Below are 106,439 nucleotides of genomic sequence, written 5' to 3' on the forward strand. Positions count from 1 at the left end.
GCGAACGCACCTGCTCCAGTTCCTGCCGCGTGATCTCGGGCCCGCGCTCTTCGGGCGTGAGCTGCTTGCGCTGCAGCTCCAGCACCGGCCGGGTCATGGCGTCCGGCAGGTAGGCCAGGAACAGCAAGGACGTGGCGGTGTTGCCCAGAGGAACCGTCGAGCCGACGCGCACGTTGATCATCAGGGGCTGAAGGCCCGCCTCCCAGCGCACCACGCGCGGCCCGTCGCCGCCCCAGACCACCAGCATCGCCGTCAGCTCGGTCTCATCGCGCAGGCGCAGCAGGTAGTCGCTGGTCACCGCGAACTCGTCCAGCCGGCTCATCGCCGCGAACCCCAGCCTGCGCGTCGTCTCACCGAAGTCATAGCGGCCCGTGGCGAGGTACTGCGTGAAGATGCCTGTGCGAACCCAGCTCACCAGGTACTTGTGCAGTTTGCTCGGCGCCAGGCCGGTGGCCTGGCTCAGCTCCTTGAATGACATGGGCGCGGCGCTGCGTCCCAGCGCCTCGACCACCGCCATGCCGATCTCGATGGACTGGATGCCGGCCTGGCGCGGGCGCGCCGGCTCGGCCTGCGCCTTGGATGCTTTGGTTTTCACTGCGGGTTTCTTCGTTGCCATGGGAAACTCATTCACAAATAATCAGTATGTTCACTGTTAATGAATGATAGCAGCGAACCGGCCTATCATGAATGTCTCACGCACCGAAGGAAGCCACCATGATTTTCTCCACTGCCACCGTACCCGTGAACCCACCCGGCGCAGAGCCGCTCACGCGCGACCAGCTCTGGGCCGGCCTGGTGCTTAAGGCGCGCGACGCCCGCCTGTTTCTGCCGCCAGGCGCCTGCACCCAATGCGAAGTCGTGGTCGACAACCCCGCCTTCATCATGCGCGAGGCCGTCATCATGAACGACCCCATCACCGAGATCATCAGCTTCGTGCCGAAGACGAAGGTGTCATTCCACCAGGTCAAGAGCCCGCGCGAAGGCGTCATCGTCAACGAGATCCTCGAGGACTCGTCCGGCGAGCTGCATCTGAAGTTCTACGCCTACCTCGGCCTGCTGGGCGCGGCGCCGGGCAGCGAGCAGGAGAAGCAGGCGCAGGCCATGATGGACAGTGAGGACCGCGGCTACAAGGCCGCCCTGCTTTCCACCCTGACGCGCACGCGCGCCCTGATGAAGGATGGCAAGCTGTGATGGCCGGAAAATACGGCCCCGCCGATTGGGAAGCGCTGCTGCGCCGTTACTACGTGGCGTGCAACGCCGCCGACTACGACGCCCTGGTCAGCTGCTTCACCCCCGACGCCGTGCACTACTTCCCGCCCGGCTTGCCCGAAGTGCCGTGGCGTGGCCCCGACGCCATCGCGCGCAAGTGGCAGTGGTGCGTGGAGACGCTCGGCTCGCACTGGACCATCGAGAAGATCCTGTTCAGCCACGACTCGCCCGAAGCGGTGCTGGAGTGGACCCACTGGAAACGCCAGACCAGCACCGCGCAACGCGGCGACGAATGGTACGAGTTCGATCCCGTCAGTGGGCTCATCAAGGAAATCCGGGCGTATTACGCGGCACCGGCCGTCAAGGCGACGAGCGAGCTCCCGTTGGTGCATGGCACCCACATGGGCGAGCTGGTCGGCTTCGACTACGCCCAGCGCGGCTATCACCTGCGCTGGGATTGAAGCCAAGGCCCGTCCGTGGGGGCGGGCCATCACCATCCACATCCTTAGGTAAATCAAAATGACAATTCTCGTGACCGGCAGCACCGGCACCATCGGCACCCAGCTGGTAAACCGCCTCGCCGCCCAAGGCGCCAACGTCCACGCCCTGGCCCGCACGCCGGCCAAAGCCCATTTTTCCGACGCGGTCACCGTGGTCCAGGGCGACTTCATGGACGTCGACTCCATGCGTGCCGAATTGGCCAAGGCGCGCACCTTGTTCCTGCTCAACGCCGTCACACCAGACGAAGTAACGCAGGCGCTGATCGCGCTGAACCTCGCCCGCGAAGCAGGGATCGAACGCATCGTGTACCTGTCCGTCATGCACAGCGACCGTTACACCAACGTGCCCCACTTCACCGGCAAGCACACCGTTGAGCGCATGATCGAGCAGCTGGACCTGCCGGCGACCATCCTGCGGCCGGCCTACTTCATGCAGAACGACGCGACACTGAAGGACGTGATCCTGGGCTATGGCGTCTATCCGATGCCGATCGGCGGCATCGGCCTGTCCATGATCGATACACGCGACATCGCCGAAGCCGCCGCGCTGGAATTGCTGCGTCGCAATGAATCAGCGGGCCCGCTGCCGCGCGAGGTGATCAACCTGGTCGGCCCGGACGTGCTCACCGGCGAGGCCGTCGCCGGCATCTGGTCCCAGGTGCTGGGCAAGCCGATTCCCCACGCGGGCAATGACGCCGCTGCTTTCGAGCAGCAGTTCAAGACTTTCGCGCCGGGCTGGATGGCCTATGACATGCGCCTGATGATGGAGCGCTTTCAGCAGGACGGGATGGCGGCCACGGGCAAGGATGTGGATCGGCTCGCCACGCTCCTGGGCCGGCCGCTGCGCAGCTATCTCGAGTTCGCCGCAGAAACCGCGGCGCAGTGGCTCAAGGCTTAGGACGCCGAGTCAGATCACGACGACGGCTTTGCCGGCAAAGCCTCTTCGCGGCACTTCCTGGTAGGCTTGCTTGAAGGCCTCCAGGGGGTAAGTTCTTCCCACGACGATCTCCATGCCGCCATCAGCGAGCTGTGCCAGCGTTGCCAGGTCGGAGGATGAGTTCTTCGAGAGCAACACGCGGCTCTTCTTGCTGGCATGCAGGTTGTGAAAGAATGATCCGACGATCTGCCTGGGACCGGGGATCACGTTCACGTAGACCGATCTGCGTTTCATGAACGCCGACGCCAAGCCAAACGGCATGCGCCCCGACAGATCGATCACGGCGTCATACTGTCTCATCGAAGATAGAACACTCCCCGACTCATAGCTGATCACGTGGTCGCAGCCCCAGCGCCGCAGTAGCGGCAGCGCCCGGCTCGATCCTACGCCGGTGACGACGGCACCGCGCGCCCTGGCGATCTGGGCCGCGAACATGCCGATACCGCCGCCGGCGCCGTTGATGAGAATATCCTTGCCGTGGCGCAGCACATCCAACGTGTCGAAAACCTGGAGCGCGGCGCAGCCGGCGACCGGCAACGCCGCCGCCTGTTCGAAAGAGATGCTTTCGGGCTTAAGCGCGAGAGCGTCCTGGCCCGCGGCCACGTACTCGGCCATCGCCCCGCCCTTGAACGGATCGAGCGCGCCGAATACAGCCTGCCCAACGTGGAACCTGCTCGCGGAAGAGCCGGTCCGCGCCACGATGCCGGAGAAGTCGATGCCCACGCCCTTGGGGAACCTGCGGCCCGACATCAGCTTCATCTCGCCTTGCCGGATCTTCCAGTCCACCGGGTTGATGGAGACGGCTTTGACTTGCACCAGGACGCCGTGGTCATCGATCGCCGGCACTGGTTCGTCGATCATCTCCAGCACTTCCACGCCGCCGAAGCGGCTGAAACTCACTTTTCTCATCGCGCGACGGCCAGTTGCGTTTCCCGCGCGGCGGCAGGCTGCAGCAGCCAGTGCGCCAGCGCCGGCAACAGGATAAGGGCGCCCAGCATGTTCCAGATGAACATGAAAGCCATCAGAATACCCATGTCGGCCTGGAACTTGATAGGAGAAAAAGCCCAGGTCGCCACTGCGGCGCCCAGCGTCAGCCCGGTCAGCACCACCACGCGGCCGGTGAAGATCAGGGCAGCGTAGTAGGCGTCCGACAGGCTGCGTCCCTGGCGCAGCAGCGCCAGCGTCACCGTCATCACATAGAGCGCATAGTCCACGCCGATGCCCACGCCGAGCGCGACTACTGGCAGCGTGGCGACCTTCACGCCGATGCCCAGCACCACCATCAGCGCCTCGGCCAACACCGTGGTCAGCATCAACGGCAGCACGGCGCACAGCACCGCCCGCCAGGAGCGGAAGGCGATGTAGGCCAGCGCGATCACGGCCAGGTAGACGTACACCAGCATCAGGCGGTTGGCGTCCCGCACGACGATGTTGGTCGCCGCCTCGAAACCCGCGTTGCCGGCGGCGGAAAGAAAGGTCTGCTCAGGACGGTTGTTTTTGCTTGCGAAGGCTTCGACAACGGCGACCACGCTCTCCAGGGTCTCGGCCCGGTGATCCTTGAGGTAGACGTAGACCGTCGCCAGGTCGCAGGACTGGTTGAACAGTTCGCGCGGCGCGCGCACCACGGTGGCGTTGATGACTTCCTGCACCCGCGGCACGTCGTACCACTTGAAGCTGCCTTCGTTCAGCGCCGTGGTCATGACGCGCGTCAACTGTGCCAGCGAGTTGGTGGCCTCGACGCCGGGGAGCTGCTGCAGCTCCCATTCCAGTGCATCCATCTGGGCCACCGCGCCATAGGTGGAGCACTTGCCCTCCGGCGTTTTGGCCATCACCACATAGGTGTCGCTGCTGGCCGCATAGTGCGAGAGCATGAACGCCACGTCCCGGTTGTAGCGCGAGTCCGCGCGCAGCTCCGGCGCGCCTGGATCCAGGTCGCCGATGCGCAATTGCTGCGACACGACGAACCCGCCCAATCCCAGCACCGCGGCCGTGACCACCGCGACGGTAGCCCAACGGCGTTGCGTGAACTTGTCCAGGAAGGCCCAGAAGGCGTGCTTCTTCGCGTCCCCTTGGCCGGGCGGACACTCGGCGCTCAGGCTGCGCCGGGCCGCCACCGGACTGACCCCCACATAGGACAGCAGGACGGGAAGCAGCACCAGGTTGGTGAAGACCAGAATCGCCACGCCCAGGCTGGCCGTCATCGCCAAGTCCTTGATCACCGGAATGTCGATGACGAACAGCACGGCAAAGCCGACCGCATCGGCCAGCAGCGCGGTGAGCCCCGCGAGGAACAGGCGCCGGAAAGTGAAGCGCGCCGCCACCCGCTTGTCCAGGCCGCGCCCGATGTCCTGCATGATGCCGTTCATCTTCTGCGCGCCATGGCTCATGCCGATGGCGAACACCAGGAACGGGATCAGGATGGAATACGGGTCCAGCTCGAAGCCGAGCGTGGGCAGCAAGCCCAGCAGCCAGACCACCGCCACCAGGGAGCAGAGCACCAGCAGCGCGGTGCTGCGGATACAGCGGGTGTGCCAGTACAGCACCGCCGCACAGATCGCGATCGCCAGCGCCAGGAACCACAGGACCTGCTGCAGCCCCTCGATCAGGTCGCCGACCACCTTGGCGAAACCGGTGACGTGGATGCGGATCGAATCCGATTCGTACTTCTGCCGCACCAACTCGAGCTTCTTCGCGAAGTCCTCGTAGCGAAGTCGCACGCCGTTGCGGTCGCGGTCCAGTAGCGGCAGCATGATGACACTCGACTTGAAGTCCAGCGCGACCAGCTGCCCGACCTGGCCCGAGCGCAGCACGTTGGTTCGAAGCGCATCGATGCTGGACGGCGAGCCGTCGTAGTCTTGCGGCATCACGGTGCCGCCGATCAGCCCTTCCTCGTTGACACCGATCCAGCGCGTCGACGAGGTCCAGAGCGACTTGACGTACGGCCGGTCCACACCGGGCATGAGGAACAGCTCATCGCTGATCTTGCGCAGCGTCTGCAGATACTGATCTTCGAAGATGGTGCCGCCGGTGTGTTCCACTGCGATCCGCAGCGTGTTGCCCAGGCCGGCCAGTTCGCTCTTGTGGGCCGCGTAGTTCTGCACGAAAGGATGGCGCGCCGGGATCATCTTTTCGAAACCGGCGTTGAGCGTCAACTTGCTGGCCTGCAGGCCGAACAAGATGCTGAGCAGCAGACAGATGAACACCACGACGGCCCGGTGGTTGAACAGCGCTCGCTCGACCAGCGATCCGGTTTTCGGGTCGAAATCTTCCGCGTCGCTCATGGGGTTTTGCGTGCCGGCGATCATCGGGCGCTCCCTGGTCCGGCGGCCGAGACGCGCGTTGGTCCGCGCAGCCCGGTGAGCACCAGGGCACCATCGGCCAGCGCCGCGAACCCGAGCACGGGCCCGGCGCGAGTCGCGCCGAGCTTGCGAAAGCTGCGGCCGTGGTCACGGCTGGCCAGCAGGTCGCCGCCATTGGTGCCGAGCAGCACCGTGCCGTCGGGCAGCCGCCGCCCGTGGGTGAAGCTGGCGCCGCCGGCGTCGCGCGTATCGACCTGGGTCCAGCTGATACCGCTGTCAGTGGTCAACCAGGCGTTGCCCACCATGCCGTATGCCAGCCATCGTTCCTTGTTGAGCATGAGTACGCCGAAGTAGGTTCCTGAATAGGGTGTGGGATGCGCGGCGAAGGTCTTGCCGCCATCATCCGAGGAGAAAACCGAGCCCTGCTCGCCGACGAGCACGATGCGCTCGTCCACCGCGGCGACGCTGTAGAGATGCCGCCCTTTGGGGTTGGGGATGCGCCCCGTCCACGAACGCCATGACATGCCCCCATCCTCGGTGGCCAGCGCCAGGCCGTAGGCGCCCACCAGGATGCCGCGCTTGCCGGTGGTAAAGAGAACATCCAGCCACGGCTTGTCGGCGCCCTCCGTCACCAGCCGTTGCGCATCGGCCAGCATGGCCTTGCCGGCCGCGATGGTGGGGTCGGAAGATAACTTGACGGCGTCGAGCACGAGCTGCGCGGCCTGCACGCCGTCCAGCTTCCGGCTCCACGTCGCGCCCGCGTCCGTGCTGTGCAGGACCACGCCCCCGTGCCCCACCGCCCAGCCCAGTTCCGGCGCGGGGAAACTCACCTGCGTGAGTGTGACGCTGACCGGCACGGCCGCCTGCTTCCACGAGACTCCGTCATCGTCGGAGTACAGAATGACCCCGCGCTCGCCCACGCTGACCAGCCGGCGGCCGGCCTGTGTCACGGCCAGCTGCGCCACGCCCGCCGCCTTGGCGCTGGAGCGCGCCGGGCGCTGCAGCGGGTCTACCTGAGCCCGCACAGGCAGCTGCAAGACGCCGAACAGCACGGCCGCCGCCAACGCAGGCCAACGGAACGGGGAGCGGTTCACCATGCCGTGGTACCTCCGTCGATGGCGAAATCCGCACCGGTCACCCAGGCCGACTCGTCGCTGGCCAGGTACAACGCGCAATAGGCGACGTCCTCCGGCGTGCCCACGCGCCCGTTCAGCATCAGCTTGCGTTTCATCGGCGCGAACCAGTTGGCGTCGTCGATCAGCGGCGCGGTGGCGCCGGTGCGGACCAGGCCGGGCGAGATGCTGTTGGCGCGGATGCCATGCGTTCCGCCTTCCATTGCCAGCTGGCGGGTCATGGCGATAACGCCGCCCTTCCCCGCCGCGTGCGCCAGCGCCGGCAGCACCTCGTAAGCCATCTTTCCCGAGACCGAGCCGCAATTGATGATGGAGCCACCGCCGCGCTGCTTCAGGTGCGGCCATGCCGCCTTGACCAGGTTGAACACGATGTCAAGTTCACCGCGCATGGTGGTGCTCCACATCTCGCAGGTCATGTCTTCGATCCAGGCCATACGGGCCACAGCCGCGTTGTTGTAGACCACGTCGACGCCGCCGAACGAGTTCACCGCGTACTCGACCAGCCGGCGAGCTTGCCCCGGATCGCAAGGATCGCAATCCGGCAGGCCCACGGCTTCGCCGCCGCGCGCGCGGATCGCCTCGAGCGTTGCCTGGCACGCGACGGGGTCGATGTCGCATCCGACCACGCGCGCTCCCTCGGCGGCGAACAGGAGTGCCGCGGCGCGTCCCATCCCGCTTCCTATACCGGTGATCACGGTCACCTTGTCTTGCAGGCGCGCACTCATGGTGTCACCGCCCCATCGCCGCCAGCGCGTCCGGCGTGAAGAAGGAGTCGCCCTTGCGATCGACCAGTCCCCAGAACGGGCCGCTGGTGTAGTCCGCCTGGCCGGAGATGACAAAGGCGCCCGTCAGGTGGTTGTGCGACGAGTAGGCGGCCTTGGTATGCACGAACGGGCCTTCGTAGACGATCATCGGCAGGCCGTGATTGCTGCGCCACAGCTGGTTCTGGGCGTCCCACAGATCGGCCCACACCGCGCCCCAGGTGTCCTCGTCCAGGTAGAAGGTCCGCTTGGGCACGACGTGCCGCTTGCCGTCGGCCAAAGTCGCCTCCACGACCCATACGCGGTGCAGTTCCCAGCGCATTGCGTCGGGGTTGAGGTGACGCGAGCCCATCCGTCCTTCCACTGGCTGCAGGTGGAACTTGTGCGTGTTGTAGGGAATGAGCATTTCCTTCTTGCCGATCAGCTTGTAGTTGTAGCGGTCCAAGGCACCGTTGTAGATCTGCGTCTCATCGTAGTTCTCCAGGCCCGATGTGACGTCGTTGGGCGTGTCGTACGCCACCGTGGGTGCCTTGCGCACCCGGCGCTGCCCGGCCAGGTACTGCCAGGCCTGGGTGTCATGTGTCATGCCGAAGTGCAGAAGGAAGGACTCGCCGGCCTTGAAAGCGGGCTCGCTCTGGCGCAGCAGCGCGCGGGTATGCGTGCCGCTCTTGAGGGTCTCGGGCGAACCATCCTTGAAGTAGTAGGGGAACTGCCACATCACCCAGCCGCGCGAGATGTGCGTGCGCTTGCCTTCGGCCGTGGACATGTAGTTGGAGTAGTGCAGCAGCGCCGTGTCGCCCTGGTACATCAGGTTCTGGTTCCACATCGCCTCGTGCCCGGTCTTGGGAACCGGGAAGGGAATGCCCCCGTAAGCGCCTTCGAGGTAGACGCCATTGGCGCTGGTCTTGGCCCGGGTGGCATTTTTGAAGGTGTTCTCGTAGACCCACTGCGGCGCGGCGGCCGTGCGATGCGTGGGGTAGACGTCGATGCGGAAGGTCTTGGGGTGCGCCGTGAGCAAGGCCTTTGCGCCGTCCGGCAGCTTGTCCGCGTACTTGCCCATGTTGTCAGCCGTCACCGCGTAGAGCGGCTTCTCGCTGGCAAAGGGGTCCGGGCGCGGCGTGCCCGATTTGTAGCCCGAGGGAACCGAGGTGTAGCCTCCGGTCCACGCGGGAATGGTCCCCTCCTTGTTGCCGGCACGTTCGGCCCCCATCGGGGTGAGCGTGGTCTTGAGCTGCGCCGCCTCTTCGGCGGTCACCGCCGCCCGCGCCATGGGGACGCAGGCCAGGGCGGCCACGAGTGCAAGCTTGAGTCTGCTGGTGTTGGGCATCATTGTCTCCTGTCAGGTCTATCTAAAAGCTGCGCTGCAGGTTGAAGGACACGAAGTCGCGGTCCTTCAAGTACTGCTTGTAGCCCAGCGTGTTGGAAGCATTGAAGTACGGGCCTGCGGGGCCGAGGTAGTGAGTCCAGTTCAGGCCGAAGCGCCACGCCTGCCGGTAGACGCCGTTGATGCCGATGCTCAGGTCGCCGGTTTTAGCCGCCCACCCGGTCACCGAGGAGTTGCCGCTGATGTTGTAGCCCAGGCCGATGGGCACGCTCACGTCCAAACCATCGACAAGCACGTTGAAGTAGTTGGTCGTGAAGATCATCCGCATGGCCGCCGCATCACGGTCGGCGCTTGGGTCCAGCGCGGCGGCATTCTTGGTGATGCTGGTGCGCCGGTTCCACGCAACCTCCGCGAGCAAGGACGAACTGCGCCAGAAAGCGGCTGGTCCGTTGACGGCGATCATCGAAGCCTGTGCGTGCGCTGTTTTTCCGACGGGGTAGGCGGGGCTGTAGCGGTTGTCCGACAGGTTGCTGGTGGACACGCCTGGGTTGGCGAGCGGCATGTTGCGGCGAACGGACACTTCGGCCGCGTAGTTGATGCCGCCAAGCGTCGTGGTGGCGCTGGCGCCGAAGGCCTTGATGCCCTCCGGATAGGTAAAGATGAAGTCGCCGACCTGGCCGGTCGCCGCGTTAAAACCATTGCCCGCACGCAGGTAGGTGACCGGCGCTTTGGCGTTGTAGCGGATCGCGTACAAGCCGTAGTCAATCTCCCCGCCCTCGGGGCGGAAGCGCAGTTGGGTACCCCACTGACCGCTGCGCTTGGCCTTCTGGTCCTGCCCGCGGAAGAATGCCGCCGGCCCGCCACCGGGCGCCATGGGCGCGCCGACGATCAACCGCTCGCCCGCATTGAGCAGCACGTCTCCGCCTGAGAAGTAGCTGCCGGCCTCCGGTAAGCGGATCATGGGCGAGCGGGCCTGCACGTAGGCGGCCACGGAAAGACTAGGATTTAATTCAAGCTGACCCGATACCTGCTCGACCGGCCGCAGGATCTCCTTGAACTGCGAGCCGGGAACCGTGACGAGCTTGATGATGTCCAGCGGCGCCAACCCGCCGGCGATGCCGTTATCGCCAAAGAAGAGGCTTTCGCCCCAGGTCTGGGCGAACCGGCCCACGCGGAAGCTGCCGGCCATGCCGTTGGCGAACTCCGTGCGTCCGAACACGAAGGCATCGAGCAGCTCGATCTTGCGTCCGTGGATTTCGCGCGTGGCTCCCGGGAACTGGTTGAAAGGCACGCTCAAGGCGTTCCAGGTGGCCGCGGAGGTGTTGTCGTTGCGGTTGTTGTAGACCGAGTCGTACCAGGCGGCGGCGCTGACGCGCAGGCCCACGTCCTTGTACGACGCGTCGAACTCGGTCAACCAGTCCACGCGGTTCGAGACGATGCCCTTGTTGAAGCTGCGGTCCCCGTCGTCCAGGTTGGCCGGCGCGACCAATTTCGGGTCCTGGCTCTTGAGGCGCCGCATCGTGCTGTACTTGAACGTGTTGTCCCAGCGCAGCTTCGTATCGCCCCCGCCCATATCGAATTCCATGGCCATGGCCGCGGGCGCGGTGCACAAGGCCATCGCGAGCGCGCCGAGCCGCCAGGGCGGCCTCGCCGCCTTGCGGCGCCGCCCAGGACGGGCGTTGATTGTCGATTGAATCTGCATGGCGTTCTCCTCGTTGGTTGGGGTGTGTTTGGGCAAAGCGTCGCCCGCGGGAGTCCGGCCGGCTCCCGTTTGCGGTTGTGCGGTGTGGCTTTAAAGAGGTGTGCCGTCCGGCGCGAAGCGGTCGCCGAAATCGAACATATCCTCGGTTTCGTCGCCCTCGTAGTACTGGATCTCCCACCAGTTGTGGTCCAGGTCCTCGAGGTAGAACGAATACACGCCGTGCTGGAACTGCGTGCCGCGGACGTTGCGGATGCCGTAACGGTCCTTGTGGGCCAGTGCAGCCGCGTGGGCGGCATCCACCGCCTCCCGGGACTCGACATCGAGCCCCCAGTGGTTCATCACGGTGACAGGATGCAGCTTGTCGCCGGACTGGATGCACACCACGTGCGACGACGGGCCGCAGCGGGTCACCATGGCGCCGGAGGAATGGCGGGCCACCTCCAGGCCAAGGAATTCCTCGTAGAACCTGCGTGTGGCAGAGAGGTCGTAAACCTCGAGGGTGCCATGGCTCAGGACGCGAGGCCGTACCACCGGATCGATTGGGTCTGCTGTCTTCATCGTCAGCTCCTTGTTGCTGCTCAGATCCGCGCCCGCGCCCGGTCGGCGGCGTCGAGGAACGAGTCGGCGAAGAACTCGCCGGGGGGAAGGCCGCACTGCGAGGGGAAATCACGCTTGGCGGAGTCGACGACGACCGGCGCCCCGCAGGCATAGACCTGATGCCCGGACAGATCGGGAAAGTCCTCCATCACGGCGCGATGAACGAACCCGGCGCGCCCTCGCCAGTCGCAGCCCCGTGTTGCATCCGACAGCACCGGCACGAAGCGGAACGCCGGGTTGTCCGATGCGTATTGCTTGACCCACGCCAGGTCGTACAGGTCGGCGCGCGTGCGGCCGCCCCAGTAGAGCGTCATGGGGCGGGCCAGCCGCTTGTGCGCCACATACTGGAGAATCGACTTGATCGGAGCAAAACCGGTGCCGCTGGCCAGGAAGACGACCGGCTTGTCGCTGTCCTCTCGCAGGAAAAAAGTCCCCAGCGGCACTTCCATTCGAACCAGGTCGCGCACCTTCATATGCTCGAACACATGGTCGGTGAACACGCCGCCGGGGGTGTGCCGCACATGAAGCTCGATGTCCAGTGCGCCCTCGATCGAAGGCGCCGAGGCGATGGAGTAGGCGCGCCGCTCGCCGCCCGGAAGCAGCACCTCCATGTACTGCCCCGCCAGGAAAGTGAGGTTCTCGTTCATGGGCAGCTTGATGCGCAGGACCATCACATCCGGCGCTGCCCGGTGTATCTGCATCACCCGGCCCGGCGTGACGCGGGTGCGAATGCTGGCCATGACGTCCAGTTCCTGGACTTCGACCACCAGGTCTCCCAGCGGCTGCGCCTGGCACAGCAGCGCGTAGCCCTGCTCCCGCTCTTGAAGCGAGAGGTACAGGGGATGCACGTGCCCGTGATCGACCCGGCCCTGCACGATGCGGCCGCGGCAGGTGCGGCAGGCACCTGCACGGCAGCTGTAGGGAACGGCGATACCCGCATCGTGGCTGGCCTTCAGGATGCTCTGGCCGTCGGGCACCTGGAACCGGCGGCCACTGGGCGCCAGCGTAACTTCAAATGGCATTCATGTCTCCTGTGTCACGTACATCGCGTGACCACTGCATGAAATTTATCCGGCGGACCGGGCCGCGTCGAATGAAGAGTGCGAATGGCCGGAATCAGCCGCCGAAATCGCTTCAACGGATGTTCCGCCGGCGAGGCGTGCCACGCATTCGCGCAGCCAAACTTGCGCGGGGTCGCGGTTGTAGCGCTCGTGCCACTGCTGGGTGACATTGATCTGCGGGCATTCGAACGGCAGTTCGAGGACCTGTAGGCCCACCTCTTGCCGGAACGCCTGCGCCAGCGTCTCCGGCAGCACGGCGAGCATGTCCGAGCAGGCGACCATCCGATCAAGGCCCGCCAGGTGCGCGAGCTTGACGGCGACGCGGCGAGTGGCCCCTTGCGTGGCGAACAACCGATCGGCGTGTTCCGCATAAACCGCATAGCTTCCACCCGTGGGGTGGTACTCGATGAACGAAGCGGTCATGAACTGCTCGAGCGTCAGCACCTCGCTGATCGTCGGATGGTCCGGCCGCGCGACGCATACGAAGCGCGAGGTGCGCAGCCGCTGCCGGAAAAATCCCGCACCGAGCGGGTTGAGCGCGCCGATCGCCAAGTCGATGTCGCCGCTGGTCATCAGCTCCGCAATGCCGTGGCGCGACAGCGGTACGGTTTCTATCGTCACCTTGGGCGCCACCTGCTGCAGGTGCCCCAGCATCAGTGGCAACAGGCCCATTTGCCCCATGTCGCTGATGGCCAGCCGAAAGTGCCTGTCGCTCTCGCGCGCGTCGAACGAACCGCGATGCTCGACGGTCTGGCGGATCTGCTGCAAGGCGGCCTGGATCGGGTCGGCCATGGATTGCGCCAGCGGCGTCGGCATCATTCCCTTCTCGGTGCGAACGAACAGCTCGTCGCCGAAGGCCTCCCGCAGCCGCCGCAACGCATTGCTCACCGCCGACTGCGTCACCCCGATCTGCTCGCCGGCGATCGTGGTGCTGCGCGTGCGCTGCACCGCGTCGAATACCACCAGCAGGTTCAGGTCCAGCGTATTGATGTTCACGGGCAAGCCTCCGCGAGGTGCGCGGCGCTATTTGCGCCAGGGATAGAAGCCGGCTGTCTGATCCGTGTAGTCGGGATCTATATAGATGAAGACGCGGCTGATCAACCGGTCGCGCACCTGGAACGTCGTGCAGAAGCGCCCCGCAGTGCCGCCGTCGGGTTGCCACTTTCGGCCATCGACCAGCTCGCCCGAGCTCACGCCTTCGATGCAGACACGGTCGCCGTCCGACAGATAGCGGAACGACGACGCGTCGTGAGAGATCGAGCGGATGTAGGGCCCCAGGCTCTGGTACAGCCGGCCCAAGTCCTCCTTGCCGCGGGCCAGACCCCACTTGGGGAAGAGCAGCTCGACGTCGTCGGTCAGGAGCGCGAACACGTCGCCCTGGGCATCCATGGTCTTGAGGAACTCGCGGCAGAGCGCTTCATTGGCCGTATTCACTACTGTCTCCTGCTTTTGCACTTCATTCACCATTGACGAGTGCATTCACCTATCGTAAAGTCCGACGCCTGATCTGTCAAATGCCACTGGAGTGATGAGCATGAGCGCACCGTTTCGCTATCGACGCCTGGGCTATGTCGCCCTGAACGTTTCTGACATCGACAAGACCTCGCGTTTCGCGACCGAGGTTTTCGGCCTCGACCAGGTAGCGGAGGCGGCCGACGGCACGCGCTTCTTCCGATCCGGCCAGGCCCATCACGACGTGGTGGTGGCGCCCGCCGGGAAGCCGGGGTTCGTGCGCAGCGCCTGGGAGCTCGAACGCGACGCTGAGCTGGACATCGCCTTCGATCACTTCCGCGGCGCCGGAATGCAGCCGCAGTGGATGAGTGACAAGGAGTGCGCGGGCCTGCGGCTGCAGCGCGCCTTTCGCGTTACCGATGCGGTCGCGGGCGCGACCTGGGAGTACTACGCCGAGATGACCTACCTGTCGACGCCGCGCACCAACACGCTCACGACGTTCCAGGGCGGCAAGCACTTCGGCATGGCGGTGCCGGACTGCAAGGCCATGACAGGTCATGCCATTCAGCAGTTGGGCTTTCTGGTGTCGGACTACTTCGAAGGCAACGTGCTCTCGCTGATGCGTGCCTGGCCAAACCCCAACCACCACAGCATCGCCTTCGTTGAATCGCCCGGCGCCGGCCCGCGCTTTCATCACCTTGCCTTCATGGTGCAGACCATCGACGACATCGGCCGCCTGCTCAACCGGGTCAAGCGCTACGGCGTCCAGGTGCAATGGGGCATCGGCCGGCATCCGACGTCGGGCAGCATCCACCTCTACATCTACGACCCCGACCACATCGTCTGGGAGTACACGCTGGGCATGGAGCAGTTCGCGGAACAAGGTGCCCGGCCGCCCAGGCGCTTCACGATCACGCCTGAGGAATTCGATCTCTGGGGGGCAGTGCCAGACTCATCGCACGCTGCGGACATGCCGCCGGTGCTGACGGCTGCACCTCACGCGGCGGAATTGCGATCGGTGATGGCCTGAATTCACGGCGTGCATTGGTTTTCAATGCGGCGCTGCGGCAGACTGCAGCCATGAGTTCCAATCATCTGCTGGACCCCGACCTGCGCCCGCTGTTCGAACAGCTCCCGCCCTTCCGGTTCGACGACGCCATGCTGTCGGATCCGTCGCTGCTGGCGCCGATGCGCCGCATGGTCGGCGAAATGCTTGGCGCCAATCGCCCGCCACCGCGCGCCGACGTGCAGCGCTCGGCACGGCTCATTCCCGGCCCGGACGGCTCGAAGCTGCGGGTGGAGATCGTCCGGCCACTAGCTAGCGGCAGCATACGCCCGGCCATCCTGCATATCCATGGCGGCGGCTTCGTCATGGGCGCGCCGGGCGACAACGCGGCGACCCACGAGCAATACGCGGGCGAACTGGGGGCCGTGGTCGTTTCTGTGGACTATCGCCTGGCGCCCGAGACGCCCCACCCCGGCCCCGTCGAAGACTGCTACGCGGCATTGAGCTGGCTGTACGAGCATGCCGGCGAGCTGGGCGTGGACCGCGCCCGCATCGCCGTCAGCGGCGAGAGCGCGGGCGGCGGTCTGGCGGCGGCACTCGCCCTGGTGACGCGCGATCGCGCCGAGATTCCCCTGGTGTTTCAGCATTTGGTCTTCCCCGCGCTCGACGATCGTACCGCCAGCGAAGCCGAGCCGTCGCCCTACGTGGGCGAGTTTGCCTGGACCCGCGATGCCAATTGCTTCGCTTGGCGCGCGCTGCTGGGATTCGCTCCTGGCGCCGGCGAAGTCTCCCCCTATGCGGCGCCGGCACGCGCCGGCGATCTGTCCCGGCTGCCGCCGGCGTTTATCGCCTGCGGATCGCTGGATCTCTTTGCCGAAGAAAACATGACGTATGCGCGGCGGCTGGTGCGCGCCGGCGTACCCACCGAGCTGCACATCTATCCCGGCGCGCCGCACGGGTTCATGATGGTCGCGGACGCGCCCGTCACCCGCGCATTCACCGCCGCGTCCATGGCGGCATTGGCCAGGGCACTGGCATGAGCGCGTCGGTCTTACCAGGGGATTTCGGTGCCATCGTGCGACTGGAATACGCCGCTGTGAGCGGGTGTGGACCGAATCACCAGGCCGAGCATGCGATGCACGCTGTCCTTGGCCTCGAACATGCCGTCGGCGCCACCCATTTCAGTCTTCACCCAGCCAGGGTTCAGCGTTAGCACCACGATTCCCTTCTCATGCAGGTCGGCTGCCAGGCCTCGCGCAAGCATGTTGAGCGCCGCCTTCGACGACCGGTATGCGTGGATGCCGCCGCCCGGCGGAAAGCGGCTGCGATCGTTCCAGCCGATGCTGCCCATCACGCTGGACACCATGACGATGCATTTGCGTTCGCTGGCAGCGATGTGGTTGACGAATGCCTCGCTGACCTTCGCCGTGCCGATCACATTGATGCGCAACACTTCAAGCCATTCGTCGTAGTCGAATCGTCCAACCGATTGCAGCATGCTGCGCGACCTCTCCGAAAAATGCGTGCCGGGGTTGCCGAGAACGCCGGCATTGTTCACGAGAAGATCCAAGGGCCTCCCTCCGACCGTGGCAGCCACACGATCGATGCTAGCAAGGTCACCCAGGTCCAGGGCATGCAGTGCGACACGGCCGTCCGACACCGCTGCCACCTGCTGCAGGTCCGCCGCGACGCCGGGCTGGCGACAGCAAGCGTGGACGTGCCAGCCGAGCGCGGCCAGTTGGCGGACAAATTCCAGGCCGAGGCCACGGTTGGCACCGGTGACGAGTGCGGTAGGCATTCAGTTCCTTCAAATCAAGAGGTTCCAGGGCCAACGCGAGCGGCCGCCTGGAGGAAAACCTCCTCGTTGCCCTCATTCCAATGGACCTTCTGTTCGCTGCGAACGATGCGCCAGTTGCCTAGCCGTTCGAGCATCGTGCGGTAGTACCCGATCTGGCGCTGGACCGAGCCCCCTGGACAGCCTGCGAGGTAGTGCTGCGCGTGGAGAGTCGAGAGGCACACTGCGCGGTCACCATCGATCTCCATCAGATGATTGGCGCTCAGATGTTGTGTAGCGTCCAGCTGTCCGAAGAACTGAGGGGATATCTCGAGAAGCGAATCTGCCGCAAGTGTCACCGCGCCAATGGTGGCGGGATAGTCAAATTCCACCCGGTCGGCGAAGCAGCTGCGAAAGCGCGCCCAATCCCGTGTATCGATACTTACCGCGAACCGCACCATGAGATCAGTGATCGCTGCCCGGTCGAAAAGGTACTGGAGCTTCTGAGATTCGGTCATGAAGTCTGCTCTTTCCACGCACCAGACCTAGAGCCGAACCGCATTGTGCATTCGCTCGCCGAACATGTTGGACCACTCGACCGGCGACAGCTCTGCTCTTTGCTGGAGGTACTTACCCGGCGTAGCCAGGTCGCCTGACTGGCCGCGGATCACCGCGTGCCGCTGCGAGACCTGATCTACCCAACGTCGGGTTGCGGGATGCAGCTCGGGTGAGAACGACGGCTTGGCCCAGGGAAAGACCGCGATGTCAGCGATCGAATACTCTTCCCCGGCAAGGTATTCGGCTTGGCCGAGACGCCGCTCGAGAACGCTCAGCAGCCGTGCGGTCTCTTTGGTGTAGCGCTCTATCGCATAGGCATTCGGCTCCGGCGCGTACCGCATGAAATGCGCTGCCTGGCCCACCATCGGTCCAAGGCCCGCCACCTGCCAGGTTAGCCATTGGATAGCGACACTGCGCTGACGAGGGTCCACCGGCAACAGCCGGCCCGACTTTTCAGCAAGGTACATCAGGATCGCACCCGATTCGAACACCGCGTGCGGCACGCCGCCGAAAACGGGATCGTTGTCGACGATGGCGGGAAGCTTGTGGTTGGGGTTGACTGCCCCGTACGCTGCCGTGTGCTGGTGGCCGTCGAACATGTCGTAGGTCATCAAGGTATAGGGCAGACCAAGCTCCTCCAGTGCGATGCTGATCTTGTGCCCGTTTGGCGTAGCCGCGAAATGAAGATCGATCATCTGAGAGCCCGTGACAGGTGTGGTGCGTGACGACGGCTGGAATCTATCTCGACCGGTTGCCTGCGTCGAATGAAGCTTGGGAATGGCCGTAATCAGTGATGGAAATCCATGCGAGGCCCAACCATCCGAATTGCCTTCGGTGATGACTTGAATTCAGGACGCGCATTGGTGCTTTCAGCCCTCCGCCTTCAAACTACGGTTCCCGTTATCGCCATTGCAAAAAACATGACAAACCCACCAGCACCCATCCCGATCCCCGCCCGTGCATTGCCGAGGGCCCTGTCATGACCCGCAGCCTGGAGAACAAGGTGATCATCGTCACGGGCGCAGGTGGAGGCATCGGGCGCGACAGCTGCCGCGTACTGGCTGCCGCAGGCGCGCGGTTGGTGGTAAGCGACATCTCTGAAGGCGCAGCCCAGGGCACGGTGGATCTTCTCCGCGCGGACGGTCATGAAGCAGTGCTGATCACGGCGGACGTGGGCTCGGAAGACTCCGTGCAGGAACTGGTGAAAGGCACCATCGCGTCATACGGCCGACTTGATGGCGCCTTCAACAACGCAGCGATCGAGCAGTCAAACAAGCCGCTTGCGGACCTGACCCTGGCCGAGTGGGAACGCGTGATGCGCGTGGACCTGACAGGGGTCTTTCTTTGCATGAAGCACCAGATCCGCGCCATGTTGACCTCGGGTGGCGGCGCCATCGTCAATACGTCGTCGGGCGCGGCGCAAATCGCATTCCCGAACGGCGGGGAATACGTGACGGCCAAGGCCGGCGTGCTCGGCCTGACGCGCTCCGCGGCCGTCGATTATGGGGCGCGAGGCATCCGGGTGAATGCCATCCTTCCAGGAGTCATTCGCACACCCATGATTGCGAGACTCTCGGAAGACCCTGCGTTCGCAGCGATGTTCGACCGCTCGCGGCAGCGCCATATTGTCGGACGCTTCGGAGAGCCCTCCGAAATTGGCGAAGCGGCCAAGTGGCTGCTGTCTGATGCTTCATCATTCGTCCAAGGAGCAGCCATCTCGGTGGATGGCGGCTTCCTCGCCAATTAAGACTTGACCTGATATCGGAGAGACCATGGAGTCGGCACCGATCAAAACGACGAAGGACGGCAAGGACTGGAGGCACACGCCAGAGACCAGGGGCAACATGATCAGGACTATGGCGGTGGCACAGGCGCCGCAAAGCCGCCATGAAGTGCGCTGCACCGGCACTTCCCGCTGGTGCAAACGGCGGCTGCGGCTGCTCCAACATATCGAAGGAGCCCACGTGAACACCCTAAAAAGGGCACGCGACGGATCACGACTGGAGTCCCCGATTCGTACGCCCATAAGCAACGTCTTAGACAGGCTCTCGGGTCATCGACCACGGGTGGCACCAATACGCTTGACTCACTATTGCTTCTTCGGAAACAGCTGCACGTACCAGCGCTGATCAAACACCGCGCCCTCAAAACGATCGGCTTCAGGCTTGCTCGGCGTGAAGGGCCCTAGGGTCTTCTTCACACCCCCTCCGATTACCGACCGCTTCCCGCCGCTCTTACCCTTCTGCGCATACGGCGCCCAATTCCCGCCCAAGCTGACATGCGAACGGCGGCCATCCCGCAGCGGTTCGTGGCGAAGTCGGGGCCCTCGAACCGCAAGGGAAAAATCTTCATCGACTTCCTGCGCAACGGGCAGTCACAGTTCACGGCGGCCACGTTTTCGGCGTGCCAGGCCGGGGATTTCGGTGTCCATGCCAGTTGCGTGGGAGCAACTGCTTGATGTGAAAAGTGGCGCTCGCTGGACCATCACCACCGCGCTGACCTACCTGCAGCGGGTGAACGTTGACCCTTGGGCGGGGTACTGAAATCAAAGCCGTCCCTGACCGCAGCCATCACCGCGCTCAAGTAATGCGCTTGTTGGGCGAACCTCGACGAGGCAGTCCACCTTTAGGTGAAAAGCACACATCCCCCGAACGGAGGATGCGCTAGCAATCAAGGCAGGTTATACGTATTGCACAATAGAGGAAGAGGTGAGCGATGCCCCAGCACGGCCGATTTAGCGCATCGAGTTTTCTGGCCCGACTTTTCTCCCGGGCGCGCGCCCCCGCCCCTCCCGCATCCAGCGAGCCGCATTCACAACTGGCGTCGGGCCATTCGAAGCATTCCCGGGGCGCGCAGGCATCCGATAACGCGTCCAGGCGCGAACTGCTGCGCGTGGTGTTGCGCGACACCCTCAACCGTCATGGGATTCCTGTGCACTGGCTGGGCGCAGACGTGCTCGTTGCGACTTCACGCACGGGCGAGCGCGGCCTGCACTGGCGATTGGTGATTAGGCATTGGGACCCGCGCCTGTTGACGCACGGCTTCGCCTTGCAGCAAAGCCTGATCAAACGCATGACCACCTACGACCCGCTTGCGGGCAACTGGCTGATGGGCATCTCTTGGCAATTCGCCCTGCCGGATGATTTGATCAGCCCGCCCATGCCTCACCCGGGCCTCTGGACTGCCGACCCGCCCACGCCCCGCCCGACGCCACTCCAGGCCGTTTCCGGCGGAGTCGCCGACGTGATCGCAGGACCTGTGCGCATCGCCGACCATGCCAGCCCGGCCGCAGGGGTTGGATCGGATGTTAGAGCCGATCTCGATCAGCTCCTGGCCGTCCGCGATTCGGACTTCAAGCGGCACGGTGAGGGCGCTCCCGACCACGAAGCGACACAGCCCATGTACCTGCGCACCGAGCCCAGCCGGCTGGAATGATCAGATTCCGAAACAGTGGCGTACAAGGAGTGCTCGTGACCGTCGGCTGCAGGGTACGTCTTTGTCACTTTAGGGTTTACCTGTTTGCGTCAATTTGCTATAAAGGTAACCTGATGTAACCAATAAAACAGACGGAAGACCCACATGAATCCTCCCCGCGATGCCTACACTCGCGCCCTGGAGCAAGAGCGCCAAACCTGGAACGCTCTTCACAGCCTGCAGCGCACCGACCCTGCATATGCAGAGGCCCTGACGCGGTGGCGCGCAGCAGCCGATAGCATAGGCGCGGCAGTGCAACAGCAGGTGGAAGCCTCACCCCCGGCCACGGCGTTTCGTTCCCTAAGTGCCAGGGCGCCCGCCAAGGTCTCCTCGCGCCGGAGCGCATAGCGCTGGGCAGTGGGCTAAGGAGCGCAGCCTGAACCTGGAATCTATCTCCGGCCCCTGGCGCGGCCTGTACGTGATCGCGTACACAACCGAGTTCGAGGGTCTCTTCTACGGCTACGCGAAGGTGTGCAGTTCGAAGCCGATCCACGCCTGGAGCGCGGACGCTATCGTGAAAATGTCCACGGGCGGATTCACCGACGAATTGCATTCGCTGGTTGTTGCCGACCTGTGCGGGCAGGCGATGGTGAGCGCAGTTCGGGAGCTGGTTGCCGCGCGCCCTTGGGTGCGCCGTGTGGTCAAGGCGCCGTTGTTGGTGCAGCACGTTCTTCCAACGGAAGGCGATGCGACTTCGGTGCGGCCGCCCTAAGCCCAAGGCGACCAGAACACGCGCCCACAGGGAAAGCAATCGCATGGGTTGCTTATACGCAGCCTCGCCCATTTCCAATGGTAGTAGTGGTCCCCTTGCTTCGGCCGATCGGTCACTCTGCCTGTAGTCGCATCGCGGAGGATGGCCCAAATATTTTTAGCAGCTGCCTAAAGAAGTGGCACAGCCCGCAAAGCCAGGCCTGATGCGGATCCGAGAGGATGTCTACAAGGTTATCAACACCCCTATCCCCGGTGGGCATGGACATCCGGACCGCCCGAATGTGTTAGGAGCCAGACAGCCCCAGAACGGGCTGCTTTTGGCGGCGGATTCAACCGATCGCACGCACCTCATGCAGAAAATGCAGGAAATGTCGGAGAAGCGCGTGGTCTTCGGAAGTGATGCCATCCGGGTCGAAGTGCATCACATCATTAGGCACCTCGGAGGCTGAGGACGTTCTTGCGACTCAGACTCGCGTCTGGCGTCTGCGGTCGCGACTCGAACACAGGTTGCCCCGATCGCGCGAGATGCCAAAGTCCCGCCTAAGACGACGTCGCGCACTCTCACGCTGGTGAGATCGCAGCCACGCAACTTACTGTCCAATGCGCGGGAGGTAACGGCGCACGGGCCGTGGCGCGAGCCTCAGGCCCCTAGCGGCTCGCTGGTGGCGCGGCCGGCGTAGTCGGTCCAGCAGCGTCGCGTGAAGTCATAGAGCTTGCAGCGTCGCGCCGTTTCGAAGTACCAGCGCCAGGAGAAGCGCTGCACCACAATGCGACCAGGCAGCATCTTCTCCAGCGTGGCCTGCGCCTGACGCAGGCGGTACAGCGGGATGCCCATGTCCACATGGTGTGCCGTGTGCTCCATGATGTGGTGCAGCAGGCCGCCTATCGCCGGCGGAAAGGTCAGGTGCACGGTGGTCGATACAAACGGCTGAGCTCTCGACCAGGCACCGCGCTCCTCGTGCCAAGAGACCGCCGTGTGCGTGTGATGGACGTACACCACGAACCCGATCATGGCGCACCAGAAAAGGAACGGAGCCACCCAACCGGTTAGCAGCAGCACGGTAACGGACTGCCCCGTCGCCAGGGCTGTCGCGACCAAGCCGGCAGCCCAGAACAGGCCGAAGGCACTCACCAAGAGGTTGTCGAGCAGGAACATCGGACGGCTGGTGGGCATATGCCGCCGGTTCGGAAAGAACATGCGCTTCCACCAGATTTCCACCATGTAGTACAAGCCCGGCGTCCAGCCGCTGCGGTAGATGCGGCCCAGCAGGCGCTGTCCCGGTGACAGCGCGGCGAACTCCTCGCGCGTGTAGGGCGCCCACACGAAGTCGAAGCCCTTGAGGTTGGTGTAGCCGTGATGCACGACGTTGTGTCCTATGTCCCAGAGGCTATAGGGCGTGAGCGAGGGCAGGAAGGCGATACGCCCTATCCATTTGTTCAGGGTCCGGTGGGGCGTCAAGCTCTGGTGGCAGGCGTCGTGGCCGATGATGAACAGGCGCCCGATCACGAAGCCGGCCGCCAACCCGCACATCAGCTTCGCCCAGGCCGGCTGCAGCAGCACGGTGCCGGCGATCGCCGCGGCGAGCAGCAGCCAGTCGACCAACAGCAGCACTAAAGCGAGCGTGGTCGCCTTGGCGGAGAGCGGCAGCAGCCACTGGCGCAGGACCTTGCGGTGGGGCAGCGGAGCATCGGGGGGAACAGGCCGGGTGAAGTCGACGGTCATTGGGATTGCGCGAGCGCGGAAGCCAAAGGCGACGATGTTAGGAGGCGGCGGATCGGCGCGTGTTGATCTGTATCAAGAATCGGCGTTGTCTCGCCGCCGCAATTCGCCGACTCGCGGATCACGTTGAGCTGTGTTTTCGACTTTGTTTGGTCGGATCAACCTCCAAAAAAAAAGTACCGCCACCCCCGAGAATCACTCGACCGTCACACTCTTCGCCAGGTTCCTCGGCTTGTCCACATCCGTGCCACGCGCGCAAGCGGTGTGGTACGCCAGCAACTGCAGCGGCACCACATGCAGTAGCGGACTGAGCGGTCCGTAGTGTTCGGGCATGCGGATCACGTGGATGCCTTCTTCGCTTTCGATGCGCGAGTCGGCATCGGCCAGCACGTAGAGCACGCCGCCGCGGGCGCGCACTTCCTGCATGTTGCTCTTGAGTTTTTCGAGCAGTGCATCGTTCGGCGCCACGGTCACCACCGGCATCTCGCTGGTCACCAGGGCCAGCGGCCCGTGCTTGAGCTCACCGGCGGCATAGGCTTCCGCGTGGATGTACGTGATCTCCTTGAGCTTGAGCGCGCCTTCGAGCGCGATCGGATAGTGCAGGCCGCGGCCCAGGAATAGGGCGTTCTCCTTGCCCGCGAAATCCTCCGACCAGCTGATCAGCTGCGGCTCCAGCGCCAGCACGGCGGAAAGCGCCGCCGGCAGGTGCCGCATGGCCTTCAGGTGCGCCGCCTCCTGTGATTCGGTCAGCCGGCCCTTCGCCTGCGCCAGGGCAAGCGTCAGCAGGAACAGGCCGGCCAGCTGGGTGGTGAAGGCCTTGGTGGAAGCGACGCCGATCTCGACGCCCGCCCGCGTGATGTAGGCCAGCTTGCATTCGCGAACCATGGCCGAGGTGGACACGTTGCACACCGTCAGCGTATGGGTCATCCCCTGGCTTTGTGCATGGCGCAGCGCTGCGAGCGTGTCGGCGGTTTCCCCCGATTGGCTGATGGTCACCACCAGCGTGCGCGGGTTGGGCACGGTGTCGCGGTAGCGGTACTCGCTCGCGATCTCGACTTGGGTCGGGATCTTGGCGATGCTCTCCAGCCAGTACTTGGCGGTGCAGCCGCTGTAGTAGCTGGTGCCGCAGGCCAGGATCAGCACCGAATCGATCTCGTTGAAGACGCGGTGAGCGCCCTCACCGGGACGGTGATTTCCGGATGCTTCGAAGAGCTCGGGCACGATCGCTTGCACGCCCTCGAGCGTGTCGGCCACGGCGCGCGGCTGCTCGAAGATTTCCTTTTGCATGTAGTGGCGGTACGGGCCCAGCTCGGCCGCGCCACTGTGCGCGTGCACGGTCTTGACCGGGCGGGCCGCCGGCTTGTGGGCCTTGTCGATCACCCAGTACTTGCCCAACTGCATGTCGACCAAGTCGCCTTCTTCCAAGTAGACGATCTGGTCGGTCACGCCCGCCAGCGCCATGGCATCGCTGGCCAGGAAATGCTCGCCGCCTTCCTTTCCGACGCCCAGGATCAGCGGCGAGCCGGCACGGGCACCGATCACACGGTGCGGCTCGTCCTTGCAGAACACTGCGATTGCGTAGGCGCCATGCAGCTGGGAGATGCCCGCCTTCACTGCCTCGAACAGGTCGCCTTCGTACAGGCTGTCGATCAGGTGGCAGATCACCTCGGTGTCGGTCTGGCTGTTGAATTCGTAGCCTTTGGCCTTGAGGGCGGCCCGCAATTCATCGTGGTTCTCGATGATGCCGTTATGGACCAGCGCGACGCGCCCGGGTTTGCCGCTGGCGCTCTTGCCCGGGCCGTGGCTGAAGTGGGGATGGGCGTTGTGCACGGCCGGGGCGCCGTGGGTAGCCCAGCGCGTATGGGCAATGCCGGTTGTGCCCTGCAGATGCTCTTCATCCACCTGGGTCAACAATTTGGCCACGCGGTCGGTGCTGCGGGCGCGCTTCAGGCCTTCGGCGTAGACCGCGACGCCGCACGAGTCATAGCCGCGGTACTCGAGCCGCTGCAGGCCTTGGACGAGGATGGGGACGATGTTGCGTGTTGAGACCGCGCCGACGATACCGCACATGAGGAGCTCCGTTTGCTTGAGCCGCTACTGTAGGCTCGACCATGTGAAATATGCGATCTACTTTTCTTCAATTTAGGAACATTATTTCTCTACAGTTCTAATGAGAAATATAATTTCTTCATGGATCAAGTTTCGGAACAATTGTCTTTGGACACCATCGATCTGGCGCTGCTCGACCAGCTCCAGCTCGACGCATCGCTCAGCAACCAGGATCTGGCACAGCGCGTCCACGTGTCGCCACCCACCTGCCTGCGCCGGGTCAAGCGGTTGCGCGAAGCCGGCCTCATCGAGCGCCAGATCGCGATCCTCAGCGCCGACCGGCTGGCGCCCTTGCTGGGGCACGGCCTGCAAGCCGTGGTGGAGATCACGCTGGAGCGCCAGGGGCAGGAAGAGCAGGAGGCCTTCGAGGCGCGGATCGTGTCCGACGAAGCCGTGCAGCAGTGCTACCGCGTGTCGCCGGGACCGGACTTCATCCTGATCGTCCACGCCCAGGACATGCCGGGCTACCTGGCGCTGGCGCAGCGGCTTTTCACGAGCGATGCCAACGTGCGCAACGTCAAGGCGTTCTTTTCGATCCGCCGCGCGAAATTCGAGCCGAGGCTGCCCCTGGGCGGCGCCCGCGCCTAGCCGCCCTATTTGCCGGCTTTTTTCGGCCGCTGCCAGTTGGCGATGCTGGCCTGCTTGCCCCGCGCCACCGCCAATGTGCCGGGCGCCGTGTCCTTGGTGATGGTCGAGCCACCGCCCACGGTGCCGCCGCGGCCGATGGTGACCGGCGCCACCAGCACGCAATTGCTGCCGATGTGCACGTCGTCCTCGATCACGGTGCGGTGCTTGTTGGCGCCATCGTAGTTGGCAGTGATAGCGCCCGCTCCATAGTTGACGCGCTCACCCACCGTGGCATCGCCCAGATAGGCCAGGTGATTGGCCTTGGCGCCGCGTCCCAGGGTGGAATTCTTGATCTCGACGAAGTTGCCCACATGCACCTCCGGCCCCAGATCGGCGCCGGGGCGAAGGCGGGCAAATGGCCCGACCAGCGCGCCTTCGCCCACGCGCGCGCCGGACCTTTCTCCATCGATGAAGGTGAACGGATGAATCACCGCGCCGGCTGCGATGCTGGCATTGGCTATCACGCAGTTGGCCCCGATCTTCACGCCTTCGCCCAGCGAAACCCGGCCCTCGAACACGCAGTTGACGTCGATCTCCACGTCCTGCGCGCATTCGAGCCGGCCGCGAAGGTCAAAACGCGCGGGGTCCGCCAGCCGCACACCGGCCTCCATCAGTTCGCGGGCCTGGCGCAGCTGGAACGCGCGCTCCAGATCGGCCAGCTGGATCGGGCTGTTCACGCCGTCGACCTGCACCTGGTCGGGCGCCTTGACAGCCGTCACCTCGGCGCCCTCCTTCACCGCCAGCTCGACGATACCGGTCAGGTAGTACTCGCCCTGGGCGTTGTCGTTGCTCAGGCCCGCCAGCCAGCGCTTGAGCGAGGCGTTCGGCACCGCCATGAAGCCGGTGTAAACCTCGCGAATCCGCCGTTGTTCCTCGCTCGCATCCTTGTGCTCCACGATCGCCCGCACGGCCTCGCCGGCCCGCAGCACGCGGCCGTAGCCGGTGGGATCGGGTATGTCCACGGTCAGCAGCGCCAGCCGCTTGCCGGCGCTGCGCTCCACCAGGCTCTGCAAGGTGGCGGCGGCGATCAGCGGCACGTCGCCGTTCAGGATCAGCGTGGTGCCGTCGTCGGGCAACACCGGCACGACCTGCTGCACCGCGTGGCCCGTTCCCAGCTGGGGCTCCTGGCGCACGAAAACCGTTTCCGCCTTGCCGTCCGCCGCGGGCCAGCCCGCCACCGCCGCCTCGACCTGCTCGGCCCCGTTGCCCGTGATGACGACGATGCGCCGCACATGGAGCGCCGCCACGCTGTCGATCACATGCTGCAACAATGGGCGGCCGCCCAGACGATGCAACACTTTGGGCAGGCGACTTTTCATCCGCGTGCCCTTGCCCGCGGCCATGATGACCACATCGATCGCTGTCATGCACTTTCCTTGTTTCTTGACGACCATCTCGTCAACAGTTGCCCGGATTATCGGTCTGCTGGCAGTCGCCGCGGCGCTGGCGGGCTGCAGCGCCATCAAGCTGGGGTACAACAACCTGGGAGAAGTGGCGTATTGGTGGCTGGATGGCTACATAGACTTCACCGAGGAGCAGGCCGCGCCTGTGCGGGAAGACCTGGGCCGCTTGCACCTGTGGCACCGCACCCAGGAACTGCCTCGCCTGCAGGCGGTGCTGCGCGCCTTTGAAGAACTCGTGCCCGGCGACATCAGCGCCGCCCAGGCCTGCGCTTTCGTCCCCCAGTTGCGCGAACGCCTGCAAGCGGTGACCGAGAGTGCCGAGCCCGCCGTGGTCACGCTGGCCATGGGCCTCGGGCCCGAGCAGCTGCGGCACCTGGAACGCAAGTACCAGAAGAACAATGCCGACTTTCGCAAGGCGTGGGGGCAGCTCTCGCCCTCCGAGCTGATCGACAAGCGCTTGCAGCAGTTCCTGGAGCGCAGCGAAATGATCTACGGCCGGCTCGACGCGCCACAGCGCAGCGCCTTGCGCCGGCACATCGAGCAATCCATCTTCGATCCGCAGCGGATCCTGGCCGAGCGCCAGCGCCGCCAGCAGGACGCGCTGCAGACCCTGCGCAAGCTCGCGGGCCAGCCGGTGCCGTTCAGCGAGGCACGGGGCCTGCTGCGCGGCTACCTCCAGCGGGCCCAGTATTCGCCCGACCCGGCCTACCGCAGCTACCAGCAAGCGCTGATGGAGGAAGCCTGCCGCGGCGTTTCGGTACTGCACAACAGCACGGTCGGGGCACAGCGCGAGGCCGCCGTCCAGAGGCTGCGGGCCTACCAGCGCGATCTGCGCGAACTCTCGGCACAGCAATGAAGGGCGCTTCCGCCATGTGGGTGGTCTGGCGCCTCGGCGCCTGCACGACGCTGATCGTGCTGGCCTTCGCCATGGCGGCGCCGGTGATGGCCATCAGCCTGCAGCAAGCCGGCTACAGCACTGCCGCCGTGGGCGCCTTCGCCATGATCCCCTTCGCGCTCATCGCCCTTCTGATCCCGGTCGTGCCCACGGTCCTGGCGCGCTGGGGCATAGTGCGCGCCTACCAATGGGGCTGCTTGCTGCAATTGGGCGGCGCCCTGGGCTATGCCGCCGGAGACAGCCTGGGCGTATGGTCTGCCGCCTCCGTGGCCAGCGGCATGGGCGCCGCCGCGCTGTGGAATGCGACGGAGGCGCTGCTGGCCCGCGAGGCGCCGCCCGAGCGGCGCGGCAGGGTCATGGGCCTGTACCAGACCTCACTGGGCGCGGCGCTGGCGCTGGGTCCTTTCGTTCCGGCTCTGCTGGGCTGGGGCGCTCGCCCCGTGCTGTGGGCCGCGGCCGTGGTCGTGGTGGTGTGCTGCGCGATCGCGCTGGCCATCCCCCGGCATGCGACGAGCGAACCACCGCCCCACGCGCAAAGCGGCACCTGGCATGCCCTGCGATCGGTGCCCGTGCTGGCGGGGATCGCCTTCACCGGCGGCGTGTTCGAGGCGGGACTGGGCTCGGTCAGCGCGGCTTATGCGTCCGGCACCGGGCTGAACTTGAGCGCCGCCGCCAGCGTGGCCGGGGCCATCGGCGTGGGCAGCTTTCTTTGCCAGTATCCGGCGGGCGCTGCGGCGGACCGCTTCAAGGCCTCCAGCGTGTTTTCTTCGGCGGCGCTGCTGTTGCTCGCCGCCAGCCTGGCGTTCGCGCTGGCCGGCCGCGCGCCCTGGCTGCTCTGGCTGGTCGGTCTGGTCTGGGGCGGCGTGGGGGGCGCGCTCTACACGCTCGCCATGATCCGCGTGGCCCACGAATTCGCGGGCCGCGCCACAGCCGGCGGTGCGGCCGCCATGATCACGGGCTATACCCTGGGGGGCACCGTGGGTCCGCTGGCCAGCGGCAGTGCCCTGCAGTGGGGTGGCGTGGTCGGCCTGTCGGCCGCGCTGTCGTCACTGGCGGTGGCCACCCTCTGGGCGGCACGCAGGATCGGCCGGCGCCAGCGGGCCTGACTAGCGCTCGCCCTTGGAATGCGAGCGGCCTTCCTCTTCGGCCTTCTCGAGTTCGCGCGCTTCCTCCTCGGAGCGGGGCTTGGCGGCTGCGGCATCCTTCTCGATGTCGGCCTTCTTCATGTATTCCTCGGCCCTTTGCTTGAAGTCGCGGCTGGCTTCATAGCTGCCCTCGCCCATCTGCTGCTCCTTTTTCTGGGCTGCGGGCTTGGGCTGGAAGTCGTTCGAGCCCGACTGTTGCTGCTGGGCATCGCTCTGGCGCGCCGGCTGCTGCTGCAGGATGCGCGGCGTGGATTTGGACATGCTGGTTCACTCCTGTTGGGAGGAACCAGCTTAGGAGGGCCAGCCCATCAATTGTGTCGTCTGCCAAGCGGCCGGCTTGTCGGCGCCGGCCTACAAGGCGCGCTCAGGCCTGCAAGGCCTCCCACATCTCCTTGTCGCGCTCCGCGGTCCAGATGCGCGGGTTCTTGATGCCGCGCGCCTCGTCGTAGGCGCGGCTCACGTCGAACGGCAGGCAGTGCTCGTAGATGAAGACATGGCCGAACACCGGGTCCATGCGCTTGCGCGTGTGCTCCATGGCCGCCTTCAAGTCCATGTTGGCGGCGGCCGCTTCCTTGGCCGAGGCATACAAGGTCTCCACCCAGCGCTTGGTGTAGTCCAGCGCCTTGTTCACTTCCGCCGCGCCTTTCATGGCTTCACCGCGCCCGGGCACGATGGCCTCCGCTCGCAGCGCGCGCAGCGCTTCCAGCGTCGCCGGCCATTCCTCCAGGTGCGCATCGCCGGTGTAGACCCCGGCCTCGTATTCCACCAGGTCGCCGGAGAACAGCACCTTCTCGTCTTCGACCCAGGCGATGGTGTCGCCGCGGGTGTGGCCGGGGCCGGGATGCCAGATCTGCACCTTCACGCCGCCCAGGTCCACCGTCAACTTGCCGGGCACTTCGCCCTTCACCGGATTGCCGCCACCGATCACCATCGTCGGCCAGGTCAGGCCCGGCACGCTTTCGGCGTTGCGGAACAGGCGCGGGAAGCGCTCCATCTCCGACTGCATGTCTTCCTTGCCACGCTCGATGATCAGGTCCAGCGTGCCCTGGCTAGCGATGATCTCGGTGGCACCTTCGGCGGCGTAGGCGCTGGCGCCCAGCACGCGCACGGCGTGGTAGTGCGTGAGCAGCACATATTTGATCGGCTTCTTGCTCACCTGGCGGATGCGGCCGATCAGGTCTTGCGCCATCGCGGGCGTAGCCGTCGCGTCGCTGACCATGATGAACTTCTCGCCGATGATCACGCCCGAGTTCGGATCGCCCTCGGCGGTGTAGGCCCAGCAATGAGCGCTGAGCTGTTCGAACGTGATCTTCTTGTCCGCCAGGTCGGCCTGGCTGGCAAAGGCTTTGGACATCTTGTCTCCTGCTGCGCGGGCTCGCGCGACGAAAACAGCGATTTTACCTAATCGTAATCAATTACGCATTGTTGAATTAAGCCTGCGAGGGCTGGGCAAGCCACGCGACGGCGCGCTGGACCACCTCCTCCAGCGGCAGGCAGGCGTCGATCACCAGCACGCCGGCCTCGGCCGCCGGATCCTCGAGCGCCTGGAACTGGCTGGCCACGAGGCTGGGCGGATAGAAATGCCCGCCGCGCGACGCCACGCGCCCCAGTGCCTGTTCCTGCGACAGCGCCAGGTGCACGAAGCGCAGCTCCGGCACCGCTGCCCGCAAGCTGTCGCGGTAGTTGCGCTTGAGCGCCGAGCAGGTCAGGACCGCCCCGCCGGGGTGGCGGGCAAGCTCTTGCCCCAGGAGCTGCAGCCACCCTGCGCGGTCCTGGTCGGTCAGGGGCAGCCCCTGGCGCATCTTGTCGACGTTGGAAGCGGGATGGAATTCGTCGCCTTCGATCAGCGGCAAGCCCAGGCCCTGCGCGATCCGCTGGCCCACGGCCGACTTGCCGCAGCCGGCCACCCCCATGACCACGACATGCACTGCACTCATGACACCAGCCCGTGTTCCAGCATGCCGATCACTTCCTCGGCAAAGGCCGTGTAACTCATGGGACCGCCCGGCCGCAGCCAGGTGAAGGTCCAGTTGATCATGCCGAACAGCATCATCGCCACCGGGGTCTGGTTGGCCTCGCCGACCCGCACCGGATAGGCGCGCCGCAGGAAACGCGTGACCGCGGAAACCACATCGCGCTGGCGGTTCAGGATCAAGTCGCGCTGCGTCTCGCCCAGGAACTTGGTGTCGTGCAGCAGCGCCACATGGCGGGTAGCCGAATTCTCGTATTCCTCCAGGAAACTGCGCACCAGCTCGTGCAGGGCCGCCCGGTCGTCCAGGTTGCGGCGTTGCGCCGTCGCCTCGACCTGGCCGATGACGGCCAGCAAACGCTGGGTGTAGCGATCCAGCAGGTCGAACAGGATTGCTTCCTTGCTCTCGTAGTAGTGGTAGAGCCGCGCCTTGGAGGTGCCCCCGGCCGCGGCGATGTCGTTCATGCTGGCCGCCGCATAGCTGCGGTCGGCAAAGCACTGGGCGGCTACATCCAGGATCTCATCGCGTTTGAGTTCGTGTTGGGATGACTTGGGCCGCGCCATGCGCTGGATTATGGCCGCAGCAGGCGCGGCTCAGGTCATGCACCGTAGGCGCGGCAGGCCCTGGCTTCGGCGCCGAAGGCGCAGTCGGCCAGGCCTTCGCGGCTGCGGCCTGCCACCAGGTCCCAGGCCAGGCCCGCCAGGCCGGCAACCAGCCGCCCGACGGCGCCGGCGCCCAGCGCCAGGGCCAGGCGCAAGTCCGACAAGGGCTGAACCACCTGCGCCAGCCGCAGCGCGCCAACGCGAACGGGTGCGGACAACGGGTCCCAGCTGAAATAGGCGGGCGATTGCCCATCCCAGGCCTCGACCACCAGTCGCTGGCCGGCGCGCAAGCGCAGCTGGCCGCCGGTGGCGATGACATGGTCGCCCAGGTCATTGCGCGGCCCATGGTGCGGGCCATCGAAGGTGGCCCACATCTGGCCGTGCGCCACCCGCAGGATGCCTGCCTCGCTCGGCTGGAGCGTGATGGCGCGGCCGGCCGCCAGCTTCCAGGTGCCGGGCAGGGCCGGGGCGGACAAGGATTGATGCGTTTGGGTGAGCGTTTGCGAGGCCATGGTTTTCTCCAGTTAGGCGTTCGTGGCATTGAATGATCGTTGACAGGCGCTTGGCAGTCCAATGAAATCCGGCTACGCTATTGATTCCCGATTCGCATCAATGCGGGCATTCCTACTGACAAGAACTGGCACCCATGCAGCACTCCCAGACGCACCTGCGCACCCGCCCCATTTCGGCCGGCCACCTGCGCGCCTTCGAAGCCGTGGCAAGACACCTGAATTTCCGCGCGGCCTCCGAGGAAATGGCCCTCACCCAGTCGGCCGTGAGCCGCCAGATCCAGGCACTGGAAGAAGAAGTGGGCGTGAGCCTGTTCCTGCGCCACACGCGCGCCGTGGAGCTGACCAGCGCCGGCGCGCACCTGCTGCTGGCGGTGACGCAGGCCCTGCCCCGCATCGACGGCGCGATACGCCAGATCCGCCAGACCGCCGGCCGCCGCGCGGTGGCGCTGACCACTTTCGCTTCTTTCGCCTCGATGTGGCTGATCCCGCGGCTAGAACAGTTCCAGCGCGACAACCCCGACATCGACATCCGCATCGACGCCTCCGACACCTCGGTGGATCTTGAAACCGCGGACGTGGACCTGGCCCTGCGCTATGGGCCCACGGCCGCGATGCCGGCCCACGCGATCCGGCTGTTCGGCGAACAGCTCACGCCGGTGGTCAGCCCCTGGCTGCTCAAGAGCGGTGCGCCATTGAAAAAGGCCGCCGACCTCACCCAGTTCGCGCTCATCGAGGCAGGGGACGCGCATCAGACCCATCTGGAGTGGCTGACCTGGCGGCGCTGGTTCGACGAGCACGGCTTTCCCAAGCTGCAGCCCAAGCGCTGGCTGTATTTCAACTACGCCTACCAGATGGTGCAGGCCGCCCTCACCGGCCAGGGTGTCGTGCTGGCGCGGCTGCCCATGGTGGCCGAGAGCCTGGCCAATGGCGACCTGGTCGAGCCCCTGCCCAATCAGCGCATGGATTCGCCCATGGCGTACTGGCTGATCATCGGCCCGCGCAGTGCCCAGCGCCCTGAGATCAAGGCTTTCTGCGACTGGCTCATGGCCCAGAGCAAGGCCACTCGCGAAACCATCGGCGAAGTGCCCGACCCCGACACCATCGACGATCTGGACTAGCCGATCGGCCAGACCACGCCGTTGTCGTTCAGGATGGCGTCCAGCGGCACGTCGTGCGGCTCGGGCTCGAAGTCCTCCAGGAAGCCGGTGGTGAAGCCCAGGCCCACGGTGTAGGGCTTGGGTTGCAGCGTCGACAGTGTGCGGTCGTAGAAGCCGCCGCCGTAGCCCAGGCGAAAGCCACCGGTGCCGTAGCCGACGCAGGGGACGAACAGCAAGGTGGGGACGATGACCTCGGTGTCCTTGGGCTTGGGAATGCCGTAGGCATCCTCTTCCATGTAACAGCCGGGGAACCATGCGTGGAACTTCAGTGTCTTATGCAGCTTGTCGACCACGGGCAGCCCGATGCGCCGCGGCTGCGGCTCATCCAGCAATTCGCCGTCTTCCTTCCACCGATGCAGGGCCGGCAGCGGATCGAACTCCCCCTTGATCGGCCAATAGGCACCGATCACGATATCGGGGCGGTTGACCAGCCAGATGCGCATGACCCGCTGCAGCAGGTCGGACCGCAGCGACCGATCGGGCATGTTCAGCCGCTGTTCGACAAGCTGCTTGCGCAAGGCCCTTTTTTCCTGTGACTTGTCCATAATCCCCAGATGAAGTTGCTAAGAATTCTGACACTGATCTCGATGACCGCGGCCTGCCAGGCCCAGAGCCCTACCAAGACAGACGACCTGATCCTGGAAATGAACCAGGCACAGCGCCAGGGCAACCGCCAAAAACTCGCACAACTGCTACCCGCCGTCCGCGGCCACGGGCTCGAGCCCTGGGCCGCCTACTGGGAGCTGAAAAGCCGCCTCGATACTGCCACGCCGCAAGAGATCCAGGACTTCTTCGCGCGCTACCCGGGCACCTACCAGGAAGACCGCCTGCGCAACGACTGGCTGCTGCTGCTGGGCCAGCGTCGCGACTGGACGACTTTCGCCGCCGAATACCCCAAGTATCGGATGAATGACGACCGCGAGGTGCGTTGCTACGCACTGCTGGTCAGCTACGTGCGCGAGGGCGCGTCGGCGCCGCCGGGCCTTGCCGAGGAAGTGCGGCGCAACTGGCTGGCCCAGCGCGAACCCGATGACGGCTGTACCCTTGCCGCGTCGCGCCTCATCGCCGATAGCCAGGGGCCGCGCCGCATGACGGTCAACGATGCATGGCGCAAGGCCCGACTGGCGGTGGAGGCCAACCGGCCTCGCGCCGCCGCTGCGGCGGTGGAGATTGCGGCGCCGGAGGCGGTGGGCCTGCTCGCCGAGCTCAACAACAGCCCGGCCAAATTCCTCACCAGCCGGGTGACGGTCGCCTCGAAGATGCGCAAGGAAATGATTTCCCTGGCGCTCATCAAGCTGGCTTCCAGCGACGCGGACAACGCGGCCAGCCAGCTCGAAAACAAATGGGGGCCGCAACTCTCGCCCGAAGAGCGCAACTGGGTCTGGGGCGTGATCGGCAAACAGGCGGCGCAACGCCTGGGCAACGACGCGCTGTTGTACTTCGCCAAAGTCAGCCGCGACGACGACCTCACCGACGACATGCTGGCGTGGAAGGCGCGGGCTGCGATGCGGCTCGGCCAATGGCCGGTGCTGGCCAAGGCCATCAGCGCCATGAGCGACGAGGTGAGCCGCGAACCGACCTGGGTGTACTGGAAGGCACGCGCCTTGCTGGCGCAGGGTGGCGACGACCGCCGCGCGGAAGCGCAGCGGCTGCTCGAATCGATCGCCTCGGTGCGCGGCTTCTATGAGCAGCTCGCCCTGGAGGAACTGGGGCAAAAGATCACCGTGCCGGCGCGGCCTGCGGCGCTGACACCGCAGGAAAAAGAGGCGGCTCTCCAGAACCCCAGCCTGGCGCGGGCCCTGCAGGCGATCGGTCTGGGGATCAGGGCCGAAGGCGTGCGTGAGTGGAACTACGCCACCAACCTGACCCGCCCTGGCGGCATGACCGACCGCGAGCTGCTGGCGGCCGCCCAGCTCGCTTGCGATCGTGAGGTGTGGGACCGCTGCATCAACACGAGCGACAGAACCAAGGCCGAACTCGACTTCGACCAGCGCTTTCCCCTGCCTTTCCGCGAATCGGTGGTGCGGCGCAGCCGCGAGATCGGCCTCGAGCCGGCCTATGTCTATGGCCTGATCCGGCAGGAAAGCCGCTTCATCATGGACGCGCGGTCGCATGTCGGCGCCTCCGGTCTGATGCAGGTCATGCCGGCTACCGCCCGCTGGACGGCACGCAAGATCGGCCTGCCCAACTTCAGTGTGGATCAGCTCAACGACCGCGAGACCAACATCGCCATCGGCACCGGCTACCTCAAGCTGGTGCTCGACGACTTCGACGGCTCCATGCCCTTGGCCGCCGCAGCCTACAACGCCGGTCCCGGCCGTCCGCGCAGCTGGCGCAACGGCCCGGTGATCGAGGCGGCAGCCTGGGCTGAGAACGTGCCATTTAATGAAACACGCGACTACGTCAAGAAGGTGCTGGCCAACACCACTATCTATGCCGCCATCCTGAGCGGGCAGCCCCAGTCGATCAAGGACAGGCTGGGCATGGTGGGGCCGCGCGATGCCAGCCGGCCCGAGCCCAACCGCGAACTGCCTTGAGCCGCGCTGCTAGCGCATCAATTCCCGCGTTTTTTTGCATCAATCGCGGCGCGGCGCATCGGTAGCATCCGGACTACTCAGGAGGCACCATGCTCAAGCTCTATATCGGCAACAAGAATTACTCGTCCTGGTCCATGCGGCCCTGGGTCCTGCTCAAACAGGCGGGCATGCCGTTCCAGGAGGTCATGGTGCGCTTCGATTCGCTCGAAGAGGGCTCTGCCTTCAAGACGACCATCGAGTCCATCAACCCGGTGGGGCGCGTCCCGGTGCTGATGGACGATGGTTTGGCGGTCTGGGACACGCTGGCCATCGCCGAATACGTGGCCGAGAAATTCCCCGAGAAGCAGCTCTGGCCGCAGGATGCGAAGGCACGCGCGCGGGCCCGCAGCGTGTGCGCCGAAATGCATGCGGGGTTTGCCGCCCTGCGCAGCGCCTGTCCGATGAATATCGAAGCCTCCCTGCCGCAGGCTGGGGCCTTGGTATGGCGCGACCAGCCGGCCGTGCGCAAGGACGTCCAACGCATCGTCTCGATGTGGACCGAACTGCTGGAGGAGCACAAAGGACCGATGCTGTTCGGCGAATTCAGTATTGCGGATGCCTATTTCGCTCCCGTTTGCATGCGCCTGAAAAACTACGCGCTCCCCGTGCCGGGCCACATCACCGATTACGTCCGGCGCGTCGGCGCCCTGTCCGGCGTCAAGGCCTGGATCGAGGACGCCCTGGCCGAGAAGGACTTCGTCGTTTTCGACGAGCCTTACCGAACTTCCCGATGACGGCGCCGCGCCATTTCGGCGCCGTCATGAGCGCCATGGTCACGCCTTTCGACAAGCATGGGCAGCTGGACCTGGACGCCGCGCAACGCCTGGCACGCTGGCTGGCGCAACGTGGCAACGACGGGCTGGTGGTCGCCGCCACGACCGGCGAAGCCTCGACCTTGACCGACGATGAGCGCTGCGACCTCGTCCGCGCCGTCGCCGAAGCGGTGACGATTCCGGTCCTCGCCGGCACCGGCAGCAACGACACACTGCACAGCATCGCGCTGACCCGAAAAGCGCGCGGCCTGGGCGCGGCGGGCGTGTTGCTGGTCGCGCCCTACTACAACCGGCCACCGCAGGCCGGCATCGAGGCGCACTTTCGCGCCGCAGCGGCCGCCACCGACCTGCCGGTGATGATCTACGACGTGCCCGTGCGCACCGGCAAACGGGTCAGCCAGGAAGTATTGCTGCGCCTCTTCCGTGAAGTGCCGAACATCGTCGCCTTCAAGGACGCAACCGGAGACCCGCCTGCCTCGGCCGCCCTGATAGCGCAGGCGGGCGAGCACTTCGACCTGTACTCCGGCGACGACTCGTACACGCTCCCGCTGCTGGCGGTGGGCGCCGTCGGCGTCGTCGGCACCAGCACGCATTGGACGGGTCCGCAATTCCAGCAGATGGTCGCCGCCTTTCAAGCGGGCCAGATGGCCAAGGCGCGCGAGATCAACGCCGCCTTGATGGAATCATTCGAATTCATCAACAGCGAGGCCTCGGTGTTCTCCATGTCGATCAAGGCCATGCTGCGCACCCTGGGCCAGGAGGTGGGCGAGTGCCGCCTCCCCTTGCCGCCCACGCCGCCCGAAGTCGAGCAGAGGGCGCGCCAGGTCTGGGCTGGGCTGAACGGATAGCGGTACCGGCGCGCCGCGCCGTAAACTGGCGCCATGCAAACATACATGGTCGGCGGTGCGGTGCGGGATGCCCTGTTGGGCTTGCCCGTCAACGACCGCGACTGGGTGGTGGTGGGTGCGACTCCCCAGGAAATGATCACGAGCGGCTACTTGCCGGTCGGCAAGGACTTCCCGGTATTCCTTCATCCCGAGACGCGCGAGGAGTACGCGCTGGCGCGCACCGAGCGCAAGACGGCGCGCGGCTATCACGGCTTCGCCTTCCACGCGGAGCCCGACGTCACCCTGGAACAGGACCTGGCCCGGCGCGACCTCACCGTCAACGCGATGGCCCAGGACGAAAAGGGCCGGCTGATCGATCCGTTCGGCGGCCAGGCCGACCTGAAAAGCCGCGTGCTGCGCCACGTGACACAGGCCTTCCGTGAAGACCCGGTGCGCATCCTGCGGGTGGCGCGCTTCGCCGCACGGTTCGCCGATTTCAGCCTGGCGCCGGAAACGCTGGCGCTGATGCGCGAGATGGTGCAAGCGGGCGAAGCCGATGCACTAGTGGCCGAGCGCGTCTGGCAGGAACTCTCCCGCGGCCTGATGGAGGCCAAGCCTTCGCGCATGTTCGAAATGCTGCGCGAGTGCGGGGCGCTGGAGCGGCTGCTGCCCGAGGTCGACCGCCTCTGGGGCGTGCCGCAGCGCGCCGAGTATCACCCCGAGGTCGACACCGGCGTGCACCTGATGATGGTGCTGGACATGAGCGCACGATTGCAATGCCCCTTGCCCGTGCGCTTCGCCTGCCTCACGCACGACCTGGGCAAGGGCACGACGCCGGTGGAGATCCTGCCCAAGCACATCGGGCACGAGGAGCGCAGCGCCAGGCTGCTGCGCCAGGTCTGCGACCGCCTGCGTATCCCAACGGAATGCCGGGAACTGGCGGACGTGGTGGCGCGGGAGCACGGGAACATTCACCGCAGCGGCGAGTTCGGCGCAACGGCACTGGTGCGACTGCTCGAGCGTTGTGACGCCTTTCGCAAACCCCAGCGTTTCGACCAGGCGCTGCTGGCCTGTGAATGCGACGCGCGTGGCCGGTTGGGCCTGGAGGAAAACCCCTATTTCCAGCGCGCCCGCCTGCTGGCGGCCCTGGCCGCGGCGCAGGCCGTTGCCACGCATGAAATCGCAACGCAGGCGCAGCAGGCGCAGCTCGAAGGGCCCAAGATCGGCGAGATGATCCACAAGGCGCGCGTGCAGGCGGTGGCCCAGCTCGTGGGCGTCGAGGGGGGCTAGCTACACCACCAGCGCGAGCGCTGCGTAGTCCCCCACCCGGTCCTCCAGCCCGGCGCCCACCAGTTCGCTGCCGGCAGTGAGCGCGGGAAATTTGCCCGCCACCTGCGCCGAAAGACGCGGCAGCAGATAGTCCCGGTTGTTCCAGAACACGCTGCCGCCCAGGCTGATGCGCTGCAGGTCCAGTGTGGCGACCAGGTTGTACAGCGCACGGCCCAACACCCGGCACAGCTCATCGACCGTGACCTGGGCACTCGGGTCCCCGGCCTTGGCGCGGGCGAGGAGTGTGGCAGCGTCGGCGCCAAATCGCCGCGCCACCGCATTGCCGGCCACCAGCGCTTCGACATCGCCGACATTGCCACAGCCGCAAAGCGCTTCGTTGTTGTCGGAGACGAAGGTGTGGCCGGCATGGCCCGCGTTGCCATTCTTGCCGCGCAGGATCCGGCCATCCACGCACAGGCCCACGCCGATGCCGGTGCTCCAGGTGAGGTAGGCGCAGTGATCGAACCCCTGCAAGGCGCCCCAGCGGCGTTCGGCCTCCAGGGCCGCCACGCAGTCGTTCTCCACCCGCAGCTGCGAGAAGCGCGTGCGCAGCGGGGCTTCCAGCAAGGCGGTTTCCCAGTCGTTCGGAAGCCCGCGCGCCGGGCCGGCCATGCCGCCGCAGATGTTGGGCGCTGCCACTTCGACCATGCCGTCGCGGATGACGAAGGGGCCGCAGGAAGAAACGCCGGCTCGCTCCACGGTGGCCGGGGCGATGCCGGTATCGGCGCAGGCTTCATCGATCATGCGCAGCACCTGGCGGGCGAGCGCATCGTTGGTGCCGGTCTTGGCCGTGGGTTCGCTGCGGCGCCCCAGCAGCTCCAGCCCCGCACCGCTGTTCAAGCTCACGGCGACCTTGGTGCCGCCGATGTCGATGCAGGCTTTCATATGAGCTTCGAAATGCCCCCCGCCAGCAAACTGAGCAGGATGGTGGTCGTGATCGGGATGAACCAGTCGCGCCCGAACAGCTTGAAGCGGAAATCACCCGGCAGCTTGCCAAAGCCCATGCGCTGCAGGAACGGGCTGAACCAGTTAATGAGCATCAGGGCCAGGAAGATGACGATGATCCAGCGAATCATGGTGCGGTCCATGATACGCAACTTGGGTCCGCCCCGGCGCGGCCCAGCGGCTCAGCGGTGCCGCGCGAGGATGTCGATCAGTTCGGGCATGAGCGCTTGCGGCGCTTCGCTGCCGGCCCGATCCAGCGTCGCCTTCACGGCGGCCGCAACGGCGATATCGCAGCCCCCTTCGGCCGCCATGGTGTTGTAGTAGCCCAGGTCCTTGCAGGCATTGGCGATTGAAAAGCGCAGCCCCGACACGTCGCGTGACATCAGGTAGGGGCGCAGGCGCTCCAGTGCGGCACCCCCGCCGCCGCCCTTGCCCAGGACCTCCAGGAACACGTCGGGAGCCACGCCGTGGTGAGCCGCGCAAGCCGCCGCCTCGGACAGCAGCGTGACGAAGCCCAGCGAGACGAAGTTGTGCAGCAGCTTCATGCTGTGCCCCGCGCCCACCGCACCCGCGTGGGTGATGTTTTCCGCGAAGCACGACAGCAAGGGCCTGCATTCCTCGAGCAGCGCGGCATCGCCACCCACCAGCAGGTTCAGGCGCCCCTCGGCGGCTTCCTTGGGTGTGCGCGTCATCGGCGTGTCCAGGAAGCGGCCGCCGGCGGCCTCGACCGCCTTGGCCATGCGCTGTGTGGAGGCCGGCACCGCGGTCGAACAATCGATCACGATGGTGCCCGGGCGCAGGCCCTGCAGCACTCCGTCTTCGCCGGTGAGCACCGCCTCAACCTGCGGCGAGCCGGTCAGCACCAGGATGATGATGTCGGATTCGGCCGCGAGCTGGGCCGGACGCTGGAAGATCCGGGCGCCGGCGGCCGTCAGCGCCTCCAGCGGCTGGTTGCCGGGATGCTCCAGCACTGCCAGCGGCCAGCCCTTCTTGACCACGTTGCTGGCAATGCCATGGCCCATCATGCCGATGCCGATCATGCCGACGTACTTTTTCATCCTGTACTCCTGTCTTGAAATTGAAATCCGGCCCAGCGTCAGCAAAGCCGGTTGAGCGGTGTCTCGTTTCGACCGAGCGCCTCGATGCCCTCGATCAGCATGTACCCCATCGCCTCGCGCGTCTCCTCGGTGGCGCTGCCGATGTGCGGCGTGAGGAACACGTTATCCAGCGTGCGGTAGCCCGGGTGCACGCGCGGTTCGTTGGCGAATACGTCCAGCCCGGCCGCGCGCAGCCGGCCCGAGCGCAGCGCGGCGATCAGCGCCTCGTCGTCCACCAGGTCGCCGCGCGAGATGTTCACCAGCACGGCGCCCGGCGGCAGAAGCGCCAGCCGCCGGGCATCGAGCACACCGCGCAGCGCGGGTGCGCCTGGCGCGGCCACCATGAAGAGGTCGCTGGCGCCCAGCAGTCCCTCCAGAGTGTCGTGGTAGCTGGCGCCTTCCTCGAGTGAGGGCTCCAGCCGGGAACGGTTGTGATAAGCGATGCGCAGGCCGAAGGCGCGCGCGCGGTGCGCGATGGCGCGGCCGATGCGTCCCATGCCAAAGATGCCGAGCACCCGCCCCGGCAGGCCGATGCCCAGCAGCTGGGTAGGGGCCCAACCCTGCCAGGCGTCGCTGCGCACGAGGCGGTCGCCCTCGAGGCCGCGCCGGCAGGCATTGAGCAGCAGCATCATGGCGATCTCCGCGCACGCGTCGCTCAGCACGTCCGGCGTGTGGAGCACGGCGATCCCGGCAGCGCGCGCGGCGGCCAGGTCGATGTGGTCGTGGCCCACCGACAGCGTGGCGATGATGCGCAGCCGCGGCAGCTGGGCGAGCGTGTCCGCGCGCAGCGATTCCGTCGCTGTCACGAACAGCACTTCGGCATCCCGGGCGCGCGCCATGATCTGCGACGGCGTAAGGATGCCGTCGTCCTCGTTGGTGGTGAGCGTGAATCGTTCGCGCAGCACCGCCTCCACGCCCGGCGTGAACCGCCGGCAGAGGAACGCGCTGGGCCGGCCGGTAGGGGCTCGCGGCGCGGTGTCAGCGCAGGCGGCGGCGGATGGCATCGGTCATCTCCGTGCAGGTGGCGCTACCACCCAGGTCACGCGGCACGCTCTCGCCCGCCGCCAGTACTTCTTCCACCGCCCGCTCCACGCGGTCGGCCGCCTGCTGCATCGCCTCGTCGCCGTGGCGCTCGCCCAGCCAGCGCAGCATCATCGCGCCGGACAGGATCGTGGCCACCGGGCTGGCGAGGTTCTGGCCCGCGATGTCCGGGGCGGAACCGTGCGCGCCCTGGAACAGGCCGTGCGTTTCGCCCACTTCGGCCGATGCCGCGATGCCCAGCCCGCCCACCGTGCCGGCACCCAGGTCCGAGATGATGTCGCCGAACATGTTCTCGGCCACGATCACGTCGTAGAAGTCGGGCTTCTTGAGCATGTGGACGGTGATGGCGTCGGCGTAGGCGTAGTCGATCTCCACGTCGGCGTAATCGCGCGCCACCTCATTGCACACGGCGCGGAAAAACGCGTAGCTGCGCAGGATGTTGGCCTTGTCGCACACCGTCACGCGGCGCTTGCCGTCGCGCGGTGCGCCCTTGCGGCGGCGTGCCAGGTCGAAGGCGAACTTCGCCACGCGTTCCACGCCCTTGCGCGTGACGACCAGAGTGTCCGTGGCGAGCTCGCCGCGCAGGACCACGCCGGCGCCGCGGCTGGCGTACAGCCCCTCGGTGTTCTCGCGCACGATCACGTAGTCGATCTGGCCGGGCTCCCAGCCCGACAGCGGCGAGCGAGCGCCCCGGTACAGGCGGATCGGCCGCACGTTGGCGAACAGGTCCAGCCGGAAACGCAGTTGCAGGTGCAGGTCGTTGCCCACTTCGGTGCCGTCCGGGTAGGTGATGCCGGGCAGGCCGGCGGCGCCGTGCAGGATGGCGTGGGCATCGCGGCAGGCCGCGAACGTGTCGTCCGGCAGGACGGCGCCGGTGCGCGCGTAGTGCGCGGCGCCGCCCTCCCAGGAAGTGAATCGCAGGCGCTCGCCGCAGGCTTCGCGCAGGGCGGCGACGGCCGAGCGGCACACTTCGGGGCCGATGCCGTCGCCATCGATGGTGGCAATGTCGTAAGTAGTCATGCTGTGGCTTGGAGGCACAAAGGAAGCGGCGCGGCGGTGGTTGCCGACGCCGCCGGGGACAGCTTCAGCTGTGCGCGCGCTCTTGCTCGATGCGCCGGTACAGCTCGTTGGAGCGCGTCACATGCGCGCGCACGGCCGCCTCGGCCGCATCCGCGTCGTGCGCCGCGATCGCATCGACCAGGCGGGTGTGCTCCTCGAGCGTGAGCTGCTCGGCGCCGGGCGCCCGCACCAGCGGCTGGTAGTAGTCGCCTGCCCACTGGAACACCGCCTCGATCACGGCCGGGAAGATCGGGTTGCCGCTGATGCGCGCGATCTCGCGATGGAACGCCATGTCGCAGGCCAGGAACCGCTCCATCTGCGTGAGCGCCGCGCGCTGATCCTCGATGCGCGCGCGCAGCGCCTCGACATCCTGCGGCTCGGCCTTCTGCGCCGCCATGCGCGCGGTGCCGACCTCCAGGAACAGCCGCGCTTCCTTCAGGTGGTCCAGCATGTCGGGTTGCGACTGCAGCAAGTGCCGCGTGCCGCTGGCGATCTGCAAGATCAGGTCGCGCGCCGTAGGCACCACCACTTTGGCGCGCTCGCCATGGGAAATCTCGACGATGCCGGACCGCTCCATCGCCTGCAGCGCCTCGCGCACCGCGGGCCGCCCCACGCCGTAGACGTCCATCAGCTCGCGCTCCGGCGGCAGCTGGTCGCCGGGGCGTATTTCGCCGGCCTGGATGCGCTGCATCAGCCGCTCCACCACGTCCTGGTAGAGCTTGCGTTTCTGGATCGGGTTGACTGCCGTCATGCGGGTCCTGGTTGAAGAGCATCGGTCCGGCCGTGCCGGTTATGGTGATTATCACGTCGCGGCCCCGTCGCGCACAGAGCCGAAAACCCCTGTCCCGCCCATCTGGCCGCCCTTGAGCACGATCTCCAGGCCGTCGCGCCGCGGCTCGCGCGACCAGGCGCGGCACAGCGGCGCGCCGGGCGCGAGCCGGGCCGTCATGGTGAGCGCCTGCACGCCCAGGGCGGCGGCCACTTCACCCGAACTGTCGCCGCCCGCGACCGCGATGCGGCGCAGCTGCGGCAGGCGATCCAGGATGGCGCACATGACTTCGGCCAGCGCGCGGCCGGTGCGCAGCGCCGCTTCCGCGCGATCCAGTCCCGCGGCGCGCGCGGCGTCTTCGAAAGCCCGCACCGCCGGATCGTCCGGCCCCTGGGCACTGAATACCAGCGGGCTGAGGCCGCGCGCCCAGGCCTCGCAGGCCGACTCGACCGCGCGGGCGATTTCCGCGCCGTCGCCGCCCAGCAGGCGTGGAATGTCGAGCCGGTGCGTCGCAAATCCGTTGGCCTGCGCCCACTCGATCTGGGCGGCGGTGACGGGCGAGCAGCTGCCGCTGGCCACGGCGATGGCCTGCACCGCCGATGCTTCGGGAAGCGGCTCGGGCATGGGCACGACGCCCGTTGCGTGCCAATGCGCCGCCAGCGCGTACAGAAGGCCCGACGAGGATGCGCTGAAGAGCCCATCGCCCCTGCCCTCCCAGACGAGGCGGCCGGCCTCGCGCAGCGTCTCGTCGTCGAGCACGTCGATCAATACCACCGGCACGTCGGCGCCGGCCTCATGGATGGCGCGCACCGCGGCGGCACCCTCGCCCTGCTTGAGCCGGGGGAAGTCCACCAGGCCGCTGCGGCGGGGTGTCTGCGCGGCCAGGTGCCGACGCAGGTCCGACTCGCCCATCGGCGTGACCGGGTGGCGCGACATGGTGGGATGGCGGTCGAGCCGGTGGCCCTCCCCTTCGGCGACCGCGAACAGGTGCCCGAAAGCCTGGAAGCGGCGCAGCCGCGGAGCGCCCACGACCATGGGCGACCAGCGACCCGTCATCAGCGGCACGCCGAGATCGATGGCACAGCCGATGGAGCCGACCTGCGGCGAGGAGTCGAACGTGGAACAAACCTTGTAGTGCAGGATTGGCGCGCCGAGCCGCGCGAGCGCCTCCAGCGCCGGCGCCAGGTGCTCGCGCATCCACTGCGGGCTGCGTCCGCGCGCGTGGCCGGCCATGCCCACCGCCCGCACGCCGGGAAAGCGTGCGAGGGCCTGGGCATCGGGCGCTTCGAAGAACAGCACTGTCGGCACGCCGGCCGTGGTCAAGGCTTCCAGCGCGTCGGTGGAGCCGGTGAAGTCGTCGCCGTAGTACGCCAGCAGCAGGTCGCGCGCGCTCACCACACCTCCATCGCCTGCGCCAGGGCCGGGTGGGCGGCGGCATGGCGCGCGAGCGGCACGCCCGCGACGGCCGCGTCCCATGCGCTGCGCATGGCCGACACCCCGGCGGCGATGCCCCCCGGATGCCCGAGGATGCCGCCGCCGGCCGCATGGATCAGGTCCGTCGTGCCCAACGCCGCATAGGTCGGTGCGGCCTGCAGCCCGGTCTGGCCGGAGCTGAACACCGGCATCGCCACCATCGGCTTGCCCGCGGACAGCGGCCGCAACACCGCGCGCGCGGCGGCGATCACGCTGTCGTCCGGCTCGCTGAACTTGTTGGCCAGGCCGTTCACGTGCAGGTGGTCGGCGCCGGCCAGGCGCCACAGCGCCTGCCAGGGCGCGTAGTCCCAGCCCAGCGCGGGGCAGCGGCTGAGGTAGCCCCAGCCGTTGCGATGGGCGTGGATGGGCAGCTGGGCGTGGCGGCGCAGCGCGAGCAGACCCGTGAGCCCCACTGAATTGAGGCTGACCATCACGCAGGTGCCGCCCTGCGCCAGCACGAGGTCATGGCGCCGGCGCATCTCGTCGATCTCGCCGGTGATGTTGAAGGCGACCATGGCCTTGCGGCCGCTCCGCCCGGCAGCGTCGTTCACCACCGCCATGACAGCGCGCACGCGCTCGTAGAAGGGGCAGTGCGGCCCGTCGGCCTGCAGTTCGTCGTCCTTGATGAAATCGATGCCGCCCGCCACCAGCTCACGCACGGTGTCGGCCGTCTCCCGCGGCGACAGGCCAACGCTGGGCTTGATGATGGTGCCGATGAGTGGTCCGCTAGGCACCTGCGCCAGCGCGCGCGTGCCTGCGATGCCGAAGGCCGGTCCCGGGCAGGCATCGGCGAACGCCTGCGGCACCGCCAGGTCGAGGATGCGAAGGCCCGACACCTGGCGCAACTCGAACAGGTTGCCGGCCACCGTGGCCAGCAGGTTCGGCAGCGAGTGGCCGAAGTTGGCCACCGGCCACGAGAGTTCGAGGATGCAGCGGGTGTAGCGGTCCGAACGCACGTTGACGGGCAGGCTGGGCTCGCTCGCGTGCCCGATCACGTCGATGCGATCCACCCGCGCGCCCGAGCGCTCTTTCAGCGCCGCCGTCTCGCCAGGCACCGCGGTGAACGTGCCGCTGGATTGTTCGCCCGCGATCACGCCCGCGGCGCGCTGCGGGTCGTCGCCGGTCTCCAGCCAGTAGCGCGCGCGGACCCGGCCGTCGTCGGTGCGCAATGGCGCCTCGTCAGCCATGTTGGATCGCGATGGTCTTGACGGTGGTGAAGCCGCGCAGGCCCTCGAAGGCCTTCTCGCGCCCGTAGCCGGAGTGCTTCATGCCGCCGAAGGGCAGCTCGATGCCGCCGCCCGCGCCGTAGTTGTTGATGAACACCTGGCCCGCCTCGACGGCGTGCGCCACGCGCAGCTGGCGGCCGCCATTTTCGGTCCACACGCCGGCGGTGAGCCCGTAGTCGGTGCCATTGGCGATTTCGACGGCTTCTTCCTCGGTGTCGAACACGATGGCGGCGAGCACCGGGCCAAACACTTCCTGCTGCGCGATGATGTGATCGGCCGGCACCTCGCCGAGCAGCGTGGGCATCACGTAGTGTCCGCCCTCGGGCGCGCCGTCGGCCAGGCGGCCCTGCGCGGCGATGCGCACGCCATCCGCGGCCGCGGCATCCACCATGGCCTGGATCTTCAGGCGCTGCTTGCGGTTGATCACCGGGCCGCAATCCAGGTCCCGCCCGCCGGGGCCCACGCGCAGCGCGGTGAAGCGCTCGGCCAGCATCTGCATGACGCGCTCGTAGACCGGCCGTTCGATCAGCACGCGGCTGCCCGCGGTGCAGGTCTGGCCGGCGTTCTGGATGATGGCGTTGACGATGACGGGAACGGCGCGCTCCAGGTCCGCGTCGGCGAACACGATCTGCGGGGACTTGCCGCCCAGCTCCAGTGTCGCGGGCGAATGGCGGCGCGCGGCCGCCTCGGCCACCAAGGCGCCGGTTTCGGTGGAGCCGGTGAACGAGATGTGGGCAATGCCCGGGTGCGCGGTCAGCGCGGCGCCGGCCTCGCTGCCCAGGCCGCAGACCACGTTGAGCGCGCCCGGCAGCACGCCCGCCTCCAGCGCGAGCTGGGCCAGCCGCACCGGCGTCAGGCAGGCGTCCTCGGCGGGCTTGACCACGCAAGCATTGCCCGCGGCCAGCGACGCACCTGCCGAGCGGCCGAAGATCTGTGCCGGGTAGTTCCACGGAATGATGTGGCCGGTGACCCCGTGCGGCACACGGATCGCCATCACGGTGGAGCCCGCGGCGTAGGGGATGGTCTCGCCATGCAGCTTGTCGGCCGCGCCGCCGTAGTACTCGAAGTAGCGCGCGCACGCCTGGATGTCGACCTTGGCCTGCGCGAGCGGCTTGCCCGTATCGCGGCATTCCAGCGCCGCGAGTTCCTCATGATTGGCCCGAATCAGTTCAGCCAGTCGGGTGAGCACGCGGCCGCGCTCGGTGGCGGTGAGCCGGCCCCAGGGCCCGCGAAAGGCGGCGTGCGCGGCCCGCACCGCCTCGTCTACCTCGGCCGCGCCGCTGCGCGGGATGGTGGCAAAGGCCTGGCCGTCCGAGGGGTCGAGCACCTCGATGGTGTCGCCCGTGCGGGCCTGGAGGCGCTCGCCGCCGATGATGTTGGAATACAGGGAAGGGATAGTCATGTCCATGGAATGAACTCTCTTGAGATGAAAATCTTCGGTGGCTGCTACTTGAAGCCCAGCGCGTGGGGCAACCAGGTGCTCAGCGCCGGAATGAAGGTCAGCAGCACCAGCACGGCGCCATGCGCCCACAGGAAGGGGCGCAGCTCGCTCACCAATTCGGACAGCGGCACGCGCGACACGTTGGAGGTGACGAACAGCAGCCCGCCCACCGGCGGCGTGATCATGCCCAGCGTGAGGTTGTAGATCACGATCATCGCGAAGTGGATCGGGTCCACGCCCAGCTTGGCGGCCACTGGAGCCAGGATCGGAACCAGCACCATCACGCCCGGCAGCGGCTCGATGAAGATGCCGAAGATCAGCAGCAGGATGTTGACCGCGATCAGGAAGGTCCAGGGCGACAGCTTCATGCCGATCAACCAGTCGGCCATCTGTTGCGGCAGGCCCTCGATGGTCAGCAGCCAGGCGAACGAGGCCGACATCGCGATGATGATCAGCACCGACGCCGTCAGCAACGCCGAGCGCGCCAGGATGTCGGGCACGGCCTTCCATTCCAGCGTACGGTAGACGTACTTGCCGCACAGCAGGGCGTAGAACACCGCCACCACGGACGCCTCGGTGGGAGTGAACCAGCCCGCGCGCATGCCGCCCAGGATCAGCACCGGCAGCAGGAGCGCGGGCAGTGCCTTCCAGGTGGTCGACAAGATCTGCGCCAGCACCGGGCGCCCACCGTCGCCCTTGTAGTTGCGCTGGCGCGAGACGTGCCAGTTGACCACGCACATGGCGATGGCGATCAGGATGCCGGGCAGCACGCCCGCCACGAACAGCGCGCCGACTGAAACCGCCTCGTCCTGCAGCGCGTACACGATCATGGTGATGGAAGGCGGGATGATCGGCCCCACGATGGCGGTCGACGCGGTCAGGGCCGCCGCGTAAGAGCGCTTGTAGCCGGCCTTGTCCATCATGCGGATGAGCATCGAACCCGGGCCCGCCGCGTCGGCCAGCGCCGATCCGGAGATGCCCGAGAAAAACGTGAGCGACACCACGTTGGTGTAGCCCAGCCCGCCGCGCTTGTGGCCCACGAACTGGCCCGCGAAACGCAGCAGCACGTCGGTCAGCGAGCCGCCGCTCATGAGCTCGGCCGCCAGAATGAAAAAGGGCACGGCCATCAGCGGGAAACTGTCGATGCCGGTGAAGGTTTCCTTCATCAGCACCAGCAAGGGGTAGCTGTCGGTCAGTGCCAGCGCGGTGGCCGTCGCCAGGCCGAGTGCAATGGCCACCGGCACGCCCAGCGTCAGGTAGCCGCAGGCGGCAGCGATCAGGATGATGCAGGGATTCATGGCGTGGGGGCCTTAGAGGGAGGCACTGGCGGTGGCGTCGAAGTGATCGTCCGGGGCGAACTGCCCGTCGCACACATAGCCGCGCACCACCAGCGCGAAATGCACCACCAGCAGCACGCCGCCTACAGGGATCGCGGCATAGATCCAGGCAAACGGGATCTGGGTTGCGGCGGTCAGCTGTGTCGTGGTGCGCAGCAAGTAGGCCGAGCCGAACCACACGAGGAGGCCGAAGAACACCAGCAGGCAGGCCGCGACGGCGGCGCGCACGCCGATGGCCGCAGGGCGCGGCAGTGCGTCCTGCAGGTTCTCCACCGCGATGTGCCCGCCGGCGCGCAGCACCGGGCCGGCGCCGAGGAAGGTGAGCCAGATCATCATGTGGCGCGCCACCTCTTCGCTCCAGGGGATGGAGACGTTGGTGAGGTAGCGGGTCAGCACGTTGGCAAAGACGATGATCGACATGGCGCCCAGCAGCAGGATCAGGGCCCAGCGGTTGGCGGCGAGGAACCGTCGCTCGAAGGCCGCCGCCAGGCCGCCCTCGAGGTGCTTGGGGAGGGCCGGCGTGCCGACCTGCGCCGCCAGCGTCACTTGACGTCCTGGATCTTCTTGATGTTGTCGGCGCCGAACTCCTGGGCGAAGTTCGCATACACCGGCTTCAGGGCGTCCTGGAAGGCCTTCTTGTCGACGTTGCGCACCACCTTCATGCCCTCTTTCTCCAGCAGGGCCACACCGTTGGCGTCGTCGTCATCCACCTTCCTGCGTTGCGCGGCCGCGCTCACCTTGGCCGCGTCGAGGAAGACTTTGCGGTCGGCTTCGTTGAGCTTGCCCCAGGTGCGCGTGGACACCAGCACCAGCGCCGGCGAGTACACGTGGCCGGTCAGCGACAGGTGCTTCTGCACCTGCCAGAACTTGGAGCTGATGATGACCGGGATCGGGTTCTCCTGGCCGTCCACCGCGCCTTGTTGCAGCGCGCCGAACACTTCCGGGAACGCCATGGGGGTGGGCTGCATGCCAAAGGCCCGGTAGCCTTCCATGTGCACCTTGTTTTCCATGGTGCGCACCTTCAGGCCCTTGGTGTCCTCGGGCTTGAGGATGGCGTGCTTGCTGTTGGTGATGTGGCGAAAGCCGTTCTCCGTCCAGGCCAGCGCGACCAGGTTCTTCGACGGGAACTTGGTCAGCAGGTCCTGGCCGATCGGGCCGTCGAACACCTTGCGGGCATGGTCGTAGTCGCGAAACAGGAAGGGAATGTCGACGATCTTGACCTCGGGCACGAAGTTGCCCACCGGGCCGGTGGAGGTGATGACTGCGTCCAGCGTGCCCAGTTGCACCGCCTCGATCATCTCGCGCTCGCCGCCCAGCGCACCGGACGGGAACTGCTGGCACTTGAAGCGGACCTGGGTGCCCTTCTCGACCTCGGAGCAGAACGCGGTGGCGCCGACCCCGTAGTGCGACTCCTTACTGGGGGTGTAGCCGATCTTCAGCACCGTCTGCGCCATGGCGCCGGCGGACAGGGTGAACAGTAAAGCGGCCACGCTGGCGCGCACCGGTTGGCGAATGGTCATGTCTGTCTCCTCAGGGGGTGGTGGGGGAAAGTCTCGGGGGTCGGTCAGGTGATGCGCTGGATGCTCTCGGCGATTTCTTCGTGGTCGAACACCTTCTTCCAGTCGTCGCGCATGAGGCGCGGCTTGCCGAAGGTGATGGCCTTGTTGCAAGCGTCGGAGAACGCGCCGGGGATCTCCCGGAAGATCACCGCGCTCAGGATGGTCATGTGGCCCAACAGGAAGTCGCGGGCGCAGTCGCGCGGAACGCCGCGGGCGACCACCTCGTCCATCGCGTCGCGCATCACGTCCAGCAAGGTGGCGCACACGGTCTCGGACAGGCCAGGCTCCAGCAGTGCCATCTGCTCGACCGTCACGCGGTAGGAGCGCAGGACGGGCGCGTAGATGGTGCTGGCGATCTCCTCGCCAAGGTCGAAGTCGGCCGGCTTGCCCTGCATCAGGGCGCTGACGATCGATTGCGGCGCGTGGCCGCCACCGAAGAAATCGGGCTTGCCGTCCTTGTACAGCGCGGCGCTGAAGATTGGCGGGTGGCAGGGATGGGCAACGAAGTACACCAGGTCGTCGCGCTGCGGCAGGTGGCCGGCGAACGGAGCGGCTGCATCCAGGGTCATCACCATGGTGCCCGGAGCCAGTTGCGGCGCGATGGCGGCCGCCACCTTGCCGATGAGCGTGTCGGGGATCGCGAGGATGACCACATTGGCGTTGTCCAGCGCCTTGGCCTGGTCCACGCACTCCACGCCGAGTTCATCACGCAAACGCTTGCGGCCGACCTCGCTGACCTCCACGTGCCTCACCTCGAAGCGCGAACCCGCCAGGTTCTTCGCGAGCCGCGCGCCCATCTTGCCCCCGGCGCCCAGCAGCGCGATCACGGTCTTCATCAGCCATCTCCAAGTTAAGTAGTGACGTGATGGTATGATGACCTGATCTGTCGAATTATCCGGATAAACCCCTATTTGGCCGCTAGGTCAAAGAACGTGGGTGCGGTCGCCTTCGCGAAAACCGATGGCGTCCCAGAACGCTCCCCGGTGGAAACCGATCACCTTGAAGAGCTCGCCCATCTCATGCTCGGCGATCAGTCGTTGCCCCGCCACGCGCTGGGCCAGCGGCGCTTCAGCCAACAGCGGCACCAGGCCGCAGTTCATCAGAAAGCGCGCCTGGGTGGTGTAGCCGAGGGTGGCCAGGCCAGCTTCCTGCGCAGCCAGCGCCAAGCCACTGAAATTGACATGGGCCGTGATGTCCTTGCCACCCACATCGCTCAGCGGGTTGGTGTCGGCCATATGCCCGCGGTGGCACATCAGCGTGCCCATGTGGCGCTGCGGGTGGTAGTACTCGCCCTCGGCGAAGCCGTAGTCGATGAAGAACGCCGCGCCCTGCGTCAGGCGGTCCGCCAGGGTTCGCACGAAAGCCTCGGCCTGGGGGTGGATCTCGGTGAGGTAGTCGTGGGGGCCGCCGATCTCCAGCGGCGGCCGCAGGTCCGTCGGCCGGTCCTCCCAGCTCAATGCACCGCCCGTTGCCGGCGCCACGCCGCGCTCATGCCAGACGCCGGCCGTGCGCACCAGCAGCTTGACCGGCATCGCATCCAGCACTTCGTTGCCCACCACCACGCCGCGCATGGCCTGCTGCAGCTCGCTGACCCAGTCCACGCGGCCGGCGTAGGCGGCCAGCGTTTCCTGCTGGCGCGCGCGCAGCGTGCCCGAGAGGTCGACGATGGTGTAGCGGCGAACGCGCTCCCCCAGGGATTCAAGCAGTTGCAGGGCCAGCGCGCCCGACCCGGCGCCAAATTCCCAGACCTCGTCGGTATCGGTGGCTTGCAAGGCATCCGCGATCTGCGCCGAAAGCGCCTGCCCAAACAGCGGCGTCATCTCCGGTGCGGTGACGAAATCGCTGCCCGACGACGGCAGCTGGCCGAACTTGCGCGAATTGTTGGCGTAGTAGCCCAGGCCCGGCGCGTAAAGCGCCAATGCCATGAACCGGTCGAAGGGCAGCCAGCCCCCGGCGCGGCGGATCGATTCTTCCACCAGGGACTGCAAGGCCCTCGTTAAACTCTTTGCTTCTGTCGTCACACCCGGATTGTCCCCGAATGAGCGATTCGCTCCCCAAGCGCACGGTACTGGTCACCGGCTCCGCCAAGCGGCTGGGCCGCGAGATCGCGCTGGCGCTCGCGGCCGGGGGCTGGCAGGTGGCCGTGCATTTCCGCGGCTCGGCCGACGACGCGGCCAAGACCGTCGAGGACTGCCGGAAGCTGGCCCCCGGCGCGCTGATCGAGTCTTTCCAGGCCGACCTGAACGACGAAGCCCAGGCCCGCGGCCTGCTGCCACGAGTGGTCCAGCATTTCGGCGCCGTCGATGCGCTCGTCAACAACGCCTCGATTTTCGAGCACGACAGCGCCAAGAGCTTCGGCTATGAAGCCCTGCAGGCGCACATGCGAACCAACACGGGTGCGCCCGTGCTGCTGGCCCAGGCCTTGCACGAGCATGTCTGCCAAAGGTCGGGCACGGGGGTGGTGGTCAATCTGCTGGACCAGAAGCTGTGGAACCAGAACCCCGATTTCCTGAGCTACACCCTGTCCAAGGCGGCGCTGGAAGCGGCCAACACCGTGCTGGCGATCGCCCTGGCGCCGCAGCTGCGCGTGGTCGGCGTGGCGCCGGGCCTGACCATCACCAGCCACCTGCTGTCGGCCGAGAAGTTCGACCAACTGCATCGCCTGTCGCCGCTGGGCCGCTCTTCCACGCCCGAGGATGTGGTGTCGGCCGTGAAGTTCGCGCTGGAAAACCAGTCCATCACCGGGACCACCTTGCTGGTGGACGGCGGCCAGCACCTGATGAAATTCGACCGCGATTTTTCGCTAATGTGAGAGCGTGGGGTATACATGACCGCTGGCAACCAGATTCTTAGCCTCACGGGACTGCGCTTCGACGCGAACCTGGGCATCCTCGACCATGAGAAGACCAGCCCCCAGCCGATCATGGTGGATGCCGAGCTGAACCTCGGCCCGCAGCCGCTGCTGCCGCGCGATGACGACATCGGTCATGTGCTGGATTACCGTAAGGTGCGCAAGATCATCATCGACGAATGCACGGCCGAACACGTGAACCTGCTGGAAAGCCTGATCGGCAAGCTGGCCAACCGGCTGATGCAGTTGCCCGGCGTGCTGGGCGTTCGGGTCAAGATCGTCAAGCTCGAAATCTTCGACGACTGCGAAGTGGCGATCCGGGTCGAGGCGGGACTTTGGTAGGAAGGCCGTCGGCAAAAGCTCATGGCGGCGGACTGTCACCGAAATGGTGGGGGCAGCCCGGAGACAAAGCCCAGTTTTCAGGGTTTTATCAGTCCTCGACCTCGGACGCACGCAATTCTTCGCGGCTATCCAGACCCGATTGCAGGTAGGCTCGCGCATTTTCCAGGAACGCCTGAACCAACCGCGGAACCGGTTTGCCGCGCATCACGAGCCCGCAAATCTTGACCGGCACGCGTGGACTGAACCGGTGCGTCGTGAAGCGCGACTCCGGCCTGAACCTGGCGGTTAGCTCATCGACCAGACCCAGCCCCAGCCCCTGGTCCACCAGCGGCGCTGCCACGTTGGAAAAGCGGACTTCGATGTCAGGGTTGTATTGGCTGCCGCCGCGCTCAAAGGCCGCGTCGATGGACGCTCCGAGCGGGCTGCCCGGGGCGGGGCCGATGACCACGCGGCCGGCCAGGTCAAACGGTGTGATCACGGGCCGATCCGCCAGCGCATCGCCCGAGGGACAGATGCAGACGATCTCCGCCTCGCTCAGCACGTCGCGGATCATGCTCGGACGCGCCGGGGGCCGCATTGCCAGGCCAACGTCCGCGCTGCCGCTTTCGACGCATTCCAGCAATTCGTCCATGCGCAGGGTTTCCAGCGCAATTCGCACCTCCGCATGCTCACGGATGAACTGGCTCAGCACCGGCGGCACCAGAAACTGTGACAGCTCCGCTGTCGAGGCGATCCGCAGCACCCCGGCGCGGCCGGTGCGCAGATCCCAGGCCTTGCGCTGGATCGCCTCGTGCACGCGAAAAAGCGGCTCAGCATCAGCTACCAGAATGCGTGCATCTTCGGTCGGAACCAGGCGGCTGTTGATGCGGTCGAACAATGCGACGCCGATCTTGGCTTCGGCGAGCTTGATGGCATTGCTGACCGCAGGCTGTGACATACCCAGTTCTTCCGCAGCGCCGATGGTGGTGCGGTAACGCATCACTGCCCGCAAAACCTCCAACTGGCGCAGGTTGATCAGAGTTCGGGTGGAGGTGTCGGACATGACAGTGTCTTTTGTTGCGCGCTTTCAGGATCCAATTGTGGTGCACCGCCAGAGGCGCCAGCATGGTGCGTACCCGAGGGCGGGCGCACCACAAATCGTCTATAGCCCCCACTTATACATGACGGCACCAACTGAATCAGGGAGGCCATGCAAGCGGATTTATCCTAGCACCTTCGTTGCTTTTATCCAGTTCGCTGGAACTACTCTTGAAAGGGCTTCCCCCATGATCTCCAATCGTTTGCGCTCGGCGCTGGTGCTCTGCGCCATCGCTGGCGGCACCAGCTTGGTCCCCACTTTGGGAGTGGCGCAAAGCTGCGTACCGACCATTCCCAAGGCGGACCTGATCTCGGAGGGCAAGCTGATGCTTTCCACCAATCCGACTCTGCGGCCCCTGCAATACGTGGACTCCAGCGGCGAGCTCAAGGGTATGAATATTGACCTGGCCAACGAGCTGGCAAAGCGCCTGTGCCTGAAGGCCGACCTGGTCCGGATGGACTTCCCCGCAATGATCCCGGCGCTCAAGGCCGGCCGCTTCGACGGAATCAATACCGGCATGTTCTTTACCGAGGAGCGCGCCAAGCTCATGTGGGCCGTGCCGTACGCCATGTCCGCGATCGACATCGTGGCCGCACCGGGGAGCAAGGTCAGCCTCGCCTCGGCCGACGCCATTTCAGGGGTGAGCGTGGGGGTGGAGACGGACTCCTACCAGGAACGCTGGCTGCGCGAACGCGAGAAGGACAACGTGGCCAAGGGCCGCAAGAGCATCAAGATCCTGGCTTTTCCAACCGCCAGCGACGTGATGGCCGCCCTGCGCGCGGGCCAGTTCGATATTGCCGCCTTCCCCAGCTACGCCGGCAACGCCTTTGTCAAAAATGGTCAGGCCGTGATGGTGCTGCCTGAACAGGGCGGCTCGCCCACGATGATGAGCTTCCGCTCTAAATCTGTCGCCGATGCCGTGGTTAAGGCTTACAACGACATGATGAAAGACGGCACCTACGACCGCATCCTGGACCAGTACGGCATGACCAAGCTACCCGCGCGCGTCGTCGCGATCCGCGGCCCCGGCCCGCAATAAGCCGTCGGCCGGAAACCCATGCAGTTCTTCAAGTTCGACGCCTTTCTGGGTTACCTGACCAACGAGTTCCTGCTCAGAGGGGTGCTGGTCACCTTGGGTATGACCGTGGCCACGGTGATAGGCGGCCTGTTGCTGGGCCTGGTCATCGCCTTCGTGCGCATGTCCAAAAATTCGCTGCTGCAGAACTTGGCGCGCTTTTATCTCTGGGTGTTCCGGGGCACGCCCCTACTGATCCAGCTGGTGATCATCTATACCGGGTTGCCCCAGCTGGGCATCAAGCTGGGCGTGATCGAATCGTCCCTGCTAGCGCTGATCCTTAACGAGGCCGCTTACTTAGCCGAGATCGTCCGCAGCGGCTTCATGGGCGTGGCCGCGGGTCAACGCGAAGCGGCTGATTCCCTGGGTCTGCCGCGCTGGCTGGTGGTCTGGAAGGTCACCTTTCCCCAGGCCTTCCGCCTGATGATTCCGCCGCTGGGCAATTCCATCAACGGCCTGCTTAAGGCCACATCCATCACCTCAGTGATCTCGATGGAAGAACTGATGCGCCGCAGCCAAATGATCATGCAGGAGAAGTTCGAGGTATTGGAAGTCTTTGCAGCAGCCGCTGTGTTCTATCTGATCCTCACAACCTCCTGGGGGCTGATTCAGGACCAGCTCGAAAGGCACTTCGGCGCCTCCATTGCACCCCGCAGTTGACCGTCCTGCGATGACCACCCCCGCACCGATGCACCGCGAATCTCACGATCGAATTCCCATGAAAAATCACTGGTTGCGGGGCGTGACCGTGGCGACCGTCCTGCCACTTCGGGTCGATGGCACCATCGACTGGAACAGCTACGCCCGGCTCCTCGACTACTGCACAACGCCGGAAGGCATCAGTTCGGTCTTCGTGAACGGCCACGCCGGCGAAAGCTCGGGGCTGAACCCACGGGAGCGCGCCGAGGTCATCCACTTCACGCGCAAGCACATCGCACCTCAGCAATGCCTGGTGGCCGGGTTGGTTGCCGATTCAATAGACGACGCCGTGCTTCAGGCCAGGCAAGCCAAGGCTGCGGGAGCAGACGTGCTCACCGTTTTTCCGCTGGCGCACCCCGGGCTGGCGGGCGAACCGCTTGTCAAGGCTCAACTGGCCCACGTGCGCGCGATCGGCGAGGCGGCGACCATGCCGCTGGCTATCTTCCAATACCCTTTCAGCTCGCCCGCCACCTACGCGACCTCGACCCTGTGCGAGTTCGCGCGCATGCCATGGGTCGTGGGGGTGAAGGAAGGGTCCGACAGTATGACGCTGTACGAAGACAATCTGCGCGCGCTCAAGGCCATCAAGCCTGAGCTGGCGGTCATGCCCTCCAATTTCGACTGGTTCATGCCCCAGCTGGCCGTAGGCGGCGACGGCATTCTCTCGGGACTGGCCAGCTTGGCACCGCTCAGCCTGGTACGGTTGTGGCAAGCCAGCGAGCGCAAAGACCTGGACGCCATGCGCAGATTCAACGATGCGCTGTACCCGCTGGTGCGCGCCGTCTACGAATTGCCGCGTTCCGACATGTACGCGCGCATCAAGCTCGCGTTGATGGAGGCGGGCGTCATCGATTGCGCCTTCTCGCGTACCTGCAAGACCACCTTCTCCGAGGGCTCCCGTGCCGCGCTGCGCCAGGGCTTGGCGGCCGCCCGACAACCTCTGACCGAGGAAACACCATGATCGCTATCGAGCACGTGCACAAGTGGTACGGGGCGTACCACGCCCTCAACGACGTCAGCCTCAATGTCAAGAAGGGCGAACGGGTGGTGATCTGCGGACCTTCGGGTTCGGGCAAGTCCACCTTGATCCGCTGCATCAACCGGCTCGAGTCGCACCAAAAGGGCCAGATCATCGTCGATGGCGTCGAACTCACCGCGAAGGCCAAGGCCCGCAACGTGGTTGCCGTGCGGCGGGAGGTGGGAATGGTGTTCCAGCAATTCAATCTGTTTCCGCACCTGACCGTGCTGGAAAACCTGACGCTGGCGCCCATCTGGGTGCGCGGTGCGTCCAAGGCCGAGGCCAGGGACATGGCCATGCTCTACCTGAACCGGGTCCACATCGCCGAACAGGCGGGAAAGTTTCCGGGCCAGCTCTCCGGCGGCCAGCAGCAGCGCGTGGCCATCGCCCGCTCTCTGTGCATGCAGCCCAAGGTCATGCTCTTCGACGAGCCGACCTCGTCGCTGGATCCCGAGATGATCAAGGAAGTGCTGGACGTGATGACGGATCTGGCCAGCGAGGGCATGACCATGATTTGCGTGACGCACGAGATGGGCTTTGCCCGCAAGGTGGCTGACACCGTGGTTTTCATGGACAAGGGCGAGCTGATCGACGCCGCGCCGGCGGCCGAGTTTTTCTCAAAGCCGCGCAGCGAGCGGACTCAGAATTTCCTCAAGCAGGTCATGACGCACTGACCTGCGGCCCGGGCCAGGGCGGCGGCGGACGGCGAGCTCAATTGCACGGACCGGATTGGGATAGATCAGGCCATCGGCCAGCTCAGAACCCACCAGCCTCCCCGCGCCGCAGGAATTGGCCGCGCCCGGGACGGCCCAGCCACCGCTCGCCATCGACCAGAAGGTCGCCCCGCGAGAACACTTTGCGCACAGCGCCGTGCACTTGGTGCCCTTCGAACAGGGTGTAGTCGCAATGACTGTGGTGGGTACGGGCGGACAGCACCTGGGTCGCGTTCGGGTCGAACAGCACGAGATCGGCGTCGCCGCCCACAGCGACGGTGCCCTTGCGCGGAAACAGGCCGAACAGCTTGGCCGGTGCGGTCGCGATCAGCTCGACGAAGCGGTTAAGCGAGATACGGCCGGTCCGCACACCGCCGTCGTATATCACTGTCATGCGGGTCTCGATGCCCGGCGCGCCGTTCGGAATTTTGGAGAAGTCGTCCTTGCCGTGCATCTTCTGGCGCACCCGCCCCCTGTGACCTTCCTTCATGCAGAACGGGCAGTGGTCGGTGGAGACCAGCTGCAGGTCGTCGGTTTTCAGCGCCGTCCACAGTGCGTCCTGCGCCTCCTTCGACCGCAGCGGCGGACTCATTACATATTTCGCGAGCGAAAAATCGTCGCTGTCGTATAGCGACTCGTCGAAGAACAGGTAGTGCGGGCAGGTTTCTGCAAAGACCGGTATGCCGGCGTCACGCGCCTCTATGACATGCGCCAGCGCTTCCTTTGCGGAGAGGTGGACGAAGTAGACCGGCGCCTGCGCCAGTTCGGCCAGCTTGATGCCGCGGTGCGTCGCCTCGCCCTCCAGGATAGAGGGCCGGGTCAGTGCATGGTACTTGGGCGAGGTGTTGCCCTGGGCCAGCGCCTCGCGGATCAGCAGGTCGATCACCGTACCGTTTTCGGCGTGAAGGGCGATCATTCCACCGTGCTCGCCGACCATCCGCATGGCCTGGAAGATGGCCGCGTCATCGACCATCACGGTGCCGGGATAGGCCATGAACATCTTGAAGCTGCTGACGCCCTCATGGCGGATCGCATGGCGCATGTCGCCCAGCACTTTCGCGTCGACCTGCGTCACGATGACATGGAAGCCATAGTCGATGTTCGCGCCCGCCTGTGCTTTGGCCTGTGCTCGTACGATCGCATCGAGCGGGCTGGTGTCCTTGTCCTGGAAGGCAAAGTCGATGATGGTCGTGGTGCCGCCGAAAGCCGCAGCGCGCGTGCCAGACTCGAAGTCGTCGCAGGTGGTGGATTCCCCAAAGGTGTTTTCCAGGTGGGTGTGGCAATCGACGCCTCCGGGCAGCACCAGCAGGCCATCTGCGTCGACGATGCGGACCGCCGGGCCGACGGCGAGCTGTTTACCGATGGCTGCGATCTGGCCATTTTCGATCAGGATGTCGGCGCGATAGTCGTCCACCGCAGTGACGACTCGGCCGTTGCGAATCAGGGTGGCGGTCATTGGGTCTTCCAATCCATGGAGCCAAGGGTGGGCATTCGGCTCACAGGCCCGCTGCTTGAAGCGCGCGCTGCAGCATGCCGACTTCGGCGGCAGGCAGCGGCGCCATCGGCGCGCGCATGGTGTCGTGTTCGAGCCGGCCTAGTAGCTTCAGGCAGGTCTTCAATCGCGCCGCCGCGTGGCCGGACGGCGCCGTGCCGTAAACAGCCTTGGCCAGAGGGTAGATGCGCTCGTTCCATTGGCGCGCCGCGGCGAGGTCGCCGGCTTGCAGGGCCTGGTACAGGCTGACGATGAGCGCCGGCACCACGCAGGCCAAGCTCACCAGGCTGCCCTCGGTGCCCAGCGCGAAGCAGGTAAAAAGGTGCTCGTCACCGGACGCCATCATCAGCACCGCCGGCGCGGCCTCAGCCACCAACCGGCGGTTGGCCTCATAGGCCGCCGCTTCCCAACTACCCTCCTTGATGCCGACCACGCCGGGCAACTGAGCCAGCCGCGCCAGCACATCGGGCGTGTAGGCCATTTTGCCCGCGCCCACACCCGCCTGGTACAGGAACAGGGGCAGTCGACTTCCCTCCATCGCCATCCGATGGTGACGCACCGCGACCTCGTTGTCTTGTGACAGCGCCCAGGAAAAAGGCGGGAAGATCAGTACCGCGTCGGCGCCAGCAGCCTCGGCGTCGGCTACGTGGCGCTGCGCCTCGCGGCTGTCCTCGGCATTGATGCCGCAGACGATCACGCTGGCGGCGGGACACGCAGCGCGGGCGATTTCGATCACTCGCTGTTTTTCCCCGCGGCTGAGCATGAAGTTCTCGCCGGCATGGCCATTGATCAGCAAACCGGTCATCCCCTCTGTCCCCGCGACTTCGCTCAGGTGTGCGGCCAGCGTCGACGCGTCGATTGCGCCGTCTTCGCGCATCGGACAGATGGTAGCGGCGTAGATGCCGCGAAAGCGTTCATGAGGATGAGGATGAGGATGAGGATGAGGATGAGGATGAGGATGAGGATGAGGATGAGGATGAGTGGGTAGCATGGCGATTCGGGGCATGTGACTCGCGCGACCATATCCTTGCCGACGAGACTGCGCCAATGCCAAACCAAGGCAGGACTATAAGTCCGGCCTATAGCGCCAGGCGCCCTTGCCGCCCCTGGTTGGTTATGCCACGGACTGATAGTTCCGCCCCGACATCTGATAGGCCAAAACACCCTTCAAAAGGCGCTCCTCCGATATTCTGCAGATGCCACACGCGAGCTGTGCGGCGTCATGCAGTGGCACGGCGCGATGCATTTTTTGGAGTCAACATGCTGTCTGGAATCCGGGTCATCAGTTTCAATCACTTCCATGCGGGGCCCATGGCCGCGCAGTTTCTCGCTGACCTGGGAGCCGACGTGATCGCCGTCGAACCAGTCGGCGGCGCTTTCCACCGCAACTGGGCGGTCGCCAATCGATTCGTCGATGGCCAGAGCGTCTGCCTGCTGACGACCGGTCGCAACAAGCGCAGCTTGGCGCTGGACATGAAGTCGGACGCCGGCCGCGAAATCGCCCGGCGCCTGCTGGAAAAAGCGGACGTAGTGATGGAGAACTTTCGTCCCGGGGCCATGGCCCGCATGGGCCTGGGCTACGAGCAGGTCAAGGCATTCAACCCCGGCGTCGTCTATGCGTCTGTCAGCGGCTACGGCGCGGACGGCCCCGACCGCGACAAGCCGGGCCAGGACCTCCTGCTGCAGGCGCGCTCCGGCCTGGCTGCGCGCACCGGGTCGGCGGAGGGCGCCCCCACACCCACCGGCCCGGTGATTGTTGACCAGCACGCAGCTTCGCTGCTGGCCATGGGCATCCTGGCCGCGCTGCTGGGTCGCCAGAAAAATGGTCAGGGCCGCCTGGTGGAAGGCAGCCTGCTGCAGGCCGCGATCGATCTGCAGTCCGAGTCCCTCACGGCCTGGCTCAATGGGGCGCGTTCCGATACCTCGCGCGGCAGGCACGGCCTCGCGAGTTGGTGCAGCGCCGGGCCTTCCGGCATCCACGCCACCGCCGACGGACACCTCGCGATTTCCATGGCTTCGCCGGCCGACCTCGCTGTGGCTCTGGAGTTGCCCGAACTGGCCGCGCTGCCCGACAGCGCCAGCTTCGACCAGCGCGATCGCATCACCGAGGCTGTGGCCATTCGGTTGGGCCAGCGCTGCACCGCGCAGTGGCTGCCCGCTCTGGAGAAGCAGGGCATCTGGCACATGCCGGTGAAGGACTACGAGGACCTGCAGGACGATGCCCAGCTGGCCCACCTGAACACCTTTGTGAGCGGCACCGGTGTCGAGGGCACGCCGGTCACCCTGCTCGGTCATCCGCTGCGTTACGACGGCAAGGCACCGCCGGTGGTGCTAATGCCGCAGCGCCTGGGCAGCCAGACGCGGGACATCCTCGAGGAACTGGGCTATAGCGAGGCGGAGGTCGATGGTTTCGTCGGCGCAGGCGCTGTGCACAGCGCCGACGCTAGCGCTTAAGGAGCCGCCATGCAACTCCAAATGAAGGTCGTCAGCTTCTGCCACTACCTGCAGGGACCCGCCTGCACCCAGTACCTCGCCGACATGGGCGCCGAGGTGATCAAGATCGAGCCGCTGCAGGGCGCTTTCGAGCGCCACTGGTCGGGGGGGAACTCCTACGTTAACGGGGTCAGCGCCTTCCTGATGTCGGCCAATCGCAACACGCAGAGCCTCGCAATCGATCTCAAGCAGCCGCGCGCCGTGGAGATCGTGCTGCGTCTGATCGACGAGGCCGACGTGGTGATCGAAAACTTCCGCCCCGGCGTGCTGGAGCGCCTCGGCCTGGGCTACGACGTGATGTGCGAACGCAAGCCCTCCCTTATCTATGCATCCGCCAGCGGCCTCGGGCGCACGGGCCCGGCCGCGAGCCGGCCAGGCCAGGACTTGCTGATGCAAGCACGCTCGGGCCTGATATCGGCCACCGGCAGCGGCGCCCAGGGCCCGTCGGCGGTCGGAGCGGCCGTCGTCGACCAGCATGGCGGCGCCCTGCTGGCCATGGGCATCCTCGGCGCCTATGTGCGGCGCCTGCAGACCGGAGCCGGGACACGCGTGGAGAGCAGCCTGTTCGCCGCCGGCATCGACCTGCAGACCGAGGCGCTGACCAAGTTCTATGCAGTGCAGCACAGCCCCGACGTCTTCAGCCGCGACGCCCACGTCGGCAGCTGGTACCACGACGCGCCTTATGGCGTGTACCCGCTTGCCGACTGCCATCTCGTCCTTTCCATGAACGATCCCGTGCGCTTGGCCGAGGCCCTGGACAGCGAAACACTGCGCGCCCTGCAGACCATCGACCGCTATGCCGAGCGCGACCGCTATGCCCAGGCCGTCGCTGTCGAACTGGCGGGCCGCCGGTTTGCCGACGTGTCGGCCGTCTTCGACGCGCATGCGATCTGGCACGAGCGGGTGCAAAGTTACGACGAACTGCGTCGGGATCCGCAGGCCGTGCACAACGAGGCCTTCCGGGAAATCGACGTTCCCGGCGGCGGCAAGGCGGTCCTGGTCAATCACCCTTTGCGATACGACGGCGAACTGCCGGCATACCGGCGCATGCCGTTCCAGCCGGGCTGCGACAGCGCCGAAATACTCACCCGCTTGGGCATCGACGACGCCACACTGCAAACGCTAATCCGGGACCGCGTGGTGGCTGTGCCGCCTTCCGGCCGGTGATACGCAGCCGCTTCATTCCTTTCCAACCCACCGATACACCCATGTTTGATTTTTCCATTCCCTCTGACAGCCAGATGCTGGTTGACAATGTCCGGCGGTTCGTGACCCAGGAGGTCCAGCCGCTGGAAAACGAAGTCGAGACGCTCGGCCGCGTGCCCGCCGAAGCGCTGCAGCGCGTGCGCGGCAAAGCGCAGGAACTCGGCCTATTTGCCATGAACATGCCGGTTGAAACTGGCGGCGGGGGCCTCAGCCACGTAGACATGTGCCTAGTGGAAGAAGAGCTGGGCAAGACCTCGGACGCCTTGATCCGCCGCATTTTCGGGCAGGTGTATCCCATGCTCCTGGCGTGCACGGGCGAGCAGCGCGAGAAGTACCTGCTGCCCACGGTACGTGGCGAAAAGATCTGCGCGATGGCCATCACCGAACCGGGCGCCGGCTCGGACGCGGCTTCGATAAGCACCACCGCCCGACTCGACGGAGACCACTGGGTGCTGAACGGCCGCAAGCATTTCATCAGCGACGGCGACATCGCCGACTACGTGATCGTCATGGCCGTCAACGACAAGGACAAGCGCGCCCGCGGCGGCATCACGCTGTTTCTGGTCGACAAGGGCACTCCCGGCTTCGAGGTCACGAGCGTGCAGCCCATGATGGGCCATCGCGGCTACGGCCACGCCGAACTGGTGTTCGAGAATTGCCGCATCCCGGCGGATGCCGTGATGGGCGAGGTCGGCGAAGGCTTCAAGCTGATCATGAGCAGCGTTTCGGGCATCCGCCTGGCCCACATCGGCGCGCGTGCGGTCGGCATGGGCCAGCGCGTGCTGGAGCTGATGCGCAACTACGCCAACGACCGCAAACAGTTCGGCCAGCCCATCGGCGACTTCCAGATGATTCAGCAGATGATCGCGGACTCTGCCACCGAGCTGTTCGCCGCCCGGATGATGGTGCTCAACACCGCCTGGGAGTTGGACCAGGGCATCGACTGCCGCGACAAGGTCTCCATGGTCAAGCTCTACGCCTCGGAAATGCTGGGCCGCGTGGCCGATCGCGGCATCCAGGTATTCGGCGGGATGGGTTTTACGAAGGAGATGCCGCTGGAACGCATCTACCGCGACTGCCGCGTCACCCGAATCTACGACGGCACCTCCGAAATCCATCGCATGCTGATTGCGCGCAGCGTTATGAAACGCGGCCTGCGCCTCTGATTTTTTCAGTCCCCTCTTCCATCCCATCCGACAGGAAAACCCATGCCCACATTTCAAGCCGGCGACAAGATGTCGTTTCGCAAGACCCTCACCGTGGCGGAGCAGGCCATGTTCACCGGCATCAGCGGCAACCTCGCCCCGCTCTACGTCGACTTGCGCGCGGCGCGCGAAGCCGGCTTCGATGCGATGCTGGCCTTCGAGTTGAACGCCGTGGCCCTGGCAACCACCGCGCTGAACCGCCTGACCGGGCCAGGCTGGCGACTGGGCGGCCTGCAGATCGATTTCAGCGCGCCGCTCACGGTGGGCCAGACCGTGGAGTCAGCGGTGGAAATCATTTCCGCCGACGCCCACAGCCTCGCCTGCCGCGTGCGCTGCACGGTGGCGGGTGGCGCGACTGTAGCCGAGGGGACGGCCCGCATGGTCCCTGTCCGTATCGGGAGCTGAAATGTACGAACTCAAGCCCTTCGACAGCCTGCACGTGGATGACGAGGTCACGGTCAGCAAGACCGTGACCGAAGCCGATGGGGCGATGTACATCGCGGCCACTGGCGACTTCGGCCCCGTCCACGTCGATGACAGCTATGCCCAGACCACCCGCTTCGGCCGTCGCCTGGCGCCAGGCATTATGGTCGCCGGCCTTTGCACAAGCGTCCTCACGGCCGAGCTCGCCGGCACCCTGGGTGTGTCGATCGAAGACCGCTTTTGGTTCACCGGCCCGGTTTTCTACGGCGACACCATTCGCTTTCGGGTCTGGATTTCCGCAATGGACAGCGAGACCCGCACCGTCACCTGGAAAGCCAGCGCCTTCAACGAGGAGGATCGTGAGGTCCTGAAGGCCGAGGCCACGCTGAAGTTTCCCCGCGTCAAGCCCAAGCAGTCCACCAGCTGAAACGAGCCCGCCATGAGCCAGAGCCCCCAGGAGTCCACCGCCTTCCTGCACATCGTGCGCGTCGACATCGACCCGGCGTACGAGCAGGCCTTCAACCGCTGGTATGACGAAGTGCATGTGCCTGCCCTGCTGGCCTGCCCGGGTTGGCTATCGGCGCGTCGTTTCATTTCGATCGAAGACGGCCCCAAGTACGCCGCAATCTACGATGTCGCCGGCGACTGGGCCTACGACACTCCCGAATTCAACGCCGTCAAAGGCTTCATGGAATTCACGCCGCACGTACGCAACTTCATGCGCCAGCGCCTTCGTCCGGTGGCATCGTCATGATGCTGCTGACAGCTCAGCCGCTCAGCAAGCAGGCTTTCAGCCCGTTTGGTCAGGTCATCGAAATTGATGCGGTAGCAAGCAGCTTCGACATCAACGGCGGCAACGCCCAACGTTTCCATGACCTGGCGCAGGTCGATGTGGAAGACCAGTCGGGCCGGCCGCTGATCAGCGTGTTCAGGGCCATGCCACGCGCCGAGCCAGTACAGCTGACTCTCATGGAGCGGCATCCGCTCGGCTCGCAGGCGTTCATGCCCCTGACGAGGCAGCCCTACCTTATCGTGGTCGCCGACGACCTTGATGGCCGGCCCGGGACTTTGCACGCCTTCGTCACCCGCGGCTGGCAAGGCGTGAATTACGGCAAGGGGGTCTGGCACCACCCCTTGCTGGCATTACGGGAAGCTGGCGACTTCATCGTGATCGATCGCGGCGGTCCGGGCTGCAACCTGGAAGAACACCCGCTGACGGAAATTGTCAGCATCGCCCCGCTAGGCTGACCCGTTCCGCAGATTCAATCGTTCCGGATAAAGGCGACAATACCGCCATGAGCGCAGTCTGGACTGAAACCGAAGTCGTCCCCATCGATAGGGAACGCAAGATCGAGCGCGAAACGCACAAGCTCGAAAAACGCCTGTGCCGCCTGATGGGGCAGGCCATCGCCGACTACAACATGATCGAGGAAGGCGACAAGGTCATGGTGTGCCTGTCCGGCGGCAAGGACAGCTACGGCATGCTGGACATCCTGCAGAAGATGCAGCAGCGCGCGCCGGTGAATTTCGAGCTGATCGCCGTCAACCTGGACCAGAAGCAGCCCGGCTTTCCCGAGCATGTGCTGCCCGAGTACCTGGCCAAGACGGGGGTGCCCTTCCACATCGAGAACCAGGACACCTACTCGATCGTCAAGGACAAGATCCCCGAGGGCAAGACGATGTGCAGCCTCTGCTCGCGGTTGCGGCGTGGCATCCTGTACCGCGTGGCCGACGAGCTGGGGGCGACCAAGATCGCGTTGGGGCATCACCGCGACGACATGCTCCAGACCTTCTTTCTCAACATGTTCTTCGGCGGCAAGCTGAAGGGCATGCCGCCCAAGCTGGTCAGCGACGACGGCCGCCATATCGTGATCCGGCCGCTGGCCTACGTCGCCGAGAAGGACCTGATCCGCTGGGCCGAGCACCGGCAGTTCCCCATCATTCCGTGCACCCTGTGCGGCAGCCAGGAAAACCTGCAGCGCAAGCAGGTAGCCGCGATGCTGCAGGAGTGGGACCGCAAGCACCCGGGGCGGGTCGACACCATGTTCACGGCTTTACAAAATGTCGTTCCCTCGCATCTGGCGGACGGAACACATTACGACTTCAAGGGTCTGACCGTCACTGGCGTGGCCAGCGAAGACGGTGACAAGGCCTTCGATCCGCAGGAATTCGCCACCGCCGCTCCCCTGCCAGGCCTGCAAGTCATCAAGATGTGAGGCTGGTGCCTCGCGGGAAGGCACGTATGAGGTTTTCGATGCTGCGGCTGTTGGGAGCGGCCGCCATTGCCGGCTGGCTGTTGTCAGGCTGCGCCGGCGGCTACCTGCTGGACAACAGCGTCCAATCCTTCTCCAACCTCACCGCGCTGCCCACTCAGCCCACCTATCGCTTTGAGCGCCTGCCCTCGCAGCAGCACCCTTCGCAGGCGCAGCTCGAAGCAATGGCCGACCCGGCGTTACACAAAGCCGGACTGCGGCGCGACGACGGAAATCCTCGATACAGCGTGCAAGTTAGTGCCCAGCTTCAGCGGGTTCTGTCGCCATGGGCGAATCCCTGGGATGGTTATGGCTGGGGAGCGTTCGGCGTCGGCCACCGGGGCATGGGGCTTGGCTTCGGTTTCCCGTTCGGACGCATGGAATCCCCTTGGTACCAGCGCGAAGTATCCGTCATCATTCGCGAATTGCCTTCAAATCGCGCAGTCTATGAAACCCGGGCACTCAACGCGGGGCCCTGGATGGATAACGGCTCAGTCTTTCCCGTTATGTTCGAGGCAGCCCTTCAGGGGTTTCCCACCCCGCCCGCCGGGCCCAGGCGGGTAGACATCCAGGTAGGTCGCTAACACTTGGCAACCCATAGAGGTTGCCATGGATGGCTTGTTCCCTACAATCAAACCCGATGGAAGCCACCCGAATCATTGCCGTTCGCCACGGCGAAACCTCCTGGAATGTGGACGCTCGCATCCAGGGTCAACGCGACATCGGTTTGAACGACACCGGCCGATGGCAGGCCAAACGGGTGAGCGAAGCACTTGCCACCGAAGAGATCAGCGCGGTGTATTCCAGTGACCTGGGCCGAGCTCAGGAAACCGCGCAGTCCATTGCCGAGGTTGCAGGCATCCCGGTGGTACCGGAACAGGGCCTGCGCGAACGCAGCTTCGGCATGTTCGAAGGCAAGACCTTCGATGAGATCCACGAGACTTGGCCGGACCATGCGCACAACTGGCGCAAGCGCATTCCCGAATGGGAACCTCCCGAAGGCGGCGAGTCGCTGCTGCAGTTGCGCGAGCGGGTGACCCGCACCATCCAATCGCTGGCTGCGCGTCATCCCGGCGAGCAGATCGTGGTGGTGGCGCACGGCGGGGTGCTCGATACCCTCTACCGGGTCGCGACCGGGCAGGAAGTCAATTCCCCACGAACCTGGGAACTGCCCAACGGCGCCATCAACCGCCTGTTGTGGACCCCCGAAGGCTTTACTCTGGTAGGCTGGTCAGATACTCAGCATCTGGACCATGAAGCCGCCGACGAAAACTCCTTCTGAATCCCTGGCCCAGCTGGTCGGGCAAAGCGTCAACGACATCGATACCCCCGCCCTGGTCGTGGACCTGGACGCGATGAAGCGCAACCTGTCGCGCATGGCCGAGTTCGCGCGCAAGCACGACGTGCGCTGGCGCCCCCACGCCAAGATGCACAAGAGCGTGGCGCTGGCCAAGCTGCAGATGCAGGCCGGGGCCGTGGGCGTGTGCGTGCAGAAAACCGCGGAGGCCGAAGCCATGGCCGCCGGCGGCATCTACAACATCTACATCAGCAACGAAGTCATCGCCCCGCAGAAGCTGGCGCGCGTAGCGGCGCTGGCGCACCGGGTGTCGGCCGAGAACGGCCGGCTGGCGATAGCCGTGGACAGCACCGAGGGCGTGATCCGCCTGGCCCAGGCGATGAACCAGGCACGCAGCCATCACGGCGCGGCCGCCGTGATCGATGTTTTCGTGGAGATCGACGTCGGCCAGCATCGCTGCGGAGTTCCGCCGGGCGAAGCCGCCGTGGCGCTGGCGCAGGAGATCCGCAAACACCCCGCCCTGCGATTCGGCGGGCTGCAGGCCTATCACGGCAAGGCGCAGCACATGCGCGGCGCGAAAGAGCGGCGCGACGCCATCGCCATCGTCATGGACGAGGTCGTCTATACCCGTAAGCTGATCGAGGCCGAAGGCATGCCGGTTGACCTGGTGACCGGCGCAGGCACCGGCACCATGGTGTGCGAGGCGGCCAGCGGCGTGTTCGGCGAGCTCCAGGCGGGCTCCTTCATGTTCATGGATGCCGACTATGCCGCCAACGAGCGCGATCCCGCGCAGCCCCATTTCGAGCACGCCTTGTTCGTCAAGAGCCAGGTCATCAGTTCGCGCGCGGACTATGCAGTGTGCGACGCCGGCCACAAGAGCCATGCGATCGATTCGGGCCTGCCCAAGGTGCTTGCCTTCGACCCCGAGAGCGAACTGGACTACCTCAATGGCGGCGACGAACACGGCATCCTGCAACCGGCCGGGGCCAGCCGGCGGGTACCCGCGATCGGCCGCATGCTGTGGCTGATTCCCGGCCATTGCGACCCGACCGTGAACCTGCACGACTTCATGATCGGCGTCGCCGGCGGGCTGCGCAAAGGCACGGTGGAGACCATCATCAGGGTTGACGCCAGAGGCGCCCTGACCTGATCGCGGGAGAATCCGGGGCATGAGTCCCAGTCAGGTCATCGTCCTCGCGACGCCGGTTTTCTTCCTGCTGATCGCCATCGAATTCGCGTGGGGTTGGGCGCGCAAGCGCAACACCTACCGTTTGAACGACGCAATCAACAGCATCAGCCTGGGCATGCTCAGCCAGATCAGCGCCGTATTCACGCGGCTGTTTCGCATTGGCATCTACACGGCCATCTACGGCTCGGTGGCGCTGATCCATAACGAGGCCTTCTGGACCACCTGGTACGGCTGGCTGCTGGCATTGGTGTTCTACGACCTGTGTTACTACTGGCTGCACCGCGCCGGCCACGAGACCGCGATTTTCTGGGCGGCGCATGTGGTGCATCACCAGAGCCAGGACTACAACCTTTCCACGGCCTTGCGCCAGACCAGCTCCGGTGCGTTGCTGGGCTGGATTTTTTACGTGCCGATGGCGCTGGCCGGGGTGCCGCCGCTGGTCTTCGGCGTGGTGGCGTTGATCGACCTGCTCTACCAGTTCTGGGTCCACACCGAGCATGTGCCCAAACTGGGATGGTTCGACCGCTGGTTCTGCTCGCCCTCCAACCATCGCGTGCACCACGCCGTCAACGACCGCTACCTGGACCGCAACTACGGCGGCATCCTGATCATCTGGGACCGCATCTTCGGCAGCTTCAAGGAAGAGGACGAGAAGTGTATCTACGGCACTCGCAGCCCCCTGAACAGCTGGGACCCGCTCTGGTCGAACGCCGAGGTCTATTGGGCATTGGCCAAGGATTCCTGGCACGCGCGCAACTGGCTGGACAAGCTGCGCGTCTGGTTCAAGCCGCCGGGCTGGCGGCCGGCCGACGTGGCGGCACGCTTTCCCAAGCCGGCGTTCGACATCGCTGGGCTGGAGCGCTATCACCCGCCCGTCAGCCGGGCAGCCGCCTGGTTCGGCGCGATCCAGTTCGTGGTGCTGCTGCAGGGCGTGGCCTTGTTCCTGTGGCACGCCGACAGCATGCCACTCTCCCAATCGAGCGTCTGGCTGGCCGTCTTGGCTGCGGGCCTGTGGGCAGTGGGCGCGGTGATGCAGGGCCGGCTGACGGTGTTGGCGGCGCTGCTGATCGAGGCGGCGGCGCTGGCGACGGCAACGGGCGCGGAGGGCCTGGTGGAACTGCATCGGGTATTCAAGCCGCTCGCCATGCTGCTGGCCCTCTTCTACGTGGCCAACGCAATGCAATTGCTCGCCACCCGCAACCGGTTCGGCCTGCTCCTGGTGGCCGGCCTGGCGTTCTCGCTGGCGGGGGATTGCTTCCTGATGTTCCCGGGCTTCTTCATTCCCGGGCTGGTGGCCTTCCTTATCGCCCACCTGTTCTACATCGCCCTGTTCAAGCAGGGCCTGCCCTGGTTCCCGAGCCGGCGCGCGCTCGTCGTCACGCTGGGACTGGGCGTGGCGATGTACGCCTTCCTCTTCAACGGCCTCGACCCCGTGCTCAGGATCGCCGTCGCGGCCTATGTGGTGGTGATTGCGCTGATGGCCGCGCAGGCCATCGGCCGGGCGACGGTGCTGCGCAACAAGGCATCGATCGCGGTGGCTGTGGGTGCCGGCTTCTTCATGCTGAGCGATTCACTGCTCGCCACCAACAAGTTCGCCTTGCCACTTCCGATGGCGCAGTTCTGGGTATTGGCAACGTATTACGTCGCACAAATCTTGATCGCTTGCAACGCCATGCCTGCGGCCCCGGCCGTTGCGTCTCACTCGGCGAACAGCTCGCCCTCGCTTTTCGGCGGCGCCACGCCCAGGTGACGGAAAGCGGCCAGTGTGGCGATGCGGCCGCGCGGCGTGCGCTGCAGATAGCCCTGCTGGATCAGATAGGGTTCGATCACGTCTTCGATCGTGTCGCGCTCTTCGCCGATGCTGGCGGCGATGTTGTCCAGGCCCACCGGCCCGCCGTCGAAGCGGTGGATCACGGCCTCGAGCAGCTTGCGGTCCATCACGTCGAATCCCTGCGGATCGACGTCCAGCATGGCCAGCGCCTTGTTCGCTATATCCTTGGTGATGTGGCCCGTGCCCTTGACGTCGGCGTAGTCGCGAACGCGGCGCAGCAGCCGGTTGGCGATACGCGGCGTTCCACGTGAGCGCCTGGCGATTTCGGCGCCGCCCTCCTCCTCCATCGGCGCCTTGAGCAGGCCCGCGCTGCGCTTGACGATGCGGGCCAGTTCCTCGGCGGTGTAGAACTCCAGTCGCGCCACGATGCCGAAGCGGTCGCGCAGCGGATTGGTGAGCATGCCGGCGCGCGTCGTTGCGCCCACCAGCGTGAAAGGCTGCAGGTCCAGCTTGATCGACCGCGCCGCGGGGCCCTCGCCGATCATGATGTCGATCTGGTAATCCTCCAGCGCCGGGTAGAGGATTTCTTCGACCACCGGAGAGAGCCGATGGATCTCGTCGATGAAGAGGACGTCGTTCTTCTCGAGGTTGGTGAGCAGCGCCGCCAGGTCTTTGGGCTTTTCCAGAACCGGCCCGGAGGTCTGCCGCAGGTTCACCCCCAGCTCATGCGCGATGATGTGCGACAGCGTGGTCTTGCCCAGGCCGGGCGGGCCGAACAGCAGCACGTGGTCCATGGCCTCGCCGCGCTTGCGGGCCGCGCCGATGAAGATCTCCAGCTGCTCGCGCGTCTTCGACTGGCCGACGTATTCGTCCAGCAGCTTGGGCCGCAGCGCGCGCTCTATCGCCTCTTCGTTGGGAGACGCCGGCGCGGCCGACACCACCCGGTTGGGCGGAGGCAGCTCGAAGTCGTCGGTCTGGATGCTCATTTATTCAGGGCCTTCAAGGCCAGCTTGATGCCCTCGCTCACGCCCACATCCTTCGGCAGCGCCTTGAGCGAGGCAGCTGCCTCCTTGTCGCTGTAGCCCAGGGCCACGAGGGCCTGCAGGATGTCGGTTTGCGAATCGCTCGTGGCACCGCCCGCGCCCAGCCCGAGGTCGGGGCCGAATTTGCCCTTGAGTTCCAGCAGCAGGCGTTCGGCCGTCTTCTTGCCGATGCCCGGCACCTTGACCAGCCGGCCGGCATCCTGCGCTGTCACGGCCTGCGCGATGTCGGCGACGCTCATGCCGCTCAAGACCGAGAGGGCCGTGCGCGGGCCCACGCCCGATATCTTGATCAGCTGGCGGAAGGCTTCGCGCTCGCCGCTGGAGCCGAAGCCATAGAGCAACTGGGCGTCCTCGCGCACCACCAGGTGCGTGAGCAGCGTGACCTTCTCGCCCGCAGCGGGCAGGTTGTAGAAAGTGCTCATGGGCACGTCGACCTCGTAGCCGACGCCGTTGCAGTCCACAACAATCTGGGGCGGATTCTTGTCCGCCAGCACGCCTTGCAGTCGTCCGATCATGCTGTGCTCAGAGATTGACCAGCCCGCGCCGGGCGGCCTCTAGCGTGGCTTCGGCACGGGAGGAAACGTCGAGCTTGCGGTAGATCTGTCTGATGTGCGTGGCCACCGTGTGGCGCGACAGACCGAATTGCTGGGCGACCTCGGGCAGCGTGTAGCCCTTGGCGACACGCTGAAGCACCTCGGTTTCGCGTTCCGTCAGCCCGGCGTCCTTGTCCAGTTGGCGCAGCAGCGCCTCCCGCTTCTGGGCCGCATCACCAAAATAGGCGAGCACACGCCGCGCGATCGGTGGCGACAGGGGCGGCTCGCCCTGGGTCATGCGCAGCAACTGCGCGACCAGCGCCTCGCGTGGCTGTTCTTTCAGAAGATAGCCGAAAGCCCCGGCCTGCAAGGCGGGAAACAGGTGCTCATCGTCGTCGTAGATCGTGACCACGACCGGCAGGGCCTTCGGCTGCCGGCCATGCAGGGCGGAAACGACGTCGATGCCGCTGCCGTCCGGCAGTCCGAGGTCGATCAGCGCCAGGTCGAAGCTCTCGCGCTCCACGCAGGCCAGGCCTTCGTCCAGTCGCGCGGCCTCGACCACGCGCAAGCCGGGGAAGGCCTCGCGAGCCACCTCGGCCAGCCAACTGCGGATTTCCGGCAGGTCTTCGATCACCAGGGCGCTTTTCATACGCTGTCGATATTAGCGGATTGCCCTGCCAGGGGAATCCAGACCCGCAGCCGGGTGCCGCCGCTGTCCGGGTGCTCGAAGCGATACTTGCCCTGGAGGCTGCGCACGCGCCGCTCGATGTTGGCCAGCCCATGTCCCAGGCCGCGGTCATGCGGCGCGGCGGCCAGGCCGCGTCCGTCGTCTTCGATCGTCATGTGCAGCTCGCCATCGGCCAGGCCAAAACGGACGCTGCAGCGCGTGCCCCCGCTGTGCCGGATCGCGTTGGACAAGGCCTCGCGAAGGATCCGCGTGAGCTGCACGTGGGTCCGCGCAGGCAGCACCAGTCCCGCCGGCAACTCCTCGGCCAGCCAGTCGGCCTGGAAACCCGCGGCGGCCAGGCGGGTGACCGATTCCGCGCGCCAATCCGCCAGCACATCGTCCACGCCGGCGGGTTCGCCGGCCAATCCACGCACCGACAGGCGCATCTCGTCCAGCGCCTGCCGCGCCATGCCGGCGATGCGTTCGCGGCTTGCATGGCTGCTGGCCTGGGCGATGGTCAGCAGCTGGGCTCCCAGGTCATCGTGCAGATCGGAGGCGATGCGCCGCCGCTCCTGGCGGGCGCCGTACTCGAAGGCCTCGGCCGACGCGACGCCATGGCGTACCAGGTTGCAGATCTCCTGCGCGCGCCGTGCATCCGCAGGATTGAACAGCCGCGCGCCCCGCTCGGGCAGGCCCAGTTCCAGCGGTTCCAGCGCAGGCCCGGCCGCTACGCACAGCCGCCGGCCTTGCGCCGTTCCGCCAGTGGCCGCGCCCGGCGCCGCGACGGAGATGCTTTGCGGCTGGAACACCGTTTCCCACAGCCGTTGCCAGAGCTGGTTCAGCCGTGCGCGATCCCCGTGGCCCTGGGTGACGAGTTCCAGGATCAGCGGCAGGACCTCCCGCGTGTCGGGCAATGCACCTCGCTGCATCCGGCGCCACAGCGTCTGGCGCAGGGGGAAATACAGCCAGCCGGCCAGCGCCAGTGCCAGCGCAAAGGCGATATCTTCGCGCCACTCCAAGGCCATGAGCAGGAACAAGTCCAAGACCACGACGAGCAGCCCGCCCAGGAACCACAGCCATGCGCGCGGCCACCAGGCCTCGAGCTGAAACAGGCCGATGCGCGTCACCAAGGGCACCAGCCCTATGAACACCAGTGCCACGATCCCCAGGCCGTAGATTTGTGGAATCACCACGATGACGTGGCCAGTGGCCCCGATGGCGTAGGCCACGGAAACAGCCGACAAGCCGGCGAAGAGCAGCAGCCCGAACCACTTGAGCTGCGCGCGCAGCACCGGGTCGCCTCGCGTTGCGCGCCACTGCAAGACATACACCGTGGCCAACAACGCGCTCACGAGCACCATGGGCAGACGGAAAGCCAAGGCAAAGCTGGACACCCACTGGCCGGCATCGAGAAACGCCGAGACGCTCGTGATCGCGACCAGCAGCCAGAGCAGCCAGTTGCCGCCGAGCCGTCGCGGATGCAACCAGAGCAGCGCGCACAAGCCACCCAGCACCATGAACTGACACGTGTGGGTAGCCAGGTGCAGCGCCTGCCAGCCCCCGGGCGGCTGGGTCAGCAGCCGCGAACCCCAGGTCGCGGCGCCGAGCATGGCAAGGCCGTAACCGGTGCTGGCCATCAGATAGCAGGCCGTGGCCGAACTGCGAGGCTGGTACACCCACATGCCCAGCCCGACGGACAAGGACAGCAGGGCCACCACCCAGGGGAACCAGAACCTGGGCCCCAACTCGGCGAGTTCCCGCTCCATCGGTGCCACCCGAGCCACCCCAGTGGCGTGGTGAACCTGCACCTCCCGGGCCTGCAGCGCTTGCCAGAGCCTGCGGTGTTCGGCAAAGAAGGCGTTGTGCTCGCGATATAGGTTGTGGAAGGCGGCGCTCTCGATCAGGAGTGCGGCGGTAAGCGGCACCTTGGCGCCATTGCCCTCGATCGCGGTGACGCCCTGCAAAGGGAGGCGCTCCGGCTGTACCGGCTCCGCCACCACGCCCGACGACTCCGCCACGAAACGCCAGCCCAGCGAGGGCTCGGCCAGCGCACGGTACAGGGTGGCTCCGGCCGCTACGACGATGAACGCGAAGGCCAGCCACAACCGCGCCGTGCGATTTGACCCGACAATCGTCCCTCCAAACCAAGCTTGAAAGCCCATCCGTTGATTCTGCGTCATTCGTTCAGCCCGCCCAGCAACTCCCGCCTGGCCCATCTTTGCGGCCCCACCGACGAGCACCTGCGCACTATAGAAACCGCGCTGCAGGTTCGCATCCAGCACCGGCAGGAGCAGTTCAAGATCGACGGCGCCAAGGCGAAGGCGCAGCGCGCCCTGGACGTGCTTCAGGCGCTCTACGAGATCGCCGGTCGGCCGATCTCCCCCGACAAGGTGCAGCTGATGGTGGCGGGCGACTCGGCGATGGACGAAGACGAGGAAGGCGCGCAGATACTGCACACGCGCCGCAGCGACCTCAGGGCCCGCACGCCCAACCAGAGCGTGTACCTGGACAACATCGCCAACCACGACATCACCTTCGGCATCGGCCCCGCCGGCACCGGCAAGACCTACCTCGCCGTGGCCTGCGCAGTCGATGCGCTGGAGCGCAGCGCAGTGCAGCGCATCGTCCTGACGCGGCCGGCGGTCGAAGCCGGCGAGAAGCTGGGTTTCCTGCCCGGCGATCTCTCGCAGAAGGTCGATCCGTACCTGCGCCCCCTGTACGACGCGCTGTACGAGCTGATGGGTTTCGATAAGGTCGTCAAGGCTTTCGAGCGCCAGGCGCTGGAGATCGCGCCGCTGGCCTTTATGCGCGGCCGCACCCTGAACAATGCCTTCGTCATCCTGGACGAAGCGCAGAACACGACGCCCGAGCAGATGAAGATGTTCCTCACGCGCATCGGCTTCGGCGCCAAGGCGGTGGTGACGGGCGACATCAGCCAGATCGATTTGCCCAAGGGCCAACTGAGCGGCCTGATCGAGGCGGAACGTATCCTCAAGCGGGTCAAGGGCATCGCCCACACCCGCTTCACCAGCGCCGACGTGGTGCGGCACCCGCTGGTGGCGCGCATCGTCGATGCCTACGACGCCGCGCGCAAGAGCGATGCGAAGTAGCGCCACCCTACCGCTGGACCTCACGCTGCAGTTCGGGCAATTCAAGGCAGCGGCTGCGCACCGGACACTGCTCAAGCGAGCCGACGTGGCCCGCTGGGTGTCTCACGCATTGGCGCGGCCCGGCGAAATTGCCGTGCGCATCGTCGGCGAGGACGAAGGCCGCGCGCTCAACCTGCAGTACCGCGGCAAGGACTACGCCACCAACGTGCTGACCTTCGACTACGCGCGCGAACCCGTGGTGATGGCCGACCTGGTGCTGTGCGGCCCGGTGGTCGAGCGCGAAGCGCGCGAACAGCGCAAACCGCTCCAGGCCCATTACGCGCATTTGCTGGTGCACGGCACGCTGCATGCGCAGGGCTGGGATCACGAAAGCAATGAACGCGACGCGCTGGAGATGGAAGCGCTGGAAATCCTGCTGCTGGGCTCGCTGGGCCTCGACAACCCGTATTAGCGAACGGTCAGCGGAATCGTCACCGGCCCGTCGTTGACCAGGTGCAGCTTCATGTCGGCGGCGAATTCACCCGTTTGCACGACGGGATGCGCCGCCCGGGCCTGCGCCACCAGGTAGTCGTAGAGCCGCCGTCCCTCCAGCGGCTCGGCCGCATTGGTGAAGCTGGGGCGGTTGCCGCCTGTGGTGTCGGCGGCCAGCGTGAACTGGCTCACCAGCAACAGCCCACCCTCCATGTCCTGCACGCTCCGGTTCATCTTGCCGGCGTCGTCGCTGAAGATGCGCAGCTTGAGGATCTTGGCCAGCAGCTTGTCGGCCTGCGCCTCGGTGTCGCCGCGCTCGGCGCAGACCAGCACCAAGAGGCCGGCGCCGATTTCGCCAATGGTCAAACCGTCCACCACGACGCGGGCTTGGCTCACTCTCTGGATCACGCTGATCAAATCAGGTCCTCTTCATCGTCAAAATGCGCTTCCACGTCGCTGGGGAGCAGTTGGATGGTGGCGCGCAGGCCTGGCACGGCGCTCATCAAGGCCTGTTCGACCGAACCCCGCACCGCGGCGGCACGGCCCAGCGTCCAGCTTGCCGGCATGTGCATGTGCAGGTCGACGAAACGGCGCTTCCCTGAGCGCCGGCTGGAGATGTGGTCGAAGCGGATGGTGGGGTGCTTGAAGGTGGCCAGGGTCCGTTCGATGTCGGCCATGATTTCCGGCTCCAGCGCCTCGTCCATCAGTCCCTGCGAGGACTTCCACATGAGCGACACGCCTTCGCGCAGGATGTTCAGCGCCACCCCTATCGCCACCGCCGGGTCCAGCCATTGCCAGCCGCTCACGGCAACGAGTGCCACGCCGACCACGACGCCGGCCGAGGTCCAGACGTCGGTGATCAGGTGGCGGGCGTCGCCTTCGAGCGCGATGGAGCGATGCTGGCGCGCCGACTGCAGCATCGCCCACGCCAGTGCTCCGTTGATGACCGAGCTCAGGACGGAAAGCGTCAGGCCCCAACCCAGCTGGTCGATGGGCTGCGGAACCAGGAGCCGCTGGATCGCGGCCCACACGATGCCCAGCGCCGCCACGATGATCAACAGGCCCTCGAAGCCGGAAGAGAAGTATTCGGCCTTGTGGTGGCCATACGGATGCTCCGCGTCGGCGGGCCGGCGGGCGATGGTCACCATCAGCAGCGCGAACGCCGCGCTCGCGAGGTTGACGAGGGACTCCATCGCATCGGCCAGCAGGCCGACGGAGGCGGTGATCCACCAGGCCAACGTCTTCAGGGCGATGGTGAGCACTGCCACCGCGATGGAGGCGCGCAGCAGGCCCTCCGGCTTCCAGTGTTGCGGCGCGATAAGGCTCATGCAGCGATTGTCGGACAAGCCGGCGCGCATGGGCCATGCAAGAATGCGCCCCATGCGCAAGCTGCTCAGCCGCCATGGCCTGTGGTTCGCCGTGTGGCTGGCCCTCACGGCCGCCGGTGGCATTGCTCTGGCGCGAGCGGAGTTGAGCCGGCAACGCGAGGCTTTCGAGACCGATGCTCGCATCGCCCACCGCCTGCTGAGCCAGCGCGTCGTCCAGCACGACGCGGTGCTGGCAACACTCGCTTTGCTGCAGCCGGCTGCCTCCGGTGATCCCGCCGAGCAGCGCCTGCCCTCCCTGTATCCGCAGATCCTCGAAGTGAAGCGCCGCGATGCCGCCACGCCCTGGGGCGACGCGCGCCTGGAAGCGGCCGAGGCCGCGTCGCGTGCGCAACGGCGGGCCACCTTGGCCGACGCGGACTTCGCGCTGGGCCGATACCGCCTCGTGCTGGCCGCCCAACCTGCCAGCTTCGCCCTGCTGATGGATCTGCGCGCCGTCGTGCCTTGGAGCGAATGGCCGATGCCCGTCGAAACCAGCCCCGTGCGGCTGACCCTGGACCATGCGGGCCAGAGCTTCGTGGTGCAGCCCGGGCATGCTGCCGCAACCGGCTGGCAGTTCGAGTTCCGCAAGCATCTGGCCGCCGACAGCCAGCCGTTCGACGTGGTCGCCGCGCGCACGGTGGGATGGCGCGACCTGCCCTGGCGCTGGATGCTGGTCTGGGCGCTGGGCGCAGCCGCCCTGCTCGCGGCCATCCGGTCCTTCGAACGACAGCGCGCCGAGCGCCGGCGTGCGGAGGACCTGCTGCGGCTGGGCCAGGTGGCACGCCTGAACACCCTGGGCGAGCTGGCGGCGGGCATGGCCCATGAGTTGAACCAGCCGCTCACGGCGTTACTGGCCAATACCCAGGCGGCTGTCCGCATGCTCGACGAGAACCCGCCTGAAACCGGCGCGGCCCGCGACGCCATGCAGCAGGCCGTCCAACAGGGCCGGCGGGCCGCGGAGGTGGTTGGCCGATTGCGCCGCGCGGTCGAACGGCCCGACCTGGCGGCGCAACTGCAGTCCGTTGTGCTACAGGATGCCGTGCGCAATGCCTTCTACCTGCTGGAGCCCGAATCCGCGCGCCGGCAAGTCGTGCCGCGCCTCGTGGCCGAACCCGGGCCCATCGCCGTGCGGGCGGAGCCGGTGGCCCTGGAACAGATCATCCACAACCTGATGATGAACGCGCTGCAGGCACTGGAGCAGGCGCCCGTCGCGCAGCGCGAGCTGACCATCACGCTCTCGGCAGAACCATCAACCGCCACGCTGACCGTCAGCGATAGCGGGCCGGGCATCACGCCCGAGGTGCTGCCACGCATCTTCGAGCCCTTCTTCACCACGCGCGAACACGGATTGGGGCTGGGCTTGAGCCTGTGCGAAAGCCTGGCGCAGAAAATGGGCGGGCAGTTGCAAGCCCGCCCCCGCTCGCCCCGCGGCGCCGAGTTCCGCCTGACACTGCCGCTGGCCGCGCCATGAGCACGCCGCTTTCGCCCCTGATCCACCTGATCGACGACGACGAGGCCGTCCGTTCCGCGCTCGCCCTGTTGATCGGCACCGTGGGCTTGCGGGTGCAGGCCTGGAGCGATCCGCAAGCATTCATCGCCGGCTTCGACCGGCAAGGCATAGGCGCCATCGTGCTCGACGTGCGCATGCCCGGCACCAGCGGCCTCACGGTACTGGACACGCTGGTGGCGCAAGGGGTGGACCAGCCCATCATCATGCTGACCGGCCACGGCACCGTGGAGATGTGCCGCCGGGCGTTCAAGGCCGGCGCGGCCGAGTTCCTCGAGAAGCCGGTGGACGACGAGGCCTTGCTGGAGGCCCTGCAGACCGCGGTGCGCCGTCATGTGAAGTCGCGGGAACACCTTGCCGCGGACCGGCAGGCCCGCGAGCGCTACGCGCATCTGTCGCAGCGCGAGCGCGAGGTACTCGGCCTGATCGTTGCCGGGCTGACCAACAAGGAGATCGGCCGCGCCCTCGCGCTGTCGCCGCGGACAGTGGAGACGCACAGGGCGAACCTGTTCGCCAAGCTGGAGGCGACCTCGTTGGCCCAGCTGATCCGCCAGTACGCCGCACTGGTCGACGAAAACGCTCCGTAGTTCTACGGAGCTCCTCGCGTAGCCGTACGAATGGTCGCCGGGCGCCGCATTTCCTACAGTTCCTCCCACGGTTGATCGAACCGCTTTACCCTGGAGAACTTCATGCGCACCCTCGTATCCGCTTCCGCCCTCGCCCTGTCGCTCGTCGCCATCGCCGCCAATGCGCAAGGGGTGCGGACTGAAAGAACCCTGTCGCTAGCCCTGGCCAACCAGATCGCCTCCGATACCGTGGCGGCCTGCGCGGCGAACGGCCATGCCGTGGCTGCGACCGTGGTGGATCGCGCCGGCACCATTCGCGCGGTGCAGCGGGCCGACAACGCGGGGCCGCACACCCTGGCCGCCAGCTTGGACAAAGCCTTCACCTCGGCCTCGGCCCGCAATGCGACGCTGGCGATGATGGAAACGGCGCAGAAGAACCCCGCCGCGGCCAACCTGGTCCACATCCCGGGCTTCCTGCTGCTGGGCGGCGGCGTTCCGGTCAAGATCGGCAATGACACCATCGGCGCGGTCGGCGTCGGCGGCGCGCCCGGCGGCCACCTGGACGAGCAGTGCGCGATGGCCGCGCTCGACAAGGTCAAGGACCAGCTGAAGTAAGCCATGAAGCTGCGCCCTTCTGCCCATTCGCTGCGGGTCGCCGTGCTGGCTGTTGCCAGCATGGTCGGCGCCCTGACGGCCTTGCCGGCCTCGGCCCAGGTCGGCCCCACGCCCGCCGAAGCCTCCGCCTACCGCGGCCTGCATGCGGCTGCGCACAAGGGGGACGTGGCCCAGATCCAGAAACTGGCGGCGGCCAAGGCCGATCTCCATGCCCGGGACGGCAACGGCCGTACGCCGCTGCATCTGGCGACGTTTGCCCGGCAACGGGAGGCGATCCGCGCCTTGGCGAAAGCCGGCGCCGACCTCAACCTGCTGGAGAGCGACCGCTACGACGCCGTCACCATCGCCTCGGTGGCCGACGACGAGGAAACGCTTCGCACCCTGCTGGCCCTCGGCGCCAGCGCGAAACAGGTCACCAGCCGGTACGACGGCACCGCCCTCATCGCCGCGGCGCACCTGGGCCATGACGGCGTGGTGCGCCAGCTGATCGCGGCCGGCGCGCCGCTGGACCACGTGAACAACCTGTACTGGACGGCCGTGATCGAATCCATCGTGCTGGGCAATGGCGGACCGCGCCACCAGTCCACGCTCAAGGCATTGATCGATGCCGGGGCGAACGTGCAGCTCACCGACCGGCAGGGGCAAACGCCGCTGCAACTGGCCCGGGCTCGCGGCTACCGCGAGATGATCGCCATGCTTGAAAAGGCCGGCGCGAAATAGCGCTGCCGGGGCACGCGAGGCCTGCCTTGTCAATGCGAAGATTCGGGCTTGCCAGTAGGGTAGATGCGCAGCTGCGGCTGGGCGCGCGCCAGGGCGAGAAAGTCGCGATCGTTGTGGACCAACAAGGCATTCTGCTCGAGAGCGATCGCGGCAATCAGGCAATCGGTCGACTTGCGGATGGTGAAACCTTTGACCCGAACCTGGCGGTAGAGCTGGGCAGCTGCCTCGAACGTTGCCAGCGCGTCCAATGGCAGCAACAGGGTCTGCGCAGCCAGGACCTGCTTCGTCTGCGCCAGCTGCCTTGGCGAGGAAACTCCTTGCAGGACCTCAAGATAGATCATCTGGGTCAGCGCCAGCTCCTCTTGCGCTTCGCGCGCTTGCACGAACCGCACGCCCTCGGTGTCCGCTCCGCGCAGCCAGTCGATCCAGACTGACGAGTCGACCAGCAGCATCAGGCTTTTTTAGGCCGCGCACTAGCGCGCTTGCGCTTGGCAGGCGCAGCCTCGGCTGCGTAAATGGCGCGCGGTTGTTCCACCCGGTATTGTCCGACCTCCTCGCCGCGAGCCCAAGGCGCCTTCGGGTCGTAGTCGGGATCGACGCCCCCGATGCCGAACAGCTGGCTGATGGAAGGCCGCTTGGCCCGTGCCACCATCTCTCGCAAGGCGCGGTCCACCACTTCACGCTTCGTGCGCGCGCCCGACAGCTTCATGGCTTCGGCCACGACGGCATCGTCAATGTCGATGTTGGTGATCATGGCGATAAATTGTACATGCGTTGTACAAAAAAGCCATATCCAAGTCAGCGCTCAGCTCAGCCGGACTTTGGCGAATTTGCGCTTGCCAACCTGCAGCACATAGTCGCCCGCTTCGAGCTTGAGACTCTTGTCGACGACCACGCTGGAGTCCACGCGCACGCCACCGCCGTCTATCAACCGGTTAGCCTCAGACGACGACGGTGCCAGGCCGGCCTGCTTGAGCAGCTGGGCAATGCCCAGCGGCGCACCGCTGAGCTGCACTTCAGGGATCTCGTCGGGCACGCCGCCCTTGCTGCGATTGACGAAGTCCTGCTCGGCCGCATCCGCCGCCTGGGCGCTGTGGAAGCGAGCGGTGATCTCCTTGGCCAGCAGCACCTTGGCGTCCTTGGGGTTGCGGCCGCCCTCCACTTCCTTCTTGAGGGCGGCGATTTCGGCCTCGCTGCGGAAGCTCAGCAGCGTGTACCAGCGCCACATCAGGTCGTCGGAGATGGACAGGACCTTGGCGAACATGGTGTTCGCGTCTTCGCTGATGCCGATGTAGTTGTTCTTGCTCTTGGACATCTTGTCCACACCGTCCAGTCCTTCGAGCAGCGGCATGGTCAGGATGCACTGAGGCTCCTGGCCGTATTCCGCTTGAAGGTGCCGGCCCATCAGCAAATTGAATTTCTGGTCGGTGCCGCCGAGTTCCAGGTCGCTCTTCAGCGCGACCGAGTCATAGCCCTGCATCAGCGGGTACAGGAACTCATGGATGCTGATCGAGGCGCCGGCCTTGAAGCGATCGTGGAAGTCGTTGCGCTCCATCATCCGCGCCACGGTGTACTTGGCCGCCAGCTCGATCATGCCGCGCGCACCCAGCGGATCGCTCCACTCGCTGTTGTAGCGAAGCTCGGTCTTGGCCGGGTCCAGGATCTTGTCGGCCTGGGCCCGATAAGTCTCCGCGTTGACCTTGATCTGCTCGGCGGTGAGCGGCGGCCGGGTGGTGTTGCGCCCGGACGGATCGCCGATCATCGACGTGAAATCGCCGATGAGGAAGATCACGGTGTGCCCGAGGTCCTGCAATTGCCTCATCTTGTTGAGCACCACCGTGTGTCCGACATGGATGTCGGGCGCTGTAGGATCAAGCCCCAACTTGATGCGCAGCGGGACCTTCGTGGCCTCCGATTTCGCCAGTTTTTGGGCCCATTCTTCCGCCGGAATCAGCTCCTGGGCGCCGCGCAAGGTGACCGCCAGCGCCTCGCGGACACGATCTGTAACCGGAAACCTTGTAACAAGCGCTTGATTCATAAGGGTTTTTTTGGGCTGGGCCTGGCAAGCATGGATATACTCGCGCCAGCTTTTGAGATGCCTGATTCTAATTCGGGCATTTTTCCCCGCTTTCGGCTTGCGCTTGTAAACGTGGGGAACCGCCTACTAGTCTGTAGGACAAAGTAAATACCTTTGTTGAGGATCGTCCCATTTTGAAAAACAGTTTGATCGCCGCCGGCGAACTGCTCCTGTCCCGCGCGGCCCACGCGCTGGAACATCACCCGAAACACGTCACGGCGCTGCTCGCCGCGCTGATGCTTGGCGGTGGTGGTGGTGCATTCGCTGTTGCGTCACTGGATCCTGAACCTGACACGGTTGTCGTTCGGCAGGTTCTGGAATCGGTCGCGCCGCTGCCGGTGCAGGATCAGATGAATGTGCTGGACGTGCACAGCTTCAAGCTTTTCCGCACGGAAGCGACGCGCGCCAGTGACACGGCGGAAGCACTGCTGGCCCGCTTGGGCGTGGACGATCCCCAGGCGGCATCGTTCCTGCGCACCGATCCGATGTTCCGCGCCCAGGTGCTGGGACAGGCCGGCCGCACCGTCACCGCGGAGGCCAGCGACAGCCACGCCCTGCACAAGCTCAGCGCGCGCTGGGCCGCCGAGGACAACGGCACCTTCAAGCGCCTGGTGATCGAGCGCACGGCGCAAGGCCGGTTCGCTTCGCGCGTCGAGACCGCTCCGCTCGTCGCCGCTACCCGTATGGGCAGCGGCACTGTGCGCACTTCCCTGTTCGCCGCCGCCGACGAGGCACGCATCCCGGACGGCGTCGTCGGCAAGATCGTCGAGATTTTCTCCAGCGACATCGACTTCCACCATTCGCTGCAACGCGGCGACCGCTTCAATGTGGTGTACGAGGCCCTGGAAGCCGATGGCGAAACCATGCGCACCGGCCGCATCCTCTCGGCCGAGTTCATGAACAAGGGCAAGCTGCACCAGGCCATGTGGTTCGAAGAGCCGGGCCGCAAGGGCGGCTACTACACGCTGGACGGCAAGAGCCTGGACACATCGTACCTGGCGTCGCCGATGGAGTTCTCGCGCGTGACCAGCGGCTTTGCCATGCGCTTCCACCCGGTCCTGCATCGCTGGAAGGCCCACTTGGGCGTGGATTACGGCGCCGTGACGGGAACGCCGGTGCGCACCGTGGGCGACGGCGTCGTCGAATTTGCCGGCGAGCAGAACGGCTTCGGCAACGTCGTGATCGTCAAGCACAACAGCACCGACCAGACTTTCTACGCACATTTGAGCCGCATCCACGTGCGGCCCGGCCAGAGCGTGGAGCAGGGCCAGAACATCGGCGCTGTCGGTGCGACGGGCTGGGCCACCGGGCCCCACCTGCACTTCGAGTTCCGCGTGAATGGCGTCCACCAGGATCCCGTGCAGATGGCCAAGCACAGCCAGGCGCAACCGCTATCGGCCGCAGCCCAGCCCGAGTTCGATCGCATCGCCCGTTCCATGCGCGCTCAGTTGGCCGCCGCAAGCACTTCCACCGTCCTGGCCAGCGCCGACTGATCCTGGCTCCTGCATAGCGGCTAACATCGCCGCATGCCTGATCTCTACATCGGCCTCATGTCCGGCACGTCGCTGGACGGCGTGGACGGCGTCCTGGTCGATTTCTCCGCCAGCACGCCCGTCGTGGTCCAGTACGCCTGCGCGCCCTTTCCTGCCAAGCTTCGCGCCGAACTGCTGGCGCTGAACACACCGGGCGCCAACGAGCTTCACCGCGCCGCCCTGGCCGGCAACGGGCTGATGCGCGCCTATGCGCAGGTCGTGACGGCGCTTGTGGCCGGCGCCGGAGTGGCTGCCGCATCGGTGCGGGCCATCGGTGCCCACGGACAGACCGTGCGCCACCGGCCGCAGGAATTCGACGGCACCGGCTACACGCTCCAGCTGTGCCAGCCGGCCTTGCTGGCGGAGCTCACGGGCATCGCTGTCGTCGCCGACTTCCGCAGCCGCGATGTCGCTGCCGGCGGCCAAGGTGCCCCGCTGGCGCCGTTCTTCCATCAATCCTGGTTCGGCCGGCCCGGCGAGACTGTGGGCGTGCTCAACATCGGCGGCATCTCCAACATCACGCTGCTACGCGCGAATGGCGAGATGCTGGGCTTCGACTGCGGTCCGGGCAATTCGCTGATGGATAGCTGGTGCGCGCTACACACTGGCAAGCCTTACGACTCGGAGGGCGCGTGGGCCGCTAGCGGCAAGGTTTTGCCGCCGCTGCTGGAGAACTTGATGGCTGAGCCGTACTTCAGCAAGCCGCCACCGAAGAGCACGGGGCGCGACCTGTTCAGCCAGGCCTGGCTGCAGGCCCATCTGAGCGCCTTCGCCGATGCCGCACCCGTCGATGTGCAAGCGACCCTGACCGAGCTGACGGCGCGTGCCTGCAGCGCCGATGTGCTGCGTTACCAGCCCGATCTTCGCCGACTGATCGTGTGCGGCGGTGGCGCCCTCAATACCCACCTGATGCGGCGCCTGGCGGACCTGCTGCCCCATGCTCAGGTAGCCTCCAGCGCGGACTGGAGCTTGCCGCCGCTGCAGGTAGAAGCCACGGCATTCGCCTGGCTGGCGCGCAAGACCGTACTGGGTGAGAAGCTGGAGCTGCAAAGCACAACGGGCGCCAAGGGCGCCCGTGTGTTGGGATGCATCTATCCGGCTTAGCCGGCGTGAAGCTCAGGTCGAGAAGCTCGAGCCGCAGCCGCAGGTGCTGGTGGCATTCGGATTCTTGATGACGAACTGGGCGCCCTGCAGGTCTTCCTTGTAGTCGATCTCGGCACCCACCAGGTACTGATAGCTCATCGCGTCGATCAGCAGCGAAACGCCGTTCTTCGACATCACGGTGTCGTCTTCGTTGGTGATCTCGTCAAAAGTGAAGCCGTACTGGAAACCCGAGCAACCACCGCCCTGAACGAAGACGCGCAACTTCAGCTCGGGATTGCCTTCCTCGGCAATCAGGTCGGCCACCTTCGCTGCCGCGCTATCGGTGAAAACCAACGGGGCGGGCATATCGGTCTGTACGTTTTCGGCAACTGCGCTCATGGGTTACTCCGGGATCTGGGGTCTATCGGGCAATAGTACTGCAAATTGCTCGGGAATTACGCTCACTAGTTGTTTGCCGCCAGCTTGAGTAAGGGCTTTTCTTCCCCGGCGTCCGTGGGCCTGAGCTGGCCGGTGATCATCGCGCCCCGGTGCATCTCAAGTGCTTTGTAGTACACATCCCCTTCGATTCGCGCCTGAGGTTGCAGTTCCAGCAATTCCGTCGCATGGACGGGACCGCGCACCGTGCCGTTGATGATGACGTGGTCGGCGCGCAGTTCGCCCTCCACCACTGCGGCTTCTGAAATGACCAGGATGCTGGGCTGTTCGGGGTTGGCACTGGTATTGCCCACGACTTCGCCGTCGATGCGCAGGCCCTCGGTGAACCGCAGGTTGCCCTCGATACGACTGCCTTGCGCGATCAGGCTCCTGATCGGTGGCTGCGCTTTTTTGCCGAACATGGGATTTCCTCCAACAACTTGTTATTCAGAGCTTGATGCTCTGCACGGCACGGGTGGCCGTTCCTTCCACCACTTTGGCGGAGACGTTTTTTACCACGGCCTGGGCGGGCAGGTCGACCATTCCCTCGATGCGGCGGTATTGCCTGAACTGCAGCGGCTGGGCGCCGCCGCTGGGCAAATCCATCATCCAGGGCTTGCCGTCCAGCATGCCGCCGATGCTCAACTCCAGCTTGCCGCGGAATTCGCGGGCGTTCTTCACCGGCTGGATCACGAGCACCTGCCATTTCAGCTGGGTGCCGCCCAGCACTTCCGCCTGCAGGGCGCGGATGGCCACGCCCTCGGCGCCGCTGGTAGGGATGAGCTTTTCGAAGAAACCCAGGTCGTTGCGCAGGGACCGGTTCTCGGCTTCAAGTGACTTGAGCTGGGCCAGCATACGCTCCTGCGCGGTTTTCTCGGCAGTGAGCAGGCTGGCCGAGGTATTGAAGACCGACTGGGCCTTGTCGCGCTCCTCGCGCAGCTTCTCGGCATCGGCGCGCAAACGCAGCAACTCTTCCTTCGCACCGCTGTCCAGGCCTGCGATGCTTTTACCGAATTCGAAGGACCACAGGGTGATGGCGGCACAGAGGCCCAGCATGATCGCCACGCCGGCCCAGCGCAGGGGCCATGGCATTGCACTGCGCACAGACATGCGCGGTGCGCTGATGGTGAGGCGGCGTCTTAGCAGTTTGAATCGCATCCAGACAGTTTCTAGTTGTAGCTCATCAATACTGCCCTAAAACGACAAAGCCGCAACAAGCGAACTTGTGCGGCTTTGTATCGACAGTAAGGAAACGATTTAACGCTTGCTGAACTGCTTGCGGCGGCGTGCGGAGTGCAGGCCGACCTTCTTACGTTCCACTTCGCGAGCATCACGCGTCACGAAACCGGCTTGCGACAGCGCCGGCTTGAGCGCCGCGTCGTAGTCGATCAGCGCGCGGGTGATGCCGTGGCGCGCCGCGCCGGCCTGGCCCGACTCGCCGCCGCCGTGGACGTTGATCTTGATATCGAACGTCTCGACGTGGTTCGTCAAGAACAGGGGTTGCTTGACGATCATGATCGAAGTCTGGCGACCGAAGAACTCTTGGATGTCCTTGTCGTTGACGGTGATCTTGCCCGTGCCTTTTTTCATGAACACGCGAGCGACGCTGGATTTGCGACGGCCGGTGCCATTGTTCCATTCACCGATCATGTTCTCGCTCCCATTTGGGCTTCAGGAAGTTCCAGCACTTTGGGCTGTTGTGCGGTGTGGGGATGCTCTGCACCGCCGTACACCTTCAGTTTCTTGATCATCGCGTAGCCGAGCGGGCCCTTGGGCAGCATGCCCTTGACGGCCTTTTCCAGCGCGCGGCCGGGGTGCTTGGCTTGCATGTCGCGGAAGTTGGTGGCGCTGATGCCGCCCGGGTAACCCGAGTGGCGGTAGTACACCTTGTCCTGGTTCTTCGTACCCGTCACGCGGATCTGCGAAGCGTTGATGATGACGATGAAGTCACCGGTGTCGACGTGAGGCGTGTAAATGGCCTTGTGTTTGCCGCGCAAACGGAGAGCAACTTCGCTGGCTACTCGTCCGAGGACCTTATCGGTCGCGTCAATCACAAACCACTCGTGCGTCACGTCAGCGGGTTTTGCGCTGAACGTTTTCATGAGTATCTTTCGATGCGGTTTGGCGGGCCCTTTTCCACGGTCGGCGTTCCTCTAGCGGGAATCTCTTAGGTGGGGTTGCATTTGGCAGGAAAACGTAGTGTCGTTTTCCCTTCGAATACGCTCTGACGCGGGGCCACAAGGCGCTGCAGAGCCCGAGATTATACGAAGAATCAAGGACTTAGCGCAAGGCGGGGATGGAAAAGGTGGTGTCTCAGTTTGGAAGTAACGGTCTTTGCGGCCCTTTGCGGCCCTTTGCGGCATGCTGTCCTACAGTCAGTAGGCAGTACCATGCCCGCCAGCGTTGTACGGCCAATGCGCGAAAGCAACGCCGCCTATCAGTTCGAATTGACGTTCACGTCAATGACCTATAAGCTCGCGCCCGAAGTGGGGGAGGTAACGCATTGTGACAATCGCCGGGTTTTACCTGTGTCCGGAAGGAGTGGTCCTTGGTGCAGATAGTACGTCTTCGGCCTTGACGCCCACTGGCATGCATTACTTCGACTTCAACCAGAAGATTTTCGAAGTCGGTGAAGGTGGAACCTTGGGTGTTGTGACTTGGGGCCTCGGCGGGCTGGGCGCGAAGAGCTACCGAACTTTGATCGCTGAGCTTGGCGATGACATCAAGAAGAAGCCCCTTAAGACCGTTCAAGAGGCTGCGGAACGCCTTATCGAGAAGGTTTGGCTGGCCTTCAACAGCTTTAGCCTCAAGAAGCGATATGACGACCTTGCGGCCAAACCCAGCCACAATCCCGCCGACCCGAAGAATGCGGCGAACAGGACCGCTGACGAGGATAAGGAACTCACTAAGCTGAAGGAAGCTTTGGTGATCGGATTTTGTGTTGCGGGTTTTGTGTTGCCGAACCGATCAGTTGCGGCGGCGACAATTCTGTTTGATCCCGCGGCCCCTAAGCCCACGCCGAAGATGACTACATCGGAAGGATGGTCGTGGTCCGGCGCTCCGAACATCATCCAGCGGCTGGTATATGGTATCGACCCCGCACTAAAGAAAGCCGTCATCGATTCCGGTAAATGGCAGGGCTCAGAGCAAGAACTCGATCAGCTTGTTCAGGCCCACAAGTTGAGTCATGCCACGTTACCTATTCGCGATGCTGTTGACTACGTTCATTCATCAATCTATTGCACGATCAAAGCGCTGAAGTTTTCGAGCTTGGCGCAGACTTGTGGCGGTCCAGTTGAGCTGGCGGTCATTACAACCGACCGTAAATTCAGATGGGTCCGACACAAATCCTGGGACGCGGCAATTAATGATGGAGATATCAAAGATGACTTATTCCGCCATGCCAAACACTTTACCTGAACCCCGAGAGCCAAGAACGCTGCAAGAAGCAGTAGCGCGCATGCAGCGCGACTATCAGCGGACTGGCTCATACCGAGCGGAAGACGTTTCGCGAGTCTTGGGTAACCCACGCGACAGCGTTACAGGATCAGTACCCGAGGGATACGCAACCGGCGGTCAGCCAGCCAACATTCATTGGGCCAGTTCCGCGATTTCCTCAAGCGACCAGACGTGATCGGTAAGCCCCGCCTCCATGGCGGGAGTCACGCGCAGCGTCTTGTGGATGCGAGCGAAGTTGTAATGCATGAAGTGCAGCGACACGGCATGCTCTAGGTTCTCCACCTTCTTTGAAAAGCCATTGGTCAGGCGCGTGAACCGGCGCATGCCCATGCGCATGGTCAGGTTCTGGCGCTCCACAAAGCTGGTGCTGATGTGCTTGGCGTCCGGGGCTCCGTTGATGGGGCGTTGCTCGGTCGCTATAAGCTGGGCCGGGCTGTACCTGCGCTGCTCCGGGGTGCTGGGCACACCGTAGTGCTTCACCAGCATCGCATAGTCAATGTCAGCGCCGAAAGCGCCTTCCACGGCGTAGAAATAGGGGGCGTGGCCGTCCGTGGTCAGTTGCACGCGATTGGCGAGCCTACCGGCAACGTCGGTCATGAAAATATTGGCGTACTCGGCATCGCGCTTGCCAACCAGGTAGGAAACGATCAGCTTGGAGTCGGCATCAATGGCGGTCCAGGTCCACACATCGCCATGGCCCAGGACGCCCTTGTCGGCAGGTGCCACGTTCTTTTCCTTGGAATAGCAGAAGGCCCAGATCTCGTCGCACTGGACGCGCTTGCTCTTGAGGTTCCGCAGGTGCTCGGATTGGTACATGTTGCAGGCGAAGCCGACCTCTTCCAGCAGCTTGGTCACGGTGTTGATGGAGCAGCCAACGATGCGAGACACGGCCCGCATGCTCATGCCCTCGACCAGCAAACCGATGACTTGTGCGCGCTTTTCGATGGGGAGGCGGTTCATGGCGTTACCTATCAACTTGAAATGAATTATGCTTGATCGACCAAGCATATTCAAGTTGATTTACTAGCCGTTTTGCTAGATAATGAAACAAGGAAGCGTTGCAGGCAGTTCTAGTTAAGCCTTAACCAAGATCGGCCACGCGCGTTTCCCGTATGCCTTGGCATACAGGCGCTTGCCCTTGACGGTGATGTAGGCCACGAAGCGGACTACATACCCATCGGGGATGGGGAAGTTGAATTTCAACTGTTCCATAAGCACCTCCCTTCTCCGGGGATTCGCTCTGCGCTAACAGAGCGGTCCGGTGCGTTGATTGGTGGTGCCTGCAACGCTTCAGCAGTGGAGCCGCCACGGCCCTCAGTTCGCTATCTTTCTCAGGGATGCGTCGAACTGAGGGCCTTTTCTTTTCCCGACCCGGCAGGGCGGCTACAGCCACCGGGCTCGCCCGATATTCTCATCATGGCTTTTCTCCTTTTCAGTAGCGCGACTGTACCACATTTCGGATTATGCGAACGATTGCTCCGAACGATTGTGAGGTTTATTTGGCAAGCGGCGACTGGTCATTCACGAACGATTGCTGTATTATCCGCCGATCTACATCGAGCAACGGGATCTCAGCATGGCTAATGAAGACGCAGACAAGGTGGGGGTGCCCAGGGGAGTGCGCGGCCCCTCGTACCCGTCAATGAGTATTGAGGAAGCGATTGGCAAGGCTCAGCAGCTTTGGGCCGCTGAGAAGCGAAACGCAGCTCCTGTTGAGGTTGTCGCAAAACATTGGGGCTACTCCGCCACTAGCAGCTCAGGGAAGATGACCGTAGCGGCGCTTCTCCACTATGGCTTGATTGGGGATTCGGGGTCAGGCAAGCATCGTATGGTGAAGCTCACGGGGCGAGCCTTGGACATCGTGCTTGATGAAGTGGCCGACTCGCCACGCCGACTACAGGCAATCAAGGACGCCGTCGGGGCGCCGAAGCTCTACGCGGACATCATGGCGAAGTGGCCCCCACAAGAAGGGCTGCCGTCAGATCCGACCTTGCGCTTTTACTTGCTTCGAGAAAAGAGCTTCAACGAAGGATCAATCGCGGCATTCATCAAGGATTTCCGGAGTTCCATTGCTTTTGCAAAGCTGGATAAAACACCTACAATTGGCAGCGAGGACACTGCTCAGACCGATGATAATCTGCCATCTGAATTTGCAGAAACCGATAAAGTTGTGAAGGATCAGACGTTGCAAGCCGCTCAAGTCGAGCAAACCGCGAAAGCCCAAGGATCAGGGCGTGTTGCGGCGCCAGCCATTCAACAAAGTGCAGGCGTCAAGCAAGACACCTTTTCCCTCGACGAGGGGCAAGTGGTACTTCAGTTTCCAGAGAAAATGAGCGCGGACAGCTACGAAGACTTCAAAGACTGGATCGAACTCCAGCTTCGGAGGATCAAACGCTCTATTCCCCCTGCGGCTTAGCCTTCCAGCGTCCCGCAGCAGCCTTCCTTGCGATCTCTGACCGCTGCTCGGGCGTCAGGCTTGCGGCCCGCGCAGCCCCGCCCTTCTTCCCGCCTAGCTTGCCGAGCTTCACTGCGGCAGCGTTCTTCTTCTCTTCGGCTGGGGCTTCCGTCTTAGGCTCGTCGCCAGTCGCCTCATCCAATATTCGCTTGGCGAGCTGGCTCATATCGAGGTTTTTGGGACGGGCGGGCATGGGCGAATTATCGCGCTCCCGGATGGTCCCCCAGCGGGCAATTGCGCCCTTCAATCCGTTCGCCTTGCGCTGATCGGCTGGGACCTTGGCCGCACTGGCTTCGCCGCCTATGATGGCAATTGCGCGGCTCACGCGGGCCATTGGGGCCTCACCAGGCCGGGGCTCAGTCAGCGTGAGCGTCCGCAGTATGCCGAACGCGATCTGGTTTTCGTCTCTCATGCATTCACCGTAGCAGAGGGGCGAAATAGGTCAAGGACGCTTGCATTCAAACTGAGACACCACCATGGAAAACACGGGCGGCGGTTACCATCGCCGCATGTTCAGTTACCGCCACGCCTTCCATGCAGGCAACCACGCCGATGTGCTCAAGCACACGATGCTGATCGCCATCCTGCGGCACCTGACGCAGAAGGATTCTCCGCTGGTGGTCGTCGACACCCACGCCGGAGCAGGCCTGTACCGGCTGGACGGCGACTACGCCGGCACCTCGGGCGAGGCGACGGACGGCGTCGTCAAGCTTTTTGCCGCGCTGGCGCCCGCCGATTCTTCCAAGGTTGCTATTAAAGATATAGCGCCGGTGCTGCAGGATTACATGGAGACGGTGGCCGGCTTCAACCCCAGCGGCCAGCTGAAGATGTACCCGGGCTCGCCGTTCATTGCACAGGCGCTGCTGAGGGAAGAGGCGCGCGACAAGCTCAAGCTGTTCGAGATGCATCCGACCGACAGCAAGGCGCTGGCCGCCAACATCGCCCAGCTCAAGGCCGGCCGTCAGGTCGCGGCCGCGCGCCAGGACGGCTTCGAGGGCCTGAAGGCCTTCCTGCCTCCGCCCTCGCGGCGCGCCCTGGTGCTGATAGACCCGAGCTACGAGATCAAGAGCGATTACCAGAAAGTGAGCGGCTGCATACAGGACAGCCTCAAGCGGTTCTCGACCGGCACCTACGTCGTCTGGTATCCGGTGATCCCGCGGCCCGAGGCGCATGAACTCCCGCGCCGCCTGAAGACCCTGGCCAACCAGGCAGGCAAGCCCTGGCTGCACGCCACCCTGGCGATCGGCCAGGCGGAGGACCGCAACGTGCCCGGCGAGCCCGGACGGGGGCAAGGCCTCACGGCCAGCGGCATGTTCGTCATCAACCCGCCCCATACCCTCAAGCCGGCCCTGACCCTCGCGCTGCCGCAGCTGTTGCAAGTGCTGGGCCGCGGACGCGGCAAGGGCCAGACGCTGGAAGCCGGCGGCTAACCGCGCGGCCCGCCACCAACAAGTATCCCCGGGTAACTACCTAGCGCTGTCGAGATTGACAGCAGGATTGCGTGCGACTCAGAATGTGGACACCGTGTATACACACAGTCGACATTGAATGACGCACATGCCAGCCCCCCGAAAGAATCAAGACCTCGCCGGCAATGCCTACCAGCAGATGCGCGAGGCCATCATGCAAGGCCATTACGCTCCGGGCGAGCCGCTCTTCGAGGTGCACCTCGCCGCCAAGATGGGCATGAGCCGTACCCCGCTGCGCGAGGCTCTGAAGGTGTTGGCACGCGACGGCTTCGTGCAGGCTGTGCCGGCGCGGGGCTACATCGTTCCCCATCGGTCGATGGATGACCTGCGCGAGCTGTTCGAGCTTCGCGAGTCCCTGGAGGGAATGGCCGCGCGCTGCGCCGCCTTGCGCGCAACGGACGCCACGATCGCCGAGCTCGAGCAGCTGTGCGTGCTCTATGCAAACGAAGGCGACTGGCAGCAGTGGGCGAAGATCGGCACCCAATTCCACACCGCATTGGTGGCGGCAGCACAAAACGAGCGCATGGCCACCATCCTGGATTCGCTCAAGGGGCAAATACTGCATTCCCGCCGTTCAGCCTTGCGCGCCGATCAGGACCGGCGCGACGCGGCGATCCGCGAGCACCGCGCCATCCTCGATGCAGTGCGGGCGCGAGACGGCGCAGCCGCAGAAGCGCTTGCCCGAGAGCACGTGCGCCTGTCGTACGCCGCCACTCTTTCGTCATACCAGAGCCGACCCCCTGCCAGCCGCTGAGCCCGGCCTTCGCAACCCAACCCCAACCGCAACAGGAGCAACATCCAAATGCAACCCACTTCGGTCCACCACGACAAGGGCTTCCTCGTCGAACCCCCGCGCCAGACACCCATCGTGCGGGAGGTCGACGTGCTGGTGTGTGGCGGCGGCGTGTCCGGTATCGGCGCCGCGCTCGGTGCCGCCCGCGCCGGCGCCAAGACCCTGGTCATCGAGCGCAACGCCTTCCTGGGCGGTGCGGCCACTGCGGTGATCATGAACACCTGGAACGTGCCAGTCTCCCGGATGACGGGGGTCTCGCGCGAAGTTGCTCTCACACTGGCCGAGCGCGGCGCAGGCAATATCAGCGGCCCGACGTTTCCGTTCGATCCCGAGGCGTTCAAGGAGCTTTCGGTGGATCTGCTCAAGCGCGCGGGCGTCGAAGTACTCAACTACACGTCGATTCAGGACGCGATCATGGATGGCTCGCGCATCAAAGGCGTGCTCATCCACAACAAGTCGGGCCGCCAGGCAATCCTTGCACGGACCGTTGTTGATGCCACCGGCGATGCAGACGTGGCCGCCGCCGCCGGGGCCGAGTACGTCAAGGGACGCGAAAAAGACAACAAGATGCGCCCCATGAGTGTCCTGTTCCGTCTGGGAGGTGTCGACCTTCCCAAGGTCATCGAATACTGCCGCAGCCAGCCGAAGGAATATTTCACGGCCGACCCCAACTTCCACATCCTCGAGCCCGAGAAAGGCCTGGTTCGCCTGTCGGGCTTCTTTCACATCGCGGAAAAGGCGCGGGCGGCGGGCGAACTGCCCGAAGAGATCCACTACCTTCGCTTCGAGGGCATCGACGTCGCTCATGGCATCGTGACGGTCAACAATTCGCGTGTCTATGGCGTGGATGGCACCAACGCCTGGGACATCTCGCGCGCCGACACTGAGGCACGGCTTCAGAACCGCAAGCTGCATTCGGTAATCCGCAAGTACATCCCAGGTTTCGAGAACGCGTATGTCATCGACTCGTCCCCGACGGTGGGCGTGCGCGAGACGCGCCGCATTCGCGGCCCCTATGTGCTGCCACAGGAGGACCTGGCCGCGCAGCGCACGTTCGACGACAGCGTCGTGCGCATCTGGCGGCACATGGCTGCCGGGGTCGACTGGCACAAGGCTGAAGGCGGCGAGGGTGCCCCGAGCGACGCGGTGTATCGCACCTCGACCACCAACCTCGCCTGGTTCGAGCTCCCGTGGCGCGTGTTCACGCCGAACAACGTCGAAGGCATGACCGTCGGCGGACGCGTGCTGTCGGTGACGCACGATGCCGACATGTGGACCCGGGGCCAGTACTGCTGTCTCGTGACCGGACAGATCGCCGGCATCGCCGCCGCCCTCGCCGCCACGCAGGGCATCACCCCGACTGAGCTCGATGTGCGTGAGCTGCAGCGCGCACTCGCGGACCAAAGCATCGATGTCGGCTCCGCGGCCGACCGGCTGCTGGCCAAGGCGGCCTGAACTGCGCATTCTCCCAATCACCGATCAAGGAGACACCTCATGAAAGTTCTGGCAACCCTGGCCTCCATTACCGCGCTTTGCCTTGGCGCCAACAGCGCTGCGCTCGCACAGGCGGCGTATCCGACCAAGCCTGTCACGATCATCGCCGCCTTCCCGCCGGGCGGCACGGTCGATCTGCTGGCGCGCGTGCTCGGGCAGAAGCTGACCGAAGAATGGAAACAGCCCGTGATCGTGGACAACCGGCCCGGCGCGAGCGGCATTGTCGGGTCGCAGCACGTCGCCAAGGCGAGTCCGGACGGCTACACGCTCATGGTGGTGCCGATCACCCACGTGACGAACTCGAGCCTGTTCAAGAAGGTACCGTACGACCCGATCACCGATTTCACACCGATTTCGATGCTCGCAACGTCACCCATCATGCTGGTCGTCAAAAACGACTTCAAGGCGAAGAACGTGGGCGAGCTGGCGGCGATGGCGAAGGCCAACCCTGGCATGCTGAACTGCGGCTCGGGCGGCAACGGCACGTCGCAGCACTTGGCATGCGAGCTGTTCAAGACCATGACCCAGGTTGACATCAAACATGTGGCCTACAAGGGTAATGCCGCGGCCATGACGGACGTGATGGGCGGCCAGATCGAGTTGCTGTTCGACCAGATGGCCACCGCGGTGCCCCACGTGAAGGGCGGCCGGGTGCGTGCGCTCGGCGTGAGCACGGCCAAGCGTTCTCCTGCGATGCCCAACGTGCCGACGATCGCTGAGTCCGGAGTGCCGGGCTATGAGGTCAACGCGTGGTTCGGCATCGTAGGGCCGCCCGGCATGCCGAAAGACGTGATCGAACGCATCAACGCGTCGCTGCGCAATGCGCTGGCGTTGCCGGACGTGCAGAAACAGCTCGGTGACCAGGGGCTCGAGCTGGTTGGGAGCTCGCCCGAGGATTTCCGCAATACGCTGAAATCCGACTTGGTGAAGTGGGCCGACGTGATCAAGCAGGCGGGCGTGCGAATCGATTGAGCCGGCTCCATGAAACGCAAGGAGACACAATGAAAGAAACCATTCACCTGATGCCCGTCGAAGACCCAAGCGCCTGGCGCAATGCCGACCTTCGTGACGACCAATCATGGATTTACCACCTCACAAGCGAGAACATCGTCGAGATTGAGGCTGCGCTGAAGAGCGCAATGCGGCAACGGCTTGAATTTCAGCAGATAGAGAAAGAGGACTTTGCACTGCCTTCAATGGAGCCGCTGTTTGAGCGGTTACGCGATAGCCTGCTGCGTGGGCGAGGCGTTGCGCTGGTAAAAGGCCTGCCAGTCGATCGGTATTCTCAAGAAGAATCGAGCATGATTTTCTGGGGTATCGGCACTCATCTGGGCATTGGCGTTACACAAAACGCCGCAGCGGAGTTGCTTGGCCACGTGTACGACCGTGGATTGAACTACAGCCAACGCACCGTACGTGCATACCAAGTGCGCGCTGAGCTATCACTCCATTGCGATAACTCCGATTTGGTCGGCCTTCTCTGCCTGCGCCAAGCAAAGTCGGGCGGTCGAACGCTGCTTACGAGTTCCATGAGCGTTTACAACGAAATCCTGCGCACGCATCCCGAGCATCTCAGCGTGCTCTTCAGTGGTTTCGTGTACGACCGTAAAGGCGAACACGGACCGGACGAGTTAGCTTTCAGCGAGAAGATTCCGGTTTTTAGTACCACTGACGGGGTCCTGAGTTGCCGCTATGCCCGTTCGTACATCGAGCACGCGCCAAAGAGCACTCATGTCGCCCTTTCGCCTACGGAGCGTGAAGTGCTTGATTACTTCGATGCCGTTGCATCGCGTGAAGATCTCCGCTTCGAGTTCGCGATGGAACCGGGCGACATGCAGTTCCTGAATAACTACACAGTGCTTCATGGAAGAACGGAGTACGAAGACCATCCCGAACCCGAGCAAAAGCGCTATATGTTGAGGCTATGGCTCGAAGTACCCGAGGTACGCGACATCGAGAGCGACATCGTTCGTTATGGCTTCACCCGCTTTGGCAAACACGGACTGAGCGCCAGAGAATGGTTGGCGTCGCAGCGCCAGACGGTACCAAGCTAATTGAAGACTTCGATGAATCACAACCGCTGGAAAAAGTGCTGTTCCATGAAATTTTTAAATAATCTTCGCTTCGTATTCGGGGTACTGGCTCTGGCAGCCGTGAGTACCGCAACACTTGCACACGGGTACCCGAACAAGCCGATTCGCTTCATAGTGCCCTACCCGCCAGGCGGGGCGTCCGATGTCCTGGCACGGGCTCTTGCCAACAAGATGTCAGAGAGCATGGGGCAGAGCATTGTGGTGGAGAACCGCGCCGGCGCGGGCGGAAACATTGGCGCCGACGTCGTTGCGAAGGCTGCCCCCGATGGCTATACGCTATTAATGGGCAACATCGGCCCGAATGCGATCAGTCCTGCTCTTTACCCTAAGCTTCCTTACGATCCGATCAAGGACTTCACCCCGATATCGCTCGTCTCTTCAGTACCCATTGTTCTGGTGGCGCACCCATCGTTCCCCGCCTCGAACATGAAAGAAGTTATCGCTCTCGCGAAGTCAAAACCGGGGCAGTTCAACTATGCTTCGGCCGGGAACGGCTCGTCCAACCATCTGGCCATGGAGCTCTTGAAGTCCCTTGCCGGCGTCAACTTCGCGCATGTCGCGTACAAGGGAGGCTCGCCGGCCATGGCTGACCTCATTGCCGGTCATATTCAAATTGCATTCGATACGCTGCCGGTCGCTTTGCCGCACGTAAAGGCAGGGAAGGTAAAGGCCATTGCGTTTGCCGGCACCAAGGGTTCAAGTGTCTTGCCCGAATTGCCGACCATCGCCGATTCCGGGGTTGCCGGATACGAGGCGAGCTCGTGGGGCGGCTTGATGGCGCCGGGAGGAACTCCTCGTGACGTCGTCGATAAGCTTAATTTGGAAGTCAACCGCGCCCTCGGTCAGCCTGACGTCCGCGAAAGCCTTGCGAAGTTAGGTATCGAGCCGGTCGGCACCACACCCGAGCAATTCGCAACTTACATTGAAGCCGAGATCAAAAAATGGAAGCGCGTAGTCAGTGAAGCAGGTATCAAACTTGAATGAGTGACCTCTTCCTGGCAGGGCTTGCCGCGGCAAGCCACATTAACCGACCGCTCGGTCGGTTAATTGCTATACTGGGGGCATGTACACCCAAGCCCTGGATTTACCCGATCCCGACAGCCGCAGCCTGAAGCCGGTGCCGACTTCGGCTGGGAGCGCGGTCGATGCGTTGCAAACCCAGTTCGACGTGAAGATCGACGCCGACCGCAAGATCGAGCCGCAGGACTGGATGCCCGAGGCCTACCGCAAGACCCTGGTGCGGCAGATCAGCCAGCACGCGCACAGCGAGATCGTCGGCATGCTGCCCGAGGGCAACTGGATTTCGCGCGCGCCTTCGCTCAAGCGCAAAGCCATCCTCCTGGCCAAGGTGCAGGACGAATGCGGGCATGGCCTGTACCTCTACTCGGCCGCTGAAACGCTGGGCACCAGCCGCGACCAGATGCTCGACGGCCTGCACAGCGGCAAGGCCAAGTACAGCTCGATCTTCAACTACCCCACCCTGACCTGGGCCGACGTGGGCACGATAGGCTGGCTGGTGGACGGCGCGGCGATCATGAACCAGGTGCCGATCTGCCGCTGCTCCTACGGCCCCTATGCACGGGCCATGATCCGCATCTGCAAGGAAGAAAGCTTCCACCAGCGCCAGGGCTTCGAAAGCCTGATGACCTTGATGGCCGGCACCCAGGCGCAGCGCGATATGGTGCAGGACGCGGTCAATCGCTGGTGGTGGCCGGTGCTGGCGATGTTCGGACCACCCGACGCCGACAGCCCTAACAGCGCGCAAGGCATGCGCTGGGGCATCAAGCGCATCAGCAACGACGACCTGCGCCAGAAGTTCGTGGACGCGACGGTGCCGCAGGCCAGGATCCTGGGCGTGACCCTGCCCGACCCCGACCTGAAATGGAACGAGGAACGCGGCCACCACGACTACGGCGCCATCGACTGGGACGACTTCTGGGCCGTTGTCAATGGCAACGGCCCCTGCAACAAGGAACGCCTGGCCACTCGGGTCAAGGCCTACGGCGAAGGCCAGTGGGTGCGCGATGCGGCATTGGCCCATGCCCGCAAGCAACAGGCCAGGCAACTCAAGGAGGCAGCATGACCACAGTCACGAACGAGTGGCCCCTCTGGGAAGTGTTCGTGCGCAGCAAGCAGGGCCTGGAGCACAAGCACTGTGGCAGCCTGCACGCGGCCGACGCGCCGCAGGCACTGCAGATGGCGCGGGACGTGTACACGCGGCGCATGGAAGGCGTGAGCATCTGGGTCGTGCCGTCGGCGCTCATCACGGCGAGCGAACCGGACGACAAGGCCGAGTTCTTCGATCCGGCCGCCGACAAGATTTATCGCCACCCGAGCTTCTACGAGATCCCCGACGAAGTCGGCCACATGTGATGAGCGCGAACGCTCCTGTGGACTACCTGCTGCACCTGGCCGACAACGCGCTGGTGCTGGGCCAGCGCAACGCGGAATGGTGCGGGCACGGCCCGGCACTCGAAGAAGACATCGCCCTGGCCAACATCAGCCTGGACCTGATCGGCCAGTCGCGGCTGCTCTACCAGCACGCCGCCGCGTTGATGGGTGGCGGTGCCACCGAGGACAAGCTGGCATATTTCCGCGACGCGAACCAGTTCCGCAATTACACGCTGCTGGAGTTGCCGCACCATGGCCCGCTGGCCGCGAACGCCGCGGCCGACCGCGACTACGCCACCACCATCGTCCGCAATTTCCTCTACAGCAGCCTGATGCTGCTGGTGTGGGAGTCGCTGCAATCGTCGCAGGACACGCAGCTCGCCGCCATCGCCGCGAAGTCGATCAAGGAAACGCGCTACCACCTGCGCCATGCGCGCGATTGGCTGATCAGGCTGGGCGACGGCACCGATGAGTCGCATGCCCGAGCCCAGGCGGCCATCGACCACCTGATGCCCTACACCCAGGAATTCTGGACCGTGTCCAAGGCCGAAGCCGACGCGGTCTCCACGGGCGCGGGCGTGGATGCGCGCTTGCTGCGCGAAGCCTGGGACCAGGAAGTGGATGAAGCGCTGGCCGAGGCCACGCTGCACCGGCCCCAGGCCGGCGGCTATTTGCCGCGCGGCAAGGAAGGACTGCACTCCGACCACCTGGGCTATGTGCTGGCGGAAATGCAAAGCCTGGCCAGACAGCACCCCGGAGCACAGTGGTGAACCGCACGCAGCGGGCCTGGCGGGTGCTGGAGGCGGTCCCCGACCCGGAAATCCCCGTGGTGTCGATCCGCGAGCTCGGCATCCTGCGTGAAATCAATGAGCTGGACGGCGAGCTGGAGGTGGTGATCACACCCACTTACAGCGGCTGCCCGGCGATGGGCCAGATCGAGGACGACGTGCGCGCCGCCCTGGCCGCCAATGACCTCAGTGCCAAGATAGTGACGCGGTTGGCGCCGGCCTGGACCACCGACTGGATAGACGAAGCGGCCCGGCAGAAGCTGCGCGACTTCGGGATTTCGCCACCCCATACGGTGCCTCCGGCCAACGTCGTGCGTTTCGCGCGGCCCACGGCGAGCGCACCCGTTTCAGTGCCCTGCCCTCATTGCGGCTCGACCGACACGACCGAGACCTCGCACTTCAGTTCCACGGCCTGCAAGGCGCTGTACAAGTGCCTCCATTGCCTCGAACCCTTCGACTACTTCAAGCCTTATTGAATGGCCATCCATTTCCATCCGTTGAGCGTGAAGCGCGTCAGCCCGGACGCCGCGGGCTCTGCCGCCATCACGCTGGCGGTGCCCGAGGCGCTGCGTGACAAGTTTGCTTTCCAGCCCGGCCAGTTCCTGACACTGCGTGCCACCATCGACGGGGAGGAGACGCGGCGCAGCTATTCGATCTGCAGCCCGCGCCAGCGCTACCTGGCGAGCGGGGAAATCGATATCGGCATCAAGCCGGTTGACGAAGGCACCTTCTCGCACTGGGCCCTGGCGCAGCTCAAGCCGGGGATGGCCATCGACGTGATGCCACCCGACGGCCGCTTCACCCCCCGGATCGCGGGGGCCCGGCACCGCGTCGGTTTTGCCGCCGGTTCGGGCATCACGCCCATGCTTTCCATCATCGCCAGCACGCTGGCCAGCGAACCCGACTCCAGCTTCACGCTGGTCTACGGCAACCAGCGCGTCAACACCATCATGTTCAACGAGGCCCTGCAGGACCTGAAGGACCGCTACCCGGCCCGGCTCTCGCTGATCCACCTGTTGTCGCGCCAGGCGCAAGAGCTGGAATTGCTGAACGGTCGCATCGACGAAGCCAAGGTAGCGGAGTTGCTGCGCACCGTGGTGCCGGTCAGTTCGATCGACGAGGCCTTTCTTTGCGGCCCGGCGGGCATGATCGATTCAGCGCAGAGCGCGCTGACGGCGGCAGGCGTTCCCGTGGCTCGCATTCACAGCGAGCGCTTCATTCCGGCCGCGCCGGGCGTGGCGAAAAAGCCAGTCGCGAAACCGGCTGTCATGCCGGCCGCAGAGCAGCCAGCCGCCGCGCACCGCCTCGACATCGTGCTCGACGGGAAAACCCACCATTTGTTCATGCGTGCTGGAGAGAAAGTGCTCGACACCGCCTTGGAAGCGGGATTGGACCTTCCGTATTCCTGTCGAGGCGGCGTTTGCTGCACTTGCCGTGCTCGTGTGATGGAGGGCACGGTCGAGATGGAAAAAAACTACACCTTGGAGCAGGCCGAGATCGACAAGGGTTTCGTTCTGACCTGCCAAGCGGTACCGCGCAGCCAGCGCGTGGTCGTCAGCTACGACGATCGCTAAAGAAACTGCCCGTAACTTTTGAGACGAGGCGCTGCGCCGCGCCTCGTCGCTTTCGCTTTGATTGATGAGCTATGCAGCTCATCAATTGTTAAAGCGGAGCTCAACCGCTTACTTTTTACCGCCGGCCAAACTGTCGTGTTGGCCTTCGTGAGCTCTACCATGCCGGACGGCTGAGCTAGCCCTCAGTACAGCCGTCTATCAACAGGGTTCGCTTCATGAAGTTTCTTTCTCTCGCCGCGGCCGCAATGGTCGTATTCGCGCCGGTCTCGTTCGCACAGACAGCAGATACCGCCTCCCATCCGTTTGCCAAGTCGCAGCCGATCCCCGGACGCTACATCGTGGTGTTCAAGAAAACCGTGCCGAACGCCGCTGCCGAAGCCGCCAATCTGGTGCGCGGTCAAGGCGGCCAACTGCACCACACCTATTCCGGGGCGCTGAAGGGCTTTGCCGCTAGCCTGCCCGAAGCCGCCTTGCAAGGCATTCGCAACAACCCGAATGTCGAGTACATCGAGCAGGACCACACGGTGTCGCTCAAGCAGGTCGCGTCCCCACAGAACCAAGCCAGCTGGGGCCTGGACCGGATCGACCAGGCCGACCGTCCGCTGGACACCCAGTACCACTTCGGCCAGACCGGCGCGGGCGTCACGGCATTCATCGTCGACACCGGCATTCGCCCGGATCATGTCGAGTTCACGGGCCGCCTGCTGGCGGGCTACGACACCGTGGGTGATGGCAATGGCACCAACGACTGCAACGGCCACGGCACCCACGTGGCCGGCACCGTCGGCGGCACCACCTGGGGGGTCGCCAAAGGGGCTTCGCTGGTTCCCGTCCGTGTACTGGACTGCGCGGGCTCCGGCGCATGGAGCGGCGTGATTGCCGGCATGGATTGGGTGGCCAACAGTCCGCAGCGTCCCGCGGTGGCCAACATGTCTCTCGGCGGTGCAGTCTCGGCCTCGCTCGACGCGGCCGTGGCCGGCGCCGTCGCCAAGGGCGTGACGGTGGTCGTCGCGGCGGGTAACAGCAACGCGGATGCCTGCACCGTCTCGCCTGCGCGAGAGCCCAGCGCCATCACGGTGGGCGCCATCACTACCCTGGACGCGCGCGCGTCGTATTCGAATTGGGGCAGCTGCGTGGACATCTTCGCGCCGGGCTCGGGCATCACCTCGGCCTGGAACACCGGCGCCACCGCCAGCAACACCATTGGCGGCACCTCGATGGCCTCGCCGCATGTGGCCGGGGTGGCAGCGTTGGCGCTGGCGAGCAACCCTAGCGCCACGCCAGCGGCGGTGGCGGCGCTTCTGGTGTCCAGCGCCACGCCCAACCGCCTGGTGCCGACCGTCATGGGGCCCGGCTCGCCGAATCTGCTCGTGTACTCCATGCTCGGCAACGCCCCCGCCGTGCAACCCACGGCTCAGACCGTGGCCTTCAAGTCCATGGCTGGCAGCGCGGCCAGGTCCGGCGGAAACTGGAAGGCTTTCGCCGCCGTGACCGTGCGCGACATCAATACCGGCGCCGGCGTTGCCAACGCCGCCGTCACCGGCAGCTTCTCGGTGGGCGGAACCGCGACCTGCACGACAGGCAGCACCGGCGGCTGCACGCTGACCAGCGGCCCCATCAAATCGAACGCAGCCTCCAGCACCACCCTGACCGGGACCGGCGTCACGGGCACGCTCATGACCTACGACGCGAGCCAGAACACGGTCAGCCAGATCGTCATCTCCAAGCCCTGAGATCCGCAATCAGGCCGGGCCTTGCGGCCCGGCCTGCGCTCAGACGATCGTGGTGATGTCGGTTGCGGCAAGATCAACACCCACCACCGTGACAATGGTGTGCTGGCCGCCTGCCGTTTCGGTGATATCCACGATGCTGTTGGCGCCGGTATTGTCGATCGTGAAGCTGTTGGCTCCCAGCAGCACCAGCTTGTCGACGCCCGGCGTGAAGGCGTTGGCCTGGTACGTATTCTTCGTATCGGGCAGGTCGATGTTGAACGCATCGGCGCC

The 106,439-nt window shown here is 65.3% G+C and carries 114 protein-coding genes and 1 pseudogene (1 of these 115 only partly in view); 57 read left to right on the top strand and 58 right to left on the bottom strand.

Going from position 1 to position 106,439, the window contains the following annotated elements; translation table 11 throughout:
- Nucleotides 1-595 carry the 5' portion of an IclR family transcriptional regulator gene (locus tag HNE04_RS09770; protein WP_172218342.1) on the bottom strand. The gene continues 230 nt to the left of window position 1, outside the view, so only the first 595 of its 825 coding nucleotides appear in the window; it begins with the start codon at nt 593-595; the stop codon falls past the left edge of the window.
- A gap of 119 nt (nt 596-714) precedes the next feature.
- Here HNE04_RS09770 and HNE04_RS09775 point away from each other — a divergent pair, with 119 nt between their 5' ends.
- Genes HNE04_RS09775 through HNE04_RS09785 form a run of 3 tightly spaced genes read left to right on the top strand, consistent with a single transcriptional unit; the run spans nt 715 to nt 2,607 of the window.
- Nucleotides 715-1,191: an SRPBCC family protein gene (locus HNE04_RS09775; protein ID WP_172218343.1), complete on the top strand. Its 477-nt coding sequence runs from the start codon at nt 715-717 to the stop codon at nt 1,189-1,191.
- Nucleotides 1,191-1,670, top strand: coding sequence for a nuclear transport factor 2 family protein (locus HNE04_RS09780; protein ID WP_172218344.1), 480 nt, complete (start codon nt 1,191-1,193; stop codon nt 1,668-1,670). The genes HNE04_RS09775 and HNE04_RS09780 overlap by 1 nt, the downstream gene beginning before the upstream one ends.
- Before the next feature lie 58 nt (nt 1,671-1,728).
- Nucleotides 1,729-2,607 (top strand): SDR family oxidoreductase, encoded by an 879-nt coding sequence (locus tag HNE04_RS09785; protein WP_172218345.1) that lies wholly within the window; start codon nt 1,729-1,731, stop codon nt 2,605-2,607.
- A 9-nt stretch (nt 2,608-2,616) separates the two neighbouring features.
- Here the strand turns inward: HNE04_RS09785 and HNE04_RS09790 are convergent, their stop codons facing one another.
- The 10 genes from HNE04_RS09790 to HNE04_RS09835 form a co-directional block, all read right to left on the bottom strand.
- Nucleotides 2,617-3,555, bottom strand: coding sequence for an NAD(P)-dependent alcohol dehydrogenase (locus HNE04_RS09790; RefSeq protein WP_172218346.1), 939 nt, complete (start codon nt 3,553-3,555; stop codon nt 2,617-2,619).
- Nucleotides 3,552-5,951: an efflux RND transporter permease subunit gene (locus tag HNE04_RS09795; RefSeq protein WP_172218347.1), complete on the bottom strand. Its 2,400-nt coding sequence runs from the start codon at nt 5,949-5,951 to the stop codon at nt 3,552-3,554. Before HNE04_RS09795 ends, HNE04_RS09790 begins: the two co-directional genes overlap by 4 nt.
- The gene (locus HNE04_RS09800) at nt 5,948-7,042 is read right to left on the bottom strand and encodes a WD40/YVTN/BNR-like repeat-containing protein (protein ID WP_172218348.1); all 1,095 of its coding nucleotides are present in this window, start codon (nt 7,040-7,042) and stop codon (nt 5,948-5,950) included. The genes HNE04_RS09795 and HNE04_RS09800 overlap by 4 nt, the downstream gene beginning before the upstream one ends.
- Nucleotides 7,036-7,803: an SDR family NAD(P)-dependent oxidoreductase gene (locus HNE04_RS09805; RefSeq protein WP_172218349.1), complete on the bottom strand. Its 768-nt coding sequence runs from the start codon at nt 7,801-7,803 to the stop codon at nt 7,036-7,038. The genes HNE04_RS09800 and HNE04_RS09805 overlap by 7 nt, the downstream gene beginning before the upstream one ends.
- Nucleotides 7,804-7,807: 4 nt before the next feature.
- Complete coding sequence (locus HNE04_RS09810; RefSeq protein WP_172218350.1) at nt 7,808-9,166, bottom strand: DUF1329 domain-containing protein; 1,359 nt, start codon at nt 9,164-9,166, stop codon at nt 7,808-7,810.
- A 22-nt stretch (nt 9,167-9,188) separates the two neighbouring features.
- Nucleotides 9,189-10,865 carry a DUF1302 domain-containing protein gene (locus tag HNE04_RS09815; RefSeq protein ID WP_172218351.1) on the bottom strand — a complete coding sequence of 559 codons (1,677 nt, stop codon included), beginning with the start codon at nt 10,863-10,865 and terminating at the stop codon, nt 9,189-9,191.
- A gap of 90 nt (nt 10,866-10,955) precedes the next feature.
- Nucleotides 10,956-11,423, bottom strand: a complete 468-nt coding sequence (locus HNE04_RS09820; RefSeq protein WP_172218352.1) for a VOC family protein — start codon at nt 11,421-11,423, stop codon at nt 10,956-10,958.
- Nucleotides 11,424-11,443: 20 nt separating this feature from the next.
- Nucleotides 11,444-12,484 carry a CDP-6-deoxy-delta-3,4-glucoseen reductase gene (locus HNE04_RS09825; RefSeq protein ID WP_172218353.1) on the bottom strand — a complete coding sequence of 347 codons (1,041 nt, stop codon included), beginning with the start codon at nt 12,482-12,484 and terminating at the stop codon, nt 11,444-11,446.
- Between the two features lie 45 nt (nt 12,485-12,529).
- Nucleotides 12,530-13,519: a LysR family transcriptional regulator gene (locus HNE04_RS09830; protein ID WP_172218354.1), complete on the bottom strand. Its 990-nt coding sequence runs from the start codon at nt 13,517-13,519 to the stop codon at nt 12,530-12,532.
- Between the two features lie 27 nt (nt 13,520-13,546).
- Nucleotides 13,547-13,957: a nuclear transport factor 2 family protein gene (locus tag HNE04_RS09835; protein WP_172218355.1), complete on the bottom strand. Its 411-nt coding sequence runs from the start codon at nt 13,955-13,957 to the stop codon at nt 13,547-13,549.
- Nucleotides 13,958-14,057: 100 nt separating this feature from the next.
- On the opposite strand from HNE04_RS09835, the gene HNE04_RS09840 reads away from it, so the two are divergent.
- Together HNE04_RS09840 and HNE04_RS09845 are read left to right on the top strand one after the other, a co-directional pair.
- Complete coding sequence (locus HNE04_RS09840; RefSeq protein ID WP_172218356.1) at nt 14,058-15,005, top strand: VOC family protein; 948 nt, start codon at nt 14,058-14,060, stop codon at nt 15,003-15,005.
- 50 nt (nt 15,006-15,055) lie between these two features.
- On the top strand, nt 15,056-16,021 hold the full coding sequence (locus HNE04_RS09845; protein WP_172218357.1) for an alpha/beta hydrolase: 966 nt from the start codon (nt 15,056-15,058) through the stop codon (nt 16,019-16,021).
- A gap of 11 nt (nt 16,022-16,032) precedes the next feature.
- Here the strand turns inward: HNE04_RS09845 and HNE04_RS09850 are convergent, their stop codons facing one another.
- The 3 genes from HNE04_RS09850 to HNE04_RS09860 are packed head-to-tail and all read right to left on the bottom strand — an operon-like array spanning nt 16,033 to nt 18,008.
- Nucleotides 16,033-16,779 (bottom strand): SDR family oxidoreductase, encoded by a 747-nt coding sequence (locus HNE04_RS09850; RefSeq protein ID WP_172218358.1) that lies wholly within the window; start codon nt 16,777-16,779, stop codon nt 16,033-16,035.
- A 14-nt stretch (nt 16,780-16,793) separates the two neighbouring features.
- Nucleotides 16,794-17,273, bottom strand: a complete 480-nt coding sequence (locus HNE04_RS09855) for a nuclear transport factor 2 family protein (protein WP_172218359.1) — start codon at nt 17,271-17,273, stop codon at nt 16,794-16,796.
- A gap of 27 nt (nt 17,274-17,300) precedes the next feature.
- Nucleotides 17,301-18,008, bottom strand: coding sequence for a glutathione S-transferase N-terminal domain-containing protein (locus HNE04_RS09860; RefSeq protein ID WP_172218360.1), 708 nt, complete (start codon nt 18,006-18,008; stop codon nt 17,301-17,303).
- Nucleotides 18,009-18,292: 284 nt separating this feature from the next.
- On the opposite strand from HNE04_RS09860, the gene HNE04_RS09865 reads away from it, so the two are divergent.
- From HNE04_RS09865 to HNE04_RS09875, 4 genes and pseudogenes are all read left to right on the top strand, one after another.
- Nucleotides 18,293-19,060 carry an SDR family NAD(P)-dependent oxidoreductase gene (locus tag HNE04_RS09865; RefSeq protein ID WP_172218361.1) on the top strand — a complete coding sequence of 256 codons (768 nt, stop codon included), beginning with the start codon at nt 18,293-18,295 and terminating at the stop codon, nt 19,058-19,060.
- Nucleotides 19,061-19,606: 546 nt separating this feature from the next.
- A pseudogene (ligD, locus tag HNE04_RS28015) lies at nt 19,607-19,900 on the top strand (non-homologous end-joining DNA ligase LigD); the annotation flags it as partial.
- A gap of 128 nt (nt 19,901-20,028) precedes the next feature.
- The gene (locus HNE04_RS09870) at nt 20,029-20,748 is read left to right on the top strand and encodes a hypothetical protein (RefSeq protein ID WP_172218362.1); all 720 of its coding nucleotides are present in this window, start codon (nt 20,029-20,031) and stop codon (nt 20,746-20,748) included.
- Nucleotides 20,749-21,205: 457 nt separating this feature from the next.
- The gene (locus HNE04_RS09875; protein WP_172218363.1) at nt 21,206-21,499 is read left to right on the top strand and encodes a hypothetical protein; all 294 of its coding nucleotides are present in this window, start codon (nt 21,206-21,208) and stop codon (nt 21,497-21,499) included.
- Between the two features lie 639 nt (nt 21,500-22,138).
- On the opposite strand, the gene HNE04_RS09880 is transcribed toward HNE04_RS09875, so the two are convergent.
- Nucleotides 22,139-23,221 (bottom strand): fatty acid desaturase, encoded by a 1,083-nt coding sequence (locus HNE04_RS09880; protein WP_172218364.1) that lies wholly within the window; start codon nt 23,219-23,221, stop codon nt 22,139-22,141.
- Nucleotides 23,222-23,413: 192 nt separating this feature from the next.
- On the bottom strand, nt 23,414-25,288 hold the full coding sequence (gene glmS, locus HNE04_RS09885; RefSeq protein WP_172218365.1) for a glutamine--fructose-6-phosphate transaminase (isomerizing): 1,875 nt from the start codon (nt 25,286-25,288) through the stop codon (nt 23,414-23,416).
- 120 nt (nt 25,289-25,408) lie between these two features.
- On the opposite strand from glmS, the gene HNE04_RS09890 reads away from it, so the two are divergent.
- Nucleotides 25,409-25,915: an Lrp/AsnC family transcriptional regulator gene (locus tag HNE04_RS09890; RefSeq protein WP_172218366.1), complete on the top strand. Its 507-nt coding sequence runs from the start codon at nt 25,409-25,411 to the stop codon at nt 25,913-25,915.
- A 5-nt stretch (nt 25,916-25,920) separates the two neighbouring features.
- Here HNE04_RS09890 and glmU read toward each other — a convergent pair whose 3' ends face one another.
- On the bottom strand, nt 25,921-27,321 hold the full coding sequence (gene glmU / locus HNE04_RS09895; RefSeq protein ID WP_172218367.1) for a bifunctional UDP-N-acetylglucosamine diphosphorylase/glucosamine-1-phosphate N-acetyltransferase GlmU: 1,401 nt from the start codon (nt 27,319-27,321) through the stop codon (nt 25,921-25,923).
- 16 nt (nt 27,322-27,337) lie between these two features.
- Between glmU and HNE04_RS09900 the strand changes: the two genes are divergently transcribed.
- A complete protein-coding gene (locus HNE04_RS09900) occupies nt 27,338-28,213 on the top strand; it encodes a DUF6279 family lipoprotein (RefSeq protein WP_235964905.1) in 876 nt (291 codons plus the stop codon).
- Complete coding sequence (locus HNE04_RS09905; protein ID WP_172218369.1) at nt 28,210-29,358, top strand: MFS transporter; 1,149 nt, start codon at nt 28,210-28,212, stop codon at nt 29,356-29,358. Before HNE04_RS09900 ends, HNE04_RS09905 begins: the two co-directional genes overlap by 4 nt.
- Here the strand turns inward: HNE04_RS09905 and HNE04_RS09910 are convergent, their stop codons facing one another.
- From HNE04_RS09910 to HNE04_RS09930, 5 genes are all read right to left on the bottom strand, one after another.
- Nucleotides 29,359-29,658, bottom strand: coding sequence for a hypothetical protein (locus tag HNE04_RS09910; protein ID WP_172218370.1), 300 nt, complete (start codon nt 29,656-29,658; stop codon nt 29,359-29,361).
- Nucleotides 29,659-29,761: 103 nt separating this feature from the next.
- Nucleotides 29,762-30,751 (bottom strand): MBL fold metallo-hydrolase, encoded by a 990-nt coding sequence (locus HNE04_RS09915; protein WP_172218371.1) that lies wholly within the window; start codon nt 30,749-30,751, stop codon nt 29,762-29,764.
- Nucleotides 30,752-30,827: 76 nt separating this feature from the next.
- Complete coding sequence (locus HNE04_RS09920) at nt 30,828-31,334, bottom strand: gluconokinase (RefSeq protein WP_172218372.1); 507 nt, start codon at nt 31,332-31,334, stop codon at nt 30,828-30,830.
- Nucleotides 31,331-31,930: a TetR/AcrR family transcriptional regulator gene (locus HNE04_RS09925; protein WP_172218373.1), complete on the bottom strand. Its 600-nt coding sequence runs from the start codon at nt 31,928-31,930 to the stop codon at nt 31,331-31,333. The genes HNE04_RS09920 and HNE04_RS09925 overlap by 4 nt, the downstream gene beginning before the upstream one ends.
- A gap of 35 nt (nt 31,931-31,965) precedes the next feature.
- Nucleotides 31,966-32,481, bottom strand: a complete 516-nt coding sequence (locus HNE04_RS09930) for a DUF2917 domain-containing protein (RefSeq protein ID WP_172218374.1) — start codon at nt 32,479-32,481, stop codon at nt 31,966-31,968.
- A gap of 134 nt (nt 32,482-32,615) precedes the next feature.
- On the opposite strand from HNE04_RS09930, the gene HNE04_RS09935 reads away from it, so the two are divergent.
- Nucleotides 32,616-33,599 carry a LysR substrate-binding domain-containing protein gene (locus HNE04_RS09935; RefSeq protein ID WP_172218375.1) on the top strand — a complete coding sequence of 328 codons (984 nt, stop codon included), beginning with the start codon at nt 32,616-32,618 and terminating at the stop codon, nt 33,597-33,599.
- On the opposite strand, the gene HNE04_RS09940 is transcribed toward HNE04_RS09935, so the two are convergent.
- Complete coding sequence (locus HNE04_RS09940) at nt 33,596-34,183, bottom strand: 5-formyltetrahydrofolate cyclo-ligase (protein WP_172218376.1); 588 nt, start codon at nt 34,181-34,183, stop codon at nt 33,596-33,598. The two genes, HNE04_RS09935 and HNE04_RS09940, sit on opposite strands and share 4 nt — an antisense overlap.
- Nucleotides 34,184-34,192: 9 nt before the next feature.
- Between HNE04_RS09940 and HNE04_RS09945 the strand changes: the two genes are divergently transcribed.
- The 4 genes from HNE04_RS09945 (at nt 34,193) to HNE04_RS09960 (ending at nt 39,104) form a co-directional block, all read left to right on the top strand.
- Nucleotides 34,193-36,175, top strand: a complete 1,983-nt coding sequence (locus HNE04_RS09945; RefSeq protein ID WP_172218377.1) for a lytic transglycosylase domain-containing protein — start codon at nt 34,193-34,195, stop codon at nt 36,173-36,175.
- An 89-nt stretch (nt 36,176-36,264) separates the two neighbouring features.
- The gene (locus tag HNE04_RS09950; RefSeq protein ID WP_172218378.1) at nt 36,265-36,948 is read left to right on the top strand and encodes a glutathione S-transferase family protein; all 684 of its coding nucleotides are present in this window, start codon (nt 36,265-36,267) and stop codon (nt 36,946-36,948) included.
- Entirely contained in the window at nt 36,945-37,835 is an 891-nt protein-coding gene (gene dapA, locus HNE04_RS09955; protein WP_172218379.1) for a 4-hydroxy-tetrahydrodipicolinate synthase, read from the top strand. Before HNE04_RS09950 ends, dapA begins: the two co-directional genes overlap by 4 nt.
- A 33-nt stretch (nt 37,836-37,868) precedes the next feature.
- Entirely contained in the window at nt 37,869-39,104 is a 1,236-nt protein-coding gene (locus tag HNE04_RS09960; protein ID WP_172218380.1) for a multifunctional CCA addition/repair protein, read from the top strand.
- On the opposite strand, the gene HNE04_RS09965 is transcribed toward HNE04_RS09960, so the two are convergent.
- The 14 genes from HNE04_RS09965 to HNE04_RS10030 form a co-directional block, all read right to left on the bottom strand.
- On the bottom strand, nt 39,105-40,028 hold the full coding sequence (locus HNE04_RS09965; protein ID WP_172218381.1) for an ROK family protein: 924 nt from the start codon (nt 40,026-40,028) through the stop codon (nt 39,105-39,107). It lies immediately after the preceding gene.
- Nucleotides 40,025-40,219, bottom strand: coding sequence for a DUF2905 domain-containing protein (locus tag HNE04_RS09970; RefSeq protein WP_172218486.1), 195 nt, complete (start codon nt 40,217-40,219; stop codon nt 40,025-40,027). The genes HNE04_RS09965 and HNE04_RS09970 overlap by 4 nt, the downstream gene beginning before the upstream one ends.
- A 51-nt stretch (nt 40,220-40,270) precedes the next feature.
- The gene (locus HNE04_RS09975) at nt 40,271-41,146 is read right to left on the bottom strand and encodes an NAD(P)-dependent oxidoreductase (RefSeq protein ID WP_172218382.1); all 876 of its coding nucleotides are present in this window, start codon (nt 41,144-41,146) and stop codon (nt 40,271-40,273) included.
- A gap of 38 nt (nt 41,147-41,184) precedes the next feature.
- Entirely contained in the window at nt 41,185-42,189 is a 1,005-nt protein-coding gene (locus HNE04_RS09980) for a 2-hydroxyacid dehydrogenase (protein ID WP_172218383.1), read from the bottom strand.
- On the bottom strand, nt 42,164-43,246 hold the full coding sequence (locus tag HNE04_RS09985) for an isocitrate/isopropylmalate dehydrogenase family protein (RefSeq protein ID WP_172218384.1): 1,083 nt from the start codon (nt 43,244-43,246) through the stop codon (nt 42,164-42,166). Before HNE04_RS09985 ends, HNE04_RS09980 begins: the two co-directional genes overlap by 26 nt.
- A 64-nt stretch (nt 43,247-43,310) precedes the next feature.
- Nucleotides 43,311-44,036: a transcriptional regulator NanR gene (gene nanR / locus HNE04_RS09990; RefSeq protein ID WP_172218385.1), complete on the bottom strand. Its 726-nt coding sequence runs from the start codon at nt 44,034-44,036 to the stop codon at nt 43,311-43,313.
- A 51-nt stretch (nt 44,037-44,087) separates the two neighbouring features.
- Complete coding sequence (gene oiaK / locus HNE04_RS09995; protein ID WP_328700300.1) at nt 44,088-45,449, bottom strand: 3-oxo-isoapionate kinase OiaK; 1,362 nt, start codon at nt 45,447-45,449, stop codon at nt 44,088-44,090.
- Nucleotides 45,446-46,714: a ribulose-bisphosphate carboxylase large subunit family protein gene (locus HNE04_RS10000; RefSeq protein ID WP_172218387.1), complete on the bottom strand. Its 1,269-nt coding sequence runs from the start codon at nt 46,712-46,714 to the stop codon at nt 45,446-45,448. The genes oiaK and HNE04_RS10000 overlap by 4 nt, the downstream gene beginning before the upstream one ends.
- A complete protein-coding gene (locus tag HNE04_RS10005) occupies nt 46,707-48,155 on the bottom strand; it encodes an aldehyde dehydrogenase family protein (RefSeq protein WP_172218388.1) in 1,449 nt (482 codons plus the stop codon). The genes HNE04_RS10000 and HNE04_RS10005 overlap by 8 nt, the downstream gene beginning before the upstream one ends.
- A gap of 44 nt (nt 48,156-48,199) precedes the next feature.
- Nucleotides 48,200-49,492 carry a TRAP transporter large permease gene (locus HNE04_RS10010; protein ID WP_172218389.1) on the bottom strand — a complete coding sequence of 431 codons (1,293 nt, stop codon included), beginning with the start codon at nt 49,490-49,492 and terminating at the stop codon, nt 48,200-48,202.
- Nucleotides 49,493-49,504: 12 nt separating this feature from the next.
- The gene (locus HNE04_RS10015) at nt 49,505-50,020 is read right to left on the bottom strand and encodes a TRAP transporter small permease (protein ID WP_235964922.1); all 516 of its coding nucleotides are present in this window, start codon (nt 50,018-50,020) and stop codon (nt 49,505-49,507) included.
- Nucleotides 50,021-50,073: 53 nt separating this feature from the next.
- Entirely contained in the window at nt 50,074-51,051 is a 978-nt protein-coding gene (locus HNE04_RS10020) for a TRAP transporter substrate-binding protein (protein ID WP_172218390.1), read from the bottom strand.
- A gap of 44 nt (nt 51,052-51,095) precedes the next feature.
- Nucleotides 51,096-51,926: a phosphogluconate dehydrogenase C-terminal domain-containing protein gene (locus HNE04_RS10025; protein WP_172218391.1), complete on the bottom strand. Its 831-nt coding sequence runs from the start codon at nt 51,924-51,926 to the stop codon at nt 51,096-51,098.
- 87 nt (nt 51,927-52,013) lie between these two features.
- Nucleotides 52,014-53,111, bottom strand: a complete 1,098-nt coding sequence (locus HNE04_RS10030) for a class I SAM-dependent methyltransferase (protein ID WP_172218392.1) — start codon at nt 53,109-53,111, stop codon at nt 52,014-52,016.
- Nucleotides 53,112-53,128: 17 nt separating this feature from the next.
- Between HNE04_RS10030 and HNE04_RS10035 the strand changes: the two genes are divergently transcribed.
- Nucleotides 53,129-53,902, top strand: coding sequence for an SDR family oxidoreductase (locus HNE04_RS10035; RefSeq protein ID WP_172218393.1), 774 nt, complete (start codon nt 53,129-53,131; stop codon nt 53,900-53,902).
- 15 nt (nt 53,903-53,917) lie between these two features.
- On the top strand, nt 53,918-54,283 hold the full coding sequence (locus tag HNE04_RS10040) for a dihydroneopterin aldolase (RefSeq protein ID WP_172218394.1): 366 nt from the start codon (nt 53,918-53,920) through the stop codon (nt 54,281-54,283).
- An 88-nt stretch (nt 54,284-54,371) separates the two neighbouring features.
- Here the strand turns inward: HNE04_RS10040 and HNE04_RS10045 are convergent, their stop codons facing one another.
- Nucleotides 54,372-55,325, bottom strand: coding sequence for a LysR family transcriptional regulator (locus HNE04_RS10045; protein WP_172218395.1), 954 nt, complete (start codon nt 55,323-55,325; stop codon nt 54,372-54,374).
- A gap of 223 nt (nt 55,326-55,548) precedes the next feature.
- Here HNE04_RS10045 and HNE04_RS10050 point away from each other — a divergent pair, with 223 nt between their 5' ends.
- Genes HNE04_RS10050 through HNE04_RS10065 form a run of 4 tightly spaced genes read left to right on the top strand, consistent with a single transcriptional unit; the run spans nt 55,549 to nt 58,827 of the window.
- A complete protein-coding gene (locus tag HNE04_RS10050; RefSeq protein ID WP_172218396.1) occupies nt 55,549-56,400 on the top strand; it encodes an ABC transporter substrate-binding protein in 852 nt (283 codons plus the stop codon).
- 18 nt (nt 56,401-56,418) lie between these two features.
- Nucleotides 56,419-57,096 carry an amino acid ABC transporter permease gene (locus tag HNE04_RS10055; RefSeq protein ID WP_172218397.1) on the top strand — a complete coding sequence of 226 codons (678 nt, stop codon included), beginning with the start codon at nt 56,419-56,421 and terminating at the stop codon, nt 57,094-57,096.
- A 58-nt stretch (nt 57,097-57,154) separates the two neighbouring features.
- A complete protein-coding gene (locus HNE04_RS10060) occupies nt 57,155-58,096 on the top strand; it encodes a dihydrodipicolinate synthase family protein (protein ID WP_172218398.1) in 942 nt (313 codons plus the stop codon).
- Nucleotides 58,093-58,827 carry an amino acid ABC transporter ATP-binding protein gene (locus tag HNE04_RS10065; protein ID WP_172218399.1) on the top strand — a complete coding sequence of 245 codons (735 nt, stop codon included), beginning with the start codon at nt 58,093-58,095 and terminating at the stop codon, nt 58,825-58,827. Before HNE04_RS10060 ends, HNE04_RS10065 begins: the two co-directional genes overlap by 4 nt.
- 82 nt (nt 58,828-58,909) lie before the next feature.
- On the opposite strand, the gene hydA is transcribed toward HNE04_RS10065, so the two are convergent.
- Together hydA and HNE04_RS10075 are read right to left on the bottom strand one after the other, a co-directional pair.
- The gene (gene hydA / locus HNE04_RS10070; RefSeq protein WP_172218400.1) at nt 58,910-60,322 is read right to left on the bottom strand and encodes a dihydropyrimidinase; all 1,413 of its coding nucleotides are present in this window, start codon (nt 60,320-60,322) and stop codon (nt 58,910-58,912) included.
- 40 nt (nt 60,323-60,362) lie between these two features.
- Nucleotides 60,363-61,259 carry a dihydrodipicolinate synthase family protein gene (locus tag HNE04_RS10075; RefSeq protein ID WP_328700305.1) on the bottom strand — a complete coding sequence of 299 codons (897 nt, stop codon included), beginning with the start codon at nt 61,257-61,259 and terminating at the stop codon, nt 60,363-60,365.
- A 359-nt stretch (nt 61,260-61,618) separates the two neighbouring features.
- Between HNE04_RS10075 and HNE04_RS10080 the strand changes: the two genes are divergently transcribed.
- Genes HNE04_RS10080 through HNE04_RS10135 form a run of 12 tightly spaced genes read left to right on the top strand, consistent with a single transcriptional unit; the run spans nt 61,619 to nt 72,173 of the window.
- Nucleotides 61,619-62,812, top strand: coding sequence for a CaiB/BaiF CoA transferase family protein (locus HNE04_RS10080; protein WP_172218401.1), 1,194 nt, complete (start codon nt 61,619-61,621; stop codon nt 62,810-62,812).
- A gap of 9 nt (nt 62,813-62,821) precedes the next feature.
- Nucleotides 62,822-64,018: a CaiB/BaiF CoA transferase family protein gene (locus HNE04_RS10085; protein ID WP_172218402.1), complete on the top strand. Its 1,197-nt coding sequence runs from the start codon at nt 62,822-62,824 to the stop codon at nt 64,016-64,018.
- Nucleotides 64,019-64,059: 41 nt separating this feature from the next.
- Entirely contained in the window at nt 64,060-65,223 is a 1,164-nt protein-coding gene (locus tag HNE04_RS10090; RefSeq protein ID WP_172218403.1) for an acyl-CoA dehydrogenase family protein, read from the top strand.
- 42 nt (nt 65,224-65,265) lie between these two features.
- A complete protein-coding gene (locus HNE04_RS10095; protein ID WP_172218404.1) occupies nt 65,266-65,667 on the top strand; it encodes a MaoC/PaaZ C-terminal domain-containing protein in 402 nt (133 codons plus the stop codon).
- A gap of 1 nt (nt 65,668) precedes the next feature.
- Entirely contained in the window at nt 65,669-66,112 is a 444-nt protein-coding gene (locus tag HNE04_RS10100) for a MaoC family dehydratase (protein WP_172218405.1), read from the top strand.
- A gap of 12 nt (nt 66,113-66,124) precedes the next feature.
- Nucleotides 66,125-66,439 carry a DUF4286 family protein gene (locus HNE04_RS10105; RefSeq protein WP_172218406.1) on the top strand — a complete coding sequence of 105 codons (315 nt, stop codon included), beginning with the start codon at nt 66,125-66,127 and terminating at the stop codon, nt 66,437-66,439.
- The gene (locus HNE04_RS10110; RefSeq protein WP_172218407.1) at nt 66,436-66,933 is read left to right on the top strand and encodes an ureidoglycolate lyase; all 498 of its coding nucleotides are present in this window, start codon (nt 66,436-66,438) and stop codon (nt 66,931-66,933) included. Before HNE04_RS10105 ends, HNE04_RS10110 begins: the two co-directional genes overlap by 4 nt.
- Before the next feature lie 47 nt (nt 66,934-66,980).
- On the top strand, nt 66,981-67,901 hold the full coding sequence (gene ttcA / locus HNE04_RS10115) for a tRNA 2-thiocytidine(32) synthetase TtcA (protein WP_172218408.1): 921 nt from the start codon (nt 66,981-66,983) through the stop codon (nt 67,899-67,901).
- A 38-nt stretch (nt 67,902-67,939) separates the two neighbouring features.
- Nucleotides 67,940-68,521 carry a DUF4136 domain-containing protein gene (locus tag HNE04_RS10120; protein WP_235964907.1) on the top strand — a complete coding sequence of 194 codons (582 nt, stop codon included), beginning with the start codon at nt 67,940-67,942 and terminating at the stop codon, nt 68,519-68,521.
- Nucleotides 68,522-68,577: 56 nt separating this feature from the next.
- Nucleotides 68,578-69,219, top strand: coding sequence for a histidine phosphatase family protein (locus tag HNE04_RS10125; protein ID WP_172218410.1), 642 nt, complete (start codon nt 68,578-68,580; stop codon nt 69,217-69,219).
- A complete protein-coding gene (locus HNE04_RS10130) occupies nt 69,191-70,384 on the top strand; it encodes a DSD1 family PLP-dependent enzyme (protein ID WP_172218411.1) in 1,194 nt (397 codons plus the stop codon). The genes HNE04_RS10125 and HNE04_RS10130 overlap by 29 nt, the downstream gene beginning before the upstream one ends.
- A gap of 19 nt (nt 70,385-70,403) precedes the next feature.
- Complete coding sequence (locus HNE04_RS10135; RefSeq protein ID WP_172218412.1) at nt 70,404-72,173, top strand: lysoplasmalogenase family protein; 1,770 nt, start codon at nt 70,404-70,406, stop codon at nt 72,171-72,173.
- Here the strand turns inward: HNE04_RS10135 and ruvB are convergent.
- The 4 genes from ruvB to HNE04_RS10155 are packed head-to-tail and all read right to left on the bottom strand — an operon-like array spanning nt 72,122 to nt 76,599.
- Nucleotides 72,122-73,180 carry a Holliday junction branch migration DNA helicase RuvB gene (ruvB, locus tag HNE04_RS10140; protein WP_172218413.1) on the bottom strand — a complete coding sequence of 353 codons (1,059 nt, stop codon included), beginning with the start codon at nt 73,178-73,180 and terminating at the stop codon, nt 72,122-72,124. The genes HNE04_RS10135 and ruvB overlap by 52 nt on opposite strands.
- Nucleotides 73,177-73,752, bottom strand: coding sequence for a Holliday junction branch migration protein RuvA (gene ruvA / locus HNE04_RS10145; RefSeq protein WP_172218414.1), 576 nt, complete (start codon nt 73,750-73,752; stop codon nt 73,177-73,179). The genes ruvB and ruvA overlap by 4 nt, the downstream gene beginning before the upstream one ends.
- 7 nt (nt 73,753-73,759) lie before the next feature.
- The gene (locus HNE04_RS10150) at nt 73,760-74,419 is read right to left on the bottom strand and encodes a response regulator (protein ID WP_172218415.1); all 660 of its coding nucleotides are present in this window, start codon (nt 74,417-74,419) and stop codon (nt 73,760-73,762) included.
- Nucleotides 74,416-76,599 (bottom strand): sensor histidine kinase, encoded by a 2,184-nt coding sequence (locus tag HNE04_RS10155; protein ID WP_172218416.1) that lies wholly within the window; start codon nt 76,597-76,599, stop codon nt 74,416-74,418. The genes HNE04_RS10150 and HNE04_RS10155 overlap by 4 nt, the downstream gene beginning before the upstream one ends.
- A 3-nt stretch (nt 76,600-76,602) precedes the next feature.
- On the opposite strand from HNE04_RS10155, the gene HNE04_RS10160 reads away from it, so the two are divergent.
- Complete coding sequence (locus HNE04_RS10160; RefSeq protein WP_172218493.1) at nt 76,603-77,547, top strand: PhoH family protein; 945 nt, start codon at nt 76,603-76,605, stop codon at nt 77,545-77,547.
- The gene (gene ybeY / locus HNE04_RS10165) at nt 77,537-77,998 is read left to right on the top strand and encodes an rRNA maturation RNase YbeY (protein ID WP_172218417.1); all 462 of its coding nucleotides are present in this window, start codon (nt 77,537-77,539) and stop codon (nt 77,996-77,998) included. Before HNE04_RS10160 ends, ybeY begins: the two co-directional genes overlap by 11 nt.
- Here ybeY and dtd read toward each other — a convergent pair.
- A complete protein-coding gene (dtd, locus tag HNE04_RS10170; protein WP_172218418.1) occupies nt 77,995-78,435 on the bottom strand; it encodes a D-aminoacyl-tRNA deacylase in 441 nt (146 codons plus the stop codon). The genes ybeY and dtd overlap by 4 nt on opposite strands.
- A complete protein-coding gene (locus HNE04_RS10175) occupies nt 78,432-79,346 on the bottom strand; it encodes a cation diffusion facilitator family transporter (protein ID WP_172218419.1) in 915 nt (304 codons plus the stop codon). Before HNE04_RS10175 ends, dtd begins: the two co-directional genes overlap by 4 nt.
- 52 nt (nt 79,347-79,398) lie before the next feature.
- On the opposite strand from HNE04_RS10175, the gene HNE04_RS10180 reads away from it, so the two are divergent.
- The 4 genes from HNE04_RS10180 (at nt 79,399) to HNE04_RS10195 (ending at nt 82,793) form a co-directional block, all read left to right on the top strand.
- The gene (locus HNE04_RS10180; protein WP_172218420.1) at nt 79,399-80,856 is read left to right on the top strand and encodes a sensor histidine kinase; all 1,458 of its coding nucleotides are present in this window, start codon (nt 79,399-79,401) and stop codon (nt 80,854-80,856) included.
- Entirely contained in the window at nt 80,853-81,479 is a 627-nt protein-coding gene (locus HNE04_RS10185; protein ID WP_172218421.1) for a response regulator transcription factor, read from the top strand. Before HNE04_RS10180 ends, HNE04_RS10185 begins: the two co-directional genes overlap by 4 nt.
- A 102-nt stretch (nt 81,480-81,581) precedes the next feature.
- A complete protein-coding gene (locus HNE04_RS10190) occupies nt 81,582-82,073 on the top strand; it encodes a GlcG/HbpS family heme-binding protein (protein ID WP_172218422.1) in 492 nt (163 codons plus the stop codon).
- A gap of 60 nt (nt 82,074-82,133) precedes the next feature.
- Nucleotides 82,134-82,793, top strand: a complete 660-nt coding sequence (locus tag HNE04_RS10195; protein ID WP_235964927.1) for an ankyrin repeat domain-containing protein — start codon at nt 82,134-82,136, stop codon at nt 82,791-82,793.
- Between the two features lie 29 nt (nt 82,794-82,822).
- On the opposite strand, the gene vapC is transcribed toward HNE04_RS10195, so the two are convergent.
- From vapC to tyrS, 3 genes are read right to left on the bottom strand one after another with little or no spacing between them, the layout of a single operon-like run.
- Entirely contained in the window at nt 82,823-83,245 is a 423-nt protein-coding gene (gene vapC / locus HNE04_RS10200; protein WP_172218424.1) for a type II toxin-antitoxin system VapC family toxin, read from the bottom strand.
- Entirely contained in the window at nt 83,245-83,547 is a 303-nt protein-coding gene (locus HNE04_RS10205) for a type II toxin-antitoxin system VapB family antitoxin (protein ID WP_172218425.1), read from the bottom strand. Before HNE04_RS10205 ends, vapC begins: the two co-directional genes overlap by 1 nt.
- Before the next feature lie 51 nt (nt 83,548-83,598).
- Entirely contained in the window at nt 83,599-84,831 is a 1,233-nt protein-coding gene (gene tyrS, locus HNE04_RS10210) for a tyrosine--tRNA ligase (RefSeq protein ID WP_172218426.1), read from the bottom strand.
- Between the two features lie 173 nt (nt 84,832-85,004).
- On the opposite strand from tyrS, the gene HNE04_RS10215 reads away from it, so the two are divergent.
- A complete protein-coding gene (locus HNE04_RS10215; protein WP_235964908.1) occupies nt 85,005-86,363 on the top strand; it encodes a M23 family metallopeptidase in 1,359 nt (452 codons plus the stop codon).
- Nucleotides 86,364-86,396: 33 nt separating this feature from the next.
- Nucleotides 86,397-87,506: an anhydro-N-acetylmuramic acid kinase gene (locus HNE04_RS10220; protein ID WP_172218427.1), complete on the top strand. Its 1,110-nt coding sequence runs from the start codon at nt 86,397-86,399 to the stop codon at nt 87,504-87,506.
- A gap of 12 nt (nt 87,507-87,518) precedes the next feature.
- Here HNE04_RS10220 and erpA read toward each other — a convergent pair whose 3' ends face one another.
- The 5 genes from erpA to rplM all read right to left on the bottom strand — a co-directional run bounded on the left by erpA (nt 87,519) and on the right by rplM (nt 90,022).
- Nucleotides 87,519-87,884: an iron-sulfur cluster insertion protein ErpA gene (gene erpA / locus HNE04_RS10225; RefSeq protein WP_172218428.1), complete on the bottom strand. Its 366-nt coding sequence runs from the start codon at nt 87,882-87,884 to the stop codon at nt 87,519-87,521.
- Nucleotides 87,885-87,949: 65 nt separating this feature from the next.
- A complete protein-coding gene (locus tag HNE04_RS10230; RefSeq protein ID WP_172218429.1) occupies nt 87,950-88,342 on the bottom strand; it encodes a bactofilin family protein in 393 nt (130 codons plus the stop codon).
- Nucleotides 88,343-88,367: 25 nt separating this feature from the next.
- Nucleotides 88,368-89,078 carry a DUF6776 family protein gene (locus tag HNE04_RS10235; RefSeq protein ID WP_172218430.1) on the bottom strand — a complete coding sequence of 237 codons (711 nt, stop codon included), beginning with the start codon at nt 89,076-89,078 and terminating at the stop codon, nt 88,368-88,370.
- A gap of 99 nt (nt 89,079-89,177) precedes the next feature.
- On the bottom strand, nt 89,178-89,570 hold the full coding sequence (rpsI, locus tag HNE04_RS10240) for a 30S ribosomal protein S9 (RefSeq protein WP_172218431.1): 393 nt from the start codon (nt 89,568-89,570) through the stop codon (nt 89,178-89,180).
- Nucleotides 89,567-90,022, bottom strand: a complete 456-nt coding sequence (gene rplM, locus HNE04_RS10245) for a 50S ribosomal protein L13 (RefSeq protein ID WP_172218432.1) — start codon at nt 90,020-90,022, stop codon at nt 89,567-89,569. Before rplM ends, rpsI begins: the two co-directional genes overlap by 4 nt.
- A gap of 487 nt (nt 90,023-90,509) precedes the next feature.
- On the opposite strand from rplM, the gene HNE04_RS10250 reads away from it, so the two are divergent.
- Entirely contained in the window at nt 90,510-91,340 is an 831-nt protein-coding gene (locus HNE04_RS10250) for a hypothetical protein (protein ID WP_172218433.1), read from the top strand.
- Nucleotides 91,341-91,511: 171 nt separating this feature from the next.
- On the opposite strand, the gene HNE04_RS10255 is transcribed toward HNE04_RS10250, so the two are convergent.
- Both HNE04_RS10255 and HNE04_RS10260 read right to left on the bottom strand, forming a co-directional pair.
- Nucleotides 91,512-92,339 (bottom strand): helix-turn-helix domain-containing protein, encoded by an 828-nt coding sequence (locus tag HNE04_RS10255; protein WP_172218434.1) that lies wholly within the window; start codon nt 92,337-92,339, stop codon nt 91,512-91,514.
- Between the two features lie 114 nt (nt 92,340-92,453).
- The gene (locus tag HNE04_RS10260; protein ID WP_172218435.1) at nt 92,454-92,591 is read right to left on the bottom strand and encodes a hypothetical protein; all 138 of its coding nucleotides are present in this window, start codon (nt 92,589-92,591) and stop codon (nt 92,454-92,456) included.
- Between the two features lie 364 nt (nt 92,592-92,955).
- Between HNE04_RS10260 and HNE04_RS10265 the strand changes: the two genes are divergently transcribed.
- On the top strand, nt 92,956-93,795 hold the full coding sequence (locus HNE04_RS10265) for a hypothetical protein (RefSeq protein WP_172218436.1): 840 nt from the start codon (nt 92,956-92,958) through the stop codon (nt 93,793-93,795).
- On the opposite strand, the gene HNE04_RS27835 is transcribed toward HNE04_RS10265, so the two are convergent.
- Nucleotides 93,776-94,246, bottom strand: a complete 471-nt coding sequence (locus tag HNE04_RS27835) for a hypothetical protein (protein WP_207717511.1) — start codon at nt 94,244-94,246, stop codon at nt 93,776-93,778. The genes HNE04_RS10265 and HNE04_RS27835 overlap by 20 nt on opposite strands.
- A 97-nt stretch (nt 94,247-94,343) precedes the next feature.
- Here HNE04_RS27835 and HNE04_RS10275 point away from each other — a divergent pair, with 97 nt between their 5' ends.
- The 12 genes from HNE04_RS10275 to HNE04_RS10330 all read left to right on the top strand — a co-directional run bounded on the left by HNE04_RS10275 (nt 94,344) and on the right by HNE04_RS10330 (nt 106,169).
- Nucleotides 94,344-95,264 (top strand): 23S rRNA (adenine(2030)-N(6))-methyltransferase RlmJ, encoded by a 921-nt coding sequence (locus HNE04_RS10275; RefSeq protein WP_172218437.1) that lies wholly within the window; start codon nt 94,344-94,346, stop codon nt 95,262-95,264.
- A gap of 127 nt (nt 95,265-95,391) precedes the next feature.
- Nucleotides 95,392-96,057 (top strand): GntR family transcriptional regulator, encoded by a 666-nt coding sequence (locus tag HNE04_RS10280; RefSeq protein ID WP_172218438.1) that lies wholly within the window; start codon nt 95,392-95,394, stop codon nt 96,055-96,057.
- A gap of 48 nt (nt 96,058-96,105) precedes the next feature.
- Nucleotides 96,106-97,551 (top strand): FAD-dependent oxidoreductase, encoded by a 1,446-nt coding sequence (locus HNE04_RS10285; protein ID WP_172218439.1) that lies wholly within the window; start codon nt 96,106-96,108, stop codon nt 97,549-97,551.
- Between the two features lie 39 nt (nt 97,552-97,590).
- Nucleotides 97,591-98,562: a Bug family tripartite tricarboxylate transporter substrate binding protein gene (locus tag HNE04_RS10290; protein ID WP_172218440.1), complete on the top strand. Its 972-nt coding sequence runs from the start codon at nt 97,591-97,593 to the stop codon at nt 98,560-98,562.
- Nucleotides 98,563-98,591: 29 nt separating this feature from the next.
- A complete protein-coding gene (locus tag HNE04_RS10295; RefSeq protein ID WP_172218441.1) occupies nt 98,592-99,644 on the top strand; it encodes a TauD/TfdA family dioxygenase in 1,053 nt (350 codons plus the stop codon).
- A 12-nt stretch (nt 99,645-99,656) separates the two neighbouring features.
- The gene (locus tag HNE04_RS10300; RefSeq protein WP_235964909.1) at nt 99,657-100,667 is read left to right on the top strand and encodes a Bug family tripartite tricarboxylate transporter substrate binding protein; all 1,011 of its coding nucleotides are present in this window, start codon (nt 99,657-99,659) and stop codon (nt 100,665-100,667) included.
- Between the two features lie 79 nt (nt 100,668-100,746).
- The gene (gene paaA / locus HNE04_RS10305; RefSeq protein WP_172218442.1) at nt 100,747-101,766 is read left to right on the top strand and encodes a 1,2-phenylacetyl-CoA epoxidase subunit PaaA; all 1,020 of its coding nucleotides are present in this window, start codon (nt 100,747-100,749) and stop codon (nt 101,764-101,766) included.
- On the top strand, nt 101,763-102,056 hold the full coding sequence (paaB, locus tag HNE04_RS10310; RefSeq protein WP_172218444.1) for a 1,2-phenylacetyl-CoA epoxidase subunit PaaB: 294 nt from the start codon (nt 101,763-101,765) through the stop codon (nt 102,054-102,056). Before paaA ends, paaB begins: the two co-directional genes overlap by 4 nt.
- Nucleotides 102,056-102,844 (top strand): 1,2-phenylacetyl-CoA epoxidase subunit PaaC, encoded by a 789-nt coding sequence (paaC, locus tag HNE04_RS10315; protein ID WP_172218446.1) that lies wholly within the window; start codon nt 102,056-102,058, stop codon nt 102,842-102,844. Before paaB ends, paaC begins: the two co-directional genes overlap by 1 nt.
- A complete protein-coding gene (paaD, locus tag HNE04_RS10320; protein ID WP_172218448.1) occupies nt 102,838-103,338 on the top strand; it encodes a 1,2-phenylacetyl-CoA epoxidase subunit PaaD in 501 nt (166 codons plus the stop codon). The genes paaC and paaD overlap by 7 nt, the downstream gene beginning before the upstream one ends.
- Nucleotides 103,339-104,436 (top strand): 1,2-phenylacetyl-CoA epoxidase subunit PaaE, encoded by a 1,098-nt coding sequence (gene paaE, locus HNE04_RS10325; RefSeq protein ID WP_172218450.1) that lies wholly within the window; start codon nt 103,339-103,341, stop codon nt 104,434-104,436.
- Nucleotides 104,437-104,651: 215 nt separating this feature from the next.
- Nucleotides 104,652-106,169 carry a S8 family peptidase gene (locus HNE04_RS10330; protein ID WP_207717512.1) on the top strand — a complete coding sequence of 506 codons (1,518 nt, stop codon included), beginning with the start codon at nt 104,652-104,654 and terminating at the stop codon, nt 106,167-106,169.
- A 39-nt stretch (nt 106,170-106,208) separates the two neighbouring features.
- Here HNE04_RS10330 and HNE04_RS10335 read toward each other — a convergent pair.
- Nucleotides 106,209-106,439 (bottom strand): hypothetical protein (locus HNE04_RS10335; protein WP_207717513.1); only part of this gene is annotated, 231 nt, incomplete at its 5' end.

The sequence above is a fragment of the Caenimonas soli genome (genome assembly GCF_013155545.1).
GTDB classification, from domain to species: Bacteria; Pseudomonadota; Gammaproteobacteria; order Burkholderiales; family Burkholderiaceae_C; genus Ramlibacter; species Ramlibacter soli.

Coding starts and splice junctions, on each gene's coding strand:
- HNE04_RS10280 (WP_172218438.1), top strand. CDS start 95,392: ATGCCAGCCCCCCGAAAGAATCAAGACCTCGCCGGCAATGCCTACCAG.
- HNE04_RS10100 (WP_172218405.1), top strand. CDS start 65,669: ATGTACGAACTCAAGCCCTTCGACAGCCTGCACGTGGATGACGAGGTC.
- HNE04_RS09905 (WP_172218369.1), top strand. CDS start 28,210: ATGAAGGGCGCTTCCGCCATGTGGGTGGTCTGGCGCCTCGGCGCCTGC.
- paaE (WP_172218450.1), top strand. CDS start 103,339: ATGGCCATCCATTTCCATCCGTTGAGCGTGAAGCGCGTCAGCCCGGAC.
- HNE04_RS10235 (WP_172218430.1), bottom strand. CDS start 89,078: ATGCGATTCAAACTGCTAAGACGCCGCCTCACCATCAGCGCACCGCGC.
- HNE04_RS09985 (WP_172218384.1), bottom strand. CDS start 43,246: ATGACTACTTACGACATTGCCACCATCGATGGCGACGGCATCGGCCCC.
- HNE04_RS10055 (WP_172218397.1), top strand. CDS start 56,419: ATGCAGTTCTTCAAGTTCGACGCCTTTCTGGGTTACCTGACCAACGAG.
- HNE04_RS27835 (WP_207717511.1), bottom strand. CDS start 94,246: ATGAGAGACGAAAACCAGATCGCGTTCGGCATACTGCGGACGCTCACG.
- glmU (WP_172218367.1), bottom strand. CDS start 27,321: ATGACAGCGATCGATGTGGTCATCATGGCCGCGGGCAAGGGCACGCGG.
- HNE04_RS09790 (WP_172218346.1), bottom strand. CDS start 3,555: ATGAGAAAAGTGAGTTTCAGCCGCTTCGGCGGCGTGGAAGTGCTGGAG.
- HNE04_RS10265 (WP_172218436.1), top strand. CDS start 92,956: ATGGCTAATGAAGACGCAGACAAGGTGGGGGTGCCCAGGGGAGTGCGC.
- HNE04_RS09925 (WP_172218373.1), bottom strand. CDS start 31,930: ATGGCGCGGCCCAAGTCATCCCAACACGAACTCAAACGCGATGAGATC.
- HNE04_RS10045 (WP_172218395.1), bottom strand. CDS start 55,325: ATGTCCGACACCTCCACCCGAACTCTGATCAACCTGCGCCAGTTGGAG.
- HNE04_RS09980 (WP_172218383.1), bottom strand. CDS start 42,189: ATGCCATCCGCCGCCGCCTGCGCTGACACCGCGCCGCGAGCCCCTACC.
- ttcA (WP_172218408.1), top strand. CDS start 66,981: ATGAGCGCAGTCTGGACTGAAACCGAAGTCGTCCCCATCGATAGGGAA.
- HNE04_RS09795 (WP_172218347.1), bottom strand. CDS start 5,951: ATGATCGCCGGCACGCAAAACCCCATGAGCGACGCGGAAGATTTCGAC.
- HNE04_RS10060 (WP_172218398.1), top strand. CDS start 57,155: ATGAAAAATCACTGGTTGCGGGGCGTGACCGTGGCGACCGTCCTGCCA.
- HNE04_RS10195 (WP_235964927.1), top strand. CDS start 82,134: ATGGTCGGCGCCCTGACGGCCTTGCCGGCCTCGGCCCAGGTCGGCCCC.
- HNE04_RS09855 (WP_172218359.1), bottom strand. CDS start 17,273: ATGACCGAATCTCAGAAGCTCCAGTACCTTTTCGACCGGGCAGCGATC.
- HNE04_RS09850 (WP_172218358.1), bottom strand. CDS start 16,779: ATGCCTACCGCACTCGTCACCGGTGCCAACCGTGGCCTCGGCCTGGAA.
- HNE04_RS09945 (WP_172218377.1), top strand. CDS start 34,193: ATGAAGTTGCTAAGAATTCTGACACTGATCTCGATGACCGCGGCCTGC.
- HNE04_RS10180 (WP_172218420.1), top strand. CDS start 79,399: ATGCGCAAGCTGCTCAGCCGCCATGGCCTGTGGTTCGCCGTGTGGCTG.
- HNE04_RS09890 (WP_172218366.1), top strand. CDS start 25,409: ATGGATCAAGTTTCGGAACAATTGTCTTTGGACACCATCGATCTGGCG.
- glmS (WP_172218365.1), bottom strand. CDS start 25,288: ATGTGCGGTATCGTCGGCGCGGTCTCAACACGCAACATCGTCCCCATC.
- HNE04_RS09920 (WP_172218372.1), bottom strand. CDS start 31,334: ATGAGTGCAGTGCATGTCGTGGTCATGGGGGTGGCCGGCTGCGGCAAG.
- HNE04_RS10135 (WP_172218412.1), top strand. CDS start 70,404: ATGAGTCCCAGTCAGGTCATCGTCCTCGCGACGCCGGTTTTCTTCCTG.
- HNE04_RS10085 (WP_172218402.1), top strand. CDS start 62,822: ATGCAACTCCAAATGAAGGTCGTCAGCTTCTGCCACTACCTGCAGGGA.
- tyrS (WP_172218426.1), bottom strand. CDS start 84,831: ATGAATCAAGCGCTTGTTACAAGGTTTCCGGTTACAGATCGTGTCCGC.
- HNE04_RS09820 (WP_172218352.1), bottom strand. CDS start 11,423: ATGAAGACAGCAGACCCAATCGATCCGGTGGTACGGCCTCGCGTCCTG.
- HNE04_RS10230 (WP_172218429.1), bottom strand. CDS start 88,342: ATGTTCGGCAAAAAAGCGCAGCCACCGATCAGGAGCCTGATCGCGCAA.
- HNE04_RS09870 (WP_172218362.1), top strand. CDS start 20,029: ATGCCCCAGCACGGCCGATTTAGCGCATCGAGTTTTCTGGCCCGACTT.
- HNE04_RS09935 (WP_172218375.1), top strand. CDS start 32,616: ATGCAGCACTCCCAGACGCACCTGCGCACCCGCCCCATTTCGGCCGGC.
- HNE04_RS10275 (WP_172218437.1), top strand. CDS start 94,344: ATGTTCAGTTACCGCCACGCCTTCCATGCAGGCAACCACGCCGATGTG.
- HNE04_RS10090 (WP_172218403.1), top strand. CDS start 64,060: ATGTTTGATTTTTCCATTCCCTCTGACAGCCAGATGCTGGTTGACAAT.
- HNE04_RS10285 (WP_172218439.1), top strand. CDS start 96,106: ATGCAACCCACTTCGGTCCACCACGACAAGGGCTTCCTCGTCGAACCC.
- HNE04_RS10185 (WP_172218421.1), top strand. CDS start 80,853: ATGAGCACGCCGCTTTCGCCCCTGATCCACCTGATCGACGACGACGAG.
- ruvA (WP_172218414.1), bottom strand. CDS start 73,752: ATGATCGGACGACTGCAAGGCGTGCTGGCGGACAAGAATCCGCCCCAG.
- paaB (WP_172218444.1), top strand. CDS start 101,763: ATGACCACAGTCACGAACGAGTGGCCCCTCTGGGAAGTGTTCGTGCGC.
- HNE04_RS10010 (WP_172218389.1), bottom strand. CDS start 49,492: ATGAATCCCTGCATCATCCTGATCGCTGCCGCCTGCGGCTACCTGACG.
- HNE04_RS10330 (WP_207717512.1), top strand. CDS start 104,652: ATGAAGTTTCTTTCTCTCGCCGCGGCCGCAATGGTCGTATTCGCGCCG.
- HNE04_RS09940 (WP_172218376.1), bottom strand. CDS start 34,183: ATGGACAAGTCACAGGAAAAAAGGGCCTTGCGCAAGCAGCTTGTCGAA.
- HNE04_RS10175 (WP_172218419.1), bottom strand. CDS start 79,346: ATGAGCCTTATCGCGCCGCAACACTGGAAGCCGGAGGGCCTGCTGCGC.
- paaA (WP_172218442.1), top strand. CDS start 100,747: ATGTACACCCAAGCCCTGGATTTACCCGATCCCGACAGCCGCAGCCTG.
- HNE04_RS09865 (WP_172218361.1), top strand. CDS start 18,293: ATGACCCGCAGCCTGGAGAACAAGGTGATCATCGTCACGGGCGCAGGT.
- ybeY (WP_172218417.1), top strand. CDS start 77,537: ATGCGAAGTAGCGCCACCCTACCGCTGGACCTCACGCTGCAGTTCGGG.
- HNE04_RS10255 (WP_172218434.1), bottom strand. CDS start 92,339: ATGAACCGCCTCCCCATCGAAAAGCGCGCACAAGTCATCGGTTTGCTG.
- HNE04_RS10205 (WP_172218425.1), bottom strand. CDS start 83,547: ATGATCACCAACATCGACATTGACGATGCCGTCGTGGCCGAAGCCATG.
- HNE04_RS10000 (WP_172218387.1), bottom strand. CDS start 46,714: ATGGCTGACGAGGCGCCATTGCGCACCGACGACGGCCGGGTCCGCGCG.
- vapC (WP_172218424.1), bottom strand. CDS start 83,245: ATGCTGCTGGTCGACTCGTCAGTCTGGATCGACTGGCTGCGCGGAGCG.
- HNE04_RS09775 (WP_172218343.1), top strand. CDS start 715: ATGATTTTCTCCACTGCCACCGTACCCGTGAACCCACCCGGCGCAGAG.
- HNE04_RS10120 (WP_235964907.1), top strand. CDS start 67,940: ATGCTGCGGCTGTTGGGAGCGGCCGCCATTGCCGGCTGGCTGTTGTCA.
- HNE04_RS10260 (WP_172218435.1), bottom strand. CDS start 92,591: ATGGAACAGTTGAAATTCAACTTCCCCATCCCCGATGGGTATGTAGTC.
- HNE04_RS09815 (WP_172218351.1), bottom strand. CDS start 10,865: ATGCAGATTCAATCGACAATCAACGCCCGTCCTGGGCGGCGCCGCAAG.
- HNE04_RS10080 (WP_172218401.1), top strand. CDS start 61,619: ATGCTGTCTGGAATCCGGGTCATCAGTTTCAATCACTTCCATGCGGGG.
- HNE04_RS09880 (WP_172218364.1), bottom strand. CDS start 23,221: ATGACCGTCGACTTCACCCGGCCTGTTCCCCCCGATGCTCCGCTGCCC.
- HNE04_RS09805 (WP_172218349.1), bottom strand. CDS start 7,803: ATGAGTGCGCGCCTGCAAGACAAGGTGACCGTGATCACCGGTATAGGA.
- HNE04_RS09810 (WP_172218350.1), bottom strand. CDS start 9,166: ATGCCCAACACCAGCAGACTCAAGCTTGCACTCGTGGCCGCCCTGGCC.
- HNE04_RS09785 (WP_172218345.1), top strand. CDS start 1,729: ATGACAATTCTCGTGACCGGCAGCACCGGCACCATCGGCACCCAGCTG.
- paaC (WP_172218446.1), top strand. CDS start 102,056: ATGAGCGCGAACGCTCCTGTGGACTACCTGCTGCACCTGGCCGACAAC.
- HNE04_RS10105 (WP_172218406.1), top strand. CDS start 66,125: ATGAGCCAGAGCCCCCAGGAGTCCACCGCCTTCCTGCACATCGTGCGC.
- rplM (WP_172218432.1), bottom strand. CDS start 90,022: ATGAAAACGTTCAGCGCAAAACCCGCTGACGTGACGCACGAGTGGTTT.
- HNE04_RS09840 (WP_172218356.1), top strand. CDS start 14,058: ATGAGCGCACCGTTTCGCTATCGACGCCTGGGCTATGTCGCCCTGAAC.
- HNE04_RS10050 (WP_172218396.1), top strand. CDS start 55,549: ATGATCTCCAATCGTTTGCGCTCGGCGCTGGTGCTCTGCGCCATCGCT.
- HNE04_RS10095 (WP_172218404.1), top strand. CDS start 65,266: ATGCCCACATTTCAAGCCGGCGACAAGATGTCGTTTCGCAAGACCCTC.
- HNE04_RS09860 (WP_172218360.1), bottom strand. CDS start 18,008: ATGATCGATCTTCATTTCGCGGCTACGCCAAACGGGCACAAGATCAGC.
- HNE04_RS09825 (WP_172218353.1), bottom strand. CDS start 12,484: ATGCCATTTGAAGTTACGCTGGCGCCCAGTGGCCGCCGGTTCCAGGTG.
- HNE04_RS10190 (WP_172218422.1), top strand. CDS start 81,582: ATGCGCACCCTCGTATCCGCTTCCGCCCTCGCCCTGTCGCTCGTCGCC.
- HNE04_RS09845 (WP_172218357.1), top strand. CDS start 15,056: ATGAGTTCCAATCATCTGCTGGACCCCGACCTGCGCCCGCTGTTCGAA.
- HNE04_RS10025 (WP_172218391.1), bottom strand. CDS start 51,926: ATGAAGACCGTGATCGCGCTGCTGGGCGCCGGGGGCAAGATGGGCGCG.
- HNE04_RS10155 (WP_172218416.1), bottom strand. CDS start 76,599: ATGGGCTTTCAAGCTTGGTTTGGAGGGACGATTGTCGGGTCAAATCGC.
- HNE04_RS10065 (WP_172218399.1), top strand. CDS start 58,093: ATGATCGCTATCGAGCACGTGCACAAGTGGTACGGGGCGTACCACGCC.
- HNE04_RS09780 (WP_172218344.1), top strand. CDS start 1,191: ATGGCCGGAAAATACGGCCCCGCCGATTGGGAAGCGCTGCTGCGCCGT.
- HNE04_RS10130 (WP_172218411.1), top strand. CDS start 69,191: ATGAAGCCGCCGACGAAAACTCCTTCTGAATCCCTGGCCCAGCTGGTC.
- HNE04_RS09975 (WP_172218382.1), bottom strand. CDS start 41,146: ATGAAAAAGTACGTCGGCATGATCGGCATCGGCATGATGGGCCATGGC.
- dapA (WP_172218379.1), top strand. CDS start 36,945: ATGACGGCGCCGCGCCATTTCGGCGCCGTCATGAGCGCCATGGTCACG.
- HNE04_RS10295 (WP_172218441.1), top strand. CDS start 98,592: ATGAAAGAAACCATTCACCTGATGCCCGTCGAAGACCCAAGCGCCTGG.
- HNE04_RS09970 (WP_172218486.1), bottom strand. CDS start 40,219: ATGATTCGCTGGATCATCGTCATCTTCCTGGCCCTGATGCTCATTAAC.
- HNE04_RS09965 (WP_172218381.1), bottom strand. CDS start 40,028: ATGAAAGCCTGCATCGACATCGGCGGCACCAAGGTCGCCGTGAGCTTG.
- HNE04_RS10150 (WP_172218415.1), bottom strand. CDS start 74,419: ATGAAAAGCGCCCTGGTGATCGAAGACCTGCCGGAAATCCGCAGTTGG.
- HNE04_RS10020 (WP_172218390.1), bottom strand. CDS start 51,051: ATGACCATTCGCCAACCGGTGCGCGCCAGCGTGGCCGCTTTACTGTTC.
- HNE04_RS10040 (WP_172218394.1), top strand. CDS start 53,918: ATGACCGCTGGCAACCAGATTCTTAGCCTCACGGGACTGCGCTTCGAC.
- HNE04_RS10250 (WP_172218433.1), top strand. CDS start 90,510: ATGCATTACTTCGACTTCAACCAGAAGATTTTCGAAGTCGGTGAAGGT.
- HNE04_RS09915 (WP_172218371.1), bottom strand. CDS start 30,751: ATGTCCAAAGCCTTTGCCAGCCAGGCCGACCTGGCGGACAAGAAGATC.
- HNE04_RS10110 (WP_172218407.1), top strand. CDS start 66,436: ATGATGCTGCTGACAGCTCAGCCGCTCAGCAAGCAGGCTTTCAGCCCG.
- HNE04_RS09950 (WP_172218378.1), top strand. CDS start 36,265: ATGCTCAAGCTCTATATCGGCAACAAGAATTACTCGTCCTGGTCCATG.
- HNE04_RS10290 (WP_172218440.1), top strand. CDS start 97,591: ATGAAAGTTCTGGCAACCCTGGCCTCCATTACCGCGCTTTGCCTTGGC.
- erpA (WP_172218428.1), bottom strand. CDS start 87,884: ATGAGCGCAGTTGCCGAAAACGTACAGACCGATATGCCCGCCCCGTTG.
- HNE04_RS10035 (WP_172218393.1), top strand. CDS start 53,129: ATGAGCGATTCGCTCCCCAAGCGCACGGTACTGGTCACCGGCTCCGCC.
- rpsI (WP_172218431.1), bottom strand. CDS start 89,570: ATGATCGGTGAATGGAACAATGGCACCGGCCGTCGCAAATCCAGCGTC.
- HNE04_RS10220 (WP_172218427.1), top strand. CDS start 86,397: ATGCCTGATCTCTACATCGGCCTCATGTCCGGCACGTCGCTGGACGGC.
- ruvB (WP_172218413.1), bottom strand. CDS start 73,180: ATGAGCATCCAGACCGACGACTTCGAGCTGCCTCCGCCCAACCGGGTG.
- HNE04_RS10125 (WP_172218410.1), top strand. CDS start 68,578: ATGGAAGCCACCCGAATCATTGCCGTTCGCCACGGCGAAACCTCCTGG.
- HNE04_RS09910 (WP_172218370.1), bottom strand. CDS start 29,658: ATGTCCAAATCCACGCCGCGCATCCTGCAGCAGCAGCCGGCGCGCCAG.
- HNE04_RS10005 (WP_172218388.1), bottom strand. CDS start 48,155: ATGACTATCCCTTCCCTGTATTCCAACATCATCGGCGGCGAGCGCCTC.
- HNE04_RS09960 (WP_172218380.1), top strand. CDS start 37,869: ATGCAAACATACATGGTCGGCGGTGCGGTGCGGGATGCCCTGTTGGGC.
- hydA (WP_172218400.1), bottom strand. CDS start 60,322: ATGACCGCCACCCTGATTCGCAACGGCCGAGTCGTCACTGCGGTGGAC.
- nanR (WP_172218385.1), bottom strand. CDS start 44,036: ATGACGGCAGTCAACCCGATCCAGAAACGCAAGCTCTACCAGGACGTG.
- HNE04_RS09800 (WP_172218348.1), bottom strand. CDS start 7,042: ATGGTGAACCGCTCCCCGTTCCGTTGGCCTGCGTTGGCGGCGGCCGTG.
- HNE04_RS09930 (WP_172218374.1), bottom strand. CDS start 32,481: ATGGCCTCGCAAACGCTCACCCAAACGCATCAATCCTTGTCCGCCCCG.
- HNE04_RS10300 (WP_235964909.1), top strand. CDS start 99,657: ATGAATCACAACCGCTGGAAAAAGTGCTGTTCCATGAAATTTTTAAAT.